Here is a 115,343-nt window from a genome sequence, read left to right as displayed (position 1 = left end):
TTATCCCCTTTCTGGAAAACGATGATGCTAACCGTGCCTTGATGGGCTCGAACATGCAGCGACAGGCTGTACCTCTGCTCATAACCCGTTCACCGCTGGTCGGTACTGGTATGGAGAGCTATGTAGCCCGCGATTCCGGGGCATGTCTGCTTGCAGCCGGTGAAGGTGTGGTAGAAGAGTCGGATGCTAACCGTATCGTGATACGCTACGATAAGCCTGGTGTGGACGGTTATGATACCGGTGTTGCCGTGTACCGTCTCGAGAAATATAAGAAATCCAATCAGAACACCTGCTTTAACCAGAGACCTCTGGCCCTGCCGGGACAACGTGTTACCGAAGGTACAGTGCTTGCGGATGGTCCATCATGTGAACTTGGTGAACTGGCGCTTGGTAAAAACGTTACCATCGCTTTCATGCCATGGCGCGGTTTCAACTTTGAGGATTCAATCCTTGTCAACGAACGTTTGTTGCGGGAGGATACCTTTACCTCGGTACATATCGAGGTTTTTGAGACCATGGCCCGGGACACCAAGCTTGGCAAAGAGGAAATCACCCGCGATATCCCGAATGTCAGTGAAGAGACTCTGAGAAACCTCGATGAGTCCGGTATCGTCCGTATCGGAGCTGAAGTGAAAGCCGGCGACACTCTGGTGGGTAAAGTCACCCCGAAAGGTGAAACCGTACTTTCACCGGAAGAGAAGCTGCTGAGAGCAATCTTCGGGGAAAAAGCTCAGGATGTGAAGGATTCCTCTCTGCGTGTGCCACCAGGAGTGACCGGAGTCGTCATCGACGCCAAGGTTTTCTCACGTAAAGGTGTCGATAAGGATGAGCGGTCCCTGATGATCGAGGATCTTGAGATTGAAAAACTCAACCAGGATAAACTCGACGAATTGAGCAGTCTCAGACGCGGTGTATGTGGTGAGATCGGGCTACTTATCGAAGGCCGAACCGCCAAGAAGGATATTTTCGACGCAGATGGTGAGCTGGTTGTCGCACTGGGCAAGAAGATTGAGGCGGATATGGCTGTCGCCATCGGCTTTCAGCAGCTTCGCCACATCGAGTTCTCTGAGAGAGCGAAATACGAAGATCTGGTTGAGCAGGCCTACGAACGTTACGAAAAACAGGCTCGTCTTATTTCAGACAGGTATGAAGGCATTATCGACAGGATGAAGAAAGGTGACGATCTTCCTCCTGGCGTGGTCAAGATGGTTAAAGTCTACGTTGCGACTAAACGTAAGCTTTCTGTTGGTGATAAGATGGCTGGCCGCCACGGAAATAAAGGTGTTGTTTCGCGCCTTCTCCCCGAAGAGGATATGCCGTTTTTCCAGGACGGTTCCACCGTGGATATAGTCCTGAATCCGCTTGGTGTACCTTCTCGTATGAACGTTGGCCAGGTGCTTGAAGTTCACCTCGGTTTTGCTGCTAAAAGGCTTGGTGCGCAGCTTGAGAAAATGGTCAAGGAACAGGCTGTAGAACTGATTCGGGAAAAACTGAAAGCTGTCTATTCCGAGAAAGAATACAAGGCAATCACCGAAGGCCGTACTGATCAGGAACTCATCACCTGGGCCTGGGCACACAGAGAGGGGTTGCATATGGCTACCCCGGTATTTGATGGCGCCCGGGAAGAGCATATCAGAAAACTACTTGTAGAGGCAGGTGTTGACGAGGTAGGACAGGCACAGCTTTATGATGGCCTCACGGGTGAACCGTTTGCCAATAAGGTGACTGTTGGTGCGATGTACATGATCAAATTGCACCACCTTGTAGATAATAAAATTCACGCTCGTTCCACCGGGCCCTACTCATTGGTCACTCAGCAGCCGCTTGGTGGTAAGGCGCAGTTTGGTGGACAGAGACTTGGTGAGATGGAGGTATGGGCAATGGAAGCATATGGAGCTGCCTATACACTTAAAGAATTTCTCACAGCAAAATCTGATGACGTGGAAGGGCGAACCACCATGTACGAGAGAATTGTCAAAGGTGACAACTTCCTCACCACAGGTCTGCCTGAATCGTTCCATGTTCTGGTGAAGGAATTGCAGGGGTTGTGTCTGAATATGGAATTGATCGAAGAATGAACTGACTGATTGATCCCAGGCATAAGACTACACTGCATAGCAGTTTTGAAGGAAAATCTCTTCAAGGTCCGGCGACTTGGTCGCCGGGCATATCCTAAAATATGAGGGAGAGGTGATTTCGTGGAAGAATTATTCAATTTTTTTCAAAAACCGAAAGCCCCTACTAAATTTAAAAGCGTTAGAATTTCGCTGGCCTCACCAGAGAAAATAATGGATTGGTCACACGGTGAAGTTAAGAAGCCGGAGACCATTAATTATAGAACGTTCAAGCCAGAAAGAGACGGTCTTTTTTGCGCCAAGATTTTTGGCCCGGTCAAAGATTTCGAGTGTAACTGCGGTAAGTACAAGCGCATGAAGCACCGCGGTGTCGTTTGTGAAAAATGTGGCGTTGAGGTGATTCAGTCCAAGGTTCGTCGTGAACGTCTTGGCCATATCAAGCTCGCTGCACCTGTTGCACATATCTGGTTTTTAAAGAGTCTGCCGAGTAAGATCGGTGCGGTTCTTGACATGACATTAAAGCAGCTCGAGAAGATTCTCTACTTCGAGCAGTATGCTGTCGTCGAGTCCGAAACCGAGGCTATTCCGGTTGGTTCTCTTCTTACCGAAGAAAAATTCCGTCAGGCCCGTGAAGAGTATCCAGCACAGTTCCGGGTAGGTATAGGCGCAGAAGCTATTCGTGAACTGCTTGCGGCTACACGTCTCGTTGAGCTTGCCGCACAGCTACGCGAGGAGATGGCCAACACCAACTCTCAGACCAAGCGTCAGAAGTTGGGTAAGCGCCTTTTCGTGGTTGAGGCATTCCGCGATTCCGGTAATCAGCCTGAGTGGATGATTCTCGAAATTATCCCGGTTCTTCCACCGGATCTTCGTCCGCTGGTACCTCTGGAGGGTGGTCGTTTCGCGACTTCAGATCTCAATGATCTGTACCGCCGTGTAATTAACCGTAACAACCGCCTTAAGCGACTGCTTGAACTCGATGCGCCTGATATCATTATCCGTAACGAGAAGCGTATGCTGCAGGAGGCTGTGGATGTCCTTTTCGATAATGGTAGAAGAGGCCGTGTCATCACAGGTGCCAACAAGCGTCCGCTTAAATCCCTGGCCGATATGCTTAAGGGTAAGCAGGGACGTTTCCGCCAGAACCTTCTTGGTAAACGTGTAGATTATTCAGGTCGTTCAGTAATTGTTGTTGGACCTCACCTGCGTCTGCATCAGTGCGGTATTCCGAAGAAGATGGCATTGGAGCTGTTCAAGCCGTTTATTTACAATAAGCTTGAGAGAAAAGGCTTCGTTACCACCATCAAAAGTGCAAGAAAGATGGTGGAGAAAGAGGTTAAGGAGGTATGGGACGTACTGGAGGAGGTTGTTACCGAATACCCGGTAATCCTCAACCGCGCGCCTACCCTGCATAGACTTGGTATGCAGGCCTTTGAGGCAGTATTGATCGAGGGTAAGGCTATTCAGCTTCATCCACTGGTCTGTGCCGCCTTCAATGCTGACTTTGATGGCGATCAGATGGCGGTTCACGTACCACTGTCTGTTGAGGCCCAGGTGGAAGCTCGTGTTCTGATGATGTCCACCAACAACATCCTCTCTCCAGCCAATGGCGAGCCGATCATTATTCCGTCTCAGGATATTGTTCTCGGTCTTTATTATATGACCCGTGAACGTATCAACGCCAAGGGTGAGGGCAAGGTCTTCTCTAATGAGGACGAGGCTCGTATCGCCTATGATTATGGCGAAATTGATCTGCAGGCGCGAGTAAAGATCAGAAAGAACGGCGAGATCATTGATACTACCATGGGTAGAATCGTGCTCGCGGAGTTTGTACCGAAGTCTGTGCCCTTTGTAGAGATGAACAAAGTGATGAGTAAGAAGGCTCTTGCCGCCCTTATTGATTACACCTATCGTAAAGCCGGAACCAAGGATACAGTTATCCTTGCCGATCGCCTAAAAGATACTGGCTATGAGTATGCAACCCGTGCCGGTATCTCTATCTGCATCGACGATATGAGAATTCCCGAAAAGAAAGTGGAACTCGTTGAGCAGGCAGAAGGTGATGTACTCGATGTAGAACAGCAATACAATGACGGTCTGATTACTGCTGGTGAGAAGTATAACAAGGTTGTTGATATCTGGTCCAAGGCATCCGAAGATGTCGCCAACGAGATGATGGATGAGATTAAAGTCGAATCTTTCACCAACAAAGACGGCGAGATCGAGGAAGGACCAAGCTTTAACTCTGTATTCATCATGGCCGACTCCGGCGCAAGGGGGTCCCGCGACCAGATCAGGCAGCTGGCTGGTATGCGTGGTCTGATGGCCAAACCTTCCGGTGCGATCATTGAGACCCCGATTAAAGCGAACTTCCGTGAGGGGCTTGGCGTACTCGAGTATTTCACATCTACTCACGGTGCCCGTAAAGGTCTTGCGGATACCGCGCTTAAAACTGCGAACTCTGGTTATTTGACCCGTCGCCTGGTTGATGTGGCCCAGGAAGTGACCATCGTCGAAAGCGATTGCCTCACCCTGGATGGTATCGAAGCCGAGCCGCTATTGGATGGCGGTGAAGTTATCGTACCACTTGGTGACAGAATTCTCGGACGTGTTGCCTTGGAGGACGTGGTTGATCCTTACACCAACGACACTATAGTCGAAGCTGGTGAAGAGATCACCGAGAGTAAAATCGAGGAAATCAATGAAGCGGGTATCGACCGTGTCATGATTCGCTCGGTGCTTACCTGCCGTTCCAAACGCGGTGTCTGTGCACTGTGCTATGGTCGAGACCTCGGCCGTGGACATATGGTGAACAGAGGCGAAGCGATTGGTGTTATCGCTGCACAATCCATCGGTGAACCTGGTACACAGCTGACAATGCGTACCTTCCATATCGGTGGTACTGCATCTCGTTCTGTTGAACAGGCCGAGATTCAGACTCAACGTGGTGGTAAGGTAGAATTCAGGAATCTGCACTCCGTTGTGAATGCCGAGGGCATCAAGATCGTAATGAACCGTAACGCAGAAATTGTTGTTGTGGACGAACTTGAGCGTGACCGCGAGCGTTTTAAAGTGAATTACGGTGCGCAGCTTCTCGTTGCTGAAGGAGCAGAGGTTGAGCCGGGTACCATCCTGGCCGACTGGGATGCCTATACCATTCCGATCGTTTCAGAGGTCGGTGGTATTATCCGCTACGGTGATGTACTTGAAGGTATTTCCATGCAGGAGAAAGTTGATCCTGTAACAGGTAAGTCTTCCAAGGTTATCACTCACTCCAGTAGCAGCGCGCAACTCAACCCGCGTGTTTCTGTAAAGAACGAGCGCGGCAAAACCCTGAAGCTTCCGAATTCAGAAGTGCATGCCCGTTACAGCCTACCGGTTGGTTCTATTATCTCAGTTAACGAAGGTGACGAGATCCAGCCAGGTACTATTGTTGGTAAGATTCCACGGGAATCTTCTAAAACCAAGGATATTACAGGTGGTCTGCCAAGGGTTGCAGAGCTGTTTGAGGTTCGTAAGCCAAAGGAGCCTGCGGTTATCTCCAAGATTGACGGCAGGGTAAGTTTCGGTAAGGAACTGAAAGGCAAGCGCAGGGTTGTAGTTACCCCTGAATATGGTGAGTCCGAAGAGTACCTGGTACCGAAATCCAAGCATATCATCGTGCACGAAGGTGATTATGTGCAGGCTGGTGAACCCCTGATGGAGGGTACCGTAGTTCCCAACGACATCCTCAGCGTACTGGGTGTCAAAGAGCTGGCGAAATTCCTGGTGAATGAGATTCAGGAAGTATATCGTCTGCAGGGTGTTAAAATCAATGATAAGCACATCGAGGTCATTGTACGCCAGATGCTGAAGCGCGTAATGATTACTTCCGCAGGAGACTCGAAGTTCATGATAGGTGAGCAGGTCGAGTGGTGGAAGTTTGAAGAAGAGCGTGATAAGCTGATGAGCGAAGGACTGATGCCTGCGGTAGCGGAACCTCTGCTCCTCGGTGTAACAAAGGCTTCACTGTCAACCGAGAGTTTTATCTCGGCGGCATCCTTCCAGGAGACCACGAAAGTTCTGACCAATGCGGCTATGGCCGGAAAAGTTGACGAACTTGCCGGACTTAAGGAGAATGTCATCATGGGCCGGTTAATTTCTGCCGGTACTGGTCTTGACGGTCGGTAGCTAAAGCATGTTAAATTTAGGTTGAAGTACTATTTGGTCTTGACACTCCAATGGCGTTAGGGTAAATATCATCTCTTTCGTGCAAAATTTTTAGTGGCGAGATCCGTAACTGGTTTGTCAGAAATTATATATTAACTGTTATTCAAACAGGAGCAGTAGACGCAATGCCAACTATTAACCAACTCGTTAGGCGTGGCAGAAAGAAGATTGTCAAGAAGACAAACACTCCCGCCTTGAAAGGTTCTCCGCAGAAAAGGGGTGTATGTGTAAGGGTTTACACTACTACACCGAAAAAGCCAAACTCAGCGCTTCGTAAAGTTGCCAGGGTAAGACTTACAAACGGTATTGAAGTAACATCCTACATTCCGGGTATCGGACACAATCTGCAGGAGCACTCGGTTGTGTTGATCCGTGGCGGTAGAGTAAAAGATCTTCCTGGTGTTCGCTATCACATCGTACGTGGTACCCTCGACTCCCTTGGTGTTTCCGATAGGCGTCAGGGTCGTTCAAAGTATGGAGCCAAGCGTCCTTCCTAGTGGGGGGCGGGGCCTGATGGAGAAAAATTAATATGTCTCGTAGAAAAGTAATTAGTCGGCGTCCGATCGACACTGATCCTCGTTTCAACAGCGTGCTGGTGAGTAAGTTTACCAACGGTCTGATGGAGCGTGGTAAGAAGAGCCTCGCAATGCGTATCTTTTACGATGCGATGGATCTCGTTGACAGTAGAGTGCAGGATGATGATGCTATCAACGTCTTCGAAGGAGCAATGGAGAACGTTCGGCCTAAGGTAGAAGTTAAGTCCCGCCGTGTTGGTGGTGCTACCTACCAGGTGCCGATGGAAGTTCGCCAGACCCGTAGAAACGCATTGGCAATCCGCTGGATTATCGGCTTCGCAAAGTCTCGCTCAGGCAAGTCTATGTCTGAGAAGCTTGCTGCAGAGTTCATCGATGCATACAATAATCGTGGCGCGGCTGTTAAAAAGCGTGACGATACGCATCGTATGGCTGAAGCCAACAAGGCTTTTGCCCACTACCGCTGGTAGGGCAGATAGACGACATCGAGCGATGCCATGGGTTGGCATCAGCACTTACTTAATTTCTTTATTTGAGGGAGGGCGATGGCAACCCAGGTTGAGCTGACAGACGTCCGTAATATCGGCATCATGGCGCACATCGATGCTGGTAAGACAACGACCACGGAGCGCATACTCTATTACACAGGTCGTTCGCATAAGTTAGGCGAAGTTCATGAAGGCACAGCCGTTATGGACTGGATGGAGCAGGAACAGGAAAGAGGTATTACCATTACCTCGGCAGCAACGACCTGTTACTGGCATGATAAAAAAATTAATATCATCGATACGCCGGGTCACGTAGACTTCACAGTTGAGGTCGAACGTTCCCTGCGGGTGCTTGACGGTGCGATCGCAGTATTTTGTGCCGTAGGCGGTGTCGAACCGCAGTCAGAGACTGTATGGCGGCAGGCCAACAAGTACCATATCCCGAGAATAGCGTTCGTTAACAAGATGGACCGCGTCGGGGCTAATTTCGAACGTTGTGTTTCGATGATAGAGGGCAGGCTTGGAGCCAACGCGGTTCCAATCCAGATCCCCGTCGGCGCTGAAGCCGAGTTTGAAGGGGTGATAGACCTCGTTAAAGAGAAGATGCTCTCCTTTACAGAGCACACTCTTGGTCAGGAAGTTGTAGAGAAAGATATTCCTGCCGAATACACTAATGATTTCACGGCCGCACGTATGGCACTCCTCGAGAAGTTGGCCGACTTCGATGAGGATGTCATGGAAAAATACTTGAGTGATACGAAAGTATCTGCGACTGAGATCTATAACGCTCTCAGAAAGGCAACATTGGGTTTGGATCTCGTACCAGTGTTGTGTGGGAGTGCGTTTAAGAATAAAGGTGTCCAGCCTCTGCTCGATGCAGTGGTCGACTATCTTCCTTCACCTCTTGATGTTCCGGCTATTGACGGAATAGATAAGGACGGGGAAGAGGTCACCAGGAAAACCGACCCTAATGAAGCTTTTGCCGGGTTGGTATTCAAGCTGATGAGCGATGCGTTTGTTGAGAATCTCGCCTTTGTCAGAATTTACTCCGGTAAACTGGCTGTGGGGGATAAGGTCTTCAATCCGGCTAAGAAAAAGCAGGAGAAGGTCAGCAAGATTCTCAAGATGCACGCAAACAAACGCGAAGAGGTACGAGAGGTCGTAGCTGGTGATATCTGCGCCATTGTTGGTTTGAAGTTCACAACCACCGGTGATACGCTTTGTGAGAAGGGGGATTACATCATGCTTGAGAGCATGGATTTCCCGGATCCGGTGATTGGGGTTGCCATTGAACCAAGCACTAAGGCGGAAGAGAAAAAACTGGCTGAGTCTCTCCGAAGAATCGCCCTTGAAGATCCGTCATTTACTATCTCAACAGATAGTGACACGGGTCAGACAATTATTTCCGGTATGGGTGAACTTCACCTGGAAATAATTGTTCACCGACTGCTTCATGAGTTCAAAGTCGGTGCAAAGGTCGGTACACCACAGGTTGCCTATAAGGAGACCATTACCAAGGCGTGCCAGGCCGAAGGCAAGTTTGACCAACAGACTGGTGCTAAAGGTATGTATGGTCATGTGGTTCTCGAAGTTGAACCGCTGGCCCAGGGTGAAGGGTTTGTGTTTGAGTCCGCCGTTGACGAAGAACAGATCCCGACCGAATTTTTGGGAGCTATTGAAAAGGGAGTTGGCGATAGTCTTGACTCCGGCCCACTGATTGGTTACCCGCTTACAGATATAAAAGTACGATTATGCGGCGGGTCATATCATGAAGACGAATCTTCGGATATGGCATTTGGGGTAGCATCTTCCATGGCGATTCGCAGGGCAACCGCGGAGGCTGAGCCGGCACTGTTAGAGCCGGTTATGGATTTGATTGTTTTGACCCCGGAAGATTACATCGGTGACGTGATTGCTGATTTAAACAGTAAGCGCGGCAAGATTGTCGGTGTAGAGGCTGAAGGTGATCTGCAGAACGTTAAGGCCCATGTACCGTTGGCCGAAATGTTCGGATATTCGACATCACTGAGGTCGGCAACACAGGGAAGGGCAAATTTCACAATGCAATTCCTGGAATATAATATAGTACCCGCTGCCAAGGCAGAGGCAATTATTAAAAAAATCAGAGGGATCTAAGTCCAAGTAAATTGGGGTATTACTATGGCTAAGGAAAAATTCGAAAGGACTAAACCGCATGTCAATGTCGGCACTGTTGGCCACATTGATCACGGTAAGACCACATTGACAGCCGCGATTACTCGTGTACTGGCAACCAAAGGCCAGGCTAAGTTCACTGATTTCAGTGATATTGATAAAGCGCCTGAAGAAAAAGAGCGTGGAATCACTATTGCCACTGCCCACGTAGAGTACGAAACTGAGAATCGTCACTATGCTCACGTGGATTGTCCAGGCCATGCCGACTACATCAAGAACATGATCACTGGTGCAGCACAGATGGACGGTGCAATTCTGGTTGTTGCTGCAACCGATGGTGCTATGCCTCAGACCCGCGAGCATATCCTGCTTGCACGTCAGGTTGGTGTACCCGCAATCGTTGTGTTCCTTAATAAATGCGACATGGTCGATGATGAGGAACTGATTGAGCTGGTTGAGATGGAACTTCGTGAACTGCTTGATAAATACGAGTTCCCGGGCGATGATATTCCGTTTGTACAGGGTTCAGCTCTGCTTGCACTCGAGAATCCTGAAGATCCTGAGAAAGCAGCATGTATCTGGGAGCTCATGGAGCAGGTAGATGCGTATATCCCAGAGCCTGTACGAGACGTTGATCAGGCATTCCTGATGCCGATCGAGGACGTTTTCTCCATCTCCGGTCGTGGTACCGTTGCAACCGGTCGTGTTGAGCGTGGTATCATCAGGGTTGGTGAAGAAATCGAGATCGTCGGTATCAAAGAAACCCAGAAAACAACCTGTACCGGTGTTGAGATGTTCAGAAAACTTCTCGACGAAGGTCAGGCTGGTGATAACATCGGTGCTCTGCTGCGCGGTGTTAAGCGCGAAGATATTGAGCGTGGTCAGGTTCTTGCCAAGCCAGGTTCAATTACTCCGCACACCCAGTTTGAAGCAGAAAGCTACATCCTCGGAAAAGACGAGGGAGGCCGTCATACTCCATTCTTTAACGGGTATCGTCCGCAGTTCTATTTCAGAACAACTGACGTTACAGGAGTAGTAACTCTTCCGGAGGGAACCGAGATGGTCATGCCCGGAGACAATGTTTCTATTACTGCCGAGCTGATCACTCCTATCGCTATGGATGAGGGACTTCGTTTTGCTATCCGTGAGGGTGGTAGAACTGTTGGTGCCGGCGTAGTAAGCAAAATTATTAAATAAAGGTGTACGATGATACCTACAGAAAAAATTCGTATTCGTTTGAAAGCTTACGATCATAAACTGCTCGACCAGTCTACTTCTGAGATTGTAGAGACAGCAAGAAGGACCGGCTCTGCTGTGGCGGGTCCGATTCCTCTGCCGACTACTGTGAACAAGTTCTGTGTTCTCCGTTCACCGCATGTAGACAAAAAGTCCAGAGAACAGTTTGAAATGAGAACCCATCGTCGTTTACTGGATATCCTTGAGCCTACCCAGCAGACTATTGATCTGCTGATGAAACTCGAGCTCTCCGCTGGCGTCGATGTTGAAATTAAGCTGCCTTAACCGGCAGGCGATATTGCAAAGTAAATTGAAGCATCGGGTGCAATTATGCCAAAGACAATGGGTATTTTAGGAAAAAAGGTTGGAATGACCCGCATCTACACCGAACTGGGGCAGGCAGTACCAGTTACAGTTGTAGAAGCAGGACCTTGCAAGATTCTCCAGATTAAAACTGTAGAGAATGACGGGTACAGCGCAATTCAGGTTGGTTTCGACCAGCAGAAAGCGCAAAGGGTTAACAAACCAACTGCAGGCCACTTGAAAAAATCTGACTCAGATGGCTTCTACCACATCCGCGAGTTCAGAGTAGCTGCGGACGCTTCTTACGAGGTGGGTCAGGAGATCAGCATTGAGGAGCTTTTCAAGGTTGGTGATGTTGTTGACGTTCAGGGAACCAGCAAAGGTCGCGGTTTCCAGGGTGTTGTCAAGCGCTACGGCTTTAAAGGTGGTTGCTCAACACATGGCTCCATGTTCCATAGAGCACCAGGTTCAATCGGTTGCTCAGCCTGGCCGAGTCGCGTTATGAAGGGAAAGAAGATGCCCGGTAGAATGGGTAATGATACCGTTCTGAAAAAGAACGTTATTGTTATGGATGTTCGTGCAGATGAGAATGTTGTTCTGCTTAAGGGACCTGTTCCTGGGGCCAAAAATGGCCTTTTGAAAATTTTTTCCAAATAATTGATGTCGGAACGAGATCAGGTTCGAGGAGATAATAATGTCAACTATAAACGTAGTTAACACCAAGAATGAGAACGTCGGTCAGGTAGAACTGAACGATGACGTTTTCAATCTTGAGGTGAAGGAGTATATCCTCCACGATGTAGTTCGGATGCAGCGCGCTGCCCGTCGTGCAGGTAATGCCTGTACCAAAACCCGCGTTGAAGTAAGCGGTGGTGGAGCCAAGCCATGGCGTCAGAAAGGCACTGGACGCGCACGCGCCGGTAGCCGTACTTCTCCTATTTGGAGAGGTGGTGGTGTAACTTTCGGTCCCAAGCCACGTGATTACAGTTTCAAGCTGAACAAGAAAGTTAAAAAGCAGGCACTGGCGATGGCCATGAGCGCTCGTCTTCAGGAAAACAACGTGGTTGTGCTCGAAGACTTCGCTATGGAAGATATCAAGACCAAAGATTTCATGGGCGTGATGAAGGCGCTTGAGATCGAGAACGGTCTGATCGTAATCGACGGAGACAACGATAACCTGAAGCTTTCATCCAGAAATGTAAATGGCTTTAAGGTTATGCCTTCGGAAGGACTCAATGTATACGATGTGCTGCTGCACAAAAAACTGGTCCTTGTAAAACCTGTAATAGAAAGCCTTGAGAAGAGGTTGATGGCATGAAAAATATCTACGGCGTTTTAAAGGGGCCCTGCCTCACAGAGAAGGCCGCCTTGTTACAGGAAGAAGGCGGCAAGGTCGTCTTTAAGGTACATCCCAAGGCGAACAAGATAGAAATCAAAAAAGCAGTTGAGACCATGTTCAACGTTAAAGTTAAGGACGTGAGAACTGCTAACATGCACGGAAAGCAGAAGAGGGTTGGCCAGAAAATTGGAATGACCAATGACTGGAAAAAAGCGTACGTTACCCTCGCTGAAGGTGAGATTAACTTTGCTGACGAACTGTAATCAGCAAATGATCAACGTGCTGTAAACTCTCTCATATTGAATGATTCTATCTAATTTTATCATGATGGAGCGATTGGGAAACCATGGCTATTAAGACATATAAACCAACATCAGCCGGTAAGCGACACCAGGTATCAATTAAGAATCCTGACCTGTCCAGCAAACGCCCGGAAAAAAGTCTGGTGACAAGCCTGTCAAAGACCGGCGGAAGAAACAATTACGGACGTATTACCTCACGCCACATTGGCGGTGGACACAAACGTAAATATCGTATAATTGATTTCAAGCGTGACAAAACTGAAATCGACGCTAAAGTGGTAGCGATTGAATATGATCCGAACAGATCTGCTAATATCGCACTGCTCAGCTACGTGGATGGTGAAAAGCGTTACATTTTATCTCCAAACGGAGTTGCTGTAGGCGATGTAATAGTTGCAGGGGATAACGTTGATATCCAGCCCGGCAACTGCCTGCCGATGAATAATATCCCGCTTGGTACTGTTATTCACAACCTTGAGATGAAGATCGGTAAAGGCGCACAGCTCGTGCGTTCAGCTGGTGCTTCAGCTCAGCTCATGGCTAAAGAAGGTGAATACGTACTGGTACGTCTGCCTTCCGGTGAGGTTCGAAAATTCCACAAGAATTGTCGCGCCTGTATCGGTTCCGTAGGCAACAGCGAGCACGGCAGCGCCAAGCTCGGTAAAGCCGGTCGTAACAGATGGAAGGGCAATAGACCACACGTTCGTGGTGTTGCCATGAACCCTGTTGATCATCCAATGGGTGGTGGTGAAGGTAAGAGTTCCGGTGGACGTCATCCTTGTACTCCTTGGGGTTATCCGACAAAAGGATACAAGACCCGGAAGAAGAAGGCTTCAGACAAGTATATTGTCAAGAAGAGATCATAATAATCAAGGAGTAACGTATGTCCCGTTCAATTAAGAAGGGTCCATTCATTGACGATCACCTGATGAGGAAAGTCCAGCAGACTTTAGAGTCTGGTTCTCGCAAAGTTATCAAAACCTGGTCTCGTCGCTCGGACATTAGTCCTGAGATGGTTGGACTGACCTTTGCAGTACACAATGGAAAAAAATTCATACCAGTTTTTGTCTCTGAGAACATGGTAGGTCACAAACTCGGTGAGTTTTCACCGACCAGAACCTATTATGGACACGCTTCAGACAAGAAAGGTAAAAAATAATATAGAAACATCACAGTTTCTGGTACGACTCATTGGGAGTACATACTATGGAAGCACGAGCCGTAGGGAAATATATTAGAATATCCCCACAGAAGGCACGATTGGTAGCAGATGTGGTTAGAGGCATGAACGTAGATCAAGCCATAACCACCCTTCGCTTCATGCCTAAGAAGGGAGCGGGTATTCTGCGTAAGGTAATCGAGTCTGCAGTAGCGAACGCAACTCAGGACGATCAGGCCGACGTTGATAATCTGTATGTTAAGACGATAATGATCGACGGTGGCCCATCACTGAAAAGGATTCGTCCGCGGGCAATGGGACGGGCAACCGGTATCATCAAGAGAACCAGTCATATCACTGTCATTCTTGATGAGAATGAATAAATTTTAGACTAAGCACTCTTTGGAGGTTGTTTTGGGCCAGAAGGTAAATCCACTAGGACTCAGACTGAACATTACCCGGACCTGGGACTCAATCTGGTACGCAGATAAAGAGTATTCGTCTTATCTGCTCGAAGACCAGAAAATTAAAAAGTTCCTGAAAAAACGTCTTAAGCATGCAGGTCTTGCTAAAGTCGTTATCGAGCGTACCGGCGAGAAAGTTCGCGCCAAGCTCTTTACCGCAAGACCGGGTATCGTAATTGGAAAGAAAGGCTCCGAGATTGAGATCCTGAAAAAAGATCTCGAAAAACTCGTAAGTCGCAAAGTGACTCTGGATATTCAGGAAGTTCGTCGTCCTGAAGCTGATGCTCAGCTTGTCGCAGAATCCATAGCTTCACAGCTTGAGCGACGTGTTGCTTTCAGACGCGCCATGAAAAAAGCTGTTAACTCCGCACTTCGTTTTGGCGTACAGGGAATCAAGATCTCTTGTTCCGGTCGTCTCGGTGGTGCTGAGATGTCCAGATGCGAATGGGTTCGTGAGGGCCGTGTACCTCTGCACACACTGCGTGCGGATGTTGACTACGCTCTTGCCGAAGCAAATACCACTTATGGTATTATCGGTGTAAAAGTCTGGATATTTAAAGGCGAAGTTCTGAGCGAAAAAGAAGCACCGGCTGCATAAGCCAGGATCAGCAATCAGAGCACACATCCAAATTTTTATCTGGAGTAAATGATGTTAAGTCCAAGAAAGGTTAAGCATAGAAAGGTCTTCAAAGGAAGAATGAGAGGTACCGCATACCGCGGATCTTCCATCTCTTTCGGTGAATTCGCCTTGAAAGCTTTAGGCTGTGGCAAAATGACCGCCCAGCAGATTGAAGCTGCACGTATTACCATCAACAGAACTATGAAGCGTGGTGGTAAAGTTTGGATCCGTGTATTCCCGGACAAGCCGATCACCAAGAAGCCAGCGGAAACTCGCATGGGTAAAGGTAAAGGTAGTCCAGAGTACTGGGTAGCACCAATTAAACCTGGCAAGATCCTCTACGAGGTTGCTGGTGTAGATGAGACACTTGCCGTGAAGGCACTTACGCTGGCCGGCAACAAATTGCCGTTCCCAACAAAAGTGATCACCAGGAGGACCACTTTATGAAAGCAGTAGACATTCGTAAAATGTCCGACGAAGAATTGATCAAGAAAGAGAAAGAATTGTGTGAAGAACTTGGAAATCTTTCATTTCAGCACAGAATCAGACCTCTTGAAGATACCTCGCGTTTGAAAAAAATTAGAAAAGATATTGCTAGGATACAGACCGTTCGTAATGAGGTAGCCGCTTAGTAAGGTGGCTCCTCAAAATAAATTTAAAAATGGTAACATCCTCGCACTACTACATCACGAATTGATTAAATTATGAGTGAAAATACAAAGTCCAGAAAGACAAGAACCGGTTCTGTTGTTAGCAACAGAATGGAGAAGAGTGTTGTCGTCCGGGTCGAGCGCAGGGTTCGTCACAAACTGTATGGCAAATATGTGAAAACCAGCGTCAAGTACCTGGCTGATGATCCTGAGAACTGTTGCAACATTGGTGACACTGTTCTTATCGAGGAATGTCGTCCACTGAGTAAGAAAAAACGGTGGCGTGTTAAAACCATACTGCAGCAGGCTGTATAAGCGTTTTCTCCCCAGGGGAAAACGCCTGAACTGCTACAGATAAGATATCAGGTGAAATTATGATTCAAACAGAAACAATACTCAATGTTGCCGATAACTCCGGTGCCAAGAAGGTAATGTGTATCAAAGTTCTTGGCGGCTCCAAAAGGCGCTATGCTGGAATTGGTGACGTTATCACGGTTGCTGTTAAGGAAGCTATTCCGCACGCCAAGGTTAAGAAGGGTGAGGTCATGAAGGCCGTTATCGTTCGTACCGCCAAAGAGATGGAACGCATGGACGGAACCTGGGTTAAATTCGACGAGAACGCAGCAGTCATTCTTTCAGGGTCCGGTGAGCCGGTCGGTACTCGTATTTTCGGCCCGGTTGCCCGTGAGCTGAGAAACCAGGGTTTTATGAAAATTATTTCATTGGCCCCGGAAGTACTTTAACCGATTGCAAATCGTTCTCGACATTGAGATACATTGACTGAATAAAGGTATTGAAAATGAGACAGGGTAGAACATACCTGAAAAAAGATGATCAGGTTGAAGTGATCGCCGGTAAAGATAAGGGCCGCGTTGGTAAAGTCCTACGTGTGCTGCCGGCTGAGAATAAGGCGGTTGTTGAACGCATTAACATGATCAAGCGCCACACCAAACCGACTGAGATGGGCCAGCAGGGCCAGATCGTCGAGAAAGAGGCCCCGATCCATGTTTCGAATCTCCAGCTTATCTGTCCCGAGTGCACCAAGACTGGTCGTATCGGTAAGAAAGAACTGGATGATGGCACCAAGGTTCGTTACTGCAAAAGCTGCGGCGAGTCCATCGAGTCCAAATAATATAACGATAAGGCTTACACGCTAGGAGTATATACATGGGTGCGCTGAAAGAATTATATATAAATGAGGCCATTCCGGCTCTCAAAGAGGAATTTGGCTATAAAAATGCCATGCAGGTTCCCAAGATTGAGAAGATCATTCTCAATATGGGATTGGGTGAAGCTGTACAGAACCCGAAAATCGTTGAGGGTGCGGCTGATGAGTTGACCAAAATTGCTGGTCAGCGTGCAGTTGTAACCAAGGCTAAGAAGTCCATTGCGACATTCAAGCTTCGTGAGGGAATGCCGATTGGTTGTAGGGTTACCCTTCGTGGTGAGAAGATGTTAGATTTCTTCTCCAAGCTGGTCAACATCGCCTTGCCACGTGTACGTGACTTCCGTGGACTTTCTCCAAAGACGTTCGATGGTAGAGGAAACTTCTCCATGGGTGTTAAGGAGCAGATCATCTTCCCAGAGATTGATTACGATAAGATCGACAAGATCAAAGGCTTGAACATCACAATCGTAACCTCTGCAAATACTGACGAAGAAGCTTGTTTCCTTCTGAAGAAGATGGGAATGCCCTTCAAAAAATAGAATCGGTATTTTTGTACTGAGGATAACTAAAGAGAAAATCTGGAGGTCGTTTTGGCTAAGAAATCCATAATTGCTAAGGCACAAAGTAAACCAAAGTTTGGTGTGCGGAAGTACAACAGATGTCCAATCTGCGGACGTCCTAGAGCTTTCATCAGAAAGTTCGGTATCTGCAGAATTTGTTTCCGTAAGCTGGCGTCCAGTGGTGAAATCACTGGTGTTACCAAATCGAGTTGGTAAACCAGCAAAACCAACTTTGTTTGATTAGTAGATTACTTAAACAGAATAAGGAGTGTTCGCTATGTCAATGAGCGATCCCCTGGCAGATATGCTGACCAGGATCCGAAACGCAGTAATGGTAAAATTTGATACCGTTGACATGCCTAAATCGAACGTAAAGGTGAATATCGCCAAGGTTCTGAAAGATGAAGGCTTTATCAACGACTATCAAGTTTCCGACAAAGGAGTTCAAGGAACGCTTACTCTTACCTTGAAATATGGCCCGGATGGTGAAGCTGTGATCAGGGGCATTAAACGTGTAAGTAAGCCTGGTCTCCGAAAGTATGCCAAAGCAAGCGCAATTCCCACAGTCCTTTCCGGACTTGGTGTGGCAATTGTTTCTACTTCGAAAGGCATCATCACTGATAAACAAGCAAGGGCCCTGAACACTGGCGGGGAGATCATTTGCGAGATTTGGTAATTTCGCAAATAAGGAGGTAATTATGTCTCGTATTGGTAAGCAACCAATTCCTGTGCCCGCTGGAGTGAAAGTTGACATCATGGGTCAGCAAATCACAGTTACCGGGAATAAAGGAAGTCTGGAACTTGAAGCGCGTCCTGAAGTTGAAATTAAGCTCGAGGACAATCAAATTATTGTAAATGGTCGTGACGAAAGCAGAAAAACAAATGCGTTCCGCGGTCTGTTCCGTAGCCTCGTAAACAACATGATCATTGGTGTTGTCGAAGGTTTCAAAAAAACTTTGATTATCGAAGGTGTTGGTTACAAGGCAAATGTTGCCGGTTCCAATCTCACCTTGAATGTAGGATTCTCCAACCCAGTTGACTTTACACTTCCCAAAGAAGTGCAGGCAACCGTTGAAGGCGCCAACAAGATTACACTTGAATCTATTGATAAAAATCTCCTCGGCCTTACCGCCGCCAAGATTCGTCAGATCAGAAAACCTGAGCCATACAAGGGCAAAGGTATTCGCTACGAAGATGAACATATCGTACGTAAAGTCGGTAAAGCTGGTGCTAAATAATTTCTCGTAACGTTTTACGTTGCAGGTAAAATTTATAACGGAATAGAACTATGGCTAAGACGAATCCCAGGACAGTCGCGAGAGCGAAGCGTGTCCGTAGAATTCGAAAAAAGATCACAGGTACAAGCGAGCGGCCACGTCTTAGAGTATTTAAAAGCAACAAGCACATTTACGCTCAGATTATTGATGACGTAGCAGGTCGTACTCTTGCAGCAATGTCCACCATCGATAAAGAATTCGCTGTTGGTGATGATGCCAGTAAAACTGGAGCTGCAAAAGCTGTTGGAATGAAAATCGCTGAGCGGGCAAAGGCAGCCGGCATTGAAGATGTTATCTTCGATCGCGGTGGTTACATCTACCACGGGCGGGTTAAGTCGCTTTCAGAAGGGGCCCGTGAAGGCGGTCTGAAATTTTAATGTCATACAAAATAATGGGGGTGTCCCTTGTCTGATTTCAAACGTTCCAAAGCTGAGAATACTGAGGAACTGATCGAAAAGATAGTATTTATCAACAGGGTTGCTAAGGTCGTTAAAGGCGGTAGACGCTTCTCTTTCAGTGCCATTGTAGTTGTAGGAGATGGTAAAGGAAAAGTCGGCTACGGTCTTGGCAAAGCAAACCAGGTTCCTGAGGCGATCCGTAAAGGTGTAGAGAAAGCCCGTCGCGATATGCAGCTAGTTCCTCTGACCGATGTTTCCATTCCACATGAGATTATCGGCCAGTACGGTGCGGGCAGTGTTCTGCTCAAGCCGGCATCTGCAGGTACCGGACTTATTGCCGGTGGTCCTGTTCGTGCGGTACTTGAGGCTGCAGGTGTTTCAAACATCCTGACTAAGTGCCTTGGTTCTCACAATCCGCACAACATGGTTAAAGCAACTCTCGATGGACTCCGCAGCTTGCGTAGTGCTCAGAAGATTGCTGAACTGCGCGGTAAAACTGTGGAAGAAATCACAGCGTAATTTTTAAGCTTAAGGTGCACAGATTCTATTTTATGCGCCTGGAGCTTTTTCAAATTTCCAAATAGAAGGTAGTCAAATGGCCGAGACAATTACATTCACTCTGGTCAAAAGTGGAATCGGCAGCACCCAAAAGGTGCGCGCTACTTTGACCGGGCTTGGGCTTACCAAAATGAATAAGACTATTACCAGAAAAGATACACCTGAGCTGCGAGGAATGCTCGCCAAGGTGCATCACCTGGTAAAGATCGAGGAGGTATAACATGTTGGATTTAAGCAATCTGTCTCCTCAGAAAGGTGCAACCAAACAGAGGAAGCGCCTTGGAAGAGGCCCAGGATCCGGACACGGCAAGACAGCTGGTCGTGGTCACAAAGGATTCAAGTCCAGATCAGGTTCCGGTATCAAACCAGGTTTCGAAGGTGGTCAGATGCCTCTGCAGCGTCGTCTGCCGAAGCGTGGTTTTACCAACATCTTCAAAAAAGAATACGCACTTGTTTCTCTGGACCAGCTGGAAGCTTTCGAGGGTGCTGATGTAATCACCAGTGCTGCTCTCGCTGAGGCTGGAATGGTTAAACCAGGCAAACTCGTTAAGATTCTCGCCAATGGTGCTATAACCAAGCCGGTTAAAGTCCAGGTCGAGAAGATCAGTGGTAAAGCTAAGGAGCTTATTGAAGCTGCTGGCGGCGAGGTAATTCAGGCAGAAGCCGTATCTAAATAAGATACGGCTTTGGCCGGTGATGCGTTTCTTCAAGTTTGGATCGATCATAGGGATTTACAATGAGTGGATTGCAGAATGCTGCTAACATTCCAGAGTTGCGTAAGAGAATATTCTTCGTAATTATCATGCTGGCTGTTTACCGGATGGGTGTACAGATCCCAACACCCGGGATTAACAGCGAAGCACTGGCAAGTTTCTTTAATCAGAACGCCGGAACTTTATTTGGAATGTTCAATATGTTCTCCGGCGGAGCGCTTGAGAATTTCTCCATCTTTGCACTTGGCATTATGCCTTATATTAGTGCATCGATTATCATCCAGCTTCTGACCGTGGTTATTCCGCAGCTAGAGCAACTCAAGAAAGAGGGTCAGGCTGGGCAGAGGAAAATCACGCAATATACGCGTTACGGCACAGTAGTACTCTCAATTATCCAGGGTACTTTTATCGCCATGGGACTTGAGGGAATGACAGGTCCTGGAGGAGAGCCCATTGTTCTCAATCCGGGTCTTCCTTTCCTCCTCATGACCATTATAACTCTTACCTCAGGTACAGCGTTTATAATGTGGCTTGGCGAGCAAATTACTGAAAGAGGTATTGGTAACGGTATCTCCCTGGTAATTTTCGCTGGTATTGTGGCCGGTATTCCTTCAGCAATCGTCAACTCTTTTCAGTTGGTGAAGGCCGGAGAAATAGGAATGTTCTTCGTTCCGTTGCTGCTTGCATTCATGTTTTGTGTTGTCGGACTCATCGTTTTTTGCGAGACTTCACAGAGAAGAATCCCGATCCAATACGCGAAGCGTGTTGTCGGACGCAGGGTGTACGGTGGACAAAGTTCACATCTTCCTTTGAAGATTAATGTATCTGGTGTTATTCCACCGATTTTTGCATCTTCAATCATGATGTTTCCTGCCACCATAGGAAGCTTTATACAGGTTGATTGGGTTCAACAGGCCTCTGCAGCCTTGAATCCAGGTACCGTTTACTACTACATTATTTATACATTCATGATTGTGTTCTTCTGTTTCTTTTATACAGCAGTCACTTTCAAGCCGGATGATGTAGCAGAGAACCTCAAAAAGAATGGCGGCTTTATCCCGGGTATTCGCCCAGGCAAGAAAACAGCCGAGTTTATTGACAAGGTTCTAACAAGGCTTACCGTGGTGGGAGCAATATATCTCAGTGCCGTATGTGTACTGCCTACGATTATGATCTCCAAATTTAACATTCCGTTCTACTTTGGGGGAACAGCTCTGCTTATCGTAGTTGGTGTCTGTATTGATACCATTTCGCAGGTTGAATCTCATCTGCACATGCGAAACTACGAAGGTTTCATGAAGCAGGGTAAAATTCGGGGTAGGAAGTAATACGTGAGTTGCGCTGATCCGAGTTGCGGAAAATCAATCGTGGTTAAGAGCCCCGATGAAATAAAAATTATGCAGGAAGCAAATCAGATTGTCGCTGAGACTCTCTGCATGCTTTTAAAAACAGCTGAACCGGGAATGACCACCCTGGAGCTTGATCAGATGGCTGAGGCTCTCTGTCACAAGAGAAATGCAGTCCCGGCTTTCAAGGGCTACCGTGGTTTTCCCGGAAGTTTGTGTGTTTCTGTAAACGAAGAGGTTGTTCACGGCATTCCGTCCAGAAAACGCAAGCTCAGAAAGGGCGACATTCTTTCTGTCGATTTCGGAGTAAAGTTTAAAGGGTACTATGGTGATTCCGCAGTTACCATCCCTATTGGAAAAATAGATTCTGCAAAGCAGCGGCTTTTGGATGTGACGAAGGAGTCTCTCGACAGAGCTATAGAACAGGTTGTTCCTGGAAATCGCATTAGCGATATTTCAAAAGCTGTTCAAGGTTATGTTGAAAAAGAGGGCTTTTCCATAGTTCGTCAGTTTGTTGGGCATGGAATTGGCACTGCATTACATGAAGGGCCGGAAATACCTAACTTTTTCCAAGGCGAGCGCTCACCTAAACTCATCTCTGGTATGGTACTTGCCATCGAGCCGATGGTGAACCTTGGGACTTACAAAGTAAAGGTGTTGCGTGACGGTTGGACAGTAATTACAGCTGACAAGAAGCCTTCAGCACATTTTGAGCACTCAGTTGCTGTGACCGACAATGGTCCTTTAATATTGAGTTCTCGTGAAAATTTCGTTTGAAGAACAAATAATACTTCTCATTTTTCCCGAGATGTATTATATTCCTCGCTTTTGAGTTGAAATCTACTTTTTTCAGGAGCCTCCATGGCAAAAGAAGAAGCTATTGAAGTTGAAGGTACTATTATCGAGCCACTGCCGAACGCTATGTTCCGCGTGGAGCTCGATAACGGACATAAAGTTCTAGCCCATATATCAGGAAAAATGCGAATGCATTTTATCAAAATTTTGCCTGGTGATAGAGTAACAGTAGAACTCTCCCCATACGACTTGACAAGGGGCAGAGTTACATTTAGGGCAAAAAACGCCAAAAAGAGAAAATGAGAGTTTGATTATTATGAAAGTGCGTGCATCGGTAAAAAAAATATGCAGTGACTGTAAAGTGTTTAAGCGTAACGGTGTTGTGCGTGTCTCCTGTAAGGTGAAAAAGCATAAGCAGCGCCAGGGATAATCAAACTTTTTACGCTAAATATTCACTTCCTCTAAGGAGATAGGTTTTGGCACGATTAGCTGGAGTTGACCTCCCAAAAAACAAGCATTTAGACATAGCATTAACTTATATTCACGGTATCGGGCTCACCTCGGCCAGGAAGATTCTCGATGCTGTAGATCTTCCATACACCATGAACAGCGATGACGTTAACGCTGAGGATGTCAATAGACTTCGTCAGGTTATTGAAGCTGATTATGTAGTAGAGGGTGATCGCAGGCGCGAGGTGTCCATGGACATCAAACGTCTTACGGATCTTGGCTGTTACCGTGGTCGTCGTCACCGTATGGGTCTTCCATTGCGTGGGCAGAGAACTAAGACCAACGCGCGAACCCGTAAGGGCCCGCGTCGTGGAGCAGCGGCACGCCGTAAATAAACGATCGATTAAACGAACAGGTAAAAGATATGGCTGGAGCGAAGCGTGCTGAGGCACGATCCAAAAAGAGAGTTAAAAAGAATGTGCCTGAAGGCATTGTTTTTATCTACTCCACGTTCAATAACACTGTTGTAACTATCTCTGATAAGCAGGGTAACGTGGTTTCCTGGTGTAGCGCTGGTGTTCTCGGGTTCAAAGGATCCCGTAAGTCCACTCCTTTTGCTGCCCAGAACGCATTAGCAGATGCTGCCAAGAAGGCGGCGGATTTTGGTATGCGCAAAGTAGAAGTGAAAGTTAAAGGACCAGGACCTGGTCGTGAAGCTGCACTGCGGGCACTTGTCAATACCGGCTTTGAGGTAAGCAGAATTTATGATGTAACACCGATTCCTCATAACGGCTGCAAACCTCCGAAACGCCGCCGTGTATAACCACGTTGAGCGATATACGAAAATTTATTATATAAATGGAGGCCTAAGTTGGCTAGAAATATAGGTGCTGCATGTCGTCGTTGCAGACGAGAAAATCTTAAACTGTATCTCAAGGGTGACAGATGTTACTCTGATAAGTGTTCTTTTGAGCGCCGTGCGTTCGGACCTGGTCAGCATGGACAGGCTCGTTTCAAAAAGCTCTCTGACTACGCAGTTCAGCTTCGCGAGAAGCAGAAAGTAAAAGCTATGTACGGAATGCTCGAAGGTCAGTTTCGCCTGACTTTTGAGAAAGCTGAGAGACAGAAAGGTGTAACTGGTGAGAACCTGCTTATCCTGCTCGAAAGACGTCTTGATAATGTAATTTTCCGCGCCGGATTTGCTTCTTCCCGTAATCAGGCTCGTCAGCTCGTACTTCACAAGCACATTCTGGTTAACGGCCGTAAAGTGACCATTCCATCGTTCCTCGTTTCTGAGAGTGATGTAATTACTCTCAAAGAAAAGAGCCGTGCGAATGGACAGATCACTGAAAATCTTGAAGCTGTTGTACGTCGCGGTGTGCCATCCTGGATGGAGCTGGATAAAGATAACTTCAAGGCTACTGTGAAAGCTCTGCCGAACCGTGAAGAGCTCACAATGCCGATTCAGGAGCAGCTCATCGTCGAGCTTTACTCCAAGTAATAGAAGTGCCGTGTCTAACAGATTACTCCTTCAGCACGAGGGAGTTATCTGTTTATTATTGTCAGCGTTCAGGGAGGCATTGCCGTGGAGATTCAGGCTGTTTAGCCTGTGGAAATTATTTGACTTCACGGTAGTTTAATAAAACAGCTAACAGAAACGCAAAGAAGGAACATATGACGCAAGCTGCCGAAGAAAAAATACCGTTTTACCGTAACTGGCGCGAGCTGATCAAACCCGAGAAAATTGAGGTAGACAGGGCTAAGCATACCGAGTCTTATGGTAAGTTTGTTTGTCAACCGCTTGAGCGGGGATTCGCGTCCACGATCGGAAATTCATTGCGCAGAATACTTCTGTCATCCATCCAGGGCGCTGCGATCACTACTGTTAAAATTGAAGGCGCTCTGCACGAATTCACCACCCTGAAAGACGTGATGGAGGATGTAAGTGAAATCATCCTTAACGTCAAGCAGGTACGTTTGAAATTGAATTCAGAAGATGCGCAGGTCGTGGTTATTGATAAAACCGGCCCCGGGCAGGTTACCGCTGCAGACATCGCTGGAAATGCGTTCGTAGAGGTAATGAATCCGGAGCAGGTAATCTGTACCCTGACAGGAGAAACAAATTTCCGAGCCGAATTCACTGTTGAATGGGGTAAAGGATATCAACCTGCAGAAAGACAGAACAAAGACGATCTGAGCATTGGGCAGATTCCGATTGACGCAATCTTCACCCCGATCAAAAAGATCCAGTATTTTATCGCACAGGCTCGTGTTGGTCAGCAGACAGATTACGATAAGCTGACCATCGAAATTGAGACAGATGGAAGTGTGAGACCTGAAAATGGTCTGGCATATGCTGCCAAAATCTTGAAGGATCAGATGTCTATCTTCATCAACTTCGATGAAGAGCAAGCTGAACCTGCCAAGGATGAGGGAGATGTATCTGACAGCGAACCGCTGAATCCATACCTCGATAAACCGGTTGAGGATCTTGAACTCTCAGTACGCTCTGCTAACTGTCTGAAGAATGCGGAAATTCACTACATTGGTGATCTTGCGCAGAAGACTGATCAGGAAATGCTGAAGACCAAGAACTTTGGACGTAAGTCCCTTAATGAGATCAAGGCCCTGCTCGCAGAGATGGATCTTACTCTCGGTATGAAGTTCGAGAATTGGGTTCGCCCTTGCGATCGCGAAAAAGAAGAAGATTAGGGGTAGGGCTGGCGCCTTTACTGAAATTTTAGAATATGAGTCAAACCCGGCGGCACGTCCGGGTGTGTTGAGGATAGGCACATGAGACATCTTAAATCTGGCAGAAAACTTGGCCGCACAAGCTCACATCGTGAGGCTATGTTCAGAAACATGGTTACCTCACTTTTTGAGCATGAGCGTATTGTTACCACCAAAGAGAAGGCGAAAGAGCTTCGTCCTATCGCCGAGAAGATGATCACCCTCGCTAAGCGCGGTGATCTCCATGCTCGTCGTCAGGCTTTGTCTTACATCCGAAGTGAGGATGTAGTTCATAAGCTTTTCAGCGATATCAAAGATCAGTTTGCTGATCGTAACGGTGGTTACACCCGTATCCTTCAGACCGGTACCCGTCGCGGTGATTGCGCTTCCATGGCTATCATTGAACTGGTTGGTTATGAAGAGAAGATCGAAGAAGTCTCTGACGAGAATTAATTCTTCTATCTCAGATGTTGTTTGATAAAAAGGCTGGTAGGAGCAATTGCTCTCACCAGCCTTTTTTTGTTTAAATCGAAATAGTGTGTTTTCTGGTTCTTAAACGGAACTTTAATTAACGATTCGTATAGTCAGCAATGAGTTATCAAAAAGTTTTCCCTGAAGGTATGGAACCGCTCGGTACAACTCCGTTCAATTTCAGTTGTCACCCAGGCGTACCCTGTTTTACCACCTGTTGTAAAAAAGTAGATCTTGTGTTGTACCCTTATGACATCATATGCCTTAAGAATAGACTGCAAATTGATTCCGAGGAATTTTTACAAAGATATACTGCGCTGGTAAAAGGATCCAATCCGTTTTTCCCTACCGTAATGCTGGCATTGACCGAGGAAGGCAGAGGAGAGTGTCCTTTTTTAACTGACGATGGTTGCGCAGTATATGAGGACAGGCCTACGGATTGCAGAACCTACCCGTTGGAAAGGGCGGTTGACCGCAATCCTGAAAAAGGTGGTGTTGCAGAGTATTACTTTCTCGCAAAGCATGATTATTGTGCAGGACATGAAGAGCAGCAATTACTCACAGCAAGGGAATACATCCGAAGCCAGAAATTAGACCGACATAATACTATGAACGGACTGTGGGCTGAGATCGATACCCTCTTTATGCAAAATCCATGGAAGGGAGAGGGCGCCGGTGGTCCAGGGCAACAGCTGGCTTTTTTGATTTGTTATAATATTGATGGTTTCAGGAGAATGGCTGAGGAACGAAATCTGTTCGATCAGTTTAAACTTCCCAAGTCCAGAAGGCGAAGTATTAATAGTAGCGATGAGGAGCTGCTTAAATTCGGTTTTGATTGGCTGAAGATGCTTTTTGGTGGCAAATCCTCACTGATCCGTAGATAATCAACAAAACTGTGGCCTGATGGCAGTTACTGCGCTTGCAAAATATATAATGGCGTGGTAGATAATGATGTTGTTCTTTTTTTAAGGTGCTTCATAGTGGGGCATCATTCACACATAACACACATCTTCGAACTCACTGGTGTCACATCTCCCGATTTATTGAAAACCGAGGTGTGATTAGAGAAGATGGAGGCCAAACCAGAAAAGGGGTAATTATGGCTCAAGCAACTGTTAAAGACATGCTGCAGGCAGGACTTCACTTTGGTCATCAGACCAGACGCTGGAATCCTAAGATGAAACAATACATTTACGGTCCCCGTAACGGTATTTACATCATCAATCTTGATCGCACCAAGAAGCTTTTTGATAAAGCTTGTGATTTCATTTCCCAGGAAGTGAAGGAAGGCGGTACTGTTCTTTTCGTAGGAACCAAGCGTCAGGCTCAGATGATCATCAACGAAGAAGCAAAGCGTTGTGGCATGTACTATGTTGATCATCGCTGGCTGGGTGGAATGCTTACCAACTTCCAGACCATCAAGAAATCGATTGAGCGTCTCAAGGCCATCGAGTCCATGCAGGCTGATGGTTCTATCAACAGGTTCCCTAAGAAAGAGATTCTGCTGATGGAAAAAGAGCGTATTAAGCTTGAGAGAAACGTTGGCGGTATTAAGGATATGCGTAATATTCCTACCGTTATGTTTGTTGTAGATCCTAAGAAAGAAGCGATCGCAGTAAGTGAAGCGCAGAAACTTGGTATCCCTGTAGTAGCAATCACCGATACCAACTGTGACCCTGATGGTATCGACTTCGTGATTCCTGGTAACGATGACGCGATCAGATCCATTCGCCTGATCAGTCAGCAGGTTGCTGAGTCCATCCTCGCAGGTCAGGCTGAGCGAGATGGTGATGATGCTTCGGAAGAAGCAATCGCTGCTGCTATGGCTGACGCCGGTGCAGAGATGGCTGACGAAGCTGCCGGAACCGAAGAGTAAAATAGACGTATCCCTGCGAGCCTCCGCTCGCAGGTGTCTGCAAAAAGGGGTTGGTCTATGGACTACCCCTTTTATTGTGTTCACTCTTGTCACTTAAATAGTGCATGTCAGATTATTGTCCATGCAATGAAGAACATGTATCTACTTGTAATAAATTGCGCCGAAGAGCGTTACGTGGAAGGAGACTAGCCATGAAAATTACCAGTCAGATGGTAAAAGACCTGAGAGATAAAACTCAAGCAGGTATGATGGATTGTAAAAAGGCCTTGTCTGAGACAGAGGGCGACATGGAAAAAGCTGTCGACCTGCTTCGCCAGAAAGGACTTGCCGTTGCAGCCAAGCGCGCTGGCAAAGCTACCAGTGAAGGCACCATCGGTACTTACATTCATGCAGGTGGTAAACTCGGTGTTATGGTTGAGCTTGGTTGTGAGACCGACTTCGTAGCCAAGACCGATGGCTTTATAGATTTTGCAAAAGACATTGCAATGCATATTGCTGCTGCCAATCCGGTTGGTATCACCCGTGAGGACATTCCAGCGGATGTTATTGCACGTGAGAAAGAGATCTACGTACAGCAGGCTCTTGACTCCGGTAAGCCAGAGGCAATCGTAGAGAAGATAGTTTCCGGTAAACTCGACAAGTTCGTAGCCGAGATTTGTCTACTTGAGCAGAAATTCGTCAAAGATCCGGACCTCACCATTCAGGACAAACTGAATGAGGTGGTTGCGACCATGGGCGAAAATATTTCGATTAAGAAATTCGCCCGATTCCAGGTAGGTGCCGAGTAAGGTTCCCCTGTTAACCGGCCGGCCGTCACAAGACAGCCGGCCGGATTTGTTTTGAGCACCTGTCAGTATAACGAAAACAACAAACAGAGAGGAATGCGGGATGCAGTCAATTAAGTATAAGCGAATCCTTCTGAAATTGAGCGGCGAAGCCTTGATGGGCGACGATTCTTACGGAATTAACACGGATGTGTTGGAATTTGTCGCAGAAGAAGTAAAAGAAATCGTAAGGCTGGGTATAGAGCCGGGTATCGTTATCGGAGCAGGGAATATTTTTCGTGGTGTTGCAGGCGCAAGCAGGGGCATGGACCGTGCGACGGCCGATAACATGGGCATGCTTGCCACTGTTATGAACAGCCTGGCGATGCAGGATGCCCTTGAGAGAAAGGGTGTTATCACCAGAGTTATGTCCGCAATTCCGATGCAGTCGGTTTGTGAGCCATATATTAGAAGACGTGCTACCCGTCATCTTGAGAAAGGAAGGGTTGTAATCTTTGCCGCCGGTACCGGTAATCCATACTTTACAACCGACTCTGCAGGTGTGTTGCGTGCACTTGAGATTGATGCCGATCTGGTGATTAAAGCCACCAAGGTAGATGGCGTATATGATAAGGATCCTGTTGTTTATCCTGATGCTGTCAAGTATGATGAATTGACATACGATACGGTTCTGCAAAAAGGACTTCGGGTTATGGATGCGGCTGGCATTGCTCTGGCCAAAGAAGACAATAAACCGATCATGGTACTTGATATGAGTGTTTCAGGTAATATCCGCCAGGCTGTAAGCGGAAAAACCGTTGGTACCCTGATAACGTCCTGATAAGACCATTGAAAATAATTCATCAGAGAGCAGAGGTAAAAGCATGAGTGATGTGATAATGGATATGGCTGAGAAAATGGAGAAGAGCGTTGAGACGTTCAAAAACGAACTGTCGAAAATTCGTACAGGCCGCGCTTCAATTTCTCTCCTGGATGGAATTATGGTTGATGCCTATGGCAGCGCAATGCCAGTTAACCAAGTTGGAACACTGACGATCCCTGAGAGTCGGATGATTGCCATTCAACCCTGGGATGTCCAAATGGTTCCTGCCATTGAAAAGGCCATTTTAAAGTCAGATATTGGCCTTACTCCTATAAGCGACGGCAAAGTTATACGCTTGAATATTCCTCAGTTGACCGAGGAGCGTCGTAAAGGTCTGGTAAAGCAGGTCAAGAAAATTGCTGAGGAGTTCCGTGTGGCCGTTCGCAACTCTCGCCGAGATGCCATCGACATCCTCAAAAAGCAGAAGAAGGATAAGGAAATCTCTGAAGATGATTTGTTCAAGCTGCAGGATGATGCTCAGAGTGAGACCGACAGCTATATTAAGCAGATTGACGAGATAAGCGCTGCCAAAGAGAAAGAGGTTCTGGAAGTATAACCATTATTTCTCATGAGGATTAGGTACGCACTCTCCAATGATTGCGGAGATCTCTAGTGAACCACCCCCATGAGAAATCCTGGTAGACTCTCTTTTTCGGTTTCGTTCTACCTACAAATCATGTTTTTCAGGGAGAACCATGGTCATTGACCCGGCGATAGACACCAAACGTCTGCCGCGCCATATTGCACTTATTATGGATGGCAACGGCAGGTGGGCGCAGCAACAGGGTAAGCCCAGACTGTTTGGTCATAAAGCAGGTGTGGATTCAGTGCGGGCGATTGTTGAGACGTCCCGTGAAATCGGCATTGAAGCAATTACTTTATACGCATTTTCCACAGAGAATTGGAACAGGCCTGAGCAGGAAGTAAACGGCCTGATGACTATTCTGAAAACATATCTTTCAGCTGAACTTTCCAGGTTATTGAAAAACGGGATACAGCTGCGCTGCATCGGTGACCTCGATCGTCTGCCGGAAGGTGCCGCAAAAGCACTGAGCAAGGTGATTGAGGCTACCAGGCAAAATGATAAGCTGGTGCTGAATCTGGCACTCAGCTATGGCGGCAGGGATGAACTCGCCCGGGCAGCACGGATACTTGCAGAGCGCTGTGTAAAAGGTGATCTCGAACCAGCTGCGATCACTCCTGAGCTAATCAATGATAACCTCTACACCACCGGACTACCAGACCCCGATCTCATGATCAGAACCGGTGGTGAGGCGCGCCTTTCCAATTTTCTGCCTTGGCAGCTTACCTATTCAGAGATATTTTTTACGGATATCATGTGGCCTGATTTTCGCCGGGAGCAGTTTCTGCAGGCGATCAGCGATTTTCAGATGAGAGAGCGCCGTTACGGCAAAACCAGTGCCCAAGTTTCAGCCGAGTGATTATGAGTCGTACTTTTCCCGGAATTTTATTGGCAATTGCCTGGGTTGTTCTACTACTTGCCGGAACGCCTCTCTATTTTCAACTGGTGATGCTGATAGTCACCGCTATCGGCATTAATGAGTATCTGGATATGGCGTTGGAAAGTCCACCGTCTATCTCCACCAGGGTACTCTCAATCGCCACGTTATTGCTGCCCTATCTGGGTGGCTGGTACTTTGCCGATACTGCTGGAATTCAGTTCGGGCTGTTTGCCGCCACGTTCTTTATCTTTCTTTACACCATAGGTTGCTATTCCAGGCTGAATGAGCCGTATCGGTTCCTGAGCAGGCTTATCCTCGGCGTGGTCTATGTCGGCGTATTGGTATCCTATCTGCCGCTGATCCGTAATCTGCCAGAAGGTGGTGAATGGCTGGTGGTGCTGACAGCGATTACCGCCGGTTCAGATTCAGGAGCGTATTACTCAGGCCGACAATTCGGAAAGCATAAGCTTTCCCCTGCAATCAGCCCTAAAAAGACTATAGAGGGTGCTGTTGGCGGCCTTGTCTGTGCAATTCTGGCAGGCATTGTCCTCGCTGTGCTCTTGTTTGATAAAGTTAATCTGCCGTTTATTCTGTTTGCTGCAATAATCCTTACAGGCGTCGGAATTCTAGGGGATCTCGCAGAGTCAATCATTAAGAGGGGTACCGGCACCAAGGATTCAGGCAGACTACTGGCTGGTCATGGTGGTATACTCGATAGAATCGATTCAATCCTGCTTGCTGCGCCTGTCTTGTATTACCTGTTGTACTTTTTTATGGGGATTCAATGAAACGTATTGCACTTCTGGGTTCTACCGGTTCAATCGGTGTAAATGTTCTTGAGGTTGTCCGGCAGTTTCCCGAAGATTATTCTATTGTAGGACTTGCGGCAGGCCGAAACCTGGACCGACTCAAGGCCCAGGTGCTTGAGTTCGACCCTGAGGTGATTTCCGTAATCGACGAGAAGCATGCTGAGAAAATACATGCGATGTTGCCGACAAAGTATCGTACGCGGGTCGTGTGCGGCACCGAAGGCAACTGCCTGGTTGCGTCCCACGGCGATGCCGATATCACCGTCTCTGCCATAGTTGGGGCCGCTGGGCTGCTGCCCACCCTTGCTGCTATCCGTGCCGGAAAACCCGTCGGATTAGCCAACAAGGAAACTCTGGTCATGGCCGGCAGGATTGTGATGGCTGAGGCCAGAAAACATAATGTACCGCTCCTACCGGTGGACTCTGAGCACAGCGCTATTTTTCAGGCGCTGGAAGCCGGGCACCGTAAGGATGTCGCAAAAATTATCCTCACCGCTTCCGGCGGCCCATTCAGGGGCAAGAGCCGTGAAGAGTTACAGAGGGTAACCCGGGAGCAGGCACTGAATCACCCAAACTGGGACATGGGGCAGAAAATAACTATTGATTCTGCCACACTCATGAATAAAGGTCTTGAGGTGATCGAAGCAAGATGGCTTTTTGATATCGGTGCAGATGATATAGAGGTTGTGGTTCATCCACAATCGGTTGTGCATTCACTGGTAGAGTATCAGGATGGCTCTGTGATGGCCCATCTCGGTATCCCTGATATGCGTATTCCGATAGCTTACGCCCTGTCGTACCCCAGGCGGTTGCCATTGAAGCTTAAACCTCTGCAGCTGTCCCAGTGTTCAAATCTTGAGTTCCATGATCCGGATTACGATTCTTTTCCGGCACTTGGCATGGCTTTTGAGGCATTGCGGACGGGGGGGGTTGCCCCTGCTGTGCTCAATGCAGCCAATGAGGTCGCAGTTGCAGCATTCTTAGCTGAGCGAATTGGTTTTACTCAGATACCCGAAACTGTAGCTTTTACTCTGAATGAAGTTCATCAGGGGAGCGATGAATCCCTGGAAGATATCCTGGCAGCAGATGCAGCCGCCAGAGTTTCAGCAGAACAAAAAATTTCAGCCCTCGCCTGACCAGTCTGCACTGCAGCTTCGGGAGTGCGGTCTACATCATTTGAACCGGAACAGTTTACTCCAACCATTGTGAAGTTATGACAACTGCCTTTTCCTTTATACTCGTCCTTGGCCTGCTCATTTTTGTTCATGAACTGGGCCACTTTCTGTTCGCCAAGCTCTTCGGGGTCAGGGTGCTGAAGTTCTCCCTTGGCTTTGGGCCGAAACTCTTCGGCAAGACCGTGGGCGACACCGAATATGTCGTCTCGGCCATCCCCCTTGGCGGTTTTGTAAAAATGTACGGAGAAAATCCCGATGAACAGGATGTACCCAAAGAAGAACGGGAGATATCGTTTGCCCACAAGAGCGTCGGTCAGCGTTTCGGTATAATATTTGCCGGACCAGCGTTCAACTTCGTTTTCCCCGTAGTGATGTTTTTCCTGCTCTTTCTCTTCTCAGGTACACCTGAGCGGATTGATACTACCAAAATCGGTAATGTCGCACCGGATTCACCGGCAGCTATGGCTGGAATGGTTGAAAACGATGTTATCATTTCAATCAATGGCGAACCGACAGACAGTTGGGACGATATACTCCATGGTGTACAGGGGAGTCGCGGTGAGCCAATTGATGTGATTGTGCTGCGTGAAGACGCCCAGAAGAAGCTCGAAATTCAGCCTAAATATGAAAGTGTTGAAAACATGTTCGGCGAAGAGCTGGAGCCTCGCTTCATCATAGGTATTATGCCCTATGCCGAGTTTAATTATGTTCATAAAGGGCCGATCGGGGCTTTCACCGATGCCTGCAAACAAACCTGGGGCTATGTTGACCTTACTGTAACCAGTATCGTTAAGATCTTTCAACAGGTTGTGCCTGCCTCGGAGCTGGGGGGGCCGATCCTGATTGCCCAGATAGCTGGCCAGCAGATGGAAGCCGGCTGGGTTAACCTTCTCTACTTCATGGGGTTGTTGAGTGTCAATCTCGGTATCCTCAACCTGTTGCCTATTCCAGTGCTTGATGGCGGGCACCTGATGTTTCTCACCATTGAAGCGATCCGCAGAAAGCCACTTGGAGAGCGGGCGCAGATCATTGCCCAGCAAATCGGATTGGCCCTGCTTGGTACCTTGATGATCTTCGTCTTTTATAACGACATCGTGCGGATTCTGACCCAATGAAACAGGTAGTGGAAAGCGATGGCTGTATCCTCGCAGTTGATACCGCCACTTCATGTTCGACTGTGGCGCTCACTTTGGGCACAAGGGCAAATGGCAGGGTTCTCGGAAGTGTGAGCCTGTCGAGTAATGTTACCCATTCAAGGAGATTACTTGGTGCCATTGACCGGTTGCTGAGTGAGTCCGGTTGCAGCAAAAATGATATCAGTGGTTATGCTGTTGGTCTGGGGCCGGGCAGTTTTACAGGCCTGCGTATCGGCATGGCCACTGTAAAGGGTTTGGCCGCCGTAGCGGATAAACCGCTTTACGGTGTTTCCACCCTCGATATTCTTGCTGCGAATTGCCATGACCCGCGCCAGATTTGCGCAGTACTCGATGCGAGGAAAAAAGAAGTCTACGCTCGCTTTTACCGAATGAAGGATAATACAATGCCAGAGGCTGTGACGGAGATTGCGGCCTATTCACCTGAAGCGCTCGTAGAAGTAATAAACGAACCGACCCTGATGGTCGGTGACGGTCTGGCAGTGTACAGGGATTTTTGGCTGGAGAAACTGGGCGAAACTATCAGCATCGCACCGTCCCAACTCTGGTCACCATCCGCTTCAAGCCTGGGGCTGATCGCTGGCGAATTGGCAGAACAGGGGCAAGTGCTTGAAATCGGTTCCGCCATTCCCATGTATGTCCGTGCCTCCGATGCTGAATTGAATCTGCAGATGAAAAAAAAGGGCACTAAATAGTCATTTACCTGCAGGAGATTAGAGTTAGTCCGGATCGGGATTTTTAGATTTTGTGGTAACCGTCCGGTTGTATGTTCATAGTCGAAGTACTCAGGCAATCCAATTTTTAACCGCAGTGTTTTTTCCATGATTATCCGACGTCAGACACGAACCATCCAACTCGGCGATCTGCAGATTGGCGGCAGTAGCCCGATTTCCGTACAGTCCATGACCAATACGGACACCCGTGATACCAAAGCGACCATCGAGCAGATTAAAAGGCTCGAGCAGGCAGGGTGCGAGATTATCCGCTGTGCGGTACTCGATCAGGAGGCGGCAGAGGCGCTCCGTACCATCAGAGATGGTATCCAGATTCCACTGATTGCCGACATTCATTTCGATCACCGGCTGGCCATCAGTGCCATGGAAAACGGTGCCCAGGGTATACGCATCAATCCCGGCAACCTCGGTGGTGAGGAGAAGCTCGCCGCGGTGGTGGCCGCCGCCAGGATGCATAAGGTACCGATAAGAGTTGGCGTAAACAGCGGGTCCATAGAAAAAGACCTCTTGGAAAAGCACGGTTATCCCACCCCTGAGAATCCATCATCTCTGATTGAGAGCGCTATGAGAAATGTGCGTCTGGTGGAAAAACACGGCTATGAGGAGATGAAGATTTCCATCAAGTCCTCTGACGTGATGACCACTGTCAGCGGTTATCAGCAGCTCTCAAAGCTCACCGATTATCCTCTGCATCTTGGGGTTACCGAAGCTGGTGGCCTGATCGCAGGTACAGTGAAATCAAGTGTGGCGCTCGGCATTCTTCTCAGTCAGGGGATTGGCGATACGTTCAGAATTTCACTTACCAGAGATCCGGAAGAAGAGATCAGGGTAGGTTTTGAGCTGCTTCGTTCGCTCAAGATCCGGGAGCGCGGCCCTGAGCTGATTTCCTGCCCAACCTGTGGAAGAACCCAGATCAATCTTTTTGAATTGGCTGAAGAAGTGGAACGTTATGTTCAGACCATGGAAACTCAAATTAAAGTTGCGGTCATGGGTTGTGTGGTCAATGGGCCAGGTGAGGCCAAAGAGGCTGATATTGGTGTAACCGGCGGTAACGGAGTCGGTATCATCTTTAAAAAAGGTGCGATATTCAAAAAGGTTTCAGAAGATGTTCTGTTGGAAACATTTCTCGCCGAATTGAAAAAAATGGAAGAGGAAGGGCGAAAATCCTGAAAATCTGCTAAATTCTCTTCGTATTACAAATTCCCAACCCGCGACAGCGGGGGATGCCGCTCCAGCCGGGGCGGTTCAACTAAGATAATTTTACTTACGGAACATCTATGCGTTACTCTCAATCACTTTTGCCTACACTCAAGGAGACACCTGCCGAGGCTGAAGTCATTAGCCACAGACTCATGCTGCGAGCGGGTTTTATGCGAAAACTCACCTCTGGAGTTTATACCTATCTGCCCTATGGTCTGGCGGCAATTCGCAGGGTTGAGGCGATTGTGAGGGAAGAGATGAACCGGGCCGGCGCCCAGGAACTGATGATGCCGATGGTACAGCCTGCGGATCTCTGGCGTGAAACCGGACGATATGAGAAGTATGGACCGGAATTGCTGCGTTTTCATGACCGTCACGAGCGTGAGTCCTGCCTCGGACCGACCCATGAAGAGGTTATCACAGATATTATTCGCCGGGACCTTCATTCCTACCGGGATCTGCCGATTAATCTCTACCAGATCCAGACCAAGTTCCGCGATGAGATACGTCCCCGTTTCGGCCTGATGCGCGGTCGTGAATTTATCATGAAGGACGCGTACTCCTTCGATGTCGATGACGCTGGCGCAGAGGTCGCGTACGGTAAAATGTACGAGGCGTATAAACGTATTTTTACCCGTTGCGGTCTCGAATTCCGTGCAGTGCAGGCGGACTCAGGTGCCATTGGCGGCAGTTTCTCCCATGAATTTATGGTACTGGCCGATACCGGCGAGGATACCATCGTGGTCTGTAAGTCGTGCGAGTATGCGGCAAATATGGAAAAGGCTGAGGTTAAGCCGGCCGAAGCGAAAAACGATGAGCCGCTGCTTGATCTTGAAAAAGTTGAGACTCCAGGTAAGCGCAAGGTGAACGCGGTCTGTGAGTTCATGGATATTACCCCCGATCAGCTCGTAAAAACAATGGTCTATATTGCTGATGGTACCCCGGTGGCAGTACTGGTACGCGGCGATCGTGAAGTTGAAGAGGTGAAACTCAAGAATTTCCTTGGGGCCATTGACGTTGAACTTGCTGACGACAAAGCTGCTTTTGATGCCACAGGGGCCCCGACAGGCTATCTCGGACCGGTCAACAGCAAAATCAAGCTGGTTGCCGATCAGGAGGTTGCCACTATGGCAAACTTCGTCGTTGGAGCCAACGAGAAGAATTACCATATGCGTAACGTGAACCTCGGTCGTGATTTCGAGGTGAGCGGCATAGCTGATCTGCGCCAGGTGACTATCGAAGATCCATGTCCTGCCTGTGGTGGAGAGATCGATCTCACCGAGGGTATCGAGGTAGGACATATCTTCAAGCTTGGGACCTCCTACTCAGAGTCGATGGAGGCTATGTTCCAGGATGCAGACGGCCAGGAGAAGCCTTTCGTTATGGGGTGCTACGGTATCGGTGTAAGCCGGGTCGTTGCCGCTGCTATCGAGCAGACTCATGATGAAAACGGCATTATTTTTCCGGTACCCCTGGCACCATATCAAGTTATTATCTTGAATCTTGGGTTGAAGGATGAGAGTATTAATGCGGCGGCCGAGAAATTGTATAGCGATCTGCAGCAAGCTGGTATCGAAGTTCTTTTCGATGACCGCGATGAACGTCCGGGCTCCAAGTTTAAAGATGCTGATCTGTTGGGAATTCCGTACCGGGTGACTGTTGGCAAGTCCCTGACTAAAAACGGAGTTCTCGAGGTGCGCCGTCGCAGTGATGGATATACTGAAGAAATTGCTCCAGAGCAGATAGTTGAATCTCTGCTGGAGAGAATCAAAAAAGATATGGAACACTGACCTGAGCGGATATCCGCCAAGAGTTTGCGTTACGCAGTGCTATGCCCTACTCATCGATGTTAAACCCGAAAGGGTTGAAAATTCTAGCTTCAAATTACCTGCATGGTGTCGACCTCTCACCCATAGATAAGGCGTGGGAGGTCGTCACCCGTGTTCACAGCGGGAAACTCCATCTCTCCGGCGAACCCTATCTGATCCATTTGCTGGAGGTCTCTTCGACCCTGGCATCAATGCATCTGGATCTGGATACCGTTCTGGCCGGCCTGCTTCATGGTGTCCCGCACGAGGGGGTAACCATCGAGGAACTGGAAAAGGATTTCGGTCCCGATGTTGCGGCCATTGTGGCTGGTGCTACCAAGATCAACAAGGTCCAATATAACAGCAAGCTGGTAAGCCACGCAGAGAATGTGCGCCGGATGCTGCTCGCCATAGCTGCAGATATTCGTGTACTGCTGCTGAAACTTATCGACCGCCTGCAGGACCTGTTCCTTCTAGATCATGTTGACCGGGAAACCCAGTTGGAAATTGCCCGGGAGACCATGGATCTCTATGCTCCTCTTGCTTCAAGGCTTGGTATTGACTGGCTGAAGCGTGAACTTGAGGACTACTCATTCAAATATCTTTATCCCGAAGATTATAAAGACCTTACGGAAAAGCTGGAGAGTTCTCTTGAAGAGAGACAGGAGTATGTTGATGAGGTAATAGCCATACTCCACCAGAAGCTGGCCGAAAATGATATTGAGCCCACTCGTATCATCGGCAGACCCAAGCATATTTATTCTATCTACAAGAAGCTTATTGCCCAGAATATTCCACTGGAGCGGGTATACGACAAGGTTGCCTTCAGGGTTATTGTCGAATCGGTCAAAGATTGTTACGAAACCCTCGGTGTGGTTCACGCAGAGTGGTCTCCGGTGCCAGGCAGAATCAAGGATTTCATCTCTGTCCCCAAGTCCAATAACTACCAGTCCATGCACACCACGGTCGTTGGCCCGAGAGACCATTTCATCGAGATCCAGATCCGTACAGAGGATATGGACAGGGTGGCCCAGGAAGGTGTCGCAGCACATTGGGCGTATAAAGAGGGACAAAAGGCCACAGATAAGGATGCACGTCTCTTTCGTGACCTGAAAAAGCTGGTCAAGTCTCTTCAAGAGGTCGAAGATCCACGGGAATTCCTTGATTCAGTACGTGGTGAGCTCTATGATCCCGATGTTTATGCCCTCACTCCTGCCGGTCAGGTAAAAGAGTTCCCCAATGGCAGCTGTCCTATTGATTTTGCGTACTCAATTCATTCTGAGGTGGGCGATCACTGTGTAGGTGCCAAGGTGAACGGGCGGTTGGTACAGCTGAAGTACAAGCTGCAGAACGGCGATATTATCGAGATTATTACCTCACCTACCCAGACGCCGCGAAGAGGGTGGCTTGATCTGGTCAAGACCAGCAGAGCAAAGGCCAGGATTCGTTCATGGTTGCGTCGTGAAGAAAAGGAGAAGGCACTCAAGCTTGGCCGGGAGATCTGCGAGCGTGAGCTGAAAAAGCACGATATGACTCTCAAGAGGATGATCAAGGGCGGTCATATACGTCAGCTGCTCAAAGCGTTGCGTTGCAATTCCCTTGACGACATGCTGATCAAGGTCGGCAATGGTCAAATAACGTTGCAGTCTCTCATCCGGGCACTGCTGCCTGCCGAGAGCGCAGGCGAGCATGTGGCTCAAACCGCAGAATTGTCGCAGGAAGAACTGACCGAGGCAGCAGTGCCGCAGAGCACTGTATCAGCCAATCGGGACAAGTCTGGCGTGAGCATTGAAGGTGTAGATGGCATGCTGGCCAAAATCAGTCGCTGCTGCTCCCCCTTGCCGGGCGACCCTATCGTCGGTTTTATCACCCAGGGACGCGGTGTCTCGATCCACAAGCAGGATTGCGTCAATCTGACATCCACCGACCCGCTTCGCTGGATTGATGTCTCATGGGCCGGTATGGAAGAAAAGTATTACAATGTCGCCATCCATATCAAGGCGGAGAACCGCCGTGGCATTTTTGCTGAAATCAGTGCGGTTATCAGTGCAGATAACGCTAATATCGCAGATATTTCAGGTCGCACTACCGTAGAGGAAACCGCTGATCTGCACATCACTCTGGAAGTAAAAGATCTCGAGCATCTTAAGACTATTATGCAGCATATCAGGCAGATGGAACACGTAATATCCGCGAGGCGTATATAGTAACAGTGGTATGGATATTTGTCTGATTTGCGGAAACGAGATTGATAATGATAAAAGCTTCTGCCCATTCTGCGGGTCAAAGCAGGCAGGTTCCGAACCTCGCATCAAAGCCAAAACATTTCTTCATCGTACAATTAATTTAGAGCAGGGAATGCCCTTCGTGGAGAGTGCTCTACGTCAGCTGCAGGTGGCCATACGAGAGGCGAGAAATGGTGAGATACAGGCGCTGACGGTCATCCATGGTTACGGCTCTTCCGGCAAGGGCGGGGCCATTCGCCGGGAATGTCGCAAAACTCTCGATTATATGTGTAGCCACGGTCAGCTCAGCAGTTATGTTTCCGGAGAGGATTTTCATAAAAATAACGGAGTGGTAAAAGACCTGCTCAACCGTTACCCGCAACTGAGGTTGAACAAGAACCTTAACCGCAGGAATCAGGGTATAACCGTGGTTATAATATAAAGCTAAACGCTCTGTTCCGGTTACAGTTTCTTGAAAGCGCGTAAGGTGATTGAATGAGGGAATCGGAGGGAAAGGATTACCCGAACACCCTTGTCTTGTCAGGTGAGATTCTGATATGCTTTCAGCAGAGTTTTTTCAGCAGGAGAGGGAATCAACGATTTTCGATAACTCTTTTTATGACCGAGCTTTTCCGGCCGGAGTAAATTTCCAATTTAGAGCGGATGCTTTTTAGCCAGGAATGCAGTATAGAGGCATACCTGACCCCATAAGGTGGAGAAGAGAAGTAATACGCACAACCCTGGCGGATATCTCTATAGCCAGCGTTTGTGATCAACCATGTGCGATGAGCACAAACTGAAAGGAGCATTGAATGAAACGAATAATCGCGCTTTTTGCCGCCTGTGTCGTATCAGTTCCGGTGATGCTGTTTGCCCAGGAGGCAGCAGAAAAGCCGAAACTCGAGACTTTTTCTCAAAAATTAAGCTATGCCATGGGCAGTGATGTAGGTCGCTATTTTAATAATCTCGGGGATGATATCGACTTTGAAAGTCTGGTTCGCGGTATCACTGACGGTTTTTCCGATGCCGAACTTGCCATGAATCCCGAAGAAATTGTTACAGTTCAAAAAGAGTTCGGTGCCAGGCTTCAGGCCAAGCAAATGGCTGAACTCGAGGCAATGAAACAGAAAAACCTGGAGAGTGGTCAAGCCTATCTCGAGGAGAATAAAAAGAACGATGGTGTGGTCGTAACTGATTCCGGCCTCCAGTACCAGTTTATCACCAAAGGTGATGGACCTATGCCCAAGCTTGCCGACCAGGTCAAGGTAGATTACGTGGGCAGTCTCATTGATGGTACCGAGTTTGATAGCTCCATTGCCCACGGTGAACCAATCGTGTTTGCTGTAAACCAGGTAATTCCTGGTTGGAAAGAGGCGATGCAGCTGATCCCGGTTGGCTCCAAGGTGCGCCTTGTTATTCCTTCCGAGCTTGCCTATGGTGAGCAGGGTGTGATGCCAAGAATCGAGCCAAACTCCGTGCTGGTATTTGAGGTTGAACTGCTTTCTATCGAGCCTATGGTCGAGGAAGTTCCCGTTGAGGCGGTGCCGGAGCAGTTGCCTGCCAGCTAACTTGTTTCACTCATCAGCCAGTAATGCCATTTTCTTCAGTGTTTTGACAGTTAACATAGCAATCTATAGTTGACTGTCAAAAACTTCGAACCTGACGCTACCTGGCTGATGAGTATTCAGGGCAGTAGTTACTATAAACAAAAAGGCCTCTGGAACTAACGTTCCAGAGGCCTTTTTGTTTATAGTGCAATCGTATTTTATACTTCCACTAATTCATACTCTTCCTGGCTGTCCCGTAATACATGCGCCATGGCGATATGATCGATTTGTCGCCAGTCTTTCCCCAGCAGTTGACAACCATACATATCAATAGAAACAGGATCAGCAGATGCGACAATTCTGCCAACAGGTGGGTCGCAATGGGGGCCCCAGAGATGGGCCTGGCTCATGCCGACAGTTGCGTCCATGAGGGTGAAGTCCGGTGTGCGGTAGCAGTTCAGGTCAAAAACGGATTCCTGCATGCGTTCATGGAATGATGACTTTCCCCAATGTCCGCCTTGCTGATAATGCTCAGGTGGAGCGCATCCCATCATGTTTTTCATGGTCAGGGTGACCCCGGCAAGAGAGTGAGCCTTGAGCACCGGAACAGATAACAGAAAGATATCATCAAGCAGTTTGGGCAGGTACATTTCAGGCCACCGACGGCAGCGCTTATCGGCGAGTCTGGTTGAAGGGAGAGGGTTGAGGTCAACAAGCTCTATCCCTTGCCTGGCGGCCATCCCGGTGTAGCCGAGGGTCTCGAAACAATGGTACGTGTCGTAATCAGTAGAGCCGGTACCTTCACCAACCATAATTTCGAGGTGAGGTGAAATGGCTCTCAGATGACACACCAGAGCTTCAATCAGTGCAACCGGCGTAGTGATAGGTGGCTCGAGTGCCTCGACCAGGTTGGGTTTAATAAGAACTGTGGTAACAGCCTTTAGCCTGTCAGCCAGATCGGTTTCGGCAAGCAGCCTGTCGACACTGCGCAGCACGTTCCCGTGGTCTCTGGCAATAGCTGTTGAGTACACTCTATTGCAAATGGTGTTGCGAACAGAATACATGAAAAATACCTGAAAAAATGCTCAGACTGACATACGGCTTACTGATTTTGCCGGTAGAGCAGGAAAATTCCTATACTGACAAATATCACATGGATGGTCGAGGCGGCAAAGATTGGTGGGATATAGCCTGCACCGGCCAGGGACTGCAGCGCGCCCCAGATGCCCCAGACAAAAAAGGCCATACCGCAACTGGCAGGGATCGCCACCGAAAGATCACGGCCCCATTTCTGGTAGGAGGCGAGCAGCATGGGCATACCCAGCAGCAACAATGGCATCCCAAGCAGGATATAGGAGATACGGCTGAAAAAATCGGTCCTGGCGCGGTTTGTGAGATCTGCTGTGTCCTGGGTGGTTGTCGCATGATAGAGCTGCGTCAATGATTGTTCGGCCGACTCATATTCAGGTACCAGGAAGTCATGCGGGTCTTCAGGTAAGTGAACTTCCCAGTGATTCATATTTTGAATCACATATTTGCCTTTGTCATTAATCTCCTGAACCTGGACTACATCGAGTATCCACTTGTCTTTTTGGGGATGCCACTTGGCGTACTTGGCGGTAATCAGTGCCTCGACGTTATATTCAGAATTCCAACGGGAATAGGAAAAGTGGCGAAAAACCAGTTTCTGTGAATTGGGCCACTCGAAAGAGTAGAAACCTTCCACACCTCGATAATAATAGCGGCCGTTGCGGTAGATACCAAGAGGTACCTTGCCGCCAACCTGTTCGTGCCAGATCTCGTTCGTGGTAGAAATGGTATAGGGCAGCAGCCACTGCGCAGAGGCGAGTAGCAGGCCTGTAATCCCAAGCCCGCCCAAAATAAGTGGCTTAATAATTTTACGAAGAGGGATGCCGCCGGCTTTCAGAGCTGTAAGCTCGTTGGTGTGATTAAGAATTCCAAGGCTGATAATTCCCGAGAGAAGAATCAGAATAGGACCAAGTTGATCGATGATAAAAGGAATATTCAGCAAAAAGAACTTAAGGGCTAGACCAAGTGATTTGCCTGCACTGGTGAATCGGTCGAACTTTTCAATAAAGTCTACGAGCAGATAGAGCGCAACAAAGCCGGAGGTAACTGTAAGGAAGTATTTGCTGAACTGTTTAAGGAGGTATTTGTCGAGTAATTTCACGTAATTTCACTGGCCCATTCCGAGAGCCCCGGGTTGAGTCTGTTTGTGCTGTCTGGTTGAGGATGAGCCATCGTAACACACGAATAATTCTCAAGCACAGCCTGGGTAACGAAGCTCATCGAAAGTGAGCATATATTAGCTTCGTGCGTATTATGTAAAGTATAAAATCGAATCTGGCAAATAGCTTGCCTGTTATTACCCAACTATATACCGTAATTGGCCAAAATAAAACTCAAGCCAGCTAATACTGTCGCTGAATGAATGAATATTTTCGGGGTCACCTGCTACTCATTGAGGAGACGAATGATAAATGGTAGCTAGAGCTGTTTGATGCCGGAGCAGTTAGAGTCGGATGTATTTTTCAGCCAACAGGAATCCGGCAAATACGAAGGCCAGTCCGACGATATTGCTGGCGATAAGATAGGCTATGGCATGTGCTGATTCACCTGCACGGAAGAATTGAACACTCTCACGAGCATAGGTTGAAAAGGTAGTGAATCCGCCGAGAAAACCGGTAAAGAGAAACAGTCGGAATTCGTGACTGATCTCAACTCTGTCAAACCAGCTCCAGAAAAAACCTATGAACAGGCAACCGCATACGTTGGCCACGAAGGTTCCTAAGGGGAAGTTACCACCAACTCGGGCAGCCGCTAAAGCAATAAAGTACCGCCCAATTGAACCTATTGAGCCGCCGAGAGCAATTGCGAGTATGTTTTTCATTGCCAATATCGTATCATGGAAAAAGTTATAGGGAGAGCGGACATATACACTGTGCGGGCAGTTATGATAACTTGTAATCCCTTACCATCATTGCCATTGCAGGTCAAGTTGTGAAAGGTTACGGTTACTTAAGAGAGCATTCGGAGAGCGGTTGGTACATTCCACAAGCTCCTTTAATCAGACTCCGGAGTACGGGTTATGGTTCCGTAGACTTGATTTTTTTTCAATTGTTGTGATATATTGAGGAGTTTACGTGATATTGGTTTCTCTGAAAGTGACTGAAATTATTATTTAATTGCCAATATTTTACTGCTCTCAGCGAGAAGCTTTCGGATTGGCTGGAGGGCTGAATTTTACTGGAGGTGGCTGGCATACGGGTTGTGTATTCCTGTGTGAGCGTGGTGCCTTTTTGCGTTTTTTTGAACGGCACATACAGGAAAAAAGATCAGGGACAACTCTGTTAAGAGTTGAAAGTGTAATTTGAGCTACCAGCAAATTGCAGACGCGTATTTGACGTGTGTGATCCCATACTAACAACTTAAAGACCACTGTTACCGTGTAAATGGCTAAAAACCACAAGAAGAGGAATGGCTGTACCGACAGGTTCGCCAGTTGGGGCACAGCAAAAGATAAACTGGATGCATTCTGGGCCATTTTTGATAAAGATGATTCTGTTCTGGTTATCATAAATGCAGATCCCGATGCACTGGCCAGTGGCATGGCCATAAAAAGATTGCTTAGGTATCGGGTGAAAAACGTCGTGATCGCCCATCCCAATGAGATCCGGCGTATGAATAATGTCTCCATGGTGGAGCGGTTGAAAATTCCGCTTGAGCGCCTTGGCAATGTCAAAATTGGAGACTTCAATAAAACTGTAATGGTCGACTCTCAGCCAAGTCACCTGCCGTGTTTTGAGAAGATGCAGATTGATGTAATCATCGATCATCATCCGGTAAGTGGTGAGTGGGATGCGCCAATTATAGACATTCGTCCGGAGTATGGTGCAACAGCTACCATGATGGTCGAATATCTCCGTGCCGCCGGTATGAAACCATCGGTTGCTCTAGCAACTGCCTTGTTTTACGCAATAAAGGTTGATACCCAGAATTTTGAGAAGAAATCACTGCTTGCGGACGGCAATGCATTTCGATATCTTTTTGATATAGCTAACCGTAACCTGGTACGAAAATTCGAGCTTACCGACCTGCGCAAGTCAGAACTGAAATATTTCAATATAGCTCTTCAGTCTTTGAAATACTCCAAGCGACGTTACTATTCGCATGTCGGTAAGGTTCGCAGCCCTGATGTGCTGGTGATTATCGCCGATTTCCTCAACCACGTTGGAGAGATCGACTGGGTTTTTGTTTCAGGCTATCATGGCGAGAAGCTGGTGGTTATCTTCCGTTGCGACGGCTATCGAAAATCCGCGGGAAAACTTGCCAGCAAGGTTTTCGGTGAAGTTGGTTCAGCAGGTGGCCACAAAGAGGCCGCCCGGGCAGAGGTGCCGCTGAAGAACCTCGATCTCGGTGACAAGGAGTTTACCTCTGCGAGTTTGAAAAGATATATTACGCGTCATATATAGATTGTATAGGTATTGACCGGCAGGGACATGCTGCCGGTCAATACCTATACAATTTCCTGCGGTCCTCACTCTATCGGGAGACCATTGATGCTGAAAACGACCACCCTGGCCATGATCCTTGCAGGAGGCAGGGTCGACGAACTCGACGTCCTAACCTACGGTCGGCCGAAATCCGCGCTGCCGTTCGGTGGGTTCGGCAGGGTTATAGACTTCCCGTTAAGTAACCTGATGAACTCAGAAATTGAGCAGGTTGCCATTCTCAGTCAATATCACAGTTACTCCCTCATCAATCATATCGGCACAGGCGCAGCCTGGGATATGCTTGGCCGTCACCGCGGTATCTCCATTCTGCCGCCATTCATCGGTTCCACCCATAAGGATTGGTACCGGGGTTCCGCCGACGCGGTGCATAAAAACATCGACTTCGTACAGTTCCACGACCCCGAGCACATCCTCATTCTTTCCGGCGATCATATTTATCATATGGATTACGATCATATGATCCGCTACCATCAGGAGCGGGATGCAGACCTGACAATGGCATTGATTCACATCAGTCCGGAAGAGGCTCACCGTTTCGGGGTTGCGACAATTTCCGATGAGGATGGGGCCCGGGGTGGTCGGGTGCTGGAGTATTGGGAAAAGCCTGAGAACTCCCAGGCGGAATGGGCTTCACTGACGGTGTTCTGCTTCAAACCGCAGGTATTGTATCAGATGCTCCAATTTAATCAGGGGCAGAGGTCGTTCGAATTTGGTCGCGACATTATTCCATATATGATGCGGGCAGGGTACAAAATCTATGGCTACAAGTTCTGCGGCTATTGGGGGTATACCCGTACGGTTAATGAATACTGGCAGTCAAACATGGATCTGCTGGGAGAAAAGCCCTTGATCGATATCGAGAACTGGGGATTTCGCACTAACCTCGATCATCGGGATATCCGTGATTTTCAGCCGACGATAGTCGGTGATTACGGCACAGTAACTAACAGTCTGATCTATAACGGCTGCCGCATAGAAGGCACGGTTCGAAACTCCGTTCTTTTTCCAGGCGTGGAGATAGGTCGCAATACCCTGGTAGAAGATTCGGTATTGTTCTTTAACAATGTGGTTGGCCATAACTGCACCCTGACCAAGGTGGTGGCGGATGTGAACACCTATTACGGTGATCATGTACAGATCGGTGCAGGAGGAAAATCCAGCGGGGTTACAGTCATTGGATGGAATAACGACGTACCCGATCAGACTACAATCGGTCACGGAGCCACCATCTGGCCTGAGCTGAATGATACATGCTGGAAAAAGAAGGTGAAGGCTGGGGAGGTGCTTCGATGAGGAACACCAGACAAGCCCTGGTTTTGCTGCTGGCGGGTGGAGTCGGCAGCCGCCTTAATATTCTGGTCGAGCAGCGGGCCAAGCCTGCGGTGCCTTTCGGCGGCATCTACCGTATTATTGATTTCAGCCTCTCCAATGTCACCAACTCTAGGCTGCAGAAGGTTGGTGTACTCACCCAGTATAAGCCGCTCTCCCTCATGAATCATCTTGGAGCGGGCGAAGCGTGGGATCTCACCGGCAGAACCCGTGGGGTGAAAATACTGCCGCCTCGCACCGGGGCAAAGGATTCTGACTGGTATAAAGGAACAGCAGACGCAGTGCGCAGAAATATAGACTTTATCGAAGCCAACCCCTCAGAAGAGGTGCTCATCCTCTCCGGCGATCATATTTACCATATGGATTTCGAGGTGATGCTCGAATATCACCGCTCCAAAAAGGCGGATGTGACCGTGTCCATGATGGTTGTGCCCAAAAGTCAGATTCGCCACTATGGTGCCGGTATAATCGACGATAAAAACCGCATCATTGACTGGGAGGAAAAACCTGAGAAGCCCCGCAGTAATCTCGCTTCCATGGGCATTTACGTCTTTGATCGCAATTACCTGCTGGAGGCGCTTGCCCGCAATAAAGACGAGTTGGATTTCGGCATGCACCTGCTGCCCTGGGCCATAGAAAATGATAATGTCTTCGCCTATCCATTCTATGGCTACTGGCGGGATGTGGGGACCATCCAGGCATATTGGCAGGCCAATATGGATATCCTGAACCCGGACAGTGGCCTGCTCCCAGAGCAGTGGGGGATCATAACCAATGTAGAGTCCAGCCACAGGATATATGACTGGCCTCCGGCAAGATACGGCTATAAGGCCGAACTGCATAATAGCATGATAGCAGCAGGCTGCCGGATAGAAGGTACTGTGGTTAACTCGATACTGGCACCGGGTGTGACGGTGGAAAAGGGCGCTATGGTACAGGACTCCATCCTTTTTGAAGGCTGCACGGTACGGAAAGACGGAGTTGTGGATCTGGCCATTGTCGACAAATATGTGGAAGTGAGCGAAAGAGCGGTGGTTGGCTATGGCGATGGTCATGATGTTGTAAACTGTGCCTCGCCCGATCATCTCTATACCGGGATTACTGTTATCGGCAAACGTGTAACTATACCACCAGGAATAACCATCGGTAGAAACTGTGCGGTACATGGTTTCACTACCGGTGATAAATTTCCAGCTTCGGGGTTGAACGATGGTGAGACTCTGTTGCAGGATGGTACAGTGAAGTAGAGGCTTTTCTATTGGTCTTGCAGCATCAACTGCGGGAGCTTATGTATCCCTGCCAATCATCCGAAACTAGAATATGATATCTATTGCATAGAACGAGCTGCGATGGCTGACATGTCGATGTCACGTGGTACTGGACGAGAAAGTATTTGAGGAACTGAACGGAGCCTTGAAAAGATATTGCGAAAATCGCAAACTCGGGTAATATTGCTCACCGAAAATTGCAAATGTTGGCCCCGTAGCTCAGGGGATAGAGCACAGGATTCCTAATCCTGGTGTCGCAGGTTCGAATCCTGCCGGGGTCACCATATACATAAGGGGTTACAGCTGATTAGCTGTAACCCCTTTTTTCGTTTATGTCATTAATTGTACACCCCCTGTACAACTATTTCTAAAGTATTAGTAGTTCTATACAATACTCAGCTGAGAACTGTGTCTTTCACTACTTTTGCTGACTCTCCTCTTTGCATGATGCTGTAGGGATGACGCGGTCAAGTAAAAATCACAATAATTCAAATGATTGGAAAATTCCTGTTCAAGAACTTATCTAAAGGGTGTGTGTGGCAATCTCTCCAGCCATCAGTTTCACTTTAAACAGTGGTCTGACCTTGGTATTTGCTATCATTTTCCTATAAGATATGTGGTGGCAATCTCATTGAGTTAATAACCACGTAGTATTTTGGGAGTAGAATCAACCGTGGTCTGTGTCCAATCCTTGTAGTGGGGGAGTATCAGGCCTTGAGTTTAGGTGTGATTTTTACTATCGTACTGAATTGTCATATAAAGATGATAGATTTGTTTAACATTTAGCCCGTAATCTCTTTAAGAGCAAATGATTAAAAACATCATTCCCCATATTATCTTTATAGGCGGGGTCCATGGCATTGGGAAAACTACCTTCTGCCGAAAATTAATTCAACAACTCGGTGTTGACCATCACTCCGCAAGCGACCTCATCAAACGTATGGGGGAAGTCGATCACACAGTGAACAAACACACAGAAGACATAGAAGCCAATCAGGACATTCTTATAAAAGCAATCTCAAACTACATTCCAAACGATTCACACAGCCTACTCGATGGGCATTTTTGCTTATTAGATAAATCAGGGTTCGTAAGAGAAGTCCCAAAATCTACGTTCAGGAAGATGTCCGCAAAAGCCTTTATTGTTCTTCAAGACAATCCCCATGATATCGCTACGCGTCTATGTCACCGGGACGGGGAGGCACCAGCAATTGATACAATCGCTGATTTTCAAATTCAAGAGTTAAAATATTCTAAACAAATCGCTAGACACTTAAATATTCCATACATGATTGCAAACCCCATGGGAAACATAGAACCAGTTTTAGCATTTGCTAAAAGGGTACTTTAGTGAAATTCCATGACTAAGCCTTTTCCCCTTTTCGTGTAGTAAGAATACAGATTCTGTGATGAAATATCTATTAGATACTAATATTGTTATCCCCTTAGAGCCGACGTCAAACCAGGATCTTGAGGCTAATACTGTCCGGGCCATGAAGCTACTAAGCCTTTGCACTGAAGTAAGTCAGCAAGTCTTCATACACCCCGCAATTACTTACGACATCCAAAAAGATAAAAATACAAAGAGAAAGAACCTTAGGCTGACAACCATTCAAAGATATCCTGTTCTGGATTCCCCACCCTCCGCGACCACTCTTAACCCCTCTATTATTCCTCTACCAAAAGCAGGTACCAACGACTGGGTAGACCATCACCTGTTGGCAGCGCTACAAGGAGATCTAGTTGATTACCTTGTAACAGAAGATATTGGCATCCACAAAAAAGGCAAAAAGCTTGGTATTGATTCTCGAATCCTGCTTTTACATGATGCTATTGCCCTTGTTCAAGATCTTTTTGATGATTCTCCACCTCCTCCACCTACAGTAAAATGTAAAAAGGTATACTCGCTTGATACGAGTGACCCAATTTTTAATTCGCTACGGTCAGATTATGGTGTAACCGCTTTTGATAATTGGCTTGTAAAATGTAAAAAAAATCACAGGGAGGCATATGTTGTCGAAACCGACTCAGGTAAGCTTGCAGGTATTGTAATATTAAAGCCCGAGAAGGCATTACCGGACGGAACAGAGGGCAAAGTACTAAAGATCTGCACGTTCAAAGTTTCTGAATCACACAGTGGGAATAGATTAGGTGAATTGCTTTTAAAGCCAGTTTTTGAATATCTCAGAAAAAATGGATATGATTTTGCGTATTTTACAGCATTCAAAAAGCAGCAGCCGCTTATTGAATTCGCTCATGACTTTGGTTTCAATATCATTCCAAACCTTGATTCCCCTAATGAATTGGCACTTTGTAAGACTATAAAATATTCAAAAGAAGATTTGATTAGCCTAAGCCCTCTGGATCTGCATATTCGATTCGGCCCTCATCTTACCTCTTTCAACGGCAACAGGTCTTTTGTTGTCCCTATAAAACCTGAGTACCATAAAGTTCTGTTTCCTGAGATTGGGCCAATTCAGCAATCTCTCTTCTCGGTTCCGCAAAAACCATGTGGAAATAGCATCCGTAAAGCCTATCTATGTCATTCGTCGATAAAAAAAATTAAGCAAGGAGATAACCTATTTTTTTATCGATCAAATTATGCTTCAGCAATGACCTGCGTTGGAATCGTTGAGGGGACACTACGGTCTTCAGATCCCTCAAGTATCGCACAATTTGTTGGAAAACGAACTGTATACTCATATGCAGAGATTGAGAAATTGTGTCAGCATAACGAAGTGTTGGCAATACGTTTTAGAACAGTTTGTCAGTTTGATTCAAAGATTACCCTGCGTACCCTGAAATCCAATGGTATAATCAAAGGTCAGCCACAATCAATCACCGAATTAAGAGAGTCAGGCATTCAATGGATAAGGCAGCAAATAAAAATGTAATAATGATTTCAATACATCCTCAGTTTGCCAAGGCAATCTTCAGAGGTGAAAAGACGGTTGAGTTCCGCAAATTTAACATCCCTAGACATGTTGAATTTGTTGTCCTGTATGTGACGGCCCCGGAGAGTAAAATCGTAGGCTACTTCAAAGTGAAAGATGTTATTGAAGACGATGCACCTGCATTGTGGAGGCGTTTTAAGGATGTATCCGGCACAACTAAGGAGTTCTTCTTCAAGTATTACGGTGAACAAGGTAAAGGTAGATGCTTTCTGGTTGATGATGTAAATGTTCTTCAGAACCCCATCTCTCTTGATAATTTCAACGGTGGAAAAGGTAGGCCGCCACAGTCGTTTTCTTATGTCGACAAAGCAGCTTGGGGAAATTTAAAGAGACGTAAGAAGAAACTCTCCCCCATCTCCTAACCACGCGCCGTTTGGTATTTCGAGACAGACCACGATTGATTCTGACTCTCCTCTTTGCATGATGCTGTAGGGATGACGTGGTTAAGTAAAAATCACAATAATTCAAATTATTGGAAAATTTCTGTTCAAGAACTTATCTAAAGGGTGTGTGTGGCAATCTCTCCAGCCATCAGTTTCACTCTAAACAATGGTCTGGCCCCGGTATTTGTATTTGTATAATATTCGTTAGACATGATGAAGCTAACTCTTAATCGGCTCTAGTTTTCACAGAATGTGATTATAAGGGTGCCCAGAACAAGGCTGTTTTAGAGGTGAACAAGAGGAAGGTGGTATATAGGTAGTACTGGAAGAATTTCTGATCTTCGATATGGCAATTTCAACTAGATGCGGGTAAGCGGCGGGCCGCCCAGGGCGCCCTCAGCTTACCCGTTGGTGAGGTGTGTATCCTCATTCGGTCAACAACTGCATCCACCTGTTCCGCAGGATGTGGAGTTGCATCCGCCCCCTGTAGTTGGCAATGGCTTTGTCGTGCTGATGCTGAAACCGGATTTTGCACCGGCCTCCACATAATCTACGGTTATGGAACCGCACTGCTCAAGCAGGATTTTCTCCACCAGAAAGGTAATCTCGTTTTTTTTGAAGGACTCATCAGTCGCTTTCTCGTCATCCAGAGCAAGGCCGAGCGTCTGACCTGCGCATCCCCCAGGTAAAAGTGCCACCCTGAGAGGTGAAGAGATATTATTGGCTTGCAAATATTCGTGCAGTTTATCGACCGCGAGATCGCTAACGTTTAACATGGTTTTCACTCTGGTAAAGTTGATTGGTTATCTGGATGTTATGAAATGTAATTGATATTCCGCCACTTTCGACCAGTGTCTTCTCTTTTAAGTTATTTCGCAAATTCATCCAGACACTCCAGCAACAACGTTGCGCTGGATCCAAGAACAGGGCCACCGCCAAAAACCATTGCCATGCCCGCAGCCTCGAGTATCTCCTCCCGGGTACAGCCTGCCTCAAGGGCCTTTTGGCAGTGAACGGCGATACATTCGGGGCAGCGCGTATACAATGCGACGCCGATTGCCACAAGTTCCTTCTCTCGGTAGGTCAATGCGCCGTCTTTGGCGGCAGCTCCCATAAAGCCAGCCATGGCGGGGATTGTCTCGGGCATTGCATCGGTCAGGGTTCCCATTCCTTTCTTGAAGTGCTGGACTATCTCTCTTGCGTTTGTCATTTTATTTTCCTTGCCGGTTATTGATTCATGCTTGTCCATTAGGTTTACTTCTACTGTTTCCCCGAACCCGGACACTACTGGGCGAAAAGCAGGGAGTTGTTGACAGTACTTTCTGTGAGTACTGTGCATTCTGCAAAACTCCCTGATGCTAAAATAAATTTACCGATGTGGCAAATAGGAAAAAACTATAGATCACTACCTATCCATCACATGAGACCGGCTTGAGGGTACAGCTCCGCTTGAGCTTCGACAATACATATCATTGATGACCCAATTCATGTTTTAGGTGGGATCATACCTGTCGTAACTGGTCAAAAGGGGAGTGGTATTTGGCAGCGAGTGTCTGAGCAAAAAAAAGCAGAAAGTGATGTCAAACATCACTTTCTGCTTAAAGGAAAGACGTTGTATTCAACTGGTGTGGCGTTACCTGCTGTTACACATAGTCAAAGTCTTTATCTGAATCAAACCATTTGTCACGACCTGTATGCAGCAGCAGACAGATACAACCCATAATGATGTAGGCAAGAACAAATGGAGATGTCGGGTAGAATCCAAGCAATGCGCTGTGGATCAGACCGAACATGGAAAGACCAGCCGCTGCAAATGCGACAATACCAGCTTTATCGAGACGTCGATCGATAACAGCCACCACAAAGGTGCCCAGGATAATTCCGATAATGATGGACCCGGCCTTAACCGCAGGCACACCATTCCACATAACGCCTGCTTCCAGCAGATTCTGGGTCAGTTCTGCCCCATAACCTGAAAGCCCTGATGGCTGAGGCTCCGCCCAGACGCCGGTGGTGCCGACAGCACCTGTAACCTGGGTGTAGAGGTAATCTGCAATCGGCGGAACCATGGCAATACCGACACCTGCATAGTGCTTGGGCTCACAGGCCCTGAAAGCCTGTGAAAGCATGATGGTTGCACACCAGAGATAGGTGATGGCGGCTACGGCCGGCGGTACCAGACCGCTGAAAAAGGTAAACAAACCAAAAACACCGGAAAGGCCAAGCAGGAGACCACCAACCCATGAAAAGCCGATACATGCACCGGCCTTTTTAAGACCAGCGTGTCCAAGCCATACGGTATTCGGGACAACACCACCGAAGAGGGCAGAGATCATGGTTGCGATACCATCTGCAAACTGTGCCTCTCGCACATTATAGTTGTCGCCAGCTGCATTTGCCGATTCGACATTATCCATGGTCTCAATGAAGTTATATACTTCGATTGGGATAATTACCGAGAGATAGGGAAGCACTATGGCAAAGCCGCTTAACAGGGCTTCGAAGCCATTTACCGGATTTGGTGCATAGAAGCCTATGCCGCTGAAATCAATTTCGGTTCGACCCAAAATGTAGGCGTAGACAATACCACCGATAATTGCCACTGCAAAAGGTGGGATTTTCTTTGGAAAGAGGTAGCCGCCAAAGAGCCCCATAACGGCAACTGCAAGAATTGGCAGACCGACTATCGGGTCACTATAGAGATCAAATACACCCTGGGTAGACATCCAGATAAAACCGATACCGGCAACGGTACCAAGAAGTGCTGCCCGCGGAATTCTCTTTTTGAGCCATGGACCGATAAAACCACCTAACAGCTCAATGAAACCACCGATAAAACAGGCGGCAACTGCTGCTGCCCACTCAAGCTCGGGATTATCAAGCGCATAATGCAAAGGCATGATCACACCGAACAGAATAACAAACATTGCCGGGGTGGAAACACCTGAAGGCAGAGCAGTCACATCGGTGCGACCGGTTCTTTGGGCAAGACGATGAGCGCTGTAGGCATAATACAAGCCGCTTGCCAGGAGTCCCATAGACAGACCTGGAATAACGCGACCATAAACGATTTCATCCGGCCAGCCAAGAACGCCGGATAATGTAGCAATAACAATAATATAGTTGACTATGTTGTTGGCCAGGATATAGGTCAGACCACCAACATCGCCCTTGCAGAATAAGGGAAGCTTGGTTTTCATTTAATAAATCTCGTTAAATCAATCAGTGTTTATGCTTCAATGGAAATAAAATCAAATTTGGTCACATCAAAGAGACCCATATCTGTCAGTTTTATTTCAGGAATAACAGCAAGTGACATAAAGCAGAGGGTCATCACCGGCTCAACATCAGGGCTTACGGAAAGAACATCGTGGGCCTTTTCATGGATGGCTGTGAGTCGTGCGTCCACCCATTCGCCACTCTGATCACTCATAAGGCCTGCAATCGGCATTGGCATGCTCTCCAGCACCTGCCCATCGTTAACAAGGACAATACCGCCATCCTGAGAAATCAGGGATTCTACGGCAAAAGCCATATCCTTATCATTTACACCTACCACGATGATATTGTGAGAGTCATGGGCCACAGAAAGAGCAATGGCTCCCTGCTTGATTCCATACCCTTGAAGCAAAGCAACAGCTACATTGCCAGTATTTTGATGGCGTTCTACCACGGCAACCTTTACAACGTCCTGCTCCTTGTTGTAGACAAATTCGTTGTCACTATTTCTTGCAATCTCGACAACTTCTTTGCTGGTAACCACGCCGCCGGGCAATATATTGATGACATGGGCTTTTTCAGATTGAATAACAAGTTTCAACTTCTCTACAGAAAAGTCTTTAACCTTGAAACTCCCTTTGGTGGAGGCGATATCATGACGTTTGATTTCAGGAAGATAATCTCCTTTATCAGCCACCATCTCTCCATCGACCCATACCTTTTGAACGGTAAAGTCGGTAAGATTGTCAACCAGTACAATATCTGCCTTAAGACCGGGGGCTATGGCGCCACGATCTTTTAAGCCGAAGCATTCAGCCGCATTCAGGGTCGCCATCTGAATAGCCATGATCGGGTCGATTTTTTCCTCAACACAAATGCGCAGGTGATTATCCAAATGGCCGATGCTGAGAATAGTCTTCGGTTGGCAATCATCGGCGCAGAACAAACAGCGTTTGCTGTTTGTCGGGGTAACACCCTTGAGCAGTTCTTTAAGGTCATGGCAGGCTGACCCCTGACGCAGAAGAACGTACATGCCCCGTGCGATACGATCATACATTTCCTCGACAGTAGAACACTCGTGATCTGTTTTGATCTGGGCGCTTGCATAGGCGTTAAGGGCATTGCCGGAAACACCCGGGCTGTGGCCATCAATTGGTTTTCCGGCGTTTTTGGCCACAATCAGTTTATCCAAAACGTCATCGAATCCATTGATAACACCAGGGAAATTCATGAATTCTCCGAGACCAAGCACTTCCTCGCGCTTGATGGGGGCTTTCATAGCCTCTGCATCAATAGTGCAACCGGCATGCTCAAAAGGTGTGGCCGGCACACATGATGGCAACATCATCTGCACATCAAGGGCGGTTTCCTTCGAGGCATCAATCATGTAGTCAAGCCCCTTCAAACCACAAACATTGGCGATCTCATGGGGGTCGGCAATGATGGTGGTTGTACCGTGGGGAACCACCAAGCGGCCCAATTCTTCGGGGCTCACATAGGATGATTCGATATGAATGTGGCTATCGATAAAGCCAGGAGTGGCGTACTGCCCCTCGGCATCCAGCTCGTTTCCGGCGGAATAGTCACCAACACCGGCAATCAGGCCATCGACCACGGCAATATCGCCCTCGATGACCTGGCCGTTATAAACATCGACCACTTTGGCGTTTTTAATGACTAAATCGGCTTCTTCTCGGCCGGCAGCAACGTCTATCAAGTGTTTGAGATCTTTTCTTTCCACGTGTTCACCTCTTACTTGCTTGGATTAAGACCAAGAATCGGGTCGAAGGTTGTGAGAGCAATACAGTCCACTGGGCCCACATCGGTGATTGCGTAATCAGGGATTGCGGTAATAGGTAAAAAGAACATGTACATGAGTGGATCTGGAAGATCGCAGCCAAGGGCGTTTGCTGCTTTTGTCAGCTCTACTTCCCGGGAGGCAATCTCCCGGGCATCCAGATCGCTGACAATGCCGCCAACAGGAAGTGAGAGGAATTCAATGACTTCACCGTCTGCAACGATGACCTGACCACCACCGTTTTCAATGAGGTGATTCACAGCAATGGACATATCGTTTGCATCAGCACCCATAACAACAATGTTGTTATCATCCGGCGCGGCAGAGGAGGCCATGGCACCTTTTTTCAATTTCCAGCCAGAACAGAAGGCTAATGACCTATTGCCATTGCGACCGTATCTTTCGAGCACGGAAACCATCAACACATCTTGTTCAGTATCTGGCTGAACAATGTGATTCTCAACTTTCAAAGTGACATCACGGCGCTTGCGAACAAATGGGCCAACAACATTCATGGAGAGAACGTCTGCCTCACCAGTTTCCATATCAACCCGGTACTCGAAGTCTTTTGGAGTGGTTTTCGCGCACTTCAATTCACTACTGAGGATTGCACTACGCTTTGGAGCCTTGAGTTCATAGGTGAGTTCTTTGTTTTGCGCAACAAATTTGCCGTCTGTGAGAACAGCATCAACATTAAAGCTCTCAGGGCTATCTACCAGCACGATATCGGCAATTTTACCAGGAGTAATAGAACCGACTAAGTGATCTATTCTATAGGCTTCGGCACTGTTAATAGTCGCCATTTGGATTGCGATCATTGGCTCGACACCTTCTTTGATAGCAAGGCGAACCACATGATCCATATGGCCTTTTTCTAATACATCGGTGGCTGTTACATCATCGGTACAAAAACTTACCCTTCTCGCAAGCTGTGGGTTTATTTCGGTCACTGCCCGCATATTTTCTTGTAAAAAGTGGGTGACAGAAGACTCGCGGATGAGCATGTGCATGCCGTTACGCATCTTTTCGACAACTTCTTCATGATCATAACTTTCATGGTCAAGTCGTACGCCGGCACAGAGATAACCGTTCAGATCCTTACCTCTCGCCATGGGAGCGCAGCCAAAAATAGGCATTCTGTTGTTATGCGCTTCGGCAAGGGCGCCGAGGGTGTCATCATCTTCTTCAATGACAGCTTCGCGTACAGTTTCCCAAACACCAAAACACTCTGGCCACTGCTGTACTTCTGTGTGAACTTTCTCGGTGAAGTTAAAAGCTACTGTAGATTTCGGGAAAGTATAAGGGGTCTTATATGGGGCTCCCCAAAAGACTTTAAGGGGGCTGTTCTTAATTTCTGCAAAAACTTCCTGAAGACCTTCCATTCCGGAAACGGAAATATATTCATCAAGCCCGGAAACAATACTGGTTGTACCACAGGGAACCACGGCTTTGGCAAAGCTGGTGATGCTTAACTTGCTACACTCACTGTGTAAGTGACCATCAATCAAGCCGGGAACCAGATACTTGCCTGTAGCATCGATTATCTCTGTTTCGGGACCAATGTAATCTTGGACATCACCAATTGCGACGATAATGTCATCATGAATGGCTACATCTGCAGGATATACCTCACTTGACATGACATTGACCAGGTTACCTCCCTGCACAACTCTGTCGGCCGGAACAAGGCCACGGCCTGCACGAATTCGGTGCTTCAACCTATCTTTACTCATTTGCATAAATCCTCCTACATAGAGTTATGAGATAGGCCGTCCATTTCTGGCAAATCAGGCTTCCCGTCCTGCAACACATACCTCGACGAATTTATAACGAGTTTAAGCAGACTTAGGTTAGTCGCTCACAGAAAAAAAGGGTTATACTAAACTTTATCAGGATTTTTTCAATCTTTTTGAAAGAGATCTCTTTTCGACCTAACTTTCAATAAGTGTAGCTTGCCGATTGTTATTTATACAGGTCACTGCCCGGACAAGAGAGGAGAGTTCTTTCAGGAAATTCAGGGGAGCCATCGGAACGAGTTGGAACGAACCAAGAAGACCTCAATTGCAACGCCCTATATGATCGTCAGTCATGACGGCGCAAAACTGAAAGCCCCTTCAAGTGGTGAAGAACCATAATATTATGGTTTCTATTCCTATCTGGTCACATTGATGTGGAAATGTTTGTTTCGACCCTGGAGTAACATGTAGTGATTTTATAAAGATATAACACTACAAGGTTATTTGTTACTTGCTGATAATTAGAGAAAATTATATGTGATAGATCGGCATATCCTATACCATGCTGGGTATTCATTCATTTTAAATATTGGTGTGAAACAACTCCCTCTAGTATTTATTCGGCTGAAAATATTCAGAGTAAAATTTTTTTTTTAACTAAAGGGGGATAGCAATGGGATTTAGAAAAGCGAACGTATTCTTATCATTTTTGGCACTGTTGATTTTCAGCACCAATGCATTTGCGGGAACTGCACTTGAACAAAGCGGTAAAGGATTAAAAATCTGGTTCGATACTGGTGGACCCGTCGGAGGAACCTACAACACCATCGTTCAAAATGGTGCTCAGCAAGCGGCAACTGACCTGGGTTGCGATATCGAATTTATGTACTCCGATTGGAGTCCACAGAAAATGATCGAGAATTTTAAGAAGGCTCTTTCGGCAAATCCAGATGGAATTGTTGTCATGGGACACCCCGGCGACGACGCATTTGCACCTTTTGTCGAAGAAGCAGCTGGCAAGGGAATAATCGTAACTGCGGCCGATACTGAGCTCCCGGCATTAATCGAAAAATATCAGTCAACAGGATTTGGTTATGCCGGTGTCAGCAATTATGCTCGAGGCAAAGCCCTGGCTACCGAAGCGATCAATCGTTTTGGCCTCAAAAATGGCAATAAAGCTCTTGTTTGGGGACTTAAAAGTCAACCAACTCGTGGTTTAAGCTCCAAAGCATTGATTGAAACTTTCGAGAAGGCTGGTTTAGAAGTTGATTATATGGAAATCACCCCGGAAATTGACAAAGATGCAAGCCTCGGCACCCCTGTTATCACAGCATACCTGTCTTCTAATCCCGACTGCGATATTGTGGTTACCGATCACGGCGCTCTCACTGCTCAACTTGAAAACTTTTTTCGTGCCGCTGGTGTTAAACCTGATGAGATCGTAGGGGCAGGATTTAGTTTGTCTCCTGCTACCGCATCAGCAATTAAAACAGGATATGTCGATCTCGTTGGAGACGGCCAGCCATACTTACAAGGCTATCTTCCTGTAATGCAGATTGCTTTATCAAAGCGGTTTGGCTTTTCCGGCCTTGTTATCGAAACAGGTGGCGGATTTGTCCATGCGGACAACGTTGACCTTATCGCTCCACTTGCGAAAAAAGGTTTACGATAACAAACAACACAACTTGAATCAGATAAGGGGCAGAAATACTGTCCCTTATCTTTTGGAGTGTTATGACAGAAGTTCTCAAGGCCGTTTCGATCAATAAGTCATTTGGCCCTATTCAAGCCCTGCAGGATATCAGTTTTTCCATTGATAAAGGGGAAATCGTTGCTCTCATTGGTGATAATGGTGCAGGAAAATCCACAATCATCAAGATTCTCTCCGGGGCATTACGCCCTGACTCCGGGAAGTTATTTATAAATGGCAAAGATGTAGACTTACGCAGCCACACCGTTCGATCAGCCAGATCGCTCGGTATCGAAACTGTTTATCAAGAACGATCTTTGGCAGAAAAGCAACCTCTATGGCGAAACGTATTCGTTGGCCGACATATCAAAAACAAATTCGGGTTTATCCAGGTACAAAAAGAAAAAGAGCTCACCCTTGGCATGTTGAAAAATAGTATTGGCTTAAAAGGTGTTGGAATATCTTCAGAGGCACTTGTCGGTTCATTATCAGGTGGTGAGCGACAAGGTCTTGCCATCAGTCGAGCAATGTATTTTGACTCTCAGCTCACAATTTTAGACGAACCGACAACCGCTCTTTCCATTAAGGAAGTACGACGGGTGTTGGATTTCATTCGTTCAATTCCTGAAAAAGGTAATTCGGCCCTGTTTATTTCTCATAACCTGCACCATATCCATGAAGTTGCTGATCGTTTTGTATTTGTTAACCGTGGAAGAATTGTTCATCAATGTCATCGTAACTCTATGTCCGTGAATGAGCTTTTTGAAAAACTTGAAGAATTATCAATGGCACCAATCCATGAAGACGGAGTTTGAATCATTACTATGAAAATTGAAAACTCTCTCTTCAAATATAGATTTCAAATTGGCATATTGGGTCTTCTTATCAGTCTTCTCAGCCTTTTCATGTTTCTTAGCCCACAGACATTTATGCACCAGCGAATTTACGTTGCATTCATGTCAACTATTCCGTTCCCAACGCTTTTAGCCCTTGGCCTGACCCTTCTCATTATTGCCGGAGAACTGGATTTATCATTTCCCTCCATCATGGTCATTTCCGGTTTGAGCTTTTCTGTCGTTTTTGAGGCAACCGGATGGGCATCATTAGGATTTGTTGCCGCCCTTGCCACAGGTGCTTTCGCTGGATTATGTAACGGCTTGATAGTTGTCAAAATTGGTGTTCCGGCAATCATAGCCACAATCGGGACACAATTTTTCTGGCGTGGAGCAAGCACCCTACTCGCAGATGGATTAGCCCTGAACCTCACCGAAGTCCGTGATACCACTTTTCACCACATCTTTGTCGGCCGTTTGTTCGATTGGATTCCAGCCCAGACTCTCTGGTGTGTTGCCCTGGCCGTTTTGTTCTGGTTTCTCCTGAATCGCCATGTCTTCGGTGACGATATTCGCTTTATAGGTGACGACATAAAGACCGCACAAATGATGGGTGTAGATACTGATAAGGTACGAATTTCACTCTTTGTCCTCATGGGGCTTATCAGCGCATTTACATCAGTAATGGTTTGCCTTGAAATGGCAAACTGGTGGCCGACTCAAGGTGAAGGCTATCTTCTGCTTGTCTTTGCGGCTATTTTTCTTGGCGGAACTTCTGTGTTCGGTGGGCAAGGTACTATCTGGGGAACTGTAATTGGTTCAGTAATAATTGGTATCATAGAGGCCGGTATTATCAGTGCCGGGCTATCAGGATACTGGACACGACTTGTCTATGGTCTGGTTATTATTGTGTCCGTGTCCCTCTATGCGGTAGCTTTCAAAACCAGGCGCATTTAAGACCCAGATTACAACAATTGATAATATTATAATGAAAAAAATCGCAATAATCGGTGCCGGTAGCACCATGTTCACCCGACAACTTCTCTCGTCACTGTACTGCCATAAAGAGCTTGCAGGATTACAGGTTGTACTGGAAGATATTGATACCAAAGCATTGCAAAGATCTTTTGATCTCGCCCGAAAAATGCTTGAGCAAGAAGGCCTCGATCCAAACCTTATCAGCGCTACAAGCAATCCCAGAGAAGCTCTTTCGGGAGCGGATTTTGTGATAAATTGTATCCAGGTTGGTGGGTTGGAACCTTGGAAACTCGATGTTGAAATTCCACGTAAATATGGGGTTGATCAGGAAGTTGGTGATACCTTGGGGCCAGGTGGAATCTTTCGTGCTCTGCGTCACATTCCTGCAGTACTTTCAATCCTGGATGATATGGCAGAACTATGTCCAAACGCCTTGTTCATAAATTATGCCAATCCGCTTGCTCCACTCACATGGGCAGCAACAGAATACTCTGAGATCTCATCAATTGGGCTCTGTTATGGCGTAACCTATACGGTTGCACAGCTTGCGGGCTATATGGGGCTTGGGCCATGGGTTGAACATCCACATAGTCCTGAAGATTGGGATAAACTCATGTATTCACCGATCCCGGATAATATTGATGTTACCTTTGGTGGAATAAACCACATGACATGGATTTTAAAAATCCTTGTTGATGGCATAGACAAAACAAATGAAATTGAAAAGATAATCCATCGAAAAGATATTTACGATGCAGATGGTGTACGCTGTGAGGTGTTTAAACATTTTGGTTACTGGTCCACTGAAAACCACTGGCATTTCACCGATTATGTCCCATATTTTCGAAAAAATGAGGCAATGATCAATAGGTACCTCCCTCGTCGTTGGAACCTGCTGCAGCTTGCCGAAACAATTCATCAGCGCGATAGCAAAAATATCCAGAGACAGCTTGATGGCACACTGCCAATCCGTGTTGAAAAGAGTGTTTTAAATGCTCCAAAAATAATACATGCGATGTGTACTGGCCAAGTTGCCAAAATAAACGGTAACGTAAAAAACAACGGTCTTATAACTAATCTACCATCAGATTGTGTTGTTGAAGTACCAATTTATGTAGACAAAGGTGGTCTACACCCCACAGCAATAGGCGCATTGCCAACTCAATGTGCCGCCCTGAATAAGACAAATATTAATGTTCAGGAGCTTGTGGTTGAAGCTGCCCTCACAAAAAATCTTGATTCTGCGTTTCACGCCCTCTGTTTGGATCCGCTGACAGCTGCTTTATGTACCCTTGATCAAATTAAAGCAATGTTCGATGAACTGCTGGATGCACAACAACAGTGGTTAAAAGGATATTATACGAGAGGTTAGAGGTTAGAGGTGAGGGGTGAGAGGTGAGAAGGAGTAACTACTTAGAGCCCAAACTTTTTCTCTACAAGTCGATTACAATTATTCAAGGGGGAGCCTCCAAGCCAATCGGTCACATCTTACCCCTCAAGTTTATCACCTCATCTTTTCGAGCTGAAGATTATGGGTAATCAGATTTAGTTTTGATCTAACGCTAAATTTTCTGATTTCCAATAATGATCTGTTGAGGTGCTTTTCAACTCTTCGGCAGCCTTGCAGAATTGTTCACTGACCAGCAAGCCTTCGGCAGTAAATAGACCGGTGGCGATACCATAAGCCACCAGCATTCTTTCATACCAATATCCCTGTCCGTTGGTTGGCTCTTTTTCTTTAACACTGTCAAATTTCTGAAAGGCTGCGATGAACTTCTCGCCATTCACCTCGAACCCGTCACAAATATCTGCCACGGCAGCTGCAAAAGCAAGTTTTTGCAGACTTATCTGCTGTTCATCGGTCAGGTAGCTCTGGGTCAGTATGTCAAGTCGCTCCCAGGCAGGGCTGATTTGGTCAAGGACGGGAAGTGGATCGTCTTCCGCCATGCTGCTTGTGGTTGAAATCAAGAGCAGGATGAGTAGAAGGTGCAGAATTTTCATCGCAAGTCTCCTTTTGTTTATCATGATGTTATTTGACCGATCTTAACCATTGGCGGGCTTACATCCACTTGCTGTTTCTCTCTATACCGAATCCATTTATTTCACTACAGCTTCAGGCGCCAGAAAGTGATACGTCACCGTCGATATGGATACCGTCTCGGTGGTGACCGATGGTAGTGGTAATGATTCGGTGGGCGACGATATTGCTTGTGATGATGATGTGGCGGTCGATAGTAGTGGTCGCGATTATTTTCGTGGTAGAGAACAGATCCGGCAAGTGCGGCAGCGCCTACCACCACCATGGTTTTGCCTGGATCATGTTCGTAAGTGCCGCTGTGGGGGTTGTAACTGGTACAGCCGGCGCTCAAACCCAACAGTATAATAGCGGCAGAGGTCACGAAGAGCATGCCTGGGAAGATTTTGACAGTGGGAAGGATCTTCATGGGGTCCTCCATATGGATCTGGTGGTGTTGTTGAGATAAGGTCTTTACTGGAGGAAAACGTATGGACCTGGTGGGAGAAGGTCAAGGTGAGGGAGAGATTTGTTTTCCCCAGATGGGCAGGAAACGATACGTGTTCTCTAATCGTGTTCGAGTTCCGTCCTTATCCTGGCACGTTATTCCTCTTCCCTGTCATGCGAGGGTCTAGATAGTGACAAGATAACGTGCATTATGCTTTGCCTGTGACAGGGCTACCTTTTCAAGTGGTGATTGATGCGTTTTGATTTTGATGCGTGACTCTGTTTTCCAGAACTGTTTTGGCTATACCGCTGGCAATGATGAACATACAGCCTGCCATCTGCATGGGACTGAGTGTCTCATGAAACATGGTCCAGCCAAAAATCACCACCGCCACAGGTTCGCTGTAGGCAATGGTTCCGAAAACCGCTACAGGTAAACGGCTGAGGGCAATAATGGCGAACAGAATTGCCAGAAAGCCCGGGAAAAAGCCGATGGCCAGCAGCCAGCCACTTTGCCCTATATTCACCTCATCAAGAGAAAAGATGACCAGTGGTATCATCACGCAACCGCCGACAAAGAGCTGCCAGAAGGTGCGGGTATAGACATGAATGCCTGGGTCGATGATCCGGTTGATGAGGATAAAGCCTGCATAGCACGCCAGAGCCAGAACCCCTAAACCGATGCCGATGAGCTCGTCGCTACCTTGAGTGATATCGATCCTGAACTCCATCATCATCGCAAAACCGAAGAGTGCAATGCAAATCAGGCCAAGTGCGGCTTTGTTCAGCCGCTCTCCGAGAAAGAAATGGGCCGTAATTGAGGCCGCAAGCGGGGCCAGATAAATCAGCATAATTGCGTTGGCCATGGAAGTGTAATTCATGGCCTGAACATAAAAGATAATAAACCCTGCCAGAAAACCGCCATTGACGATAACTGGCCAGGAGGGCCAGACCCTCGCCAGTCGAATTTTTCCGACAGCGACCAGGAAAAGCAGCATGAAGGCGGAGCCCAGAATCAGCCTGAAAAAGGTTATGATTTCGGCGGACAGGCCAGTATGTTTGGAAAATACCCCGATAGTCCCCATCAGGATTGCGGATAAAAAAGCGTAGAGAAATGCAGCACTATTCATAAAAAATCACGTTAAACAAAAGGGTCAGAGTAATATCAAAAACTACCCCATCAAATATGTCCCGGTATCAGCAGCAACAATCGAACGTGTATCACTTACCCATTCCGTCCGTACTACTGCAACGTTGTTTCCTTCAGGTAGTGCAGAGCCTGTAGCAATAAAGTGCTTACCCTTTCCACCCCTGAGGTAATCAACTCCCAGATCAATGGTTCCTACCTCTCAGAGGCGCCCGGGTATTCAACCAGATCTTTGTTCCCCTGCCATTCCGGGGCATTGCCGTGTGTATTGTCGAATGAGTGAAAATATGTAGGGCACAAACATCTTTATTCCAGCAAAAGAACAAAATCAAGTCTATAGCCAATGATTTCATTTTCCAGGGCCGGTACAATTCCATGGGGCAGGGATCAATAATATTTCAGGGACAGACCTCAGGCTGCTGTAGCAGCACGTTGGCCTGTTGGCAGCGGTGTATTTTGGGTATGATATCGATTTTTTAGACCTATATGCTTGGCTTCATCCCCTCCAGCCATGCATCAATCTCGGCCAGGCTTTGCAGGACCTTTTTAAGCTGTTGATCTTGAACTTCGGCATGTCCTTCAACAATGGCATTCTTGAGCGCATCTTTTACTGTCAAAATTGCCTTCAGGGGGATAGCACGAGAATTCCAGGCTGCAGCAGCTTCCTCCTTGCTCTTGAACCAGGCATCAATCCAACCCTCTATGAAGCAACCGTCATTTGCACACCCAGGATTAAATCTTGAGTGAGACCCGCCAAGAGCCGGAACTTCATGAAACTCATAAAGCTTTGCCTCACTCCCGCAAAAGGGGCAGGGGCTCAAACTGAATGTTGTCATATTTAATGCTCCTCTTTGGTTTGGCCTTTTAGCTCAAACCTCACCCGCCCATAAGTCCTGGGCAGCCCAGAATTGCAATCTTTTTTGCCGATTGGGATAATAGGTGCAGTAGCAGGTTTTCTCTCATGCCGAATTTGACTCAAGGTGATAGGGCGACGATTGACGTAATCCTCCTGGGTATGCGCCATTCGGTCCAGCCCCAATTTCTTAAGGGAAGCCTCATGGAGATTTCAGAGAAAACAGCTTTCCTTTCTATTTTAGCGAACTTCATTCTTGTGGCCATTAAAATCATTGTCGCACTATTTTCGGGTAGTCTGGCGGTTAAAGCTGATGCTCTGCATTCAGTGACAGATGTTATCTCATCTGTTGTCATTTTGATCGGTATCAAGATATCAAAGCGCCGCTCTCGTCATTTTCCATACGGACTTTATAAAGTTGAAAACCTTATAGCCATGGGTACCTCTCTGCTCATTGCAGTGGCAGGCTATGAAATCGGCAGAGAGGTTTTTTCTGCTTCACCACGTGACTTACCAACAAATATCCCCCAGGCAATTGCAGGGATTTCTCTCACTATCTGCATAGCTTTTCTTTTTTCCTGTTATGAATTGCGAAAGGGGAGAGAAGCCCTGTCGCCAAGCCTGGTGGCTGACGCGCAGCACATTTTGTCTGACGTGTTCTCTTCTCTGGTAATTCTGACAGCACTTATCGGCAGCGCCTCAGGCTTTAATATAGACCGATACTGTGCGGTGATTGTCATCTTCTTTATTGTGCGCTCTGCGGCTTCCATTTTCATTAATTCGATGCGGGTTCTTCTGGATGCTTCTCTTGACTATGACACTATGACCCGGATTCGTGAACTGGTCCTCTCCGATGCCCGGGTAAGGAAAATCAACGGATTGTGGGGGCGGAATGCAGGGAGATACAAGTTTGTCGAGCTTGATCTGACTCTGTGCGTGAAAGACCTGGAGAAAGGTCACAGGATAGCTGAGGAAATTGAAAACAGGATTAAAATGAACATTAAGCAGGTAGATCGGGTGCTCATCCATTACCAGCCTGAGGTTCATGATCATTTTGTGCTGGCAGCACCATTACAAACGGACCGCAAGACTCTGTCAGAACATTTTGGCGGGGCGCCTCTGTTTCATATTCTTCATTTTACCCTTGATACCGGAAGAGTTACCGATGAGCATGTTCTGGTAAATCCCCATGCAAATGAGGAGAAAGGCAGGGGAATAAAAACAGCCAACTGGCTATTACGATCCGGAATCGACATTTTGATTACAAATCACGATCAGACCGGTAAAGGTCCGGCCCTTGTATTCGGTAATGCGGGGGTGGAAATTCTTCTTACCAGAGAAACACAGGCAGCGGTTGCGATGAACTCGGTCAGAGAAAACATCCTTACGGAGTTAACTGACTATCAGGGCGCTGAATATAAGGAATATGCTACCGGCTCACAATTGGCAGGCTGATCGGGCGGGATTGGCCTTAGGGTTTTTCCAGGGCATTTTTGAATGAATACTGAAATTATGCTACATCACAATCTTCCACCTTTGGTCGGGGTGGCTCTGCTGCTGGTGGCGGATCTCACACTTGTAGATATTTTCAAGTACTGTGGTATTTACTGATGCCCTTTGGAATTAAGCACTTCGAATCCCACTTACCTGCTGACCTTGATCTCTTTATTAAAGGTCAGAATTTTTCATGATTGACCTGGCTTCTGCAAAACTTATCAGAAGGCCACTTTGCTCATCCCAAAGACTCAGGGAGAGATTTCGCAAGCCACTCAAGAATGGGATCGGATCAATTTCCTGCAATGCCGGGACTTCATCAAAACACTCTTTCAGCCTGTAGTTAGGGATGCGGGGGGCGAGGTGATGGATGTGGTGGTAGCCGATATTGCCACTGAGCCAACGCAGGAAAGAGGGCAACATATAGAACGAAGAGCCCTCCATGGCTGCCTTGAGACGATTCCATTCACTGTTATGGGACCAGTAGACATTACGAAACTGATGCTGAACATAAAATAGCCAGACGCCAAGCATGCTTGCTCCCAGCATCATGGGCAGAAAGATGAGAATCACAGCTTTCCAGCCGATTGAGACTACCAGGCAGGTTATGAGAAACAGGAGCATGCAATCAGTAAAGAGTACACTCTGCATCTCCCGGGCACGGAATCCTTTTGAGGGAAACCTGTTGAGGATGAGGAAGAGAAATGGTGCTGAGACAAAAATTATCACCAACGGGTTTCGGTACAGTCTGTAGCGAAATCTGGTCCATTTTTCAGCCTGACGGTATTCATCCAAAGTCATGAGCCATATATCACCAATACCCCTTTTCTCAAGGTTTGCCATAAATCGGTGATGCAGGGCATGGGTTCGCTGCCAGTCAAAGTACGAGGTGAAGGTCAGGATGCCGAGTATGTGGCCAAGCCAGGAACAGGCCCTGCGGGATGTAAAGTAGGAAGTGTGGCAACAGTCGTGAAAAATAATGAAGATCTGTACGACAATAGGGGCTGTACACAATGACAGGGGCAAAATGATCCAGAAAGGGACCTGATAATGCACAAATACAATCAACAGGGTGACGGAAGTAAAGTATATCCCTAAGGCAACGGTTGTCTGTACAAGAGATCTCCTGGTACTGGGAAGGGTATAACTATTCAGCACCTTATGCAGCTCAACTTGTTCCATCGAAAAACTCCTGAATATTCAGTGGTACAAGAAAATTGTATAAAGAACCTCTGTCTGATTATAGCAAGTATGGGGTAAAAGTGTAGATAAGGCCGACACACTTTCTTTTCTGTCGTATCGGCCTGTTTTCGAATATCGGGAGTTACATCGCCATTTTCAACTTAGGCTGATCAGAACTTTCTTCGAGAATGCCTGCTTTAACATCTTCAAGCGCATTGGTCAGCTGGTCGGGGCATGAGGTTGTTTTTCTACCGCAGGTGATGCCTTTAAGACGGGTAATCACTTCATCGATCTCCATACCTTGGACGAGGTTGGCAATACCGGTGAGGTTGCCTGGACATCCGCTGGTGAATGAGAGATTTTTCAGGGTGGTTCCTTCGATTTCGAACTCAATCAGTTTGGCGCAAACGCCGGTTGGTTTGTAGCTGTACATCTGGGAATAGTTCCTTTCATTGTTGGACGGTTTCCTCAGTTCCCCTGGAGCTGAAAGGACCGTCTCTGTGCTATGATAAATGATTCATGAAAAAGGCGAGAAGTGCAACTATATCGTTGGAATTGTAAGCCTTTCGGATAAATCGGTGCAGAGTATGAATTACTGGCAAAACTGTGTTTATTACCACATTGCGCGGAAAAACGCACCATTTGAGGGATTTTGTCAGGAGCCGGCAGGGATGCTGAGCCCCCGGGCACTTGCTGCAACGTAGATTAATGCAAAGCAATAGCCTGCAGCATTCTGTTTGTTTCCATTCTCTGCAGTTGGCTCACACCTTCCAATTCACCGCTCTTCCAGCATTAAAAACCTGCTTCTATATTCCTTAGGCGATAAACTTGTATGGCGTTTGAAGAGTCGACGAAACGCGCTGCTGTCTTCATAACCGATACAGCGGCTTATTTCCTCGATGTTGTCCAGTGAGTTTTCCAGCCGATCCCTGGCACTCTGAACTCGTAATTTTTGCAGGTAGTTCAAAGGGGATTCGCCGGTGGCGTTTTTAAATCGTCTTTTAAAGTGGCGTGGGCTCAGGCAGACAAACTCCGCTACCTGATCGATGGATATTGAACGGGCAAGATGATCACGCATAAACCGTTCAGCTTTGAGTATATCGGAATCTTTATGATTTTCGGTGAACTGACAGGTGGCGTATGGCGTTTGACTGTCATTATTCGGGTCGACCAGTATTGCCTTGGCGCAGGCTGAGGCGAGTTTGCTGGTGCCCTCCTGTCGGATGATCCTGAGGGCGAGGTGCATCAGGGCGCTCATGGCCCCAGAGCAGATTATATTGTCCTGTTCGGTGAGAATTTTGCCGATCTGCAGATCGACCTCCGGATAACGGAACCGGAACTTTTTTTCAAACTGCCAGTTGGTCGTGGCCTGCCTGCCGTTCAGTAAGCCTGTTTCGGCCAGCAGGAATGATCCTGTGCAGATTGAAGCCACAGTGGTTCCTGAAGCATGCTGTTGCTGTATGAATTCGATGGTTGGAGAGTTATGCAGGCTGCCTGAGTCGGGGATTGGAAACAGTGCAGGGATGATCAGGTAGTCTGATTGTACTGCGTCGGTGAAAGCGAATTGTGGCAGGATTTGCATACAATTGCTGCAGGTGACGGGGTTGCCATCTGCAGTGACGATCTTTGTTACAAATCTGTTGTCTTTGCTTTTGGTGAGGGTGCGATGCCAGACGTTGGCGATGGCAAAGGTGTCGACCATATTGGAAATGCTGGAAGAAAGACAGCCGTCTGTGGCAAGAATCGTGATCATTTTCATAGAGAGGAAGTAGGCGAAGTTTGAGACTGTTTTATGGCCGGTTTTGCACGCAATATGTCACATATGCCTCTTTCACAAAAAATTCGCAAAGTGTATTTTACGTTTACGTTAAAAGTGTAGCACGGATACTCCGGGAAGGTAATGTTTGTAGTGAAAAACAAATGATTAAATATATTCAATACAAATAGATAACTGTTCGCTTATCGAGGATTGGCAAATGCGGCAATCCGACCAATTTCAGATTTGAGGTGAGAGATGAGTAGATGGCTGCCCACGAGCTGTGCATTATGCGCACAGAATTGCGGTTTACTGGTGAAGGTGGAAAACAACCGGATTGTAAATGTGAAAGGGGATCGGGAAAATCCACGCAGTGCCGGCTATCTCTGTCGCAAAGGCCAGAATATAGCAAATTTCCAGCATCATGCGGAACGATTGACCAAACCGTTGAAAAAGACTGCGGAAGGATTTGTTGAGATCTCCTGGGAACAGGCTTTGACTGAAATAGGTGCGAGGCTCCGCAGCATTGTCGGTACCCATGGCCCGCGATCCTATGCATTTATGGGTGGTGGAGGGCAGGCCAATCATTTTGAGGCGGCTTTTGGTACTTCACTTATGCGGGGGCTAGGCTCGCACTATCACTATAATGCGCTGGCTCAGGAGCTGACCGGTTTTTTCTGGTGCGCAGGCAGGATGCTGGGTAGGCAGAACAGGTTCCCAATACCGGATGAACATCAAGCGGATATGCTGGTCGGTATCGGCTGGAACGGCATGGAGAGCCATCAGATGCCCAGAGCGCCCCTGGTGATACGGGAATTTGCCAAAAATCCTGATAAGCTGCTGGTTATCATCGACCCAAGGGAGTCGAGGACGGCCAAAGAGGCGAACATCCATGTCCCGCTTCGGCCGGGCACGGATGCCCTGTTTACCAGAGCCATGATTGCTATAATTTTGCAGGAAGGGTGGGAGGATAGTGAATATCTCGATAATTTTTGTACCGGCTTTGAAGAGATCCGTGGCTGGTTTGAAAATTTCGATATTCATAAGGCGCTCGAGGTATGTCACGTTGATTTTGAACAGGTGCGAAATGTCTGCCGGGAGATGACCAGCAGATCCTGGTGTCTGCATTTTGACCTCGGTGTTTACATGAACAGGCACTCTACGCTTGCCACCTATCTGCATATGCTGTTGCTGGCAGTCTGCGGCAGATTTTGTGTGCCCGGCGGTAATGTCATCCCTGGCGCGGTAATGCCGATTGGCAGCCATAGCGATGAACGGCTGGCCAGGACCTGGCGCACTGTCGAGACGGATTTTCCCGCTATCTTGGGTTGCTTTCCGCCCAACGTGATGCCTGAGGAGATCCTCTCCGGAAAAGATGATCGGTTGCGGGCTGTGGTGGTAAGCTCTTCAAATCCAGTACGTTCTTATGCCGACACGAGTGCTTATGAGAAAGCTTTTAAAGAGCTTGATCTACTGGTGACTGTGGAGATAACCATGAGCGAGACTGCTGAGTTATCTGATTACGTTTTACCTGCCCGAACTGCATACGAGTCATATGATGCATCATTTTTCACCTGGAATTACCCTGAAATCTTTTTTCAGATGCGCCATCCAGTGGTGGAACCAGAGCCGGAAACCAGGGAGTCGGGCACTATTCTTGCGGCGATCGGCAAGGCGGCAGGGTTGTTACCTGAATTACCGGACTACCTTTACGAAGCAGGTGAAAAAGATCGTTTGGAATACACCATGGCACTTCTTACCTGGCTCCAGCGAAACCGCAAGTACTCGAAATTGATGCCACTGATCATTGCCGAAACCAGGAAAAAAGGATCGGAGTCGATAAACCTCGACGCGCTCTGGAGTTTGTTTCTGGTTTCTCCACCAAGCCTTAAAAGGAATGTTGCCAGGGCCGGAGTTGTTTCTTCTTCAAAATTTGGAGCATTTGGAAATCTGCGAAAGATATTAAGAGCCGTAAGAGGGGTTATCAACTATCGTTCCGTTGCCCCGCTGGCCATTCTTACCCCCCAGGTCTCTTTTGCTGAGAAATTGTTCAATAAAGTTGTCGAAAGTCCTTCAGGACTATGGCTCGGCAAATCAGGTGATGACAATATTGCGGAACTGATGACCAAAGATAAAATGGTTAATCTCTATATTCCGGAAATGGCAGAGTGGATAAAAGAGATCCAGCCGGAACTGGAAGAGAAGGCACTGCAGCAGGATGCTGACTACCCATTTGTTTTAAACGCCGGCCGCCATAAGCCTGAAAATGCCAATACCCTGATGCGCAAGCCGGATTGGAATGAGGGGCGTAGAACTTGTACGCTGGCGATGAACCCGGTGGATGCAGAATCATTGGGCATCGTTGATGGCGAGACGGTCAAAGTCATCACCGAAGCGGGTCAGGAACGTATTGAGTTGGAGGTAACAGGGGAAGTACGTCAGGGGCAGGTGTTGATTCCCCATGGCTTCGGACTCAAATATCGCGGTGAAGTACACGGTATCAATGTGAATCGTCTGACCAAAAACACCCATCGCGACAGGCTGGCTGCAACTCCATTGCACCGTTATGTCCGTTGTCGGGTTGAGAAGGTGGGGGAAGGCACGTTGGATGTTGGAAGGCCGTGAGAGGTGAGAGGGGAGAAGGGGGTTGGATGGTGGACGTGAGATTTAGGGTACTTCTGCCCTCTAACTTCTAAGCTATGACCATAAGGAAAAATTCGATGAAAAAACATAACTGCGAAAACTGCAGATTCAGAGCGAGGTACGATAATAACCCAAAGTCATTGCTGGGACGCCTGTGGCACTGGCACATTGGTTGGTGCCCAGGCTGGAAACGCTATCTGAACGCGTTACCGGAAGAGAACCGGGCAGATGTCGTTGAGAGGTATAAGAGGGTGTCTGACAAGTAAAGAGATTAAAGGGCATTACAGCTCAAAGTGTTTTCTGCCCCAGTCACGCATCAGCGTTATTATCTCCCGCAGACTCTCTCCACACTCGGTCAGCGAGTATTCCACTTTGGGCGGTACCTCCGCATAGACCTTGCGCGAGATGATTCCGTCAGCTTCCAGTTCACGGAGCTGTTTGGTCAGCATGTGCTGGGTTATTCCCGGCATCATCCGCTTCAATTCACCAAAACGATATGTCTTCTCCAGTAAATGGTAGAGCATAACCCCTTTCCATTTTCCACCAATCAATTCCAAAGTTGCCTCAACCGGGCATCCCTGGTTGCATTTATATGTGTCGTGACGCATTGATTTTCCGCAATAGTATGTTTTTTGATACTACGTAATTAAATTATGCCTACTTGCACGTCAAGCATGTACTTCCTATACTTCATGTGGTCAACAAATAACCGTTATGCTCACTCGGCAGAGGAGGGTGCAGGGTTGGGTATGATCTGAATTTGTTGGGTGAACAATCTGCAGAGTGGAACTGTCGCCTGGAAATTTGAATTATTTATATTTCACAAAAAAGATGTAAGGGGGAGCAGATGAATTACCAAGGGTTTACGACATTCAAGGCTGAACAAAAAGATGCAATTCTCACCGCCTCTTTTGATTATCCGCCGGTAATTATTCAGGGCATTCCAATGCTTGACGACCTGAATCGCCTGGCCGATACTGCTTGAGGCAGATCGCAGTGTCAAGGTCGTGGTGTTTCAGTCTGTGCACCCTGAGATTTTCGTGGCACATGCCGACACAAATTTTTTGAAGGATATGTCGACCAAAGCGGTCTCCCGTGAAGAAGTTGAGCTACTCTATCTGCAGACCACGCTGGAGAGAATCAGTAAACTGCCCCAGGCCACCATTGCCAAAATCGAGGGGTTTGCGCGGGGTGGCGGTCACGAATTTGCCCTGGCCTGCTATATGCGTTTTGCCGCTCGCGGCAAGGCGAAGTTTATGCAGATGGAGGTTGGCATGGGCATTCTGCCCTGCGGCGGTGGCGCTTCACGCATGGCACGGCAGGCCGGGCTTGGCAGGGCCCTGGAAATCATTCTGGGCGCACGGGATTTTGACCCATCCAACCCCATTCTACTGAATGATTTCCGGGGGCTTGCCAGAAAAACAGCCGGGCCGGCTGAGGTAAACCTTGTGTAATGCTCTGGTGCGGGATGGATCAGTGGCGTGGTTGATGTTTCAGGGTGAATCAGAGTTCTCACCGTGATTCATAAAGGCAGGATTATCTGGTGAAGTTTGTGATGAGCGCAACCTTGGAGTAGTTGTAGTAATCTATGTTGGAATAGTTCTCCTGATAGGCGATACCAACTTCAGGGGTATAGCCGAATATCTGCAGGTTGCTTTTAACTATTGAAAAGCTGATCTTGATAATATCATCGTCTCGGGTTTGTCCCCAGAAAGGATCGGTTCCCTGGTAGGTACGTTTGCCGAAAGACAACGATGGGCGGAGTTCCAGGGAATCAATAATGGAGTAATAGAGAGTCGCACCTATTGAACCCCCGTAATATGTATAGGCCTTTTCATCAGTGTGGGAACCTTCGAGATAGAGATCCGCAGTCCAGCGGATCTTCCCGAAGTTTCTGGTGCTAAGGCTGGTTGTGAGAGTTGTATTGACCGCATCGAGATAACTTGCATCTATGACTTTGAGATAGCCTAGTTCGAAGTCAAATTTAAGGTCGTAATTTAAAAACTTATTTGGCGAATATATGATATTTCCATATGGATATTCATAAAAATGATCACCAGCGTAGAAGTTTTCATTGAGCCCTGCCTTAAATCGCATCTCAGGAAATGATGGAGGTGTAACCTGAATTCCCACGTTCGCGCCGAATCTATCGAAATCACCTCCTTCATAATCGGTAAAAAAAGCGTCTACATATGTGACCAACCAGTTATCATCGAAATGGGCACGGGCAGCTCTCAGTGAATAATTGACTCCCCAAATCTGTTCATTATTCTCAGGCTCAATAACCTCCATGGGCTGTCCCAGGATGGTAATAACTTTTTTGTCGGTGAAATTACAGGGGTTGCTGTCACTTACCAGGGCGAAATCGAGGTGTACAAAGCCAAGTCGTGAGTCTATCTCATCAAGATAGACATCAATGTTTCTTCTGACAGCCCAGGGGATGTTCGGCCTGTCCAGTACGCTGTTAAAGAGTTCTCTCGCTGATCGGTATTTGTGATCAAGGTAGAGAGCCCTGGCCAGTTCGAGCTGAACCCGAGGGCTTGGTGATTGCTGGGCCAGGGCCTGAAATATCTGGACTGCGGATTCGGTGTTTCCCTTGTTGAGCTCCACAAGGCCAACCTCAAAGAGAACCTGCAGCGGGTCTGTTGCGTCGGATTGGAGAACTACCTTTTGCGCGGCGACAGCAGATGCTGGAAAAAAGAAGCCTCCGCTTCCCAGTAACAGCATAGCCAGAAAAAAGAGGCTTTTGTATGTCATAGAGCAAATTTCAATTTATTGACTTATTTTACTGCTCCAAAGCTACCAACATATCCTGAATCGCCTGATGTGCTAACCAATGAGAAAACTCCACCGGCTTCCTCAGCATTTGGCCCGTAAAACTTTCCTTCTGCACCGCCTGTAAGTCCATTATCCGTCGTTAATTGCCCTGAAAATTTATTGGATCCCTCACTGATACTTAAGGTGTTGTTGGTTATATCAAGGTCGGAAGCATCGATGAATCCAGCAGTATTGGCCAAATTGTACTTTTGAGTATTACTTGTAGTGAAGGTCACATTTCTATTCTCGAAATCTGCGGTAAGTTCCAAATCACTTTGCGTAAGAAACGGATCGTCATATCCCGTATCTATATAAAAACCAGTTGTTGATCCATTAAATGTCGCACTTCCTGTCGAGGGGATTGCGCTGTCAGGCGTTAGTGTACCTATTGTGATTGCCTCAAAAGACCTGTTGGAATCGTCAACTTTGTTAAACCATATACCAAAAGTCTGATAGTCGAAGCCTGCATTATATGGATCTGAAAATGCTCCCAGCTTGGATCTATCGTCACTTGAAACAAGTATCACTGAATTATCTGTGATAGGGTTTATTGTGCCGGAATTATCATTCCAATCAATGGTTCCCTTAGGGGTGGTGACTGACACACTTTGCACATCGCCATTGGAATTATATTCAATTTCTGCTGTGGAATTAGAGCTGATACCTTGGTCTGTAACGGTAACAGTACCGTCACTTATCTCAACATCAAATCCGGCGGATAATCCTGATTCAGAAAAAGGTTGGGGGGCTATGTCATTGGCTGTATCGGTTGAACTGCCGCCACCGCCACAACCTGTCAGAGTCAAAAGACCCAAGCTGCAGCTAACAACTGAGAAAGCCTGTAAAAGTTTCATATCATATTCTCCCTCTGGTTTATTTGGGTGTTTCTCTTTTTCCACAGTCCTTTTGAGGTATTTGGGGGGCACAAGAGCAGTGGAGGTTTTGGCGGATAATGCTCTCTTTATCTTGTAGTTCGTGTAAATAGCCGTTGATGCTCTTTATAGCAGTTAGGTGTAGTTATATTTATAACAAATTAATGTAGTGTCAATGTAAAATACGGCATACTTGTTAAACGTATTTAAGTTGTTAGGTGACTATCGCTTGAATTGCCTCGAATTGCAGGTGGTTTGATGGTTGTGTAAGTGACGGAAAAATTTTAAAAAAAAATTATATTGCGATTGAACCTCAGATTACGATTTGTGATGGGAGATGAAAAGGGGGGAGGAAGGACTACATCACCGCCAGCTTTGATGGCAACGATTTTACGATGTAATATTCAGCGTATGAAGTGAAGAACATATTGAATTCAATGTTCACACCGTAATCGCCTGCCATCTCACGCCTAACTCCTGACCAGCTTTTGCTGAGCTTCAGAGCTAATCTGAAAAATATCAAGAGAGGTATCGCACGACAGGTCGAAAATGTGGTGTGGTTCGTGACATGTATTATGGGTCTATTATCAGAAAGGCTCTGGATAATCGAAATTGGGTCCATTGGCGTCATACCGTCAGATTCGAAATGTGAGACACCCGGAGCCAAAGCTGGTTTCTGGCAATTGAGGACAAGACTCGGTAAAAAAGACCGTTGAAATAATTTTTCTTTACTGCATCATTACCGGTGTTACTCCTCCTCCGGAGTGGCTCTAGGTAATGTAATATGTCAATCTCATGGTATTATTTCTCGATATAGGCTGGTGGCAGGGAATTGCAGTGTTTTATCAAATGTGCACTAGCCGACTCTGCCACTGGGGTATGACAAATGCCTGCTGGACATGAGTGAAAGCGTTTTTAATGTTAGGCTATGTGGGCAAGCTTTTGCTCTTTCGTGATAATAGCAAGATGGGACTTGTCGAGACGTCAGTCCTCTACATCTATTTCGAGAAGTCATTTCAAATGAAAGTAGTGCTAAATTATGGAGGCAGGATATGGGTATTCTCTCTTGGGTTTTCCTTGGCCTGGTTGTGGGCTTGTTAGCGAAATTTATTATGCCGGGGGCTGATCCCGGTGGCTTTATTGTAACAATTATTATCGGAATTGTAGGTGCCTTTGTGGGTGGCTTCATTTCAACCAGGCTTGGCTTCGGCACCGTAACCGGTTTCAACTTCTCCAGCTTGCTCATAGCTACTGGTGGTGCCGTTTTATTACTTTTAGGGTACCGAATGATAAAAAAATAGCTTGTCGTAGTTGCCGGTTCATTCACACATAAATGTGATGCCCCACGCCTCACTCCCGGCCGGTGGTTCCTGGTTCTCAGAGGTAATCAGAAAACATTTTGATGTATATACAGGCCCTTTATCAATATTATGATAAAGGGCCTGTTTTCTTTGTAGTTATAATTTAGAAAATTTTATGCGTTACAATTCAGAGAGAGTTGGAGGAGCCATGGATCCATATCCATGGCCCATTTTGGGTTAAAATTTTAAGTTTGTTGAATCAAATAATTGTAAGCCAGCCCAATTTCGCTCATCAATTTGTGTCAGTTTTTTTCGTGCTTTCTTTTGCTCTATACAGTAATAAACAAGCTACATTTCAAAGAACAGGGGTGCCCGTGGATTACGAGCTGAGATTATACCCTTAACCTGATCCGGGTAATGCCGGCGTAGGGAATCATTGTTTTTCTCCACCTCCTCCCCCCCCCTCGATTTGAATTGTGTTGGTCTCTGTTTTTCGCCTTTTGCGGCAAAGTTTGTAAGCTATATACATTCAGCACAATGAATAAGAGTAAATCATGCACGTTGTAATTAATGATCAGAAGTATGCGCTGGCCGAAGAGGCCACCGTAAAGGATGCTCTGCAATTGCTGAATATGACGGAAGAAGGTCTCGCAGTAGCCGTCAACTATGCAGTTATCCCTAAGAATAATTGGCCAGTCCATGCGCTGTCTGACGGCGATGTAGTAATGCTTGTTATGGCGACTCAGGGGGGCTGAGATGAAACTGCTGGTTATTTCCACTCCCGGTTTTGATGGTGCGGAGACAGAGACAATTAACGCATTATTTTCAGCAGGCCTTGAGATTTTACACCTGCGTAAACCTGGGTGGAGTAATCTTCAGATGGCTGAGTTGCTGGATGGGATTGATCCGGCTCACCACCCCAGGATAATGATCCATTCCAATTATGATTTGTTGGAAAAATACCAGCTTCGCGGAGCTCATCTTCCCTCCAGATCGATCCATCCGTGTAGTACCACGCCTGCTTACAGTCGCAGCAGGTCCTGCCATTCCATAGAAGAAGTCGAGTGTTTGACCGGAATCTATGAATATCTCTTTATCAGCCCGGTTTTTGATTCGGTGTCCAAGCAGGGGTATCTGTCGGCAGTTTCTGTTGATGAACTGCACAACTGTACGAACAGTTCCGGCAGAAGACTGGTTGCCCTGGGGGGCATAACTGCACAAAAGCTTCCTGAACTTTCCTCCAGTATTTGCTGGGGTGCTGCCGCTCTTGGCACTATCTGGCAGCATGAAGGAGTGGTCGAGCGGGTAAGTTCTTTTTGCGATTTGCAGAAGATTGCCGACCGAATCTGAGCCACGATTCTGTCTGGTCGCCACGATTAGAGTACCTTAAATTCCTTATAAAAATAGAATTATTATGATTGCTGGAAAAATTCAGTTTATTACAGACCCACGCCCTGATTCCAATCTTGCGGAGCAGGCTGAGGTCGTTTGTCGCGCAGGGATAGATTGGTTGCAGTTTCGTTTTAAAGATGCCGATCGGGATGAGAAGCTTTCAGTAGGTAAGGAGGTGGCCGCAATTTGCCGCAGTTTCAAGGCAACATTTATGGTCAACGACGACATTGAGCTGGCTGCGGAACTTGGTGCCGACGGCGTTCACCTCGGCCTGAATGATGGTGAGCCTCAAATGGCCAGGGATTTGCTCGGTAGCTCGGCGATCATTGGCGGGACATGCAATACTTTTGCAGATATTGAGCTGAGACACAAGCAAGGCGTCGATTATATCGGGCTTGGGCCGTATCGATTTACCTCGACCAAAAAGAATCTGAGCCCGACTCTTGGGCTTGAGGGGTATCGGACCATAATACAGGAATGCCGGCAGCGGGGGATTACAACTCCAATTGTCGCCATTGGCGGAATTGCGGTTGAAGATATCGCACCGCTTATTTTTTCAGGTGTCCATGGTGTTGCCATTTCATCACTCATTCTTGATGCCGAAAATCCCCAGAGCAGGATAGCTGCCATCAGGCAACAGGTCCTGTAGATTCTCTCATTATTACCTGTAATCCCAAAACTATATTCGCATATCCTGCGTTGTTACTATCTAAATCAGGAGAAGAATCGTGAGTGGAAGTTCTTTGAAAATAGCAGATCGCATATTTGAGTCCCGTCTTTTTACGGGAACCGGCAAATTCGCTTCAAACAATCTGATGCGCAATGCCATCATCGCGTCGGAGAGTGAGTTGGTGACGGTGGCGCTGAAGCGTGTCGATCTGGCCGATAGCAATGATGATATTTTGCGTCATCTCGATCATCCGAGGCTTCAGTTGCTGCCAAATACTTCTGGCGTGCGTAATGCCAGGGAGGCAGTTTTTGTGGCCCAGATGGCGAGAGAGGCACTTGGTACCAATTGGCTGAAACTGGAAATTCACCCCGATCCTAAATACCTGCTGCCTGATCCGGTTGAGACGCTTCTGGCTACCGAGGAGTTGGTAAAACAGGGGTTCATCGTTATGCCATATATCCAGGCAGATCCTGTTCTCTGCAAGAGGCTGGAAGAGGCCGGGGCGGCAACGGTGATGCCCTTGGGAGCACCAATTGGCACCAATAAAGGTATCCAGACTGCAGAGATGTTGAAAATCATTATCGAGCAATCACAGGTGCCGGTTGTGGTTGATGCGGGAATAGGGGCTCCATCCCATGCCGCGTATGCAATGGAGCTTGGTGCCGATGCTGTATTGGTCAATACCGCAATTGCCGTTTCACCCAACCCGGTGCAGATGGGACAAGCTTTTAAAATGGCGGTTGAAGCCGGTCGTATGGCATATGAAGCGAGACTGGCAGAGGTACGCGACAATGCCGAGGCGAGCAGTCCCTTAACTGCGTTTCTTGATAATGAGTAAGGGGGTGTTATGAGTTTTTATGATGAATTAATCCGCCATGACTGGCAGGCAACCAGCGATTCAATTGTTGCTAAAACGGAAAGTGATGTGCGGGGAGCCCTGGCCAAAGAACGTCTTGGGCTTGATGATTTTAAGGCTCTGATCTCCCCTGCGGCGGCGCCATTTCTCGAAGAGATGGCCCAGCGCTCGATGCAGCTTACCCAGAAAAGATTTGGTAAAACCATCCAGCTCTATATTCCGCTCTATCTTTCCAACTACTGTACTAACGGTTGTGTCTACTGTGGTTTCAATTGCAAGACCGCCATAGGTAGAAAGAAATTGAATATGGAGGAAATCGGACAGGAAATTAAGGCCATAAAGAAGCTTGGATATTCCCATATTCTGCTGGTCAGTGGCGAGGCGCCCCAGGTTGCGGACGCCGATTATTTTCTTAAAGTGCTCAGGGAAATTGGTGATGATTTTTCCCAGTTGGCAATTGAAGTGCAGCCGCTTCAGCAGCACGAATATGAAAAGCTGGCAGCAGCAGGTCTGAATTTTGTCTGTATCTACCAGGAGACATACAACCGGGAAAAATACGGCGAATATCACCCTTTCGGCAGTAAGGCGGACTTTCGTTACAGGCTGGAAACTCCCGACAGGCTCGGCAGGGCCAGGATTCACAAAATTGGTTTGGCCTGTCTTCTCGGGCTGGAGGATTGGCGCACCGATTCCTTTTTTACAGCCATGCATCTACATTATCTGGAGAAGACGTACTGGCGAACCCGGTACTCTATTTCCCTTCCCCGGTTGCAGCCGCATGCTGGCGGTTACGAAGCAAATCATCCTATCAATGACAGGCAGATGGTCCAGTTGATCTGTGCATACCGGCTCTTTGCCCCTGAGATGGAAATATCTATTTCCACCCGTGAGGGAAGAAGGTTTCGTGATAATGTGGTTCGGCTGGGGGCTACCTCATTCAGTGCGGGTTCGAGCACCGAGCCCGGTGGTTATGCCAATCCCGGCGGTGAGCTGGAGCAGTTTACCATAGATGATGACAGGAGCCCGGCAGAGGTCGCAGAGATGATTCGAGCCCAGGGGTATGAGCCGGTCTGGAAAGATTGGGATAGCATAATGACAGCTGGTGCAGAGGAGAAGGAATGATATTGTCGGAGCAGGAAAAAGAGAGATATGCCCGTCATATTATCCTGGATGGCGTCGGTGAAGCCGGTCAGCAGAAGTTGAAAAAGGCCAGGGTGCTCATTGTGGGAGTAGGGGGTCTCGGTTCGCCGCTGTCTCTATACCTGGCAGCGGCAGGGGTTGGCACGCTCGGGCTGGTAGACGATGATCTGGTCTCAGTCTCGAACCTGCAACGGCAGGTACTCTATTCGTCAGAAGATGTCGGCCACTCCAAGGTGAACGTTGCCAAAGAAAAGCTGCAGGCACTCAATCCGCATATCACCATCAGGGCGAATGAATGCAGACTCCTCGAAGAGAACGCTCTGGAGTTAGTTCAAGATTACGATATTATAGTGGACGGCTGTGACAATCTCTTCACCAGGTATCTGATAAATGATGCCTGTGTCAGGCTCGGCAAAGTGTATGTTTATGGAGCTATCCGTGAGTATAGTGGTCAGGTAAGCGTCTTTAATTTCCAGGGGGGGCCTTCGTATCGCTGCCTGTACCCGTATAGCGAGTCGGTAAAAAATGCTACCCAGCCGCAAGGGGTGATGGGAGTGTTGCCGGGAATTGTTGCCAACTTGCAGGGTTCAGAAACGATCAAGCTTATTGCTGGTGTGGGTACTCCGCTTTCAGGAGAGTTAATGCTTATCGATTTACTGACCAATATGTTTCAGAAAGTCACAATAGCCAGGCAGGAGAACTGGGGCGAGAATCTACTGGTTTGATTGGTCTCTTAACTCTATTAATTCAAATAATTGCGGATTGATTGCTTTCGAAATATCGTGACTACTCCTGCTCCTCGGCAATACAGTCGTTTCCCCGGAAACTCCACGACACTATAATCCCGTCGATAACCTCGAATAATGTTTCGCAGCTATAGGTTTGAGTGCGGTCCGGTACACCACCATAAGATTGGCGGAAGGCAGTGCCGCTCTCATCAAAATAGTTCTGGTAGGTGGTGGGTGAGCCGGGAAAGTATATATCCCGTTGAAAATAGTAAACGAGAAATTTTGATTCTTCCGTTTCGTAGGTTCGTTGGGGCGGTCCCCAGGTTTGGGTGAGTTCCAGTTCCGGCTGCCCCACCCAGGCGTTCACCACGTCCTTATAGCCTTCCGTGGTGGCGCATCCGCAAACCATTACGAGTGCCAGCAGAGTTGCCGACAAAAAATGCTTCCTGAGCCGCCTGGTCATTGTCGCTCCCTCCTCCGTGGGCAGGGGATGGATACACCCCTGAAACGTTATGATCCTGTGCTCGTATTTAAGCCAAGGCAATTGACTTCAAAGAGTAACAGTATCGTCTCAGATTTGGCCTGTAAAATCAATATCTATAGCTTGCGTTGGTGAGTCGTTCAGAGGGGAAATGAGATGAGAACCAGGTTGCAGTTATCAATCTGTCATATAAAACAGGATGCTGGTTGATATTCCGCAGGCTGGGGGAAGAAAATAATTTTTCTCTATTGTGAAGCAGTGCCCAGCAGACCGGCTATGAGGTGTATCCTCTCAGGTCTGCTGGCCGTTCATTATACCGCTTAGAACTGATAACTGTACTGCGCGCCAATCAACCAGGCATGCCCGCTGGCACTGACGTCCAAGTCATCGGCAGGAAGCCCGCTTCCCTTTGGCGGAGTGAATGACTCGTGGATATCAGTACCCAGGAAATGAATATAGGTTAGACCGAGATCGATTACGCTATTGGTGCTGATGGCGTAACCGATTCCTGCGCTATACCAGAACCTGTCTGAATCGGGGATGGTGATGGTACGGTGTTCTTCATCTGCGGCTGGCTGATCATACGCGAAACCGGCACGCAGCATGATGGCTTCATTAAGTTGATAGGTGGTGCCAATGCTGAACTTAAACGTATCCTGCCAGTCTTCCCGCTTGACTTCAACGATGCTACCTTCGATATCTGCGGTGAGAGATTCGAAACGGGACCAGCTCGACCAGTTGATACCAAAGTGCAGGGCGAGCCTGTCAGTAAGTTGGTGAAAACTTGCAACCTCAACCATTGCGGGTAGTTCAAGCGGTAACTTACCGTTACCCGAGGGCAAACCTACCTCGGAAATAGCCGTTCCTTCCAGATCTAACGTCGCGTGATGCTTGTAGGTAATTCCAAGTCGGTTGTCCCGGTTAATCTGCCACATGGCGCCGATGTTCCAGTTCCAGGTCCAGTCATCGCCCTCCAGGTCGAGAATGGTCGCCCCACCAAGTGATAGTGGCAATGAGCTTTTCATTCTGCCTTCTCCCCAGATAGCGCTTAATCCCGCACCGATACTCAAAGTGTCGGTGATCTTTCTGGCAAGGCTGAAGTTTATGTCTGCCGTGGTAATTTCAGCAAGATCCCCAAAATGAGAACCTGTGAAGTCGGAGTCGTATTCCACACCTGTATTGAAGTGCGAGCCCAAGGACATACCGACCCACCAATCATTTTTCAGGGGATGGACCACTGAGAGGTTGGGCAACAAGCCGCCGTTGGCTGCGTCATTCTGATGGGCAGACCCGTAAATTGCAGAGTCCCCGTCGATGTCAATTGCGGGCTTGATGTAGACGGCACCGACCGAGATGGCAGTACGATCAAAATAGCTCATAGCTGCGGGATTCCTGAAAATCACACTGCTGTTTTCCACAGTTGCTGCTTCACCGGCATAGGCACGTCCCAGGCCGTTAGCAGAGTGTTCGCTGAGTTGAAATCCTGCCGCATCGACATTGGTGGCCATGGCAGCACCTAAAATAAATGGAGCTGCGAAAATAAATCTACTGTCTATCTGTTTCATAAATCAATCCTTTCTGTAGGTAGGGGAATCAGGCGGCATCCTGGGAGCCTGTCGGACTATTGCGATTTTCACTCAAATCGAGGCATCGAAGGAAAATTAAGCGGAGCCATATTATTGATATCGAAGTCTCACTTCGTTCGCTTATCTGCGAGCATTGATTTTTCTTCGATAACGATGAGTTGGCCGAAAAGGGCTTAGTCCGACAGACTCCTAGCACTGTTTGCTCAACTTCTTCAAGGGAAAACGTGTTGTCGATAAAAAAAGAAGTCCTGCTGGCTGTAAAGTGTGCTACACTGCTGTTATGATCTATGTAATTGTATTGCAATGATAAAATACGATTGTGGCAGGTTGGTGTGATGCAGTCTGATTGCAGGGTTCCCGGGAGCGAATCTCTTGAAAGGAGGGAGCAGGAGGGGACGCCTGCCCGGATCCCCAAGTGAAGCGACAGCCATGGACAAAGACCAGTTGAGCCAGTTTATTCGCAGTGAAGCACATGCCATCGATATGGCAACCAAGTGTGATGATAAAGATGGGGGGCGGGACGCGTATGCCTCTCTAAAAATACTGCTGAATGCCTGGGTGGAAAATGACTATCCTGCGGGGCCTGATATCGGCTGGGCAAAGAAGATGCTCAAGCGCTATACGCTCTGGTGTTCAAAGGACGGCAAATACATTACTCTGCCGAAAAGCACTGTTGCTGGTCACTATGAAGAATATGAACAGGGCATATTTGCCGTAATTCGAAATAGACGTTCAATACGATTCTGGAAAAAACAGCCGGTACTGCGAGCCGATATAGAAAAAATAATAGAGTCCGCCCTCTACGCGCCAAGTGCTTTCCATAAAATGCCGTATCACTTTTATGTGGTGGAAAACATTCCGGTGGCCATCATCGAGGGAGATAGCAGCAATGAGAGTCTGCTGCAAAAAGCGCCCATAAAAATCTATGTGGCCATAGATGAACGTTTTTATAGGGAAAAAAATGCTCCCGCGCTGGATGCGGGAATGGCCATACAAAATATGCTTTTGGCTGCTCATGCTCTCGGCCTGGGAGCGTGCGTGATGTATCAGTGCGAGTTGGTTGATCAGCGCCGATTGCGTCGATTGCTGCAGGCCCCTGACTATCATATGGTCTATTGTGTCGTGGTATTAGGTCATCCCAACGAGGTTCCTATCCCGCCCGGTCGAGCAAGGGTTCGAGATGTGACCAGCTATATGTAAGCACATTTCTCATGTCACTTCTATGCACGTATTTCATGCACGTTTATCTTTCGATATTTCTTCCCTCTCTGCAGGCCATGCCAGCATAGTAGCTTCCACTTTCCAGGTTGCAGCTCGGAGTATTTCTTCTGTGCGGCTAGTATTCCAGAGAATATTGCTCATCCAGCTTTCCACGGCATGACCGATATTTTCCCTTCGAAGAGATTCAGGAAATATCTTAAATTAAGGACCAGTTTAAGCTGTTATGATTGCCAATGTACATATTACATATCGGAATTTTTAAGTATATATGATGTGAAAACAGTGGCCTGCCCCCCCGATTGATTCTCAACTTGCTGAGAGACAAAGTTCTCACTGTTTTACCGGATTCGGGCAAGCGAATTGTTGATTCAAAACCCCAACCAAGGAAGAGAAGGTAGCTTGAAATACCTTTTTCCTGGTTAGGTCGGATCTGGTCACAATTTGGTACCAAAGAAAAAGTGGAAAACGCCGGGGAAGCTCTATTGACGACCAGAGAACTGATAGGGGAATAGCTAAAAAGGAAAGAGAATAAAAAAGAGCAAGCTATTGATTTCTATCTGAGTATATTAATTGTGGCTACTCGATGGTGTTAGGAATGATGGGTGGATAGGCTTGAGATAGTCGTCTCTATTTCAAGTTCTTTTTAATAACTCATCAGTCAGAGCGTATAGATTAATGGATATAAACAACATGGCCATGTTTTCTCGTCGAACGATACAACAAATGATTAATGAAAATGCTGAATTTCTAACGTCGGAACAGATTGAAATTCAGATTTCCCGATTGAATAAAAACGGTTTTGATTCTATTGCCACAGAATGGGAAATAGTTGTACTAAACGTTTTTAGTAAAATCGGACAGGTGGTGCATGAGCCAGATTTGGGGACCGCCGCAAAGTTGGATCTGCATTTTAAAAATCAAGCAGATAAGTCAGAATTTATAGCCGATATAACCACGATAAGCGACGAAAGGTATGAAGATCAAACACCCCTGAAGGCTTTTGAGATTGATTTGTGGGAACATGTAAAAAAAGCCGATATTCCATTGAGAGGTTTTCATTGGTCGGTGCATGCTCAACCACCACCCACGACTGTTGAAGTAAAACTTATGTTGCCCAAACGAGAACACTTTTCAAAGGAAATCTTCAACAAAAAGTTTAAGAATTTTCTTCGAATGGTCAAGCAATCCCCTAGTGAAGCTCATAGTTATGAGATTTCAACAAAAACAACAAGGATTGACATCATCTATGATCCTGTTGGAAATGGTGTCGGGGGAGGACATGTTATTCATACTCTGGCAGCATCAAATAAGAAAAATACACTCTACAACGCTTTAAAAGCCAAAAGGCGGAAACAAGTTAACAAGAAAATTGATTTTAATGGCGCAAAGGGGATCATCGTATGTGACGGTGGTAGTCATTTATTTAATGCTAAACCTAGCAGGAACGATTTTCCATATTTTAACGCAGAAGAGATTATAAAAGAGTTCCTTAGACAAAATCAATCCATAGATTTCATAGTCGCAATTTCTATTAAATCAACACATTCGGGTAGTATGTTGCGTAAGAGGGAGAGGCCGTTTCGTAAAGTCATGGTAGAAATATATCCTGGCAAGAATTTCGGTGCCCTTACAGACGAGTTCAGGAATAGTTTATCGGAGTTAGAGGGGTACTTCCCTGAACCTTTCATTCTTCCTGATAATGAGCGGGATAATATAAGAAGAAGGGTCAACCCTAAAAACAAAAGGCCGCTCCTTAAGAGCATTTCTGTTTCAGACACTGAAATCAGGCTCTTGGCGAACAACCTCTTTTCTTTGCTGGAAGGGGCCATTACACAGGAAAAATTTTTTAATTTATCGTGCTTCGATAATTATTATAATGGAACAACTAATAGTTCGAATCCCTTTGAGCATTTCCAGCGACTCAAGAAGAGAATTGTTGAAGTGCGAGTTGAGGAGGTACATGACTGTACTTACGTGGTCTTCAAGTACAAGGATCACGATCCCGCAAATTCAGACTTTCTCAATCCCCTGAAGGATTGAAAAGGATGAGGAACCTTGCATTGTCTGATAAAGGGGACAGATTTTATCTTTTTGATAAAAGAAAAATTTATCCCTCATATATCAAGGTTGCCATATCTTATCTCAACAAGTTATTGATAGTTCCGAACTGAAGATTCCTACTGTGAATCTCATTGCAGATGATTCCGAATCCAATTTAGTGGTCTCTTTGTTTTTGAGGAGAGATCGTGTGGATTTGTCGCATACAGTCATAACTAATTATACGGCACTGTCGAGCATCATCTTGACCCACTGAGTTCTGATTTTTGCCTATCATGTGTAAAACAGGAAGAGGTCTGATTCAAAGGTTGAGCAATTACAGAAACAGGCGAAACCTTTTACAGCCCAAACCTGAACACCGCCTTGCAGCGTCTTCTTGAAACCATACCCTGATTGGCTTGATGGGAGAATTCAGATGGATATAACTTCACACTCTACCAGTGTCTGTTAGCAATGTTATGGGCATGAGGGGAGCTCCCGGGTGGGCATTGGAGCAATGGAGTACTTTCGTGGTTGGGCAGGTCTGACGCTAAGTGCGGATGGGAGGCAGGCCGGGATTGGTCCAAACTGATCGGTCGAATACGATCACGATCAGTTTGGGTTTGCTATCGGGCTTACTTGACCGATTTGCCTATATGGGCATACACTTCGGCCAGGGTGAGATTGTTGTCGCTGGCGATTCTCTTGCAATCTTCTAACTCGGGTTTGGTATTGATGACCTGACCGTCCAGGATGCCTTTTTTCATCTGCACAGTTCCCCAGGGGGTGTCGACCTGTTCGAAGCGGATTTCCAGAGCAGTCTTATCAAGAGGGTAACTCTTTATCCCTAAGGTGGTGGTGTTTTCGAAGATCAGCCGCTTGAAATTCTCTTCGTCTTCTTCAGAGCAGAGCAGTGAGAGGCTGGTGGCAGGCCTGCTTTTCTTCATGATGATAGGGGTGAAGTGTACATCCATCGCCCCGGCCTCCATAAGTATTTCCATTGCCACCCCGAGCATTTCACCAGTCATGTCATCAATATTACATTGCAGCAGCCGGGCCTTGCTGGTGGGGAGCTTGCCCTGTGGAGCTATGGTGTCAACTTCGGCGATATGAACCCGGAGCACATTGGGTAATGTGGTTTGCCGATGGCCGATACCATAGGCGGTATCGGTGACAGTCATTTCAACCGTTGCAGTGAAGTGGTCGACCAATTCCGCCAGGATTGCGGCACCGGTAGGAGTCGTGCTCTCATGTTCTCCCGCGCCACGGGTGGTGGGCAGGCCGGTAAGTATCTCCATGGTGGCTGGGGCCGGTACCGGAATCAAACCGTGAGCGCACTGTACAAATCCTCCACCCAGCTCAATGGGGCTACTCCATACACCATCTATTTCCAGAGCGTGGATGCAGATTGCTGCTCCTACGATGTCGACAATGGAGTCTGTGGCGCCGACCTCATGAAAGTGAACCTCATCAAGAGGTTTATCGTGAACTTTGGCTTCTGCCCGGGCAACCCTGTTGAAAATCGCCAGAGATGTCTCTTTTATCCGTTCATGAAGAGTACTGTTATTTATGATTGCCTCAATATCAGCGAGGTTGCGGTGATGGTGATGACCATGGTGGTGGTCTCCATCGGTGTGGTGGTGGTGATGTTTCAGCAGTACATCCACCCGGGTCCCTGAGATGCCGTTTCTCATGTCTGAACCGACCTGTAACTCGAATTCATCATCAAGGCCGAGTTTTGTGAGTTCGGCTGCCAGAAATGCTGGCTCAACACCGAGACCTACCATTGCGGCCAGGTTCATATCGCCGCTTATACCAGCGAAGCAATCATAATAGAGAATTTTCATAATAAGGTGTTTCTTTTTGGAGAGTTGCACATAAGGCGTAATACATGCCTGATGTGCAAACCGCTGAAGTTTGTTTGGTAAGGTACTATTTTTGGGGCTTGAGCACGCCTTTGGCCATATCTTCCATGTTGTCACTTTCCAACTCATCGACAACCTGTTTCAGAACTTCTGGAATGTCAATATGCTGGGGGCATTTTTCCAGACATTCACCGCACTCCACACACTGTGATGCATAGCCGGGATTGGTGCCCATGGTGTCGCTGAGAAGTACAGCGTACTGGTATTTAGCAGTCATCTCATCTTTGAACATATGGAGATGATTGAGTTTTTCAAAGCAGAGCGGGATGCGAACCCCGACAGGGCAGGGCACACAGTAGCCACAGCCGGTGCAGGGGACTGCCATGAGATCCCCGTATTTGGCAGCGGCTTTTTCTATCAATGCCAGTTCTTCTTTGGTGAGTGTATGAGCTGCGGCTTCTGAGGCGATGGCCAGATTCTGTTTGATATGTGCCTCTTCATTCATGCCGGATAACACCACGGTAACTTCTGGAGCATCCCATACCCAGCGAAGTGCCCATTCAACCGGGCTGCGCTTTATAGTCGCTGTATCCCAAATTTTCTGAACTTCAGGCGGGGCGACTGGCAGGCTGATGTTGCCGCCACGTAATGGCTCCATAATTATTACGCCGAGACCTTTTTCAGCGGCGTATTTCAGACCACGGGTTCCGGCCTGATTCTGGGTATCGAGAAAATTATACTGTATCTGGCAAAATACCCAGGGGTACGCATCGACAATGCGGATAAAGTCATCACCAACCCCGTGGAAGGAAAAACCAGCATTGCCGATACGTCCATCGGCAACAGCTGTATCGAGGAAGTCGATAATGCCGACTTCGACCATGTGGTCCCAGGAGTTGCCGTCAAGGGCGTGGACCAGATAATAGTCGATGTGATCGACATCGAGTTTTTTCAACTGCTCTTCAAGCAAGCGGTCCATGTCCTCGCGCTTTTCCACCAGCCAGCGTGGCAGCTTGGTGGCGATTTTCACCTTCTCCCGGTAGCCGTCCTTGATGGCCTTGCCAACAATGGTTTCGCTCTGGCCGCCAAGATACGGGTAGGCTGTGTCTATATAGTTGACGCCATTATCAATGGCAGAGCGGATCTGGGCGATGGCACGCGGCTCATCAACCGAGCCGTCTTCGAGGAGTTGGAGTCTCATCGCTCCGAAGCCAAGGGCAGAGAGTTTGTCACCGTTTTGGGGCATTGTTCTGTAAAGCATTGTGTTCTCCTTTGAATAGATCTGTTGTTGATATATCGTAGGTGATAGAAATTTTACCTGATATTCAAGGTGCTATTCGTATGTTTCGCCAGTCAGGCATGCTTCTTTTGCTGGCATTTATAAGACTCGTCATTCATGGGGCTAACTGTTGCCCGTTGTGTTGTCGATAGGCTTTGGGCCTGGGTCCGACGTTCTTCCTGAAGCTCCGAAAGAAATGGTGCGACTCTTTAATTCCACGTTGGTACGCAATACCTGTAACCGGGTTTTCTAATTGGAGTAGCAACGCCTGGACCTCGTCGATCAGGTAAAAGGGAAGATGCTTTGCTGTGTTGCATGGGCATGAAGCAGTACTTTTTTTAACTTTGACAATTTATCGACTTTAAAAGTATCAGATTTTACATCCAAGCTGTTGAAAAAACTATTAGAAGTTCATTTGTTGAATATTTACTCCAAGTCCCTTGTAAAAGGAAATTTTGTATCCTTTACCATGGTGTTTGTTTGGAATTTATTGTGGAATACGTTGCTGACAGGATACCACCAGAAGCTTAAAGATGGGAAGTCGATCACCTTTTTCTGATTGAATACTATTGCCATGAGGTCTAATTGCAGTGAAAATTGTCATAATAGCAAGCTAAACTCTACTCACCTGCTCAAGAGGAGCTTCGCGCTCCAGGTGCTGGTCTGGTCATGATGGTTTACTGAAAAACGCTGTTTACATTGATTGGGGGTGAACCATGGCACATGTAATTGCAGAGTATCTGAGTGTTCGCGATAAGATGCAGCCTGGAGATATTATTGCCTTCTCCGGAAAAGGGAATTTTTCTGAAATCATCAAGTGGGTGACACGGTCGGAAGTATCGCACATAGGTATTGTTTTCGAATCAAAGGTTCTCATGCACAACGAAGCTCAACGTGGCAAGATAGTCGATATTTTCGAATCCACAACGTTGTATGAAGACCCTGTAACCGACAAGAAAGTTCGGGGTGTACAGAAAAACAGAATGAGTGTCCGTCTCAAGTATTACGAAGGTGACATGTGGTGGTTGCCACTCAGTGAGAAAATTCGCGAACGACTTGATACCAAAAAACATATTGATTTTCTCCTGCACCAGGAGCAGAAAGAATACGATATGCCTCAAGCTGTAAAATCAGCATTGGATGTTCTTGATTCAACCCCGATAATAGGAAATGTTACCCACAACAGAGAGGATTTTGCTGCATTCTTCTGTTCTGAACTTGCAACGGCCGCCCTGGAATACGCAGGGGCGATCGGTAACATCAATAGCTCTGAAGTCACTCCCATTGATCTGTGTCGGTTCGACCTGTTTGGAACGGAGTATTATCAATTGAAAGGGGTGCAGAAAGAAATCAGCGGATATTGCAGTCTTAATCCGGAAGGCTATGGGGTATAAGGGGGGGGAATAGCACATAGAAAAACAGGCTGTACAGCTCATTGGCAGCCATACAGCCAGTTTTCTTTAGAATTGAAACATGACTCCTGCTGTGGCGAGGATAACCTCTGTTTCATAAAAGTCTATATTGCTCTCCACAAGAAAATAGGAGAGGTTGCAAAACAGACTGAAATCCTGATTGCCGAAAGGTGTAAGGCCAAACGGTTGCCGATAATAAAATTGGCCGGAGATCCCGTAGCGGTCATCATCCTGGCTTTTGCTGAAGACAGGGTTCGTTTCGTCGTAATCTGCAAAACCTATCAGGCCATTGATAACCGCTGTAAAAGGGTCGTCCTTGAAGATGTATGTAAGCTGAAAATCAGTCCCCCAGTGAGTTATGGCATCACCATCTCTGTCACTGTAGAAAAATGATATGGTAGGAACAAACAAATTTTTACCGTCGTACCTGTAGCGGTAACTGAGGTCAAACACGTGCCTGAGTCCGTCACGTTGTAAAAGAGATCTTTCCTGAGGAGTAAGATCGAGAGAATCGCCGCTTCTCTCATCATCTATATCGATATTTCTTAATGAGTAGCGAACTTCAAAGTTTGAATCCAGAAAGCTGTCGTAAGCGATTCGTGCCCCATATGAAGTGCGGTCTGTTTCCCGACGGGGAGATCCGGTGAGGAAGGGGTCTTCATATACCTCAGTCGGAAATCCTGTAAAGAGAATACCAACTGAGACCAGACTCTTGTCTGCAAACTCTTTCTTTACCGCCAACTGCTGTGAAAAATCCAGGCGGGCCACATCTTCGATGTTTGATCCCAGTACAATCTGAGTACGTTGTGGTGCAAATGTCCAACCAAGTTCAAAGTTGAAAACCCCTATTCCTGTAGTTTCTGAATCTGGTGTTTCGTCCAGATTGAATATGGTGTCTGTGCCAACATCCATTAATGAATTTCCTGCGATGGTGTTGTTTGAGTAGTTCATTACCCCACCACCTAACCGTACAAAACCGCTAAGTCCCGACTCATCAGGAATTGGCTCAACCCCTTGCGCATTATAGGTGAAAGAAAGCAGGGTGAGTGCCAACCACAAGGAAAAACATTTGTGTGTCATCTTTTCTCTCCTCAGGGTGTTGATAGAAAATATATTCAGAAGCTATTGCTTTTGGTTACCGCCAATCCTTCGCTCAAAAATATGTAAGGGGTACCAGAAAGGGTTGAGGGGGACACCCCGTCTGTGCCGGTTGTCATTCAAACATCTTGCGTCGTGAGTTGTTGAGCCTTAGCAGCCAACGTAGAGTCCCTCTGCCTCGGTTATCTCACGCCTGTTTCCTGGCCGTTACCCGCTGGGTTTCAGAAGGGAAATAAATTCACTCAATAATCATAACTTTAAGATGGAGCAGCATCAAGCTGTTTTATTTTAGAATTAAAAGCAGGTTTTCGTAAAATCTGGTCTGTAATGGTCGAAGAAGATCTCTCATGATAGAGGGGGTAAATGCGCACCAGACGGTGTGAAAATAGATACCCAAAAGATCAGATAAAACGTATGCGGGTAAGAGTGTAAAAAAGGATAAAGGTAAAAAGGTAAATACGTATAATGGTATGAGCGTATTGGTGGCGATACGTATACGCGTAAGAAGTATGTTGTCAGCCTCTCTGAAGTTACTATCTATAAGCACAGATATGTAATCGAAATCTGTTCGAAATTGACGTTCAATACCTCTTTGGAAAACATTATGCAATCATGGAAGGGGCATGTCCACCAGCAAAAGTAAGTTAGAATGAACCGTTGGATTATTTTTACCTTATTTTGCTGTTGCATATGTTGAACGCCTGCCAAAGGTTCCAGGGCATTGAAGATCATCTGGATATGATTTCGGCAGGGGAGAGTGAACACCATTTCGATGTTTAGATAGGCCCGGTGGTAACGAGTGGCTGATTCCGAGGCGGGTGACAGAAGTTTCAATAGTAATTAGATAGAGAGCTTTTGTCTGGATACGCTTCAGAACCAGTTTATATCGGGATGTGCATGGTGCTAACCGATATTTCATTATGCTTAAACACGTAAATACCAAAAAAAACAAAAACGTATAGGTGTGGATACGTGTATATGTTTTAACGTAAAAAAGTAGGACTTAGCTGTAATGTAATATATATAGGCAAGTGGCGTGCGTTGAAAGGTGGTCAGCTGATAGTGCTTTATGGAAAGGACGGGGAAGAGGGAATTGCTTTACCCTGGCTCTTTATCACTTCATCAATTTCGACAACCCATGCCCAGATGAACATGCTCAATATGCAGGCGAGGATGAGCCAGAGTATTATACGGGCGCCTTTGGGGCTACTAAAAAGAAGGGCTGAGCGAAGGTCATTAATAGTCGGGCGTCCTGGCTGGAACTTTTTGGAGCCGATATGCCGAAATATTCAGTGCTGGGCTTAGGCTGTTTCGGTTCAGACTGCTTCGGCTTCTCTGTGGACGTGAGCAAGGTGCCCGAACCAATGATCCTGATGAAGTTGTGCAGTGGCTGCGACATACTCATCGAACCTGATTTCTGATTTGCGGGCGATCACATGATCATCAAATCTGCAATTTTATGAAGTGTCAGGAAATTGTTACCAGGTATATCAATGAAATATTTGAATTAAATCAAAAATCTTGTAAGCTGTTCTTAACGTAAACTGGAACTAGGTGCGGGTTTTTATGTTGTGGTTTGTGTCAGGTTGGTGCGAACCAACTCTTTCGAAGTTTCAACTGTTCGATGGAATATCCCTGTCTGGGATGTAAAGCTGTTTCGCTGAAAGGAGTCAAAAAATGGGTCGAATTTTCAGTGTTGTTGCAGGATCGTCGGTGGAGATGGGAGAAGTTGTTCAGGGAATGAACGATGAAAGAGTCGGGCAATTACTCGATTTTATAGGTGCAGGACGAACGGAAGCGGAAGTAGTAAACAGTGGCCTGGCCTCATCGGATGAGATCCAGAAGTTATTGGATGGACTGGTAGCAGAAAAGATAATCAGAGCAGAGCTCATGAGTGACAGAAAAGCTCCGATCCTGCTGATAACTGATAGTGGTGCAGATTTGCCGGTCGATCTTATCCGGGAAAAAAATATTGTAATGGTACCAATGTCGGTGATTATTAATGGCAAGAAGTACCTTGATCGGTTCGATATAACTCCTGAGCAGTTTTATGATCAACTGAGAACAGTGAACGTTTTCCCTTCGACCACACCACCGTCAATTGAGGATTTCCACCGTCTCTTCAGCAGTCATATTGCTGAATATGATATCCTCGGGATTTTTATGTCCAAAAAAATGAGCAGCACTTTCGAGATGGCACGACAGGCGGTGGTGAATAACTACAATCTGTACCTGAAGCAGAGAAAGGGGAATACGAATCTCGATAAACAGTTCCGTATCGAACTGGTGGACAGCAAAAACGTCTCAATTGGGAGCGGGCTTTTGGTTCTGGAGGCGGCTGAGGGAATACGGCTTGGCAAGCCGATCGATGTTGTGAAGGAGCGAATAGAGTTGTTGGCTGACAAAGTCCGGGCATTTTTCATGGTGGACAGCCTCGATTATCTTGCACGTGGTGGAAGGATTGGTCATGGTTCTGCAAAGCTTGGCTCCTTTTTCGGCTTTAAACCGATATTGGGCATGGAAGATGGTGTTGTGAGCGCAAAAACAAAAAGCTTCGGCGGTAATAGAGCGAAACGAAAGCTGGTTGATTACATGACCCAAGAACTTGCCGGAGTCAGAGGCAGGGTTCGCATAGGAGTAAGTGGGGCAGATACTGATAAGGAACTTATCGCCTTGCGGGACATGATTTTGAAGACCTTTCCTGACCGTGACATCCTTAAAACTTCATTCGGGCCGACAGTGGGTAGTCATATCGGGCCGGGGGCTATGGGGATCGCCTGGCTGCCTGTTGGAGAATGGGATTAGCGCGCAGTTCTCCTGAATGGTGGGTAAAATTTACAATTGTATCGATTGATGACCAACTCAGTTAATGAGCCTGGGTTGGGATAGAGTTAAATTGCTCATCAGTGCTCATCAGTGCTCATCAGTGCTCATTCAGGATGCCTGAAGGTAGATAGAAAAGCTTGAAGAGAAGGCTGGCCCGCCAGAGGTTTGTGTTATCAGTTTTACTGACGGGCCAGGGTAGGCAGCCGCCTCCGAAGAGGCGACTGAAGGGGTATGTTGGCTATCGTGTTTTGGCTTTTAAAAAAGGGATCTGTGGGGGACCCCACAGAAGGGTAGGATTAGAGCTTCTGTAATGCCGCAATGCGGTCATCGAGATTCGGATGGCTCCGTAAAAGGCTTGCAAGTCCTCCCTCGCGAGGCCTGATGCCGAACGCGGCAACCTGCTCAGGAAGGTTCGAAGGTAACTGGTGGGTCTGCAGCCTTTGCAGTGCAGCAATCATTTTCTCTTTGCTGGTAAGATATGCAGCACCTTTATCGGCGACGAATTCACGTCTTCTTGAGAACCACATGGAGATCATGGAAGCAAAGAGTCCGAAAACGAGTTCTAAGACGATGGTTACAGCAATATAACCGAAGAAGCCGAGGCCTCCTCCTTCCTCATCGCTCATGAAGGTGTTGATTGCATTGGCAATCATACGTGAGATGAAGATCACAAAGGTGTTGAGTACACCCTGGATCAGCGCCATTGTCACCATGTCACCGCAGGCGACGTGAGTTATCTCATGGGCGAGTACTGCTTCGACCTCATCGCGTGACATATTGGAGAGAAGCCCGGTGGAAACAGCAACCAGGGCATCATTCTTTTTCATACCAGTGGCAAAAGCATTCATGTCTGGAGAATCGTAAATTGCCACTTCCGGCATATTGATCTCAGCTTCCTTAGCCATTCTGGCTACGGTATCATAAAGCCACTTCTCGGTAGGGTTCTGTGGGTTGGTTATAACCTGGGCGCCGGTGGATTTTTTGGCAATCCATTTGGACATGGCGAGTGAGATAAAGGAACCACCCATACCAAACATCAGGGCCATTACCAGCAAACCGGAAGTGCTGCGGCTGTCCAGCCCAAAGATGGTCATTACAATTCCCAGGAGAACGAGAATTGCGAGGTTAGTGGCTAAAAATAGACCGATACGTAACATAAGTGCCTCAAATAAGTTAATTAATTGTACATGTTCGGTTTTCTGCGACGAAAAACCCGACAGGAAGAAGAATCAGCAGGGACACGAACCAGTTCTTCCTCCTGCCAGGTGGGAGGCCTATTGCCTTGTGCATCTTGATGTAATCCGAACAGCTTATGTATATATTGCCCAACCATTATGCCGATGACCGGGATAATTGGCAGCAGTAAGCAGATAAGGGCAAAATCTAAAATTGGGATATTCATAGTCTTATGAGTCTCTGTTTTGGGTTCGCGCACCTGCCAACGGTTGATACATCGGCAGATGCGTGAAGCTCACTTTATACTGGTACCTTGACGGTCATGCCCATCAGGGGCCAGATAACTGTGACGGCAAGCCAGGTGACCGCGAGGAGCAGGCCTGAGGCAGGTATGCCGTACAAGAAAAATTCGCCGGTGGTAAATTGTTTCGAGTTGTAGGCAATTGCATTCGGTGCGGCTCCTACCAGCAGCAGGAATGGCATACCTGCTACAACCAGGGAGGAGAAGAGAATTACTTCTCCGGATACTCCGAGGTATGGAGCGATAACCAGAGCCACAGGCAGTGAAATTGCGATTGCAGCAACGTTCATGATGAAGTTGGTCATCATCATGACGAAGAAGGCCATGCCCATGATAAAAACGATTGCGGGTGCTTCGGCGAAAAGCTGCAGCCAGTTGACCGCCAGCCATTTTGCTGCTCCTGTCTCCCACAGGCAGTATCCGATCGACATGGCACCTGCAAAGAGCAGGATAATGTTCCAGGGAATCATCTCGAGATCGTCAATATCAAGGATCCTGAGCAGGAAGAAGGCAATGGTTGACATCAGCATAAGCCCGGTCTTGTCAAGGCTGGACAGCGCTGGTATGAAGTTCTGCAATGCGATAAGGCAAATGGTGCCCAGGATAACTGCAAGTGCTATGAGTTCATTTTTGGTCCAGCTGCCAAGGTCTTTATACATCTGTTTGGAGCGCTCTTTGAGGCCTTCAATCTCAGCTTTTTCTGGTTTGAAAAAGATCATGGTGAAGCCCCAGAGCAGAAAAACCATCAGCCAGCCTACGGGGGCCATGTACATGGTGAGTTCAAAGAAAGAAATCTCAACTCCCATAATATCTTTGTAAAAATCGAGAGCGACAACGCCTCGTGCGGCACCGAGCAGGGTAACAATACTGCCTGCGCCGGCAACGAAGGCCATGCCTATGAAGAGTCCTTTGCCAAATTTGGTCGGTTCGTCACTGTCTGTGTACAGTGCGTAAATGGTCATCAGGAGCGGAAACATTGTCGCCGCAACAGCTGTATGAGCCATAAGATGCGTCATCAAGGCGGTCATGACAAAGCATCCAAGGTAGATCAGGCTGGTTTTGTTGCCTATAATCGACAGCATTTTGTAGGCAATTCTTTTGGTAAGGCCAGTTTTTGTGAAGACCATACCAATGACAATTGAGCCAAAGATGAAGAGAACGGAAGGAGCCATGAAATCACGAAAGGCTACTCCGGCAGGCCTGATGAGGAAAAGGGCCTGTACTGCACCGATAGTAAGACTCGTAACACCGATGGGTACAACTTCAAAAACCCACCATGTTGCTGCAAGAACGAAAAGGGCAAGCGCACCTTTTGCCTCACGGCTCAGAGTATAACTTTCACCTAATGGGTCGAGGGCATCAGGCCATGGCGGACACCAGTAGATGAGCGCAAAAAGGCCGATTCCAAGGAACATAAAGAACAGGCGCCGCACATCGAAAGAGACAGCTTGATTTTTGATTTGTGTTGTTGTTTCACTCATAAGACTATCCTTCAGTAGTAAATGTATAGTTCGCATTGAACTCAGGCTGGAAGCCGGCAGCGAGGGCTGTAAAGACATCCTCGAGTCTTACAGCTCCGAGCAATACGTTGTTTTCTATTACTGGCAATACGCTGCTCTCCGTTCTAAGCAGGTGATCCAGCGCTTCAAGCACGTGGCATGAAGGCGTCACGGATGGCAGGGTTTGCGGGACAGACAGATATTCTCCAATGGTGGTGGTTGATTTACGCTGACATTCACTTTTGAACCAATCATCTATGGCTACAATGGTGTCTGCGTAGGAGTCTCTGTCTTTGAGTGGAAAATGTGAAGCGAGGGGTTCTATAGCAGGGCCAAAAAAATTCTTTAATATTGACCGAAGTTCAAACTGGCCAATATATTCACCCGCTTCGTTTACTACTAACAGGCTGTCGAAATGTATGCGACAGCCTGTTTCAGATCGATTCCCAGTGAGCAGATCGATACCTTTGCTCAACGACTCCCCTTTTTCTATATATGGGTAGGTCCCTAAGGGGATTGATATTTCCCTGACAATTGAGATATCTATCTTCAAAATGCAGCTCCCTGTTTGAATAGTTCTATAAAGCTTTAACTAAAACTTGGCATAATCTGAGGAAGAACTGGACTCGAACTCTTCCTTTTGCCTGTTTTTCTTCGGTGAAGTGTCGCTGCAGCAATTTTCTGCACGAGTTTACCGACCTGAACAGGTTTCTGGAGAAAATCGGAGACGCCAACCTTGAGAGCTTTCGCAGAAATCTCGATGCAACCATAGGGAGTGAGAGCGATTATCGGTATGGTTGGATCGATTTTTTTCAATCTTCTCGTGGTCTCAAGACTGGTAATGCTATCCGGAGAAGAGATGTCCATTACTATGGCATCGTATTCCTGTCTTTCAACCTTGCTGAAAGCGTCTTCTCTTGTTGTAGAAGTATTGACACGCAGATCCCTCATCTTTAATCGTGCAGAGAGCGCTTTTACGAAGTTCACTTCGTCATCAACCAAAAGAACACGTGCTGTAGTTTTGTCCGTCATACCTTCCCTCAATCGCTTTTATTTGAAAAAGGAGTAATCCAATATTTATATCTATACGGTATCGCTGTGTTGCTCTTTACCGGATACGGCTCACTTGTAGCAACCAGCATGCCATGTCACTAACAAATCAAATAAAGATAATGAAAACAAGCTGATGTGGCCACTATCCGGGTGGCTGGATTTCTGGTAGGCGTGCTTCTCTGGAAAAGAAAAGTGGCAAATTGAAACATTTTAATACACAATGTAGCATGTCGTTACAAAGTGTATTATTTTGTTGTGTGAGAAGTGCGTCAGGGGAATCAAACCTGGTTGTACCCTGGGTAAGCCAAAGAAGAGTTCTGTATTTTTTGAGAGAGGAACTGTTGAAGAGGCAGACGAGTTCGTGGGAGTGTGTAATAAAAAGATAATTAATATCTTTCCAGATGATTAAGGTTGTATCTGAAGGTGGTGGGGACGAGAGATAGCGTTTTGCAGCCGGGTGTTTGCAGAAGTTAAGTGTTGTAGAATCATGGGTTAGTTCAAGCTCTTAAAGAGCGGTTGATGTGGTTTGGTGTATCTGGCACGGAGAATGCATATGGTGAATTAGCTATGGTTAAACAATGTATCTGTCCACTAGACGTATTATAAAACAAAAGAGAGGTTCTCTATGTCATCAATAGCTATTTACCCATGCACATCTATACCGGCGAGTGATGTCGTCAAAGATATTGCCGAATCACTCGATCTAACGCTTTACAAAGATAATGATCTTTTTGCCGATACGTCCAGAAGGTACGGAACCAGTATTGATAAACTTGAGCAGGCGCTCTATGGCAAGACTTCAGTGTTTAATCAGTTTACTCTTGAAAGGGAGAAGTTGGTCAATCAGCTTAAGTCAGTTCTCGGAGAAAAACTGGTTAGCAAAGAAGAATTTCTTTTTTCAGGTTCAATTTCTTTCTTGATATCAGATCAAATCTCTCATGTGCTCAAGGTACTTCTGGCCGACACCAAGCAGTCGAGAATTGATAATGCGATAGTTGAGGGTAAGGTTTCTGAGAAAGAGGCTCAAAAAAATATTCGCAACGACGATCTCAAAGTGTACTACCTTGCGGATTTCCTTTTCAAGAAAGAGGCGTATGATGCTTCACTGTATGATCTGGTTGTGCCTCTTGAAGGAAAGTCGAGAGAAGAAATTGTCTCTGTAGTATCCCAGTACTTCCACAAAACCTCAGTGTTACGGACCAGCGAGTCGCAACTCGAAGCAGAGGATCTGTTGCACGAATGCAGGGTGAACTTCGCGCTTTTAAATAGTGGTCACAAGGTGAAGGTCTTTGTTAAAGACGGATTGGTGAAGCTGAAGGTTGAAAAATCGGTGCTCAATTTCACCAAGCTGGTTAATGAGTTGAAAACAATCGTTACAAATCAGGTTGATGCGGTTAAAGAGGTAGTGGTTGAGAAGTCTCCTGAGTACAATGATTCTATTTACAGACGGCAGAAATTCGATTTGCCATCAAAAGTATTGTTTGTCGATGATGAAAAAGAGTTTGTTCAGACTGTTTCCGAACGATTGATCAGCAGGGATGTAGGTACGTATGGCGTATTCAATGGCGAAGAGGCCTTGAATGTTATCGCCGAAGATCGCCCGGATGTTATGGTGCTGGATCTGAAAATGCCTGGTATCTATGGAATTGAAGTGCTGCGTCGCGCCAAAGAGATGGCCCCTGAAGTAGAGGTTATTATCCTTACAGGTCACGGAACCCACCAGGATATGATGGATTGCATGCAACTTGGCGCGTTCGCTTACATGAATAAGCCGGTTGATATAGGGGAGCTGTCAGCTAATATAAAGGCTGCAAACGAGAAAGTCATGGCAGAGAGGATGCAGGCTGTGGCATAGCGTGATGAGTTTGAAGAGGAGAACCAAATGGAGCATACACTGAATACACGAGTGCTGCTGGTGGATGATGAAGAGGAATTTCTCTCAGTTCTTGCCAATAGACTTGAAGCGCGGGATCTTAAAGTAAGCACGGCGACAAGAGGTGAAGAGGCAGTTGCAATTGTCGACCAGAAAGATTTTGACGCAATAATACTCGACATGGCTATGCCTGGTATGGGTGGTCTTGAAACATTACAAAAAATAAAGGAAAAACATCCCGATGCCGAGATAATCATCCTCACCGGACACGGCAGCATCAAGGCTGGCGTGGAGGCTATGAAGCTCGGAGCAGAGGATTTTCTTGAAAAACCAGTTGATATTCGTGAGCTAATGGAGAAAATCCAAGACGCGAAAGAAAAGCGGGTACTCATCCTGCAAAAAAAATCTCAAGAGGAAATAGAAAAGATCCTCAAGAGCAAATCCTGGTAAATAGAGCCGGATGCACTTCCTGTCAGAGGTGCATCCGGCTTTTGTATAATTAAGGAGCTGTATAAATGGCTGTGCTCTTTACTCCTGACTACCTGACAATGCTGGAAGGTGTCCCGTATCCTGCAATGATCCTGAATGACAGGTCACGTATTCAGGCCATGAACCGGCTTATGCAGGCCATAACAGGGTACGCCATTGAAAACGTACGCGGGGTACATGGCGAGCTGGTGGTGCGCAGCAATACCGGTAATACCAGGGGCCAGAATTACAACAAAGTCCTGCAAACCGGTGAACCGATGTCGGTGACCGGTGACATCCTCAATCGCTTTCGGCGAAAGATTCCCACGCTTTATCATATTTCCCGTATAAAAGATGCACAGCAGAGTCTCGGTCTGCTGGTAATTGTCGAGGATACCACCGGCAGAGCCAGTGAGGGCGATGCTGTCGAAAACAATTACGCATCTCAGGAATTGATAGGGCACAGTCCTCAGATGCAGAAAGTATTCGACATGATTCCACTCATGTCGCAGACAGATGCTTCTGTTTTGATTACCGGTGAGACAGGAACCGGCAAGGATAAGATAGCAGAGCTTATCCATGCAGAATCGAGCAGGGCAAGGTATCCATTCATTAAAGTGAATTGCGGTGCGCTACCGACCGATTTGCTCGAGTCAGAACTCTTTGGTCACGTGAAGGGCGCTTTTACTGGTGCGACCAGGAATAAGCAGGGAATGTTCAAGCTTGCTGATCGTGGTACTCTGTTTCTGACCGAAATTGGTGATATGCCACTGCCGTTGCAGGTGAAACTGCTGTCAGTACTGGATGATAGCAGGTTTATACCGGTAGGTGGTGAGCAGAGTGTGGAGGTTGACGTCCGTATAATTGCGGCTACTCATCGACCGCTGAGGGAACAGGTGAAACGAAATGAATTCAGAGAAGACCTGTTTTACCGGCTTAATGTCCTCCACGTCCATTTGCCTTCACTCCGGGAGCGTCAATCTGATATCCGTTATCTTCTGGATCATTTTCTGCAGAAATTCAATAAAGCCCTTGGTAAAAACATTGTTGGTTTTACGCCATTGGCAAGCCAGATCCTCTCTGCCTATGCTTTCCCCGGCAATGTCAGGGAGTTAAGAAATATAGTAGAATATGCGGTAAATGTTTGTAAACGCAAAAAGATTAGTGACCAGAATCTCCCGCCCTACATTTTCGATAAACAGCTGATTGTGTCTGAAATGGTTACAACAGAGCCGGAAAGTGTGCCCGATTCCAAGGCCCAGGTTAAGGCCGCAGTTGCGTTGGAACCCGCGATCGGTATAACGGATGGCAGCAGTGGCAATGGCAATGAGAGTTGGGGCGATATCGAAAGGCAGATGATTGTTGACGCTCTGCTTACCAATGGTGGGAATCGCACGACGACATCTGAGCAACTGGGGTGGGGCCGTATGAAGTTGTGGAGAAAGATGAAAAAATACGGTTTGCTTTAGGGGTTGTCTGAGTACTGCGAGTTTTTACAATCAAGGTGTCGAGAGGAAAAGATTGAAGTCATATGTTTCTTGTTGTGATCAGTAGCCTATCTCTCGATAATACCGGGTTGGGAAAAATGTTCATTTTGACAGCCTCCCGGAGCACAGTAATTAAAATTTCGGGTTGAACTGGTATGCGAAAACTATTGATGCCGATCCAGGGCGATTATGTTGCCCCGCGGTTTGATCTTGCCACTGAGGTGTATGTGGCAAGATTTGAAGATGGAAAAGTTGTTGGTGAGCCCAAGACTATTATTATGGAAAAGCCTTCAGATGAGGAACTTTGCCACATGATAATCGAAGAGCATATCAGCGATGTCATCTGCGGAGGAATAGAGGAGATTCATTATAATTTCCTTGTCTGGAAAAAAATTGTGGTAAAAGATGGTGTCATCGCAAGATGGGAGGATGCATTTCAACTTCTGCTTGATGGGACACTTGGCCAAGGTGACATTGTGCTCGATCAAAGTGATGCTCTTGGAATCCTATGAGCATACGGAAGATTTTAGGCAAGCTGGATGCCTTCATTCCAGATTCAATGCGGGGCCCGGTGGATCTCGGGACCAAAGAGAGAAATTACCGGCAGCTGAAATCGCTCCTTATGGCAGCGATGCTGGGCATTGCCATGGTACCGTTATTGATGGTGGCAGGCCTCAGTTATTATTACTATAAAGACCTGCTACAGAACTCGGAGCGTGAACAACTTGAGTGGCAACTTGACGGTGCGACGAACTCTATAGAGCATATGGTGGATAGTCTCAAGTCCGCTATCCAGTTTACAACAAAGGGGGATCGCTATGGTGAGCTGCTTGATCAGCAAAACCTGGAGGAACTGCTATCGAGGATGCAGTACCACTACGGCTTTTTTGCAGATCTGGGGGTAATCGACGCCAACGGAATCCAGCAAGCCTATAGCGGTCCGTACGGATTGACTGGCACTGATTATCACAATGAAAAGTGGTTCAGGGATATCGCTGATGGCGGTGTTCATATTAGTCGGGTAACCACAGGTTTTCGCAAAGCCGCTCATTTTGCAGTGGCAGTAAGTGCCATCGACCCGGTTACCAGACAGGTCTGGGTGTTGCGAGCGACCATCGACTCATCGACTCTGCAAAAATTCATAGACACTATAAAGACCGCAGCTACCGATGATGTGTTTCTGGTGGACGATGAAGGAGTTCTCCAGACCTCTTCCAGGTTCTATGGTGAAACCCTGTCCCGTTTCAGTCAGGAAATACCTGCGGGAATTCGCTCCGGCATTTTAGATGATGGTGCAAATGTCTTTGAGGCTATCGGCATCATTGAAGATACGCCTTGGTCTGTGGTCATTCTCAAAAAGCACTATTTGCAGCAGGAAGAGTGGCAGGATTTCAGAAAGAAACTGTTTCTCATTGTTTTCAGTTGTATGCTGGCCGGTATTCTGGTGGTCGTTGTGCTGGTTGAAAAACTGACTGATATGATAAAGAAAACAGATGAGTTACAGCTGACGATGCTGAAAGAGGCCGAACACACCAATAAGCTTGCCTCAATCGGTCGTCTGGCTGCCGGTGTCGGCCATGAGATAAATAACCCGCTTGCTATAATCGATCAAAAGTCCGGGTTGATTGAAGACCTGCTGCTTATGGGGGAAGATTTTCAGTATAAGGGTGTGATCCTGAAAAATCTTGAAGGTATCAATACCAGTGTAGGGCGCTGTAAAACTATTACCCATCGCTTGCTTGGTTTCGCTCGCCGGGGTGATAACAGGCTGGAGACTCTTCAGGTCTGTGACGTGCTGACCGAGGTTCTGCAATTTCTTGAAAACTCAATGGTGAAAAAGAGAATAACTGTCGATCTGCAAAAAAATGAAGATCTTCCCTTGCTCAGGAGTGACAAGTTTCAGTTACAGCAGATTTTCCTGAATATCATTAACAATGCCATTGATGCCATCGGTGAAGATGGCCTTGTCTCCATTAACAGTTATGTGGTAGCCGGAGATATTCGGGTAGTTATACAGGATGATGGGGCGGGCATGTCGGAGGAGGTTGCTGCACATATCTTCGAGCCGTTTTTTACCACGAAAGAACAAGGCAAAGGTACTGGCCTCGGTCTCTCAATCACCTATGGTCTGGTGAAGAAGCTAGGTGGCGATATCACCGTAAGATCCCAGGTTGGAAAAGGGACAGCATTCACAATTACTTTACCAATTAATAATGAATCAGTATGAAGGTGCGGATGAACTCTACAAGTGATGATAAACACAAAATGTCTGAATCAGGATTGAATGAGGCTGAGCCCCCTAAAATCAAACTTCTTATTGCTGATGATGAACAAGAGTTTGCTGCAACTCTGTTAGCTCGACTGGAGCTAAGGAACTTCGACGTTACTACCGTTGCGAGTGGGACAGAGGCCATTGCAGCAGTTGAGGAGGCAATGCCGGATGTGATGGTGCTCGACTTGAAAATGCCGGATCTGGATGGATTGGAAGTACTGGCTCAACTACGCAAAAAATATTCTGACCTCAAGGTGATAATTCTTACAGGGCATGGTTCTTTCGAAGCTGGAAGAGAAGGGATGGAGCTGGGTGCTTTTGATTATCTTATGAAACCGGTTGACCTGAATAAGTTGATTGAAGTGGTTCGGGATGCTCACCGGCAGGGATGATCTGGCAATTACAGCTTCCTGGCAGATTGGATATCGATCAAATGCTGGTTCAATAACATGGGTGTAGAAAGCATGAGTGGAATATATACTGCAGAGAAAGTCTGCCTTGATGTGGTTGCTGAGGTATCGGCAATGGTTACTCACGAGGTGAATAATTCATTAGCTGTGATCAACGAGAATGCAGGCTATCTGGATGATCTGGTATTGATGGTCGGAGAGGACGGTGAATTACCTGCCGAGCGGGTTAAACGATCTGTAACTTCAATAGCTTCTCAAGTGCGAAGAACCAATAACCTGATGAAAAAGCTGAACAGGTTCGCCCATAGCGGTGATGAGCCTGTGGCAGCGATAGACCTCGTTGAATCTCTGCAGGTAATGATAACCCTGACGGGCCGTAAAGCGGACTCCTCGGAGATTTCTGTGGGCCTGGAAAGCGTGGACCCAGTGATTATAACCACAAAACCGCAGATGGTGTATACTCTCATCTATCTCTGTTTAAGGCATCTATACCAGGAAGCTGGTGCTGGTAGTGTCGTGAAGTGCGAGGTGTATCGCTCTGAGGATGAAGAAGAAGTTGCGGTTTTACGATTCCAGGTAACTGCACAACAGGGGGCAAACTTTTCAAAGCTGCCTGAAGATAGATCCCTGGCCTTGATTATCGCGGAAGTCAGTGCGAAGGTGCAGACTGAGAACGATGGTATACTGGTAAAATTGCCACACAGTTCTTCTATGGTATAATACACAGGCTATCTGCCCCTCCCCAGCGTCTCATCAGTTCAAGCGATCTCAGCTTCGACCTTTGTGGTTATAAGCCTTCGTAATCTGCCATGTTAAGATTCATTTTGATGACCGCCGAGGCTCAAGCAGGGAGTGACCAGGAGTCAGGCGTCTAAGCGGTGTATGCTGAACCAATACCCTTATTAACTTATTTTCCTGATATTAAATCAAAAAATGCATTGTAATAAATTAGAGCCGTTTATGATGTAGTTTCCCTCCTCCCCCCTCCTCACAATTCTTAAACTGAAGTTTTGTGGTAATTAGATACAATTTTATAGTTGGAAAGGTTTAATTTAATACGAGGTAGATCGGATCAAAATTGTTGAGTATTGTGGTTCTTTCACCCATGAGGAGGGTAGCTTCGTCTGAGTTGACTTTGCCCGGCTTGTTTTCAAGCTGGGCTTTTTTGTGTTTTGGGAGTGTCGTTTCCTGTAAAGTTGTAAGAATTATTCCGTCGAACATTGCTTGAAATGATGTGAAACCAGTGTTCAATATGGTTTGAAAAGCTTGAAGACAATGGCTGGGGTATGAGCACTGTGTGGGAAACTAAAGGGGTATTGTGTCGAGTTTTGTGTAGTTCGTTGAAGGGGTTCGGCAATTGTTGAAGGGCGTCAAAAGGATGTGGTACAGATTATTGGTTTTAATTGGATTGCACCTACAATGTCTTTGCCGCATAACAGTGAAAATCCAATAATTTTTTTAAAGTGAGATACGTGAGAAGGCCTCGAGTTGTGAAAAGCAAGACTATTAAAGTCGATAATATCCAGGTGGAGGTTTTCTGGAAAAAGATTAAAAACATTAATCTTCGGATCAAATCACCAGCGGGCAATGTTGTTGTGTCCGCACCAGTGGGGGTATCTGATTACACAATAATTGAACTCATTCGAGCAAAATATCAATGGATATGTGAAAAACAGTCCTTGTTACAACGTGAAGTAGCCGAAAATAAAACAAAAAAGAATACCGATACCGAAATATTCTTTAAGGGATGTAAATATCCTGTCGAAGTACGCTATAACGCAGGAAAAGATAGTCTGAATTTCCATGCTGATGGCAAAATCATTGTTCAATCAAAGAATGTGTTATCGGTTAGTGAGTTGGAGAATCTCGTCAATGGCTGGTATCGGTATCAGCTTAAGTTGAAAATACCTGAATTGCTTAAGAGTTGGTTGCCGGTTATTGGGGTTGAACTCAATGAGTGGAGAATACGCCGTATGAAGACGCGGTGGGGGAGTTGTAACATCGTCAAGCGAAGGATCTGGCTAAATCTGGAACTTGCCAAGTTGCCGCCTGAATGTCTTGAATATGTTGTGGTCCATGAACTTGTGCATCTGCATGAGCGGAAACACAATGCCCGATTCTGGGGATTGGTTGAAGCGTTTCTGCCAGATTGGAGGGAGAGTCGGAGAAAGTTACGGGAATGGGAAGTCGCAATGTGAAACTGTTTTCGTGGAGATATGCAGGTGCGTAATTGAGATGAGTTGTTATCAATCTTATTATTTGAAGGTGTTTTTTTCCGCGTCTTTTGCTGACGTAACTGCTGGTGCTGTTTATGAAATACGGTGTTGCTTTAAAAAAAATAAAGCCATTCAGCCTCTATCACGAATGACTCAGATGATAGAGGGAACGGCTTTGTGTCTGTGACCAACAGTACCTAGGTCAGGAACATCCTTATTTGATCAGGAAGTTCTCCAGGGACTCACCTGCGTCTACGCGTGCTTTAAAGACATTTGGCATGCGACCTTGACCTGTCCAGGTAATACGCTCACCTGCTTCATTCATGATCTCGTATTTAGGTGGTCTTGGTGCTCTTTTACCTTTCTTGACTGGTGCGTCGGTTACCAGATCATCTAATTTAATGCCATCGGCTGCCATCATCTCCCGATATTTCGCAATTTTTTCAAGACGCTCTGCATCAGCACGTTTAAACTCTTCTTCCTGCTCCAATCTGTCTTCGATGATCTTATCAAGCTTGGCTTTAATTTCTTCAAGTTGCTCGATTGTCATTTCTTTGGTTGCACTTTTGAAACGACGTGCGTGGGTTATAACTTTGATGAATTCTTCCATGATATATCCTTATAAAATGTTGTGTATGAATCGGGCCTGAAATATTTCTTAATGATAATATAGTTTTTCAACTATGCAAGAAATTTTCAAGGAAAATATTACTGTAAACGTGTCTATATTTTAAAAAAGTGATTCGAAGAGATTACAATTACAATGTACTTTTGAACCTTTATTAAAGACAGGAAATATGTTTTTTATATATTTAGAGGTAGTTGCGCGATATAGGGGCTGCCGGGCCAAGTGCGTTGGCAGGCAAAAGGAAGGCTAGTGATTCATATATGTTTCTTAAAAATCTGTAATAAAACAGTATATAAGATTTGCTGGTTTTGGGCTTTTGTGCTTGGAATTCTCCATGCAACGAAGCGCTGGATTACAACTTATGTCGGTCGATACTATATAAAAATGAGTGTTTTTAGGGGAAGGACCACGAATAGGATTACCTGGTCTGCTTGAAAATATTCCTGATGTATAGATTCTTATTCAATATGATATCCTGAGTAGGGCAATTTATGGAGTTACACTAGTGAATTCACATCACTGACGGGGAATATAACCTTTAGGCAGAGGGCAGCAGTGAAAATGAAATACATAATAGTCTTAAAGGTCAGAAAGCTGAGCGGGCAAGGTCCTTCTGCGCAGTCCACGCTGGTTCGCATGCCGGGTTATCTCATGGATATCGAAAATAATGCTTGGCAGCTAAGTGAATGAAATACGACTTTTATATATGACGTGAGGTTATCCCTGATTCCCACCCGAAAGGTTCGATTTGAGAGAATACAGCAATTCTCATTCATGGAGTCATGAACTTCTTCTGTATCTCATAAGAGAGTGTGCTGTTCATTTCAAGAACATCCAGAGCTGTATTCAAAGGCAGTGAGCCGGTTCCACAAGAAGGAGTTATGAAGACCCGTTGAAGGAGACTCTCCTTTACAAATCCTAAGGCGGTAAGTTGGTTGAGTTGGGTTTTAAATTTGTCGAGCAGTGATGTAACAGTTTCTTTGGATATGATTTCAGGATCGCCGGTCGGAACAATTCCCCAGGCAAGAATACCGCCTCTTTGGAGGAAACTGGTAAGCTCCTCTTTAAAGAGAAGCAAATTTTCAAAATAACTATACGCATCGAAACTAATAATATCTGCCTTTGATTGCAGAACAGGAGCCCAGTCACCATTAGCACAGATGTGGACACCAACCAGGGCGCCGGTTGCCCTTATGCCGGAAATAATTTCTGTCATAGATTCGGTAACCAATTCTCTGGTAATACCAACAAAGGCGCTCGAGCCGAAACTTACCATTGCAGGTTCATCAATAAAAATGATCGGAGTTTTTATCTTGGCTCGCTGTTGGATTTGCCTGGTTTGCCAGCATCCTTTCATCGTGAGATGTTTGACCAGCATGTCCCTGAGGTTGTCATCATAAAAAATAGATTCTCCTTGTCCGGTTTTAGCGCCAATGCCAGTGGTTATCGGCCCGGTAACCTGTCCTTTAACCGTGTACGAATCGTGCTTGCGCAAGTGAAGGGTATCCAGTAAGACAGAAAATCCCGATGCGCTATCTGCTGCCAGTCTAAAACGAGAATCTTTCAGCAGATCGTGGTTTGCTTCCACAGCCATATATTCTTCATAAAAGGCTGTCATGGAAACAGCGAAGTCCTCTGCCTCGGTGTCTATCCAGAAGCCTTTATTGCTGTCTATCAGTCCTGGAAATCCTGTGAGAAATTGTCGGACCATACCCTCGCGAGGATTCTTCGGCAGTTGTGGCCAAAGAGGTATTTCCGGTGTGTAACGAAGTATAATGTCAGCGGCTTGCTGATGATTGGTAATTGGTAGGCTGCCAATAAGAAGTGGTCGGCAGTTTGGTGTAATCATAAGAAATGCCTCCTCGTGGACGGATGCGGAATGGAAGCTGCGTTATTTTAATAATTCTACTAAAATCCTATACTTCATATAGGCTTCTTTGTCTCTGTTTTACGTTTCGGATGAACTGTTTCTGCCTTGATTGAATTCAATTTTCAACAACTCAAATACATGGTATGAATGGAATTGTAAGTTAGAGAAAAGTGTGTAGCGGTTGATTTCGCGTTTTAGAACCTATTCTCAATATGATTGGTCATTTCAGAACTTTTAACCAATCTCAAAGATGTCTTTTTATGTTCTATAAAAAAGGAGGAGCTACTCTATGGAGTTGAATTTTCTAGAGGTGTTTCTGTACTCATTTTTTGGTGTTGCGGTTGGTTATGCTTTGCTTGCCGGCTTTACACCAATTTTTTATAAAAAAAAGGCATGGGGGCAGCTAACCCGCAATGAATTGAAAGTTAAACAGGGGACTGCCACTATTGAAAACAAGATGGATTTATTGATCCGTTCATTCTTTACAAGTCTCTTCACGTATCAGGTCTATCTGATAGCTTTGCTCATAGCTGTTTTGGTCTATGCTGGAATTAATTACCTGCCGCTATAACGTCACAAAATAAGCAGAATAGCCGCTTACAGGTTGCGGTAGTTATGCTGTTTAAAATGTTCATTACCCTTGAAACTCAGCAAGAACTGGTGAGGAATAGGGGCAAATTTGGCAGTCATCATAACGGGAATGGGAAGAGCCCTATACAATTTTGCCAGTTGGAAGATCGAAAATTAAAGTAGTATCAATCCGTTCGTCGAACTCCCGACTGGTCCCAGCCCGATTTTGCCATAATGTCCCCCTGTCCTGATGAGAGTTCCGGGCTGGTTCCTGTACTGTTTTTAAAGATATCATAATTGCCGGAGGCGGCAAGCTAACAGGTAATCCCTGTGGTGGATTATTTCTTCAGAGTTTGCTGCAGCCAGGCAGAAATGTCCTGTATTTGTTCGAGGCACAGGCTGTGTTCCATGGGATAGCTGCGATAGTTTGCAGCATACCCTTTTTGTTGGAGCAGGGTATGTGCCTTTTTACCCAGGGCCTCGGGGACTACCGGGTCATGTGTGCCGTGATGTATTTCTATTGGGATGTTTCTATTCGCCTCACTCAGTTGAATGTCATCACTGGTGGCGAAGTACGTGGACATCGCAAGCAGTCCGCCAAGAGAGCGTTTGGATGAAAGGCAGCATTGGTATGCTACAGCCCCTCCCTGGGAAAAACCGGCAAGGATGATTCTTTCACTCTGGATACCTGTCTTAACCTGTTCTTCAATAAGGTCGTCGATATAACCGGCAGAGGCCATTAATTGTTTATGATCCACCTTGCGGTCAATGTTCATTTCCAGAATGTCGTACCAGGCAGGCATGACAAATCCGCCATTTATAGTCACCGGCATACTTGGAGCGTGAGGGAAGATGAAGCGGATTCCGATGTCGTCAGGTAATTGCAATTCGGGAATAATGGGTGCGAAATCATTGCCATCAGCCCCAAGACCATGCAGCAGGATGACAGCGCTGTCAGGCGTGGGAGTTGTTTCGATCTGGATCGGATTCAGGTAGTGCATTCGATTCTCAAAAGTTAAAGTTTTCGGTGTCGCTGGTTTGCCATGAGCATAGGTACCGCTCATGGGTTGAATGACGCCAGCAGCGTATTTATCGCGTCATTGTCGCAATGAGCCGGATCAAAATCGGGCTGTATATCGTGCCGGGCTAACAAGGGTCTACGGTTAGCAGGTTCGAGTTCAATTTGTCTGAGTAGTTCAATATACTCATGAATATCATCTATGCCCAGAGGTGGGTTGGCACGATCGCTATCATGCAGCACCGGTTGGCGTGAGTTAACACCTTCGGTAAATATTTCCTGCAGGGTGATCTCGCATTCCCAGCCCCCGCCGTGATCGTGCAGATAGGTGAAAATGAAAGGCATCACATCTTCAAGTTGATAGAGTTTGGTCTTGGCTTCGTCACCAATATCTTGCCTGCCATTGGCAGTTCGGGGCCCGTAAAATATTTTCCCAACAAGAAAAAGATGGCCCGGTTCATTGTTCCAGCCGAAACAGATCTGTATTATTTTGCTCAAGTCACCGAGAGATAATGAGCCGCAGAGATCCAATTCCCGCCAGACAGGTGGAGACGAAAAGCCTAACTCCAGTTTGAGTCTGTAACCCGGGATGACTTTGGGAGTGTCACTGGAGACATCCTGTTCAGTTTTTTTACGAAAATCGTGCTGGATAACTGTCATTGGAATACCTCCGGTTGACAACAACATTGTGCTTGAACCGAGGCTGGGCAATGTGAAGCTGTGGGCCTCGGTAGGGGGCGAGTGAAAGGAAAACTCGATACTAACCTGAATGTATCATCAGGTCTGGCAGTTTCGGGTCCCAAACTTTCGGTTGAGCGATATGGCTGTTTACGGTGTGCGGATTTATGCCCTGCCGGGTGTTAGCCGGTTGAATCATGGAATGATCACGGTCAAATCAGGCTGACCGCATCAACTCCAGATAGCATACTATAAGGCGGCGAGCTATAGCCAAGAGAAATTGCATGAAGCATGGTCAGAGAACCATCCAGCCAATATATGCATAAAACGGATATCGGCTGAATGGCTG

General features: G+C 46.9%; 115 protein-coding genes, 1 tRNA gene, 1 pseudogene and 1 riboswitch (1 of these 118 cut by a window edge). Of the genes and pseudogenes, 87 read left to right on the top strand and 30 right to left on the bottom strand.

The annotated features are described in order from the left end of the window. The 51 genes from rpoB to ACN5NT_RS12145 form a co-directional block, all read left to right on the top strand. On the top strand, positions 1-2,078 hold the 3' portion of the coding sequence (rpoB, locus tag ACN5NT_RS12395) for a DNA-directed RNA polymerase subunit beta (RefSeq protein WP_136798089.1). 2,002 nt of this gene lie to the left of the window's left edge; the window shows 2,078 of its 4,080 coding nt (coding positions 2,003-4,080); the start codon falls outside the window, past its left edge; the stop codon is at positions 2,076-2,078. 120 nt (positions 2,079-2,198) lie between these two features. Continuing rightward, positions 2,199-6,245: a DNA-directed RNA polymerase subunit beta' gene (rpoC, locus tag ACN5NT_RS12390; RefSeq protein WP_419175620.1), complete on the top strand. Its 4,047-nt coding sequence runs from the start codon at positions 2,199-2,201 to the stop codon at positions 6,243-6,245. 164 nt (positions 6,246-6,409) lie between these two features. Continuing rightward, on the top strand, positions 6,410-6,781 hold the full coding sequence (gene rpsL / locus ACN5NT_RS12385; RefSeq protein WP_136798087.1) for a 30S ribosomal protein S12: 372 nt from the start codon (positions 6,410-6,412) through the stop codon (positions 6,779-6,781). A gap of 32 nt (positions 6,782-6,813) precedes the next feature. Continuing rightward, positions 6,814-7,287 (top strand): 30S ribosomal protein S7, encoded by a 474-nt coding sequence (rpsG, locus tag ACN5NT_RS12380; protein ID WP_136798086.1) that lies wholly within the window; start codon positions 6,814-6,816, stop codon positions 7,285-7,287. A 75-nt stretch (positions 7,288-7,362) separates the two neighbouring features. Then, positions 7,363-9,441 (top strand): elongation factor G, encoded by a 2,079-nt coding sequence (gene fusA / locus ACN5NT_RS12375; protein WP_136798085.1) that lies wholly within the window; start codon positions 7,363-7,365, stop codon positions 9,439-9,441. 24 nt (positions 9,442-9,465) lie between these two features. Continuing rightward, on the top strand, positions 9,466-10,656 hold the full coding sequence (tuf, locus tag ACN5NT_RS12370) for an elongation factor Tu (RefSeq protein WP_136798084.1): 1,191 nt from the start codon (positions 9,466-9,468) through the stop codon (positions 10,654-10,656). 12 nt (positions 10,657-10,668) lie between these two features. Then, entirely contained in the window at positions 10,669-10,980 is a 312-nt protein-coding gene (gene rpsJ, locus ACN5NT_RS12365) for a 30S ribosomal protein S10 (RefSeq protein WP_176360112.1), read from the top strand. A gap of 45 nt (positions 10,981-11,025) precedes the next feature. Continuing rightward, a complete protein-coding gene (rplC, locus tag ACN5NT_RS12360; protein WP_419175619.1) occupies positions 11,026-11,655 on the top strand; it encodes a 50S ribosomal protein L3 in 630 nt (209 codons plus the stop codon). A 37-nt stretch (positions 11,656-11,692) separates the two neighbouring features. Beyond that, positions 11,693-12,316 (top strand): 50S ribosomal protein L4, encoded by a 624-nt coding sequence (rplD, locus tag ACN5NT_RS12355; protein ID WP_136798082.1) that lies wholly within the window; start codon positions 11,693-11,695, stop codon positions 12,314-12,316. Beyond that, positions 12,313-12,600 carry a 50S ribosomal protein L23 gene (locus ACN5NT_RS12350; protein ID WP_136798081.1) on the top strand — a complete coding sequence of 96 codons (288 nt, stop codon included), beginning with the start codon at positions 12,313-12,315 and terminating at the stop codon, positions 12,598-12,600. The genes rplD and ACN5NT_RS12350 overlap by 4 nt, the downstream gene beginning before the upstream one ends. 83 nt (positions 12,601-12,683) lie before the next feature. After that, positions 12,684-13,505: a 50S ribosomal protein L2 gene (gene rplB / locus ACN5NT_RS12345; protein ID WP_136798080.1), complete on the top strand. Its 822-nt coding sequence runs from the start codon at positions 12,684-12,686 to the stop codon at positions 13,503-13,505. A gap of 17 nt (positions 13,506-13,522) precedes the next feature. Then, complete coding sequence (rpsS, locus tag ACN5NT_RS12340) at positions 13,523-13,798, top strand: 30S ribosomal protein S19 (RefSeq protein WP_136798079.1); 276 nt, start codon at positions 13,523-13,525, stop codon at positions 13,796-13,798. A gap of 47 nt (positions 13,799-13,845) precedes the next feature. Then, positions 13,846-14,181: a 50S ribosomal protein L22 gene (rplV, locus tag ACN5NT_RS12335; RefSeq protein ID WP_136798078.1), complete on the top strand. Its 336-nt coding sequence runs from the start codon at positions 13,846-13,848 to the stop codon at positions 14,179-14,181. 31 nt (positions 14,182-14,212) lie between these two features. Next, positions 14,213-14,860, top strand: a complete 648-nt coding sequence (gene rpsC / locus ACN5NT_RS12330; RefSeq protein WP_419175618.1) for a 30S ribosomal protein S3 — start codon at positions 14,213-14,215, stop codon at positions 14,858-14,860. 51 nt (positions 14,861-14,911) lie between these two features. Beyond that, entirely contained in the window at positions 14,912-15,328 is a 417-nt protein-coding gene (rplP, locus tag ACN5NT_RS12325) for a 50S ribosomal protein L16 (RefSeq protein WP_136798143.1), read from the top strand. Continuing rightward, complete coding sequence (rpmC, locus tag ACN5NT_RS12320; protein ID WP_136798076.1) at positions 15,325-15,513, top strand: 50S ribosomal protein L29; 189 nt, start codon at positions 15,325-15,327, stop codon at positions 15,511-15,513. The genes rplP and rpmC overlap by 4 nt, the downstream gene beginning before the upstream one ends. 72 nt (positions 15,514-15,585) lie before the next feature. Then, the gene (gene rpsQ, locus ACN5NT_RS12315) at positions 15,586-15,846 is read left to right on the top strand and encodes a 30S ribosomal protein S17 (RefSeq protein ID WP_136798075.1); all 261 of its coding nucleotides are present in this window, start codon (positions 15,586-15,588) and stop codon (positions 15,844-15,846) included. A gap of 59 nt (positions 15,847-15,905) precedes the next feature. Next, positions 15,906-16,274 (top strand): 50S ribosomal protein L14, encoded by a 369-nt coding sequence (rplN, locus tag ACN5NT_RS12310; protein WP_136798074.1) that lies wholly within the window; start codon positions 15,906-15,908, stop codon positions 16,272-16,274. 56 nt (positions 16,275-16,330) lie between these two features. Further along, entirely contained in the window at positions 16,331-16,663 is a 333-nt protein-coding gene (gene rplX, locus ACN5NT_RS12305; protein WP_136798073.1) for a 50S ribosomal protein L24, read from the top strand. A 35-nt stretch (positions 16,664-16,698) separates the two neighbouring features. Further along, positions 16,699-17,238 carry a 50S ribosomal protein L5 gene (gene rplE, locus ACN5NT_RS12300; RefSeq protein ID WP_136798072.1) on the top strand — a complete coding sequence of 180 codons (540 nt, stop codon included), beginning with the start codon at positions 16,699-16,701 and terminating at the stop codon, positions 17,236-17,238. A 51-nt stretch (positions 17,239-17,289) separates the two neighbouring features. Further along, on the top strand, positions 17,290-17,475 hold the full coding sequence (locus ACN5NT_RS12295; protein WP_136798071.1) for a type Z 30S ribosomal protein S14: 186 nt from the start codon (positions 17,290-17,292) through the stop codon (positions 17,473-17,475). A 61-nt stretch (positions 17,476-17,536) separates the two neighbouring features. Continuing rightward, positions 17,537-17,935 carry a 30S ribosomal protein S8 gene (gene rpsH / locus ACN5NT_RS12290; RefSeq protein ID WP_136798070.1) on the top strand — a complete coding sequence of 133 codons (399 nt, stop codon included), beginning with the start codon at positions 17,537-17,539 and terminating at the stop codon, positions 17,933-17,935. 22 nt (positions 17,936-17,957) lie between these two features. Then, on the top strand, positions 17,958-18,497 hold the full coding sequence (rplF, locus tag ACN5NT_RS12285; RefSeq protein ID WP_136798069.1) for a 50S ribosomal protein L6: 540 nt from the start codon (positions 17,958-17,960) through the stop codon (positions 18,495-18,497). Between the two features lie 50 nt (positions 18,498-18,547). Next, the gene (gene rplR / locus ACN5NT_RS12280) at positions 18,548-18,913 is read left to right on the top strand and encodes a 50S ribosomal protein L18 (RefSeq protein WP_419175617.1); all 366 of its coding nucleotides are present in this window, start codon (positions 18,548-18,550) and stop codon (positions 18,911-18,913) included. Positions 18,914-18,940: 27 nt separating this feature from the next. Next, positions 18,941-19,453, top strand: coding sequence for a 30S ribosomal protein S5 (gene rpsE / locus ACN5NT_RS12275; RefSeq protein ID WP_419175616.1), 513 nt, complete (start codon positions 18,941-18,943; stop codon positions 19,451-19,453). 76 nt (positions 19,454-19,529) lie between these two features. Then, positions 19,530-19,712: a 50S ribosomal protein L30 gene (rpmD, locus tag ACN5NT_RS12270; protein WP_136798066.1), complete on the top strand. Its 183-nt coding sequence runs from the start codon at positions 19,530-19,532 to the stop codon at positions 19,710-19,712. 4 nt (positions 19,713-19,716) lie between these two features. Then, on the top strand, positions 19,717-20,169 hold the full coding sequence (gene rplO, locus ACN5NT_RS12265; RefSeq protein ID WP_136798142.1) for a 50S ribosomal protein L15: 453 nt from the start codon (positions 19,717-19,719) through the stop codon (positions 20,167-20,169). A gap of 59 nt (positions 20,170-20,228) precedes the next feature. Next, entirely contained in the window at positions 20,229-21,533 is a 1,305-nt protein-coding gene (gene secY / locus ACN5NT_RS12260) for a preprotein translocase subunit SecY (protein WP_136798065.1), read from the top strand. Between the two features lie 3 nt (positions 21,534-21,536). Next, positions 21,537-22,328: a type I methionyl aminopeptidase gene (map, locus tag ACN5NT_RS12255; protein ID WP_228721397.1), complete on the top strand. Its 792-nt coding sequence runs from the start codon at positions 21,537-21,539 to the stop codon at positions 22,326-22,328. Between the two features lie 84 nt (positions 22,329-22,412). Continuing rightward, on the top strand, positions 22,413-22,649 hold the full coding sequence (gene infA / locus ACN5NT_RS12250; RefSeq protein ID WP_136798064.1) for a translation initiation factor IF-1: 237 nt from the start codon (positions 22,413-22,415) through the stop codon (positions 22,647-22,649). A 13-nt stretch (positions 22,650-22,662) separates the two neighbouring features. Continuing rightward, positions 22,663-22,776, top strand: coding sequence for a 50S ribosomal protein L36 (gene rpmJ / locus ACN5NT_RS12245; protein ID WP_136798063.1), 114 nt, complete (start codon positions 22,663-22,665; stop codon positions 22,774-22,776). A gap of 46 nt (positions 22,777-22,822) precedes the next feature. Next, on the top strand, positions 22,823-23,191 hold the full coding sequence (gene rpsM / locus ACN5NT_RS12240; protein WP_136798062.1) for a 30S ribosomal protein S13: 369 nt from the start codon (positions 22,823-22,825) through the stop codon (positions 23,189-23,191). Between the two features lie 29 nt (positions 23,192-23,220). Continuing rightward, positions 23,221-23,619, top strand: a complete 399-nt coding sequence (rpsK, locus tag ACN5NT_RS12235) for a 30S ribosomal protein S11 (protein WP_136798061.1) — start codon at positions 23,221-23,223, stop codon at positions 23,617-23,619. 48 nt (positions 23,620-23,667) lie between these two features. Next, positions 23,668-24,297 carry a 30S ribosomal protein S4 gene (gene rpsD / locus ACN5NT_RS12230; RefSeq protein WP_136798060.1) on the top strand — a complete coding sequence of 210 codons (630 nt, stop codon included), beginning with the start codon at positions 23,668-23,670 and terminating at the stop codon, positions 24,295-24,297. Between the two features lie 173 nt (positions 24,298-24,470). Beyond that, positions 24,471-25,508 carry a DNA-directed RNA polymerase subunit alpha gene (locus ACN5NT_RS12225; protein ID WP_136798059.1) on the top strand — a complete coding sequence of 346 codons (1,038 nt, stop codon included), beginning with the start codon at positions 24,471-24,473 and terminating at the stop codon, positions 25,506-25,508. Positions 25,509-25,589: 81 nt separating this feature from the next. Beyond that, positions 25,590-25,979 carry a 50S ribosomal protein L17 gene (rplQ, locus tag ACN5NT_RS12220; RefSeq protein ID WP_136798058.1) on the top strand — a complete coding sequence of 130 codons (390 nt, stop codon included), beginning with the start codon at positions 25,590-25,592 and terminating at the stop codon, positions 25,977-25,979. A gap of 137 nt (positions 25,980-26,116) precedes the next feature. Further along, a complete protein-coding gene (locus tag ACN5NT_RS12215) occupies positions 26,117-26,881 on the top strand; it encodes a YkgJ family cysteine cluster protein (protein ID WP_419175615.1) in 765 nt (254 codons plus the stop codon). A gap of 215 nt (positions 26,882-27,096) precedes the next feature. Next, positions 27,097-27,873 (top strand): 30S ribosomal protein S2, encoded by a 777-nt coding sequence (gene rpsB, locus ACN5NT_RS12210; RefSeq protein ID WP_136798056.1) that lies wholly within the window; start codon positions 27,097-27,099, stop codon positions 27,871-27,873. A gap of 191 nt (positions 27,874-28,064) precedes the next feature. Next, positions 28,065-28,661 (top strand): translation elongation factor Ts, encoded by a 597-nt coding sequence (gene tsf, locus ACN5NT_RS12205; protein ID WP_136798055.1) that lies wholly within the window; start codon positions 28,065-28,067, stop codon positions 28,659-28,661. A 100-nt stretch (positions 28,662-28,761) separates the two neighbouring features. Next, entirely contained in the window at positions 28,762-29,478 is a 717-nt protein-coding gene (pyrH, locus tag ACN5NT_RS12200) for a UMP kinase (protein ID WP_136798054.1), read from the top strand. Positions 29,479-29,521: 43 nt separating this feature from the next. Further along, a complete protein-coding gene (frr, locus tag ACN5NT_RS12195) occupies positions 29,522-30,076 on the top strand; it encodes a ribosome recycling factor (RefSeq protein ID WP_419175614.1) in 555 nt (184 codons plus the stop codon). Between the two features lie 139 nt (positions 30,077-30,215). Beyond that, positions 30,216-30,962 (top strand): isoprenyl transferase, encoded by a 747-nt coding sequence (locus tag ACN5NT_RS12190; RefSeq protein WP_136798140.1) that lies wholly within the window; start codon positions 30,216-30,218, stop codon positions 30,960-30,962. A gap of 2 nt (positions 30,963-30,964) precedes the next feature. Continuing rightward, on the top strand, positions 30,965-31,771 hold the full coding sequence (locus ACN5NT_RS12185) for a phosphatidate cytidylyltransferase (RefSeq protein WP_419175613.1): 807 nt from the start codon (positions 30,965-30,967) through the stop codon (positions 31,769-31,771). After that, positions 31,768-32,928 (top strand): 1-deoxy-D-xylulose-5-phosphate reductoisomerase, encoded by a 1,161-nt coding sequence (locus tag ACN5NT_RS12180; RefSeq protein WP_419175612.1) that lies wholly within the window; start codon positions 31,768-31,770, stop codon positions 32,926-32,928. The genes ACN5NT_RS12185 and ACN5NT_RS12180 overlap by 4 nt, the downstream gene beginning before the upstream one ends. Positions 32,929-33,005: 77 nt before the next feature. Further along, complete coding sequence (gene rseP / locus ACN5NT_RS12175) at positions 33,006-34,082, top strand: RIP metalloprotease RseP (protein WP_419175611.1); 1,077 nt, start codon at positions 33,006-33,008, stop codon at positions 34,080-34,082. Then, a complete protein-coding gene (gene tsaB, locus ACN5NT_RS12170) occupies positions 34,079-34,816 on the top strand; it encodes a tRNA (adenosine(37)-N6)-threonylcarbamoyltransferase complex dimerization subunit type 1 TsaB (RefSeq protein ID WP_419175610.1) in 738 nt (245 codons plus the stop codon). Before rseP ends, tsaB begins: the two co-directional genes overlap by 4 nt. Before the next feature lie 126 nt (positions 34,817-34,942). Beyond that, positions 34,943-36,025: a flavodoxin-dependent (E)-4-hydroxy-3-methylbut-2-enyl-diphosphate synthase gene (ispG, locus tag ACN5NT_RS12165; RefSeq protein WP_136798049.1), complete on the top strand. Its 1,083-nt coding sequence runs from the start codon at positions 34,943-34,945 to the stop codon at positions 36,023-36,025. Between the two features lie 107 nt (positions 36,026-36,132). Further along, positions 36,133-37,845 (top strand): proline--tRNA ligase, encoded by a 1,713-nt coding sequence (locus ACN5NT_RS12160; RefSeq protein WP_419175609.1) that lies wholly within the window; start codon positions 36,133-36,135, stop codon positions 37,843-37,845. Between the two features lie 41 nt (positions 37,846-37,886). Beyond that, positions 37,887-40,070 (top strand): RelA/SpoT family protein, encoded by a 2,184-nt coding sequence (locus ACN5NT_RS12155; protein WP_136798047.1) that lies wholly within the window; start codon positions 37,887-37,889, stop codon positions 40,068-40,070. 160 nt (positions 40,071-40,230) lie between these two features. Then, positions 40,231-40,530: a Smr/MutS family protein gene (locus ACN5NT_RS12150; protein WP_419175608.1), complete on the top strand. Its 300-nt coding sequence runs from the start codon at positions 40,231-40,233 to the stop codon at positions 40,528-40,530. Between the two features lie 370 nt (positions 40,531-40,900). Then, positions 40,901-41,656, top strand: a complete 756-nt coding sequence (locus tag ACN5NT_RS12145) for an FKBP-type peptidyl-prolyl cis-trans isomerase (RefSeq protein WP_136798045.1) — start codon at positions 40,901-40,903, stop codon at positions 41,654-41,656. Positions 41,657-41,853: 197 nt separating this feature from the next. On the opposite strand, the gene ACN5NT_RS12140 is transcribed toward ACN5NT_RS12145, so the two are convergent. The 3 genes from ACN5NT_RS12140 to crcB all read right to left on the bottom strand — a co-directional run bounded on the left by ACN5NT_RS12140 (position 41,854) and on the right by crcB (position 44,546). Next, complete coding sequence (locus ACN5NT_RS12140; protein WP_419175607.1) at positions 41,854-42,699, bottom strand: DUF362 domain-containing protein; 846 nt, start codon at positions 42,697-42,699, stop codon at positions 41,854-41,856. A gap of 38 nt (positions 42,700-42,737) precedes the next feature. Continuing rightward, on the bottom strand, positions 42,738-43,826 hold the full coding sequence (locus ACN5NT_RS12135; protein WP_419175606.1) for an LptF/LptG family permease: 1,089 nt from the start codon (positions 43,824-43,826) through the stop codon (positions 42,738-42,740). Between the two features lie 342 nt (positions 43,827-44,168). Next, complete coding sequence (crcB, locus tag ACN5NT_RS12130) at positions 44,169-44,546, bottom strand: fluoride efflux transporter CrcB (protein ID WP_136798042.1); 378 nt, start codon at positions 44,544-44,546, stop codon at positions 44,169-44,171. Between the two features lie 562 nt (positions 44,547-45,108). On the opposite strand from crcB, the gene ACN5NT_RS12125 reads away from it, so the two are divergent. From ACN5NT_RS12125 to ACN5NT_RS12095, 7 genes are all read left to right on the top strand, one after another. Continuing rightward, positions 45,109-46,128 carry a DHH family phosphoesterase gene (locus ACN5NT_RS12125; RefSeq protein WP_136798041.1) on the top strand — a complete coding sequence of 340 codons (1,020 nt, stop codon included), beginning with the start codon at positions 45,109-45,111 and terminating at the stop codon, positions 46,126-46,128. A gap of 87 nt (positions 46,129-46,215) precedes the next feature. Further along, positions 46,216-47,463: a glucose-1-phosphate adenylyltransferase family protein gene (locus tag ACN5NT_RS12120; protein ID WP_419175605.1), complete on the top strand. Its 1,248-nt coding sequence runs from the start codon at positions 46,216-46,218 to the stop codon at positions 47,461-47,463. Then, positions 47,421-48,746 (top strand): glucose-1-phosphate adenylyltransferase family protein, encoded by a 1,326-nt coding sequence (locus tag ACN5NT_RS12115; protein ID WP_419175604.1) that lies wholly within the window; start codon positions 47,421-47,423, stop codon positions 48,744-48,746. The genes ACN5NT_RS12120 and ACN5NT_RS12115 overlap by 43 nt, the downstream gene beginning before the upstream one ends. 229 nt (positions 48,747-48,975) lie before the next feature. Further along, positions 48,976-49,051, top strand: a tRNA-Arg gene (locus ACN5NT_RS12110). A gap of 524 nt (positions 49,052-49,575) precedes the next feature. Next, the gene (locus ACN5NT_RS12105) at positions 49,576-50,118 is read left to right on the top strand and encodes an ATP-binding protein (RefSeq protein ID WP_419175603.1); all 543 of its coding nucleotides are present in this window, start codon (positions 49,576-49,578) and stop codon (positions 50,116-50,118) included. A gap of 58 nt (positions 50,119-50,176) precedes the next feature. After that, on the top strand, positions 50,177-51,661 hold the full coding sequence (locus ACN5NT_RS12100; protein WP_419175602.1) for a GNAT family N-acetyltransferase: 1,485 nt from the start codon (positions 50,177-50,179) through the stop codon (positions 51,659-51,661). Beyond that, the gene (locus tag ACN5NT_RS12095) at positions 51,634-52,083 is read left to right on the top strand and encodes an ASCH domain-containing protein (RefSeq protein WP_419175601.1); all 450 of its coding nucleotides are present in this window, start codon (positions 51,634-51,636) and stop codon (positions 52,081-52,083) included. The genes ACN5NT_RS12100 and ACN5NT_RS12095 overlap by 28 nt, the downstream gene beginning before the upstream one ends. A gap of 455 nt (positions 52,084-52,538) precedes the next feature. Here ACN5NT_RS12095 and ACN5NT_RS12090 read toward each other — a convergent pair whose 3' ends face one another. The 5 genes from ACN5NT_RS12090 to ACN5NT_RS12070 all read right to left on the bottom strand — a co-directional run bounded on the left by ACN5NT_RS12090 (position 52,539) and on the right by ACN5NT_RS12070 (position 58,860). Beyond that, on the bottom strand, positions 52,539-52,880 hold the full coding sequence (locus ACN5NT_RS12090) for an IscA/HesB family protein (RefSeq protein ID WP_136799735.1): 342 nt from the start codon (positions 52,878-52,880) through the stop codon (positions 52,539-52,541). Positions 52,881-52,972: 92 nt separating this feature from the next. Next, entirely contained in the window at positions 52,973-53,314 is a 342-nt protein-coding gene (locus tag ACN5NT_RS12085) for a carboxymuconolactone decarboxylase family protein (protein WP_419175600.1), read from the bottom strand. A 433-nt stretch (positions 53,315-53,747) separates the two neighbouring features. Next, positions 53,748-55,304 (bottom strand): xanthine/uracil/vitamin C permease, encoded by a 1,557-nt coding sequence (locus ACN5NT_RS12080; protein ID WP_419175599.1) that lies wholly within the window; start codon positions 55,302-55,304, stop codon positions 53,748-53,750. A gap of 29 nt (positions 55,305-55,333) precedes the next feature. Further along, positions 55,334-57,064, bottom strand: a complete 1,731-nt coding sequence (gene ade / locus ACN5NT_RS12075) for an adenine deaminase (RefSeq protein WP_419175598.1) — start codon at positions 57,062-57,064, stop codon at positions 55,334-55,336. Between the two features lie 11 nt (positions 57,065-57,075). Next, positions 57,076-58,860, bottom strand: a complete 1,785-nt coding sequence (locus ACN5NT_RS12070; RefSeq protein ID WP_419175597.1) for an adenine deaminase — start codon at positions 58,858-58,860, stop codon at positions 57,076-57,078. 670 nt (positions 58,861-59,530) lie between these two features. On the opposite strand from ACN5NT_RS12070, the gene ACN5NT_RS12065 reads away from it, so the two are divergent. The 4 genes from ACN5NT_RS12065 (at position 59,531) to melA (ending at position 63,730) form a co-directional block, all read left to right on the top strand. Beyond that, a complete protein-coding gene (locus ACN5NT_RS12065) occupies positions 59,531-60,529 on the top strand; it encodes a substrate-binding domain-containing protein (protein ID WP_419175596.1) in 999 nt (332 codons plus the stop codon). Between the two features lie 62 nt (positions 60,530-60,591). Then, the gene (locus ACN5NT_RS12060; RefSeq protein ID WP_419175595.1) at positions 60,592-61,362 is read left to right on the top strand and encodes an ATP-binding cassette domain-containing protein; all 771 of its coding nucleotides are present in this window, start codon (positions 60,592-60,594) and stop codon (positions 61,360-61,362) included. 9 nt (positions 61,363-61,371) lie between these two features. After that, complete coding sequence (locus tag ACN5NT_RS12055) at positions 61,372-62,337, top strand: ABC transporter permease (RefSeq protein WP_419175594.1); 966 nt, start codon at positions 61,372-61,374, stop codon at positions 62,335-62,337. 31 nt (positions 62,338-62,368) lie between these two features. Then, positions 62,369-63,730, top strand: a complete 1,362-nt coding sequence (melA, locus tag ACN5NT_RS12050; RefSeq protein WP_419175593.1) for an alpha-galactosidase — start codon at positions 62,369-62,371, stop codon at positions 63,728-63,730. Between the two features lie 173 nt (positions 63,731-63,903). Here melA and ACN5NT_RS12045 read toward each other — a convergent pair whose 3' ends face one another. After that, complete coding sequence (locus tag ACN5NT_RS12045; protein ID WP_419175592.1) at positions 63,904-64,359, bottom strand: hypothetical protein; 456 nt, start codon at positions 64,357-64,359, stop codon at positions 63,904-63,906. Positions 64,360-64,541: 182 nt separating this feature from the next. On the opposite strand from ACN5NT_RS12045, the gene ACN5NT_RS12040 reads away from it, so the two are divergent. Further along, the gene (locus ACN5NT_RS12040; protein WP_419175591.1) at positions 64,542-64,841 is read left to right on the top strand and encodes a hypothetical protein; all 300 of its coding nucleotides are present in this window, start codon (positions 64,542-64,544) and stop codon (positions 64,839-64,841) included. A gap of 217 nt (positions 64,842-65,058) precedes the next feature. Here the strand turns inward: ACN5NT_RS12040 and ACN5NT_RS12035 are convergent, their stop codons facing one another. Next, the gene (locus tag ACN5NT_RS12035) at positions 65,059-65,949 is read right to left on the bottom strand and encodes a DMT family transporter (RefSeq protein WP_419175590.1); all 891 of its coding nucleotides are present in this window, start codon (positions 65,947-65,949) and stop codon (positions 65,059-65,061) included. A 499-nt stretch (positions 65,950-66,448) separates the two neighbouring features. Then, positions 66,449-66,802: a Lar family restriction alleviation protein gene (locus tag ACN5NT_RS12030; protein WP_419175589.1), complete on the bottom strand. Its 354-nt coding sequence runs from the start codon at positions 66,800-66,802 to the stop codon at positions 66,449-66,451. 125 nt (positions 66,803-66,927) lie between these two features. Here ACN5NT_RS12030 and ACN5NT_RS12025 point away from each other — a divergent pair, with 125 nt between their 5' ends. Next, positions 66,928-68,274 (top strand): cation diffusion facilitator family transporter, encoded by a 1,347-nt coding sequence (locus tag ACN5NT_RS12025; RefSeq protein ID WP_136799722.1) that lies wholly within the window; start codon positions 66,928-66,930, stop codon positions 68,272-68,274. A gap of 213 nt (positions 68,275-68,487) precedes the next feature. Here ACN5NT_RS12025 and ACN5NT_RS12020 read toward each other — a convergent pair whose 3' ends face one another. The 3 genes from ACN5NT_RS12020 to ACN5NT_RS12010 form a co-directional block, all read right to left on the bottom strand. Beyond that, positions 68,488-69,495 carry a fatty acid desaturase gene (locus tag ACN5NT_RS12020; protein ID WP_136799721.1) on the bottom strand — a complete coding sequence of 336 codons (1,008 nt, stop codon included), beginning with the start codon at positions 69,493-69,495 and terminating at the stop codon, positions 68,488-68,490. 142 nt (positions 69,496-69,637) lie between these two features. After that, a complete protein-coding gene (locus ACN5NT_RS12015) occupies positions 69,638-69,928 on the bottom strand; it encodes a TIGR03905 family TSCPD domain-containing protein (protein WP_136799720.1) in 291 nt (96 codons plus the stop codon). A 342-nt stretch (positions 69,929-70,270) separates the two neighbouring features. Further along, on the bottom strand, positions 70,271-71,254 hold the full coding sequence (locus ACN5NT_RS12010) for a GlxA family transcriptional regulator (RefSeq protein WP_419175588.1): 984 nt from the start codon (positions 71,252-71,254) through the stop codon (positions 70,271-70,273). Between the two features lie 255 nt (positions 71,255-71,509). Here ACN5NT_RS12010 and ACN5NT_RS12005 point away from each other — a divergent pair, with 255 nt between their 5' ends. Further along, positions 71,510-73,876, top strand: coding sequence for a molybdopterin-containing oxidoreductase family protein (locus ACN5NT_RS12005; RefSeq protein WP_419175587.1), 2,367 nt, complete (start codon positions 71,510-71,512; stop codon positions 73,874-73,876). A gap of 299 nt (positions 73,877-74,175) precedes the next feature. Here the strand turns inward: ACN5NT_RS12005 and ACN5NT_RS12000 are convergent, their stop codons facing one another. Next, positions 74,176-74,502, bottom strand: coding sequence for a winged helix-turn-helix transcriptional regulator (locus tag ACN5NT_RS12000; RefSeq protein ID WP_136799716.1), 327 nt, complete (start codon positions 74,500-74,502; stop codon positions 74,176-74,178). Between the two features lie 239 nt (positions 74,503-74,741). Between ACN5NT_RS12000 and ACN5NT_RS11995 the strand changes: the two are divergent. Further along, positions 74,742-75,267, top strand: a pseudogene (locus ACN5NT_RS11995) (enoyl-CoA hydratase/isomerase family protein); the annotation flags it as partial. A 163-nt stretch (positions 75,268-75,430) separates the two neighbouring features. On the opposite strand, the gene ACN5NT_RS11990 reads toward ACN5NT_RS11995, so the two are convergent. Further along, positions 75,431-76,651 (bottom strand): surface lipoprotein assembly modifier, encoded by a 1,221-nt coding sequence (locus ACN5NT_RS11990; protein WP_419175586.1) that lies wholly within the window; start codon positions 76,649-76,651, stop codon positions 75,431-75,433. Positions 76,652-76,674: 23 nt separating this feature from the next. Further along, positions 76,675-77,610 (bottom strand): transferrin-binding protein-like solute binding protein, encoded by a 936-nt coding sequence (locus tag ACN5NT_RS11985; protein WP_419175585.1) that lies wholly within the window; start codon positions 77,608-77,610, stop codon positions 76,675-76,677. Between the two features lie 1,025 nt (positions 77,611-78,635). Here ACN5NT_RS11985 and ACN5NT_RS11980 point away from each other — a divergent pair. The 7 genes from ACN5NT_RS11980 (at position 78,636) to ACN5NT_RS11950 (ending at position 83,667) form a co-directional block, all read left to right on the top strand. Further along, positions 78,636-78,884 carry a GlsB/YeaQ/YmgE family stress response membrane protein gene (locus ACN5NT_RS11980; protein ID WP_136799713.1) on the top strand — a complete coding sequence of 83 codons (249 nt, stop codon included), beginning with the start codon at positions 78,636-78,638 and terminating at the stop codon, positions 78,882-78,884. 354 nt (positions 78,885-79,238) lie between these two features. Next, a riboswitch (TPP riboswitch) is annotated at positions 79,239-79,333 on the top strand. A 105-nt stretch (positions 79,334-79,438) separates the two neighbouring features. Continuing rightward, positions 79,439-79,639: a sulfur carrier protein ThiS gene (gene thiS, locus ACN5NT_RS11975; protein ID WP_419175584.1), complete on the top strand. Its 201-nt coding sequence runs from the start codon at positions 79,439-79,441 to the stop codon at positions 79,637-79,639. Between the two features lies 1 nt (position 79,640). After that, a complete protein-coding gene (locus ACN5NT_RS11970) occupies positions 79,641-80,234 on the top strand; it encodes a thiamine phosphate synthase (protein WP_419175583.1) in 594 nt (197 codons plus the stop codon). A 64-nt stretch (positions 80,235-80,298) separates the two neighbouring features. Further along, on the top strand, positions 80,299-80,925 hold the full coding sequence (locus tag ACN5NT_RS11965; RefSeq protein ID WP_419175582.1) for a thiamine phosphate synthase: 627 nt from the start codon (positions 80,299-80,301) through the stop codon (positions 80,923-80,925). 79 nt (positions 80,926-81,004) lie between these two features. Further along, positions 81,005-81,784, top strand: a complete 780-nt coding sequence (locus ACN5NT_RS11960) for a thiazole synthase (protein ID WP_419175581.1) — start codon at positions 81,005-81,007, stop codon at positions 81,782-81,784. A gap of 9 nt (positions 81,785-81,793) precedes the next feature. Then, positions 81,794-82,924 carry a 2-iminoacetate synthase ThiH gene (thiH, locus tag ACN5NT_RS11955; protein WP_419175580.1) on the top strand — a complete coding sequence of 377 codons (1,131 nt, stop codon included), beginning with the start codon at positions 81,794-81,796 and terminating at the stop codon, positions 82,922-82,924. Continuing rightward, positions 82,921-83,667 carry a HesA/MoeB/ThiF family protein gene (locus tag ACN5NT_RS11950; protein WP_419175579.1) on the top strand — a complete coding sequence of 249 codons (747 nt, stop codon included), beginning with the start codon at positions 82,921-82,923 and terminating at the stop codon, positions 83,665-83,667. Before thiH ends, ACN5NT_RS11950 begins: the two co-directional genes overlap by 4 nt. A 61-nt stretch (positions 83,668-83,728) precedes the next feature. Here the strand turns inward: ACN5NT_RS11950 and ACN5NT_RS11945 are convergent, their stop codons facing one another. Then, positions 83,729-84,133, bottom strand: a complete 405-nt coding sequence (locus ACN5NT_RS11945) for a hypothetical protein (protein ID WP_136799706.1) — start codon at positions 84,131-84,133, stop codon at positions 83,729-83,731. A 338-nt stretch (positions 84,134-84,471) separates the two neighbouring features. Further along, positions 84,472-85,716: an OmpP1/FadL family transporter gene (locus tag ACN5NT_RS11940; protein WP_419175578.1), complete on the bottom strand. Its 1,245-nt coding sequence runs from the start codon at positions 85,714-85,716 to the stop codon at positions 84,472-84,474. 393 nt (positions 85,717-86,109) lie between these two features. Between ACN5NT_RS11940 and ACN5NT_RS11935 the strand changes: the two genes are divergently transcribed. Both ACN5NT_RS11935 and ACN5NT_RS11930 read left to right on the top strand, forming a co-directional pair. Next, a complete protein-coding gene (locus tag ACN5NT_RS11935) occupies positions 86,110-86,937 on the top strand; it encodes a nitroreductase family protein (protein ID WP_419175577.1) in 828 nt (275 codons plus the stop codon). Positions 86,938-87,648: 711 nt separating this feature from the next. Then, on the top strand, positions 87,649-88,998 hold the full coding sequence (locus ACN5NT_RS11930; protein WP_419175576.1) for a hypothetical protein: 1,350 nt from the start codon (positions 87,649-87,651) through the stop codon (positions 88,996-88,998). 632 nt (positions 88,999-89,630) lie between these two features. Here the strand turns inward: ACN5NT_RS11930 and larC are convergent. Further along, a complete protein-coding gene (larC, locus tag ACN5NT_RS11925; protein WP_419175575.1) occupies positions 89,631-90,842 on the bottom strand; it encodes a nickel pincer cofactor biosynthesis protein LarC in 1,212 nt (403 codons plus the stop codon). Between the two features lie 85 nt (positions 90,843-90,927). Then, positions 90,928-92,121 (bottom strand): aldo/keto reductase, encoded by a 1,194-nt coding sequence (locus ACN5NT_RS11920; protein WP_419175574.1) that lies wholly within the window; start codon positions 92,119-92,121, stop codon positions 90,928-90,930. Positions 92,122-92,855: 734 nt separating this feature from the next. On the opposite strand from ACN5NT_RS11920, the gene ACN5NT_RS11915 reads away from it, so the two are divergent. Continuing rightward, positions 92,856-93,533 carry a hypothetical protein gene (locus ACN5NT_RS11915; protein ID WP_419175573.1) on the top strand — a complete coding sequence of 226 codons (678 nt, stop codon included), beginning with the start codon at positions 92,856-92,858 and terminating at the stop codon, positions 93,531-93,533. Between the two features lie 66 nt (positions 93,534-93,599). Here the strand turns inward: ACN5NT_RS11915 and ACN5NT_RS11910 are convergent, their stop codons facing one another. Further along, the gene (locus tag ACN5NT_RS11910) at positions 93,600-94,631 is read right to left on the bottom strand and encodes a DUF2860 family protein (protein WP_136797037.1); all 1,032 of its coding nucleotides are present in this window, start codon (positions 94,629-94,631) and stop codon (positions 93,600-93,602) included. A gap of 1,295 nt (positions 94,632-95,926) precedes the next feature. On the opposite strand from ACN5NT_RS11910, the gene ACN5NT_RS11905 reads away from it, so the two are divergent. After that, positions 95,927-96,070 carry a hypothetical protein gene (locus ACN5NT_RS11905; RefSeq protein ID WP_419175572.1) on the top strand — a complete coding sequence of 48 codons (144 nt, stop codon included), beginning with the start codon at positions 95,927-95,929 and terminating at the stop codon, positions 96,068-96,070. A 256-nt stretch (positions 96,071-96,326) separates the two neighbouring features. Further along, entirely contained in the window at positions 96,327-97,454 is a 1,128-nt protein-coding gene (locus ACN5NT_RS11900) for a DegV family protein (RefSeq protein ID WP_419175571.1), read from the top strand. Positions 97,455-97,771: 317 nt separating this feature from the next. Here ACN5NT_RS11900 and htpX read toward each other — a convergent pair whose 3' ends face one another. The 4 genes from htpX to ACN5NT_RS11880 all read right to left on the bottom strand — a co-directional run bounded on the left by htpX (position 97,772) and on the right by ACN5NT_RS11880 (position 101,483). Then, positions 97,772-98,632: a protease HtpX gene (gene htpX / locus ACN5NT_RS11895; protein ID WP_419175570.1), complete on the bottom strand. Its 861-nt coding sequence runs from the start codon at positions 98,630-98,632 to the stop codon at positions 97,772-97,774. Between the two features lie 319 nt (positions 98,633-98,951). Further along, on the bottom strand, positions 98,952-100,433 hold the full coding sequence (locus ACN5NT_RS11890) for an SLC13 family permease (RefSeq protein WP_136797033.1): 1,482 nt from the start codon (positions 100,431-100,433) through the stop codon (positions 98,952-98,954). A gap of 4 nt (positions 100,434-100,437) precedes the next feature. Then, a complete protein-coding gene (locus ACN5NT_RS11885) occupies positions 100,438-101,004 on the bottom strand; it encodes a CBS domain-containing protein (RefSeq protein ID WP_419175569.1) in 567 nt (188 codons plus the stop codon). A gap of 35 nt (positions 101,005-101,039) precedes the next feature. Next, positions 101,040-101,483, bottom strand: coding sequence for a response regulator (locus ACN5NT_RS11880; RefSeq protein ID WP_419175568.1), 444 nt, complete (start codon positions 101,481-101,483; stop codon positions 101,040-101,042). A 646-nt stretch (positions 101,484-102,129) separates the two neighbouring features. Here ACN5NT_RS11880 and ACN5NT_RS11875 point away from each other — a divergent pair. The 8 genes from ACN5NT_RS11875 to ACN5NT_RS11840 all read left to right on the top strand — a co-directional run bounded on the left by ACN5NT_RS11875 (position 102,130) and on the right by ACN5NT_RS11840 (position 110,212). After that, the gene (locus ACN5NT_RS11875; protein ID WP_419175567.1) at positions 102,130-103,359 is read left to right on the top strand and encodes a response regulator; all 1,230 of its coding nucleotides are present in this window, start codon (positions 102,130-102,132) and stop codon (positions 103,357-103,359) included. Between the two features lie 27 nt (positions 103,360-103,386). Continuing rightward, positions 103,387-103,827 carry a response regulator gene (locus ACN5NT_RS11870; RefSeq protein ID WP_419175566.1) on the top strand — a complete coding sequence of 147 codons (441 nt, stop codon included), beginning with the start codon at positions 103,387-103,389 and terminating at the stop codon, positions 103,825-103,827. A gap of 65 nt (positions 103,828-103,892) precedes the next feature. Next, positions 103,893-105,314, top strand: coding sequence for a sigma-54 interaction domain-containing protein (locus ACN5NT_RS11865; RefSeq protein ID WP_419175565.1), 1,422 nt, complete (start codon positions 103,893-103,895; stop codon positions 105,312-105,314). A gap of 173 nt (positions 105,315-105,487) precedes the next feature. Beyond that, complete coding sequence (locus ACN5NT_RS11860) at positions 105,488-105,844, top strand: hypothetical protein (protein WP_419175564.1); 357 nt, start codon at positions 105,488-105,490, stop codon at positions 105,842-105,844. After that, entirely contained in the window at positions 105,841-107,559 is a 1,719-nt protein-coding gene (locus tag ACN5NT_RS11855; protein ID WP_419175563.1) for a sensor histidine kinase, read from the top strand. The genes ACN5NT_RS11860 and ACN5NT_RS11855 overlap by 4 nt, the downstream gene beginning before the upstream one ends. Before the next feature lie 8 nt (positions 107,560-107,567). Beyond that, positions 107,568-107,996 carry a response regulator gene (locus tag ACN5NT_RS11850; protein WP_228721392.1) on the top strand — a complete coding sequence of 143 codons (429 nt, stop codon included), beginning with the start codon at positions 107,568-107,570 and terminating at the stop codon, positions 107,994-107,996. 72 nt (positions 107,997-108,068) lie between these two features. Further along, a complete protein-coding gene (locus tag ACN5NT_RS11845) occupies positions 108,069-108,734 on the top strand; it encodes a hypothetical protein (RefSeq protein WP_419175562.1) in 666 nt (221 codons plus the stop codon). Positions 108,735-109,504: 770 nt separating this feature from the next. Continuing rightward, positions 109,505-110,212 (top strand): M48 family metallopeptidase, encoded by a 708-nt coding sequence (locus ACN5NT_RS11840; RefSeq protein ID WP_419175561.1) that lies wholly within the window; start codon positions 109,505-109,507, stop codon positions 110,210-110,212. A 232-nt stretch (positions 110,213-110,444) separates the two neighbouring features. Here ACN5NT_RS11840 and ACN5NT_RS11835 read toward each other — a convergent pair whose 3' ends face one another. Then, entirely contained in the window at positions 110,445-110,840 is a 396-nt protein-coding gene (locus tag ACN5NT_RS11835) for an H-NS family nucleoid-associated regulatory protein (RefSeq protein ID WP_136797023.1), read from the bottom strand. Positions 110,841-111,630: 790 nt separating this feature from the next. Next, positions 111,631-112,707: a hypothetical protein gene (locus tag ACN5NT_RS11830; protein WP_419175560.1), complete on the bottom strand. Its 1,077-nt coding sequence runs from the start codon at positions 112,705-112,707 to the stop codon at positions 111,631-111,633. Positions 112,708-113,017: 310 nt separating this feature from the next. On the opposite strand from ACN5NT_RS11830, the gene ACN5NT_RS11825 reads away from it, so the two are divergent. After that, positions 113,018-113,299, top strand: coding sequence for a hypothetical protein (locus tag ACN5NT_RS11825; protein ID WP_136797021.1), 282 nt, complete (start codon positions 113,018-113,020; stop codon positions 113,297-113,299). A gap of 337 nt (positions 113,300-113,636) precedes the next feature. Here ACN5NT_RS11825 and ACN5NT_RS11820 read toward each other — a convergent pair whose 3' ends face one another. Both ACN5NT_RS11820 and ACN5NT_RS11815 read right to left on the bottom strand, forming a co-directional pair. Further along, on the bottom strand, positions 113,637-114,299 hold the full coding sequence (locus ACN5NT_RS11820) for an alpha/beta hydrolase (protein WP_136797020.1): 663 nt from the start codon (positions 114,297-114,299) through the stop codon (positions 113,637-113,639). A gap of 59 nt (positions 114,300-114,358) precedes the next feature. Continuing rightward, on the bottom strand, positions 114,359-114,976 hold the full coding sequence (locus ACN5NT_RS11815) for a plasmid pRiA4b ORF-3 family protein (protein ID WP_167495740.1): 618 nt from the start codon (positions 114,974-114,976) through the stop codon (positions 114,359-114,361). Positions 114,977-115,343 lie beyond the last annotated feature (367 nt).

It is taken from the genome of Desulfosediminicola sp. (assembly GCF_048381775.1).
GTDB classification, from domain to species: domain Bacteria; phylum Desulfobacterota; class Desulfobulbia; order Desulfobulbales; family Desulfocapsaceae; genus Desulfopila; species Desulfopila ganghwensis.
Note: the sequence above shows the minus strand (reverse complement) of the source record. Positions and strands in the feature narration are given on the sequence as shown.

Bases quoted from the DNA above. Each gene is read 5' to 3' on its own strand.
- rpsL (WP_136798087.1), top strand. From the start codon at position 6,410: ATGCCAACTATTAACCAACTCGTTAGGCGTGGCAGAAAGAAGATTGTC.
- rpsG (WP_136798086.1), top strand. From the start codon at position 6,814: ATGTCTCGTAGAAAAGTAATTAGTCGGCGTCCGATCGACACTGATCCT.
- fusA (WP_136798085.1), top strand. From the start codon at position 7,363: ATGGCAACCCAGGTTGAGCTGACAGACGTCCGTAATATCGGCATCATG.
- tuf (WP_136798084.1), top strand. From the start codon at position 9,466: ATGGCTAAGGAAAAATTCGAAAGGACTAAACCGCATGTCAATGTCGGC.
- rplC (WP_419175619.1), top strand. From the start codon at position 11,026: ATGCCAAAGACAATGGGTATTTTAGGAAAAAAGGTTGGAATGACCCGC.
- rplD (WP_136798082.1), top strand. From the start codon at position 11,693: ATGTCAACTATAAACGTAGTTAACACCAAGAATGAGAACGTCGGTCAG.
- ACN5NT_RS12350 (WP_136798081.1), top strand. From the start codon at position 12,313: ATGAAAAATATCTACGGCGTTTTAAAGGGGCCCTGCCTCACAGAGAAG.
- rplB (WP_136798080.1), top strand. From the start codon at position 12,684: ATGGCTATTAAGACATATAAACCAACATCAGCCGGTAAGCGACACCAG.
- rpsS (WP_136798079.1), top strand. From the start codon at position 13,523: ATGTCCCGTTCAATTAAGAAGGGTCCATTCATTGACGATCACCTGATG.
- rplV (WP_136798078.1), top strand. From the start codon at position 13,846: ATGGAAGCACGAGCCGTAGGGAAATATATTAGAATATCCCCACAGAAG.
- rplP (WP_136798143.1), top strand. From the start codon at position 14,912: ATGTTAAGTCCAAGAAAGGTTAAGCATAGAAAGGTCTTCAAAGGAAGA.
- rpmC (WP_136798076.1), top strand. From the start codon at position 15,325: ATGAAAGCAGTAGACATTCGTAAAATGTCCGACGAAGAATTGATCAAG.
- rpsQ (WP_136798075.1), top strand. From the start codon at position 15,586: ATGAGTGAAAATACAAAGTCCAGAAAGACAAGAACCGGTTCTGTTGTT.
- rplN (WP_136798074.1), top strand. From the start codon at position 15,906: ATGATTCAAACAGAAACAATACTCAATGTTGCCGATAACTCCGGTGCC.
- rplX (WP_136798073.1), top strand. From the start codon at position 16,331: ATGAGACAGGGTAGAACATACCTGAAAAAAGATGATCAGGTTGAAGTG.
- rplE (WP_136798072.1), top strand. From the start codon at position 16,699: ATGGGTGCGCTGAAAGAATTATATATAAATGAGGCCATTCCGGCTCTC.
- rpsH (WP_136798070.1), top strand. From the start codon at position 17,537: ATGTCAATGAGCGATCCCCTGGCAGATATGCTGACCAGGATCCGAAAC.
- rplF (WP_136798069.1), top strand. From the start codon at position 17,958: ATGTCTCGTATTGGTAAGCAACCAATTCCTGTGCCCGCTGGAGTGAAA.
- rplR (WP_419175617.1), top strand. From the start codon at position 18,548: ATGGCTAAGACGAATCCCAGGACAGTCGCGAGAGCGAAGCGTGTCCGT.
- rpmD (WP_136798066.1), top strand. From the start codon at position 19,530: ATGGCCGAGACAATTACATTCACTCTGGTCAAAAGTGGAATCGGCAGC.
- secY (WP_136798065.1), top strand. From the start codon at position 20,229: ATGAGTGGATTGCAGAATGCTGCTAACATTCCAGAGTTGCGTAAGAGA.
- infA (WP_136798064.1), top strand. From the start codon at position 22,413: ATGGCAAAAGAAGAAGCTATTGAAGTTGAAGGTACTATTATCGAGCCA.
- rpmJ (WP_136798063.1), top strand. From the start codon at position 22,663: ATGAAAGTGCGTGCATCGGTAAAAAAAATATGCAGTGACTGTAAAGTG.
- rpsK (WP_136798061.1), top strand. From the start codon at position 23,221: ATGGCTGGAGCGAAGCGTGCTGAGGCACGATCCAAAAAGAGAGTTAAA.
- ACN5NT_RS12225 (WP_136798059.1), top strand. From the start codon at position 24,471: ATGACGCAAGCTGCCGAAGAAAAAATACCGTTTTACCGTAACTGGCGC.
- rplQ (WP_136798058.1), top strand. From the start codon at position 25,590: ATGAGACATCTTAAATCTGGCAGAAAACTTGGCCGCACAAGCTCACAT.
- ACN5NT_RS12215 (WP_419175615.1), top strand. From the start codon at position 26,117: ATGAGTTATCAAAAAGTTTTCCCTGAAGGTATGGAACCGCTCGGTACA.
- rpsB (WP_136798056.1), top strand. From the start codon at position 27,097: ATGGCTCAAGCAACTGTTAAAGACATGCTGCAGGCAGGACTTCACTTT.
- tsf (WP_136798055.1), top strand. From the start codon at position 28,065: ATGAAAATTACCAGTCAGATGGTAAAAGACCTGAGAGATAAAACTCAA.
- pyrH (WP_136798054.1), top strand. From the start codon at position 28,762: ATGCAGTCAATTAAGTATAAGCGAATCCTTCTGAAATTGAGCGGCGAA.
- frr (WP_419175614.1), top strand. From the start codon at position 29,522: ATGAGTGATGTGATAATGGATATGGCTGAGAAAATGGAGAAGAGCGTT.
- ACN5NT_RS12190 (WP_136798140.1), top strand. From the start codon at position 30,216: ATGGTCATTGACCCGGCGATAGACACCAAACGTCTGCCGCGCCATATT.
- ACN5NT_RS12185 (WP_419175613.1), top strand. From the start codon at position 30,965: ATGAGTCGTACTTTTCCCGGAATTTTATTGGCAATTGCCTGGGTTGTT.
- ACN5NT_RS12180 (WP_419175612.1), top strand. From the start codon at position 31,768: ATGAAACGTATTGCACTTCTGGGTTCTACCGGTTCAATCGGTGTAAAT.
- rseP (WP_419175611.1), top strand. From the start codon at position 33,006: ATGACAACTGCCTTTTCCTTTATACTCGTCCTTGGCCTGCTCATTTTT.
- tsaB (WP_419175610.1), top strand. From the start codon at position 34,079: ATGAAACAGGTAGTGGAAAGCGATGGCTGTATCCTCGCAGTTGATACC.
- ispG (WP_136798049.1), top strand. From the start codon at position 34,943: ATGATTATCCGACGTCAGACACGAACCATCCAACTCGGCGATCTGCAG.
- ACN5NT_RS12160 (WP_419175609.1), top strand. From the start codon at position 36,133: ATGCGTTACTCTCAATCACTTTTGCCTACACTCAAGGAGACACCTGCC.
- ACN5NT_RS12155 (WP_136798047.1), top strand. From the start codon at position 37,887: ATGCCCTACTCATCGATGTTAAACCCGAAAGGGTTGAAAATTCTAGCT.
- ACN5NT_RS12145 (WP_136798045.1), top strand. From the start codon at position 40,901: ATGAAACGAATAATCGCGCTTTTTGCCGCCTGTGTCGTATCAGTTCCG.
- ACN5NT_RS12140 (WP_419175607.1), bottom strand. From the start codon at position 42,699: ATGTATTCTGTTCGCAACACCATTTGCAATAGAGTGTACTCAACAGCT.
- crcB (WP_136798042.1), bottom strand. From the start codon at position 44,546: ATGAAAAACATACTCGCAATTGCTCTCGGCGGCTCAATAGGTTCAATT.
- ACN5NT_RS12125 (WP_136798041.1), top strand. From the start codon at position 45,109: ATGGCTAAAAACCACAAGAAGAGGAATGGCTGTACCGACAGGTTCGCC.
- ACN5NT_RS12120 (WP_419175605.1), top strand. From the start codon at position 46,216: ATGCTGAAAACGACCACCCTGGCCATGATCCTTGCAGGAGGCAGGGTC.
- ACN5NT_RS12115 (WP_419175604.1), top strand. From the start codon at position 47,421: ATGCTGGAAAAAGAAGGTGAAGGCTGGGGAGGTGCTTCGATGAGGAAC.
- ACN5NT_RS12105 (WP_419175603.1), top strand. From the start codon at position 49,576: ATGATTAAAAACATCATTCCCCATATTATCTTTATAGGCGGGGTCCAT.
- ACN5NT_RS12100 (WP_419175602.1), top strand. From the start codon at position 50,177: ATGAAATATCTATTAGATACTAATATTGTTATCCCCTTAGAGCCGACG.
- ACN5NT_RS12095 (WP_419175601.1), top strand. From the start codon at position 51,634: ATGGATAAGGCAGCAAATAAAAATGTAATAATGATTTCAATACATCCT.
- ACN5NT_RS12090 (WP_136799735.1), bottom strand. From the start codon at position 52,880: ATGTTAAACGTTAGCGATCTCGCGGTCGATAAACTGCACGAATATTTG.
- ACN5NT_RS12085 (WP_419175600.1), bottom strand. From the start codon at position 53,314: ATGACAAACGCAAGAGAGATAGTCCAGCACTTCAAGAAAGGAATGGGA.
- ACN5NT_RS12080 (WP_419175599.1), bottom strand. From the start codon at position 55,304: ATGAAAACCAAGCTTCCCTTATTCTGCAAGGGCGATGTTGGTGGTCTG.
- ACN5NT_RS12070 (WP_419175597.1), bottom strand. From the start codon at position 58,860: ATGCAAATGAGTAAAGATAGGTTGAAGCACCGAATTCGTGCAGGCCGT.
- ACN5NT_RS12065 (WP_419175596.1), top strand. From the start codon at position 59,531: ATGGGATTTAGAAAAGCGAACGTATTCTTATCATTTTTGGCACTGTTG.
- ACN5NT_RS12060 (WP_419175595.1), top strand. From the start codon at position 60,592: ATGACAGAAGTTCTCAAGGCCGTTTCGATCAATAAGTCATTTGGCCCT.
- ACN5NT_RS12055 (WP_419175594.1), top strand. From the start codon at position 61,372: ATGAAAATTGAAAACTCTCTCTTCAAATATAGATTTCAAATTGGCATA.
- melA (WP_419175593.1), top strand. From the start codon at position 62,369: ATGAAAAAAATCGCAATAATCGGTGCCGGTAGCACCATGTTCACCCGA.
- ACN5NT_RS12045 (WP_419175592.1), bottom strand. From the start codon at position 64,359: ATGAAAATTCTGCACCTTCTACTCATCCTGCTCTTGATTTCAACCACA.
- ACN5NT_RS12040 (WP_419175591.1), top strand. From the start codon at position 64,542: ATGATTCGGTGGGCGACGATATTGCTTGTGATGATGATGTGGCGGTCG.
- ACN5NT_RS12035 (WP_419175590.1), bottom strand. From the start codon at position 65,949: ATGAATAGTGCTGCATTTCTCTACGCTTTTTTATCCGCAATCCTGATG.
- ACN5NT_RS12030 (WP_419175589.1), bottom strand. From the start codon at position 66,802: ATGACAACATTCAGTTTGAGCCCCTGCCCCTTTTGCGGGAGTGAGGCA.
- ACN5NT_RS12025 (WP_136799722.1), top strand. From the start codon at position 66,928: ATGCCGAATTTGACTCAAGGTGATAGGGCGACGATTGACGTAATCCTC.
- ACN5NT_RS12020 (WP_136799721.1), bottom strand. From the start codon at position 69,495: ATGGAACAAGTTGAGCTGCATAAGGTGCTGAATAGTTATACCCTTCCC.
- ACN5NT_RS12015 (WP_136799720.1), bottom strand. From the start codon at position 69,928: ATGTACAGCTACAAACCAACCGGCGTTTGCGCCAAACTGATTGAGTTC.
- ACN5NT_RS12010 (WP_419175588.1), bottom strand. From the start codon at position 71,254: ATGAAAATGATCACGATTCTTGCCACAGACGGCTGTCTTTCTTCCAGC.
- ACN5NT_RS12005 (WP_419175587.1), top strand. From the start codon at position 71,510: ATGAGTAGATGGCTGCCCACGAGCTGTGCATTATGCGCACAGAATTGC.
- ACN5NT_RS12000 (WP_136799716.1), bottom strand. From the start codon at position 74,502: ATGCGTCACGACACATATAAATGCAACCAGGGATGCCCGGTTGAGGCA.
- ACN5NT_RS11990 (WP_419175586.1), bottom strand. From the start codon at position 76,651: ATGACATACAAAAGCCTCTTTTTTCTGGCTATGCTGTTACTGGGAAGC.
- ACN5NT_RS11980 (WP_136799713.1), top strand. From the start codon at position 78,636: ATGGGTATTCTCTCTTGGGTTTTCCTTGGCCTGGTTGTGGGCTTGTTA.
- thiS (WP_419175584.1), top strand. From the start codon at position 79,439: ATGCACGTTGTAATTAATGATCAGAAGTATGCGCTGGCCGAAGAGGCC.
- ACN5NT_RS11970 (WP_419175583.1), top strand. From the start codon at position 79,641: ATGAAACTGCTGGTTATTTCCACTCCCGGTTTTGATGGTGCGGAGACA.
- ACN5NT_RS11965 (WP_419175582.1), top strand. From the start codon at position 80,299: ATGATTGCTGGAAAAATTCAGTTTATTACAGACCCACGCCCTGATTCC.
- thiH (WP_419175580.1), top strand. From the start codon at position 81,794: ATGAGTTTTTATGATGAATTAATCCGCCATGACTGGCAGGCAACCAGC.
- ACN5NT_RS11950 (WP_419175579.1), top strand. From the start codon at position 82,921: ATGATATTGTCGGAGCAGGAAAAAGAGAGATATGCCCGTCATATTATC.
- ACN5NT_RS11945 (WP_136799706.1), bottom strand. From the start codon at position 84,133: ATGACCAGGCGGCTCAGGAAGCATTTTTTGTCGGCAACTCTGCTGGCA.
- ACN5NT_RS11940 (WP_419175578.1), bottom strand. From the start codon at position 85,716: ATGAAACAGATAGACAGTAGATTTATTTTCGCAGCTCCATTTATTTTA.
- ACN5NT_RS11930 (WP_419175576.1), top strand. From the start codon at position 87,649: ATGGCCATGTTTTCTCGTCGAACGATACAACAAATGATTAATGAAAAT.
- larC (WP_419175575.1), bottom strand. From the start codon at position 90,842: ATGAAAATTCTCTATTATGATTGCTTCGCTGGTATAAGCGGCGATATG.
- ACN5NT_RS11920 (WP_419175574.1), bottom strand. From the start codon at position 92,121: ATGCTTTACAGAACAATGCCCCAAAACGGTGACAAACTCTCTGCCCTT.
- ACN5NT_RS11915 (WP_419175573.1), top strand. From the start codon at position 92,856: ATGGCACATGTAATTGCAGAGTATCTGAGTGTTCGCGATAAGATGCAG.
- ACN5NT_RS11910 (WP_136797037.1), bottom strand. From the start codon at position 94,631: ATGACACACAAATGTTTTTCCTTGTGGTTGGCACTCACCCTGCTTTCT.
- ACN5NT_RS11905 (WP_419175572.1), top strand. From the start codon at position 95,927: ATGCCGAAATATTCAGTGCTGGGCTTAGGCTGTTTCGGTTCAGACTGC.
- ACN5NT_RS11900 (WP_419175571.1), top strand. From the start codon at position 96,327: ATGGGTCGAATTTTCAGTGTTGTTGCAGGATCGTCGGTGGAGATGGGA.
- htpX (WP_419175570.1), bottom strand. From the start codon at position 98,632: ATGTTACGTATCGGTCTATTTTTAGCCACTAACCTCGCAATTCTCGTT.
- ACN5NT_RS11890 (WP_136797033.1), bottom strand. From the start codon at position 100,433: ATGAGTGAAACAACAACACAAATCAAAAATCAAGCTGTCTCTTTCGAT.
- ACN5NT_RS11880 (WP_419175568.1), bottom strand. From the start codon at position 101,483: ATGACGGACAAAACTACAGCACGTGTTCTTTTGGTTGATGACGAAGTG.
- ACN5NT_RS11875 (WP_419175567.1), top strand. From the start codon at position 102,130: ATGTCATCAATAGCTATTTACCCATGCACATCTATACCGGCGAGTGAT.
- ACN5NT_RS11870 (WP_419175566.1), top strand. From the start codon at position 103,387: ATGGAGCATACACTGAATACACGAGTGCTGCTGGTGGATGATGAAGAG.
- ACN5NT_RS11865 (WP_419175565.1), top strand. From the start codon at position 103,893: ATGGCTGTGCTCTTTACTCCTGACTACCTGACAATGCTGGAAGGTGTC.
- ACN5NT_RS11860 (WP_419175564.1), top strand. From the start codon at position 105,488: ATGCGAAAACTATTGATGCCGATCCAGGGCGATTATGTTGCCCCGCGG.
- ACN5NT_RS11855 (WP_419175563.1), top strand. From the start codon at position 105,841: ATGAGCATACGGAAGATTTTAGGCAAGCTGGATGCCTTCATTCCAGAT.
- ACN5NT_RS11850 (WP_228721392.1), top strand. From the start codon at position 107,568: ATGAACTCTACAAGTGATGATAAACACAAAATGTCTGAATCAGGATTG.
- ACN5NT_RS11845 (WP_419175562.1), top strand. From the start codon at position 108,069: ATGAGTGGAATATATACTGCAGAGAAAGTCTGCCTTGATGTGGTTGCT.
- ACN5NT_RS11835 (WP_136797023.1), bottom strand. From the start codon at position 110,840: ATGGAAGAATTCATCAAAGTTATAACCCACGCACGTCGTTTCAAAAGT.
- ACN5NT_RS11830 (WP_419175560.1), bottom strand. From the start codon at position 112,707: ATGATTACACCAAACTGCCGACCACTTCTTATTGGCAGCCTACCAATT.
- ACN5NT_RS11825 (WP_136797021.1), top strand. From the start codon at position 113,018: ATGGAGTTGAATTTTCTAGAGGTGTTTCTGTACTCATTTTTTGGTGTT.
- ACN5NT_RS11820 (WP_136797020.1), bottom strand. From the start codon at position 114,299: ATGCACTACCTGAATCCGATCCAGATCGAAACAACTCCCACGCCTGAC.
- ACN5NT_RS11815 (WP_167495740.1), bottom strand. From the start codon at position 114,976: ATGACAGTTATCCAGCACGATTTTCGTAAAAAAACTGAACAGGATGTC.